We start from the raw sequence: 82,243 nt of genomic DNA, 5'->3' as shown, positions 1-82,243 counted from the left end.
GCTCGCCCCTTTTTAAGATGTATTTACTTGCTTTTAGTGCAAGTCTCTGTCTTCTTCATGTTCAGAAAGATCGCTTGTATCGCGGTCCAAAAGAACTGAGACGTTCATGTCAGGGTAGGATGCTTCTACTTCATGAATAATATCGTGGACGATTTGCTTACCGTCATAGCCAAACTCAATGACTGCATCAAAGGCCATAAATTGATTTTCAATGTCAGCAATAAAACCATGAACTTGAAGAACACCTTCATGAGCTAAAGCCATTTCAGTTACTTCAGTACGCATTTTTACAATGCGATTATCGGTAGTGTTTCTCGCATAAATACCAATAGCAGCAATGATTATTTTGCCTGATGTCTGCTTGTAAATCTCTGTACTTAGACGCCTATTCATCGTATCAATCTCAATAGCTGAAGTGGTATCAAGAACCTCAGTGTGGAATGAGCCAACAAATTTATCTGGGCCATAGCTGTGGATAATAAGGTCGTAGACGCCTTCTGCGTCTGGATCCTCTTTCACAATGTTGTAAATGAGCGTTGAAAGAGCTGCATCGGGACGCATGCCAATAATTTCTTTAATGGAGCCCTGCAATAATTCGATTGAGGCCTTAATAATAAAACCAGAGATTACAACACCTACATATGCTTCAAGGCTAATTTTTGTAAAGATAAAGATAAGCGCAGCTGTTAAAACAGAAGTAGAGAGTGTGGCGTCAAAAAGTGCATCTGAACCCGACGCAATAAGGGTGTCGGAGTTTACGCGATTACCTACAGAGCGGACGTAGCGACCCAAAATAATCTTTACCAGCACAGCTACTGCAATGATGACTAAAGATAGGGGACTATAGTCTGGTGTAACAGGATCCATGATGCCTTGGATGGATTTGATGAGTGAAGAAATACCTGCATACATAATGATTGCAGCAATTACTGTTGTAGTGATGTATTCGATGCGTCCGTGACCAAAAGGATGCTCGCGATCAGCTTTTTTGTTAGAGAGTTTAGTTCCCACAATGGTGATGATTGATGAGATTGCATCGGAGAGATTGTTCACTGCATCAAGAGTAACGGCAATTGAGTTAGATAAAATGCCTACGACAGCCTTAAATACCGCAAGAGCAACATTAGCTACAATGCCAATGGTGCTAGTGCGTACTATGGCGGTTTCACGTTCAGAAGAGGTTATAGTTACCTGTGATTGGGTCATAGTAAATCTAGCTTTCTGTAACGTTAGAGAGAACTTTTAAAAGCAATCGTTTAAGCTCAGCGCCTTCTTCGGGCGAAAGATTAACGCATGAGCCAATCTGATGTGGGACCACTTGAATTTCTCGCCTAAGGTCTTTGCCTTTTTGGGTAAGAGAAACAATCAGCTGACGTCCGTCTTTGTTTGTTTTTTGACGCAGTACAAGGCTCTTCTCCTCAAGTTTTTTAAGAAGTGGAGTCAAGGTGCCTGAATCAAGAAATAAGAGCTCACCTAAGGTTTTGACATCCAAGGATTCATGTTCCCAAAGCGCCATCATGGCAATGTATTGTGTATACGTTAAATTAAAGGGCTTAAGCAGCGGCGTATACCTTCGCACCACTTCTTTTGAGGCACTGTAGAGCGGGAAGCAGAGCTGGTTTTTAAGGAGAAGCTCGGGTATATCGGGGGAGTTGTCGAGTGCAGAAGAGCCGCTAGCAAAAGTGCTAGCGGCTGCAACGGACTGTATTTCTTTTTGAGAAGAACTCATGAGTAAATCGGTCCTCTCGCCTTACGCAAGTAGGTTTTTAATTGCAGACTCAACTTCTGCCATATCGGTGGTTGGCTCAAAGCGTGCAACAACGTTTCCCTGGCGGTCTACAAGGAATTTAGTGAAGTTCCACATGATATAAGCCTTGTCACCAAACTTCTTGTTGTTTGCCTTTGCAAATTTGTCCAGCGCAAGGGCCTTGATACCCTTACCAAAGCCTTGGAAGGTGAAAGCTGATGCAAGACGCTCAAAGAGAGGATTCGCGGTCTCTCCGTTAACGTCGCCCTTCTTGAACTGTGGAAAATCGGTGCCAAATTTCATAGTGCAGAACTGATGAATCTCTTCATCGGACTCTGGAGCCTGATCAGCAAACTGATTGCAAGGGAAGTCTAAAATCTCAAAGCCTTGATCTTTATATGCGGCATAAATGCGCTCAAGATCCTCATACTGTGGGGTAAAGCCGCAGCCAGTTGCAGTGTTGACAATCAGAAGAACCTTACCATCAAAAGAGGAGAGGGAAGTTACGGAGCCGTCACGCTCTTCTACGGAGAGGTCATAGATATTGGTGTTTGCCATGATGTTCCTTTCAACTAGCCACGGATAGTCCGAAGCGTTAGATGGCTTACTTTCTTTGGGTAGTGTACCCCAGCAGCTGTAACCTAACACAAATAAATTGTACACAATTTAAATTTCACAATAACGACATAGAAAGAATGTTATTTTTTCATTTAATTGATAGCCTATATGAGCAAATATCAATAATTTAAGTAACGCCTCGGAGCGGCATCTTCACAAAATTTATATGTATACCATGGCTAACCATAGGAAACGTTTTCGCAGGTAAGAAATTACTTGTGCACAATTGTTTCATTAGGATAACTAATTAGTAATGATTTTCACTTGTTTTTTTCGTATAATAATTTTATCTTCAATAGGTCATTAACCGATTAATTTGCAAAAAGCAGATGGGGGATTTACATGAAACTGAACAATTGGTGTCTCGCAGCCGGTGGCGCTGCACTTGCTGGCGTTGTTGCTGGTCTTGCTTCTAACGGCACTCTTCACAAGGCAGCTGTCAAGGCAACTGCATGTGGTCTTCGCGTAACTGACCGCGTTTCCGCAGAGACTCAGAATGTTGTCGACGAGGCTAACGACGTTGTCGCAGAGGCTCGCCGTGAGTCCAAGATTGACGCTGCTGTTCGCGCTCGCCTTGCTGAGCTCGAGGAGGGTATCCGCGCTGAGGTTACCAAGCAGATCGATGCAGAGGGCGCACAGGCATAATTCATGCGCTTCACAATTACTAATGAAATCTCAGGTCGCATTCGTGCAAAATGCGACCTGGGTCATATTGATGAGGCTGAAGCCCGTGGTATTTCCTATGAGCTGATGCGTGTTGACGGCGTTCGTCACGCTGAAGTTCACATGGCAAACGGCTCTCTCTTGCTAAGGTTTGATCCTCTCAAGAGAGATCAGGTACTTGCGGCTGTTGGCGCTTTTGATGTCTTGAACTTGCCACGAGAAGAAGAGGCAGGCCTTGAAGACTTCTGCAGCTCAATTGAGATGGCTCTTGAGAACAATCGTTTCCAGATGGAGGTTGTGACCACATTCGCACGCCGCTGGATTATGCGCTCTTTGCCACTACCCGCAGTTGCTAACTACGCATACGTTATTCTCCGCGCCATTCCATTTGTCGTGGAAGGCGTTAAGCGCCTGTTTAAGAAAGAGCTGACTGTTGAGGTTTTGGACGCAACTGCTATCACCACTTCAATTCTAAGAAATGAGTGGGCAGATGCATCTACGGTCATGTTCTTGCTTGAGCTGTCTGCAGCTATGGAGAACCACGTAGCAAGCCGAGCACGTCTTGCACTTCGTGATGGCCTAATCACTCGTTCTGAGAACGTTTGGGCTCGTATTGACGGTAAGGACGTTATGATTGCCCTTTCTGAGGTTGAGAAGGGCATGATTTTGCACCAGCGTGCTGGTGGCGTTCTTCCTGTTGACGGCAAAGTTGTTGAAGGCATTGGCCAGATGAACGAGGCTGCCATGACAGGTGAGTCTCGCCTTGTTACCAAAGAGCCTGGCTCAACCGTTTACGCAGGCACCGCCCTTGAAGACGGTGACCTTATGGTAAGCGTCACTGCTCCTCCAGGAATGTCTCGTATCGACAACATTGTTGATATGGTTGAACAGTCTGCTGAGCTTAAGGCTGGCGCACAGTCTAAGGCAGAGCGCCTTTCTGATGCATTGGTTCCTTACAGCTTCCTTGCCTTCTTTGGTATTTGGGGCATTACCCGAAACATCACTAAGGCTATGACCGTTCTTATGGTTGATTATTCCTGCGCCATTAAGCTTTCTACTCCTGTTGCAGTGGGTAGTGCTATGGATGAGGCAGCCAAGTTTGGCATGACGGTTAAGGGCGGCAAATACCTCGAGAAGATCGCTGCAGCAGATCTTATCGTCTTTGATAAGACAGGCACGCTGACAAAGGCAGTTCCACACGTTGAATGTATTGTCAGCTTCTGCGATCGTACCGAGGACCAGCTCTTGCGCCTTGCTGCATGTATTGAGGAGCACTTCCCACACAGCATGGCTCGCGCAATTGTGAACGAGGCAAAGGTACGTGGCCTCAAGCACAAAGACGAGTTCCACGCAGAGGTTAAGTATGTTGTTGCTCACGGTATTCGTACCAAGGTTAACGACAAAGAGGTCTGCATTGGTTCTGCTCACTTCATTTTTGATGACGAGAAGACCCCAATGCCCGAGGGAATTCAGGACGACCTTGCACAGATTGCTCCAACCTCGTCCATTATCTTCATGTCCGAGGACTCAAAGCTTATTGCAGCAATTTGTATTACCGATCCTGTAAGAGAAGACGCAGCAGCAACTATTTCACAGCTTCGCGCTCTTGGCGTTAAGCGTATGGTTATGCTGACCGGTGACTCAGAAAACGTAGCAGCAAGTGTTGCAAAGAAGCTTGGTCTTGACGATTACGTGGCACAGATTCTCCCAGAGGATAAGTGCGAGTATGTTAAGAAGTTCCAGCAGGAGGGCTACACCGTTGCAATGGTAGGCGATGGTATTAACGATTCACCTGCTCTGGCTGTTTCTGATGTTTCACTGGCTCTGTCTGATGCAACTGATATTGCTCGCGCAGTTGCGGATATTTCGATTAAGAATGATTCGCTTGAATCGCTGGTAATCATGCGTCTTTTGGGCCAGCAGGTAATGAAGAGGATTCACGCCGACTATCGTACGATTGTTGCACTGAACAGCTCTTTCATTGCTGCAGGTGTCGCAGGTCTTATTACCGTAAGTGCTGCTGCATATATGCACAACCTTTTGACACTTATGGTAACGCTTGCAAACACAAGGTCGCTGCTTACTACTGCAGCTCATAACCTAAATGTTCCTTCTGAGGTTAAATTGCTTTTAACTGAAGGACAGGCTGCTTAGAGCGTACCTGTGCGCTAGCAAAGTGTTTTTTAGATCACGTTAAAGCTCCCGTTTCTTATTCGTAAGAGACGGGAGCTTTTTTCTGTCAAAAGTAAAAATATTTTGAGTTTTCACTTGCAATTAGTTAGCTAAGGCTTACACTTTAAATAGTTAGAAGAGGTTAACTTGTTAAGGTTTTTATATAACAGGAGCTAGTTCTAACAAATTTGCTTTATCAGCCCGGAACCTTTCCCCTCTCCAAGGGTCCGGAATCCAGGCGCCGTCGGCTCCCTTTTAGTCGACGGCGCATTTTTAAGAAGGGAGCAAGTGCGGTATGGATTGTCTTACTTCTTTTGAGAATTCATCGCTTTTTGACGTTACTTCTCCCCGTGTGTATTCCGCGGATAAAAAGCTTGCTTCTGCTGGAAGCGGAAGAGCGTATACGTCTGAACTTTGTCACGATTTCGCGACAACATTTGTTCGCTGTGCTGCTGGTGTTATTGCTTACGTTAAGCCAGCTGCACTCTTTTCATTTGCGTCCCACAAGTCTTGCAGTTCCTGCACAAGTCTAGTCTGCACCGATCCAACACTGAGGGCATTTCTCTGTAACGCTACACACGAGCTCTCTCTGTTTGGGGTAACGCTGCTTGCTACTTCTGCTATTTCGGGTGGAAAAGTGTCATTCGTTGCGTATAGACCTGAGCTTGTTGAGGATATTCTCGCCAAACCAGAGCACTGTGAGTTCTTGGCAACGTTTGGCCATTCCACTGATTCGGTGCAAGCGTTGATGAAAAGCATGCGCTCAAAAATCTTTGCTTTTCATGCAAGAAAGGCTGCGTTTCCGCATGAGATTGGTCTTGTGCTGGGCTATCCACTTGCAGATGTTCAAGGCTTTATGAACGGCCAGCCTGAGCTCTTTACTGGTGCTTGGAAAGTCTATGACAACACGGAAGAAACTCGCCTGCGCCTTGAGCGGCTTAAAGATGCAGAAGACCACTGCAAGCTTCGTTTTTATCAAGGGGAATCTTTGGCGCAGATTCTCTCATCGTATGGCAATGCCGAGAAATACCAGGTTGCATAAGGGGTGCACTTGGATTTCTTGTTGAGGTATTGAAAGTAATGTGTAGTTTTCCAGGGGGAACCTGGACACAGAAGGAGGAAATGTATGAGTAAAGTAGCAGTTGTGTATTGGTCCATGACGGGCAATACTGAGGCAATGGCTAAAGAGCTTGCAAGTGCAGCAGATACTGAGGCTATTGAGTCTTCTGAGTTCTCTGCTGATATGTGCGATCAGTACGATGCATTTGCTTTTGGTTGCCCTGCAATGGGTGATGAGGAGCTTGATCCTGATTTTGAGGAGCTCTTCAATGACTGCGCAGGCAAGCTTGGCCAGAAGCCAACCGCTCTCTTTGGTTCTTATGACTGGGGAACCGGTGACTGGATGGAGACTTGGAAGCAGAATGCTGAAGCAGAGGGAGTCAACGTTGTTGAGACTTTTATCTGCAACCTTGAGCCAGATGACGATGCTCTTGAGGCTCTTCGCGGCCTTGGTACAAAGCTTTCTGCTTAAGCTGCATTACGATTTTTGCTGTTGCTAAAAATTTTGGCGAGAAAAACATCATTTTTTGAATAATCTATAAAATGGTGGGTAGTAAAACAGCAACAGAAGGGAAGTTTGTATGTCACCAATCAATATTATTGTTATTCTTGCTGTTGTAGCACTTTGTGGTTTTGCGGTTTATCGTGTTTACGGAATTGCTGCAGGTAAAAAAGGCTGCTGCTCTGATGAAGGAACAGGTGTTACTACTTGTAACACAGAGCAAGTTGCGGCTGCAGAGGGTCCAGAAGACAAAGATGAGTCTCATTACCCTTATGTTCAGACATTTGAGATTGGTGGTATGACTTGCCAGAACTGCGTCAACCATGTGACTCGAGCACTCGATAGTATTGAGGGAACATGGGCGCAGGTTACTCTAGCAGGTGGCCAGGCACGTATCCTCAGCAAAAATCCCATTGATGTTGATGCGTATCGAGCTGCCGTAGAAAAAGAGGGTTATCGCCTTCTTGCGTAAGCACAACCAAATCATCTCGCAAGAAACAAACTTTGAAGAAATTTTGTAAAACTTGCGTAATAGCTGTGCAAAGTAGCGCTCTTTGGCTTGTTTAATCAGCCGAAGAGCGCTATCCTATTGCCCGTATGGCGTCAAGCTATGCACTGTATCTGTTGGCCCCCGAGAGCATGTAAGTTTCCGAGTAGAGAAGCCCACGTATTGGCACTCTGGCAGCAACCATGTTGACCGGGGCCCCGTTTTGGAAGGGGTCCACCTTTGAGTGAGATTCAGAACTCGTCCATCTTCTCTTTGGATGAAATTTCCGATGAGGAAATGAACAGCCTGATCGACGGCACTGTCACCGACTTTGATGAGGGAGATCTTGTCAACGGCACCGTCGTCAAGATTGAGCGTGATGAGGTCCTCGTAGACATTGGCTACAAGTCTGAGGGCGTTATTCCTGCTCGTGAGCTTTCTATTCGTAAAGACGTCAACCCTGCAGAGATTATCTCCCTGGGTGAGGACGTCGAGGCTCTTGTTCTCCAGAAAGAGGACAAAGAGGGCCGTCTGGTTCTCTCCAAGAAGCGTGCTGAGTACGAGCGTGCTTGGAAAGCAGTTGAGGATAAGTTCAACGCCGGTGAGACCGTTGAGGGCGAGGTTATTGAGGTTGTTAAGGGCGGCCTGATTCTTGACATTGGCCTCCGTGGCTTCCTGCCTGCATCCCTTGTTGACCTTCGTCGCGTCAAGGATCTTGGTGCATTCATGGGCACTCGTATTGAGGCTCGTGTTATCGAGATGGATCGCAACCGCAACAACGTTGTTCTTTCTCGCCGTATTGTTCTTGAGGAGGCTCGTAAGGCAGAGCGTCAGGACATCCTGGGCAAGCTCCAGGTTGGCATGAAGCTCAAGGGTACTGTTTCCTCCATCGTTGAGTTTGGTGCATTTGTTGACCTTGGCGGCATTGACGGCCTGGTTCACATTTCCGAGCTTTCTTGGAACCACGTTAACCACCCATCTGAGGTTGTTAAGGTTGGCCAGGAGGTTGAGGTTCAGGTTCTCGACGTTGACCTTAACCGTGAGCGTATCTCCCTTGGTCTTAAGCAGACTTCCGAGGATCCATGGCGTGTACTTGTTTCCAAGTACCCAGTTGACGCTATCATCGAGGGCACTGTCACCAAGCTTGTTACCTTCGGTGCATTTGTTGACCTTGGCAACGGCGTTGAGGGCCTCGTCCACATCTCCGAGATGGCTAAGCAGCACGTCACCGCTCCATCCCAGGTCTGCAAGGTTGGCGACGTTGTACAGGTAAAGGTCATGGAGATTGATCTTGACCGTCGTCGCATCTCCCTGTCTATGAAGGCAGCTGCAGAGACCCTTGGCATTGACATTGAGGTCACTCCACTTCCAGAGGAGGAGCGTGCAGCAGCAGAGGCAGCAGCAGCTGAGGCTGAGGCTGACCTTGAGGCTCACCTGGTTGAGTCTGAGGCTAATGCACAGGCAACCGAAGAGGCTGCAGAGTAACACGCTTTGCGCATCTAAGTAATTGTCAAGAGACGTCATCGAAAGATGGCGTCTCTTTTTTTATGTGAGTAACAAATATCTCCATTCCTTCAGCAGTACGTTAATGCGAAAATACACTGCTAAGTTTTTATTCTGAGGAGGAATACGCCTATGACATCAAAGATGCAGGGCCGCAGTTTTCTTGCTGTTATGTTTGCATTTTTGGCAGCTTTAATCTTTATGCCAAATATTGCATACGCTGCAAGTAACAATTCGTTCTATAACGGCACTACTACTAACGTGTCTCCATCTGTGAGTGCAGATGGTCTTATTGAGCGTTCTATTTACTTTACAGATGCTTCTGGTCAGACATCTAACTACGCTTATAAGGATAATGACACCACTCAGATGAACCGCTCCATTGTAGATATTGATAAGTATCAGAATCTGCAGGCAGTGGTAAAGATTACCAACATCTCTTCATCTCCAGTTTCTGTAAACGAGATTATGCAGCTGCCACTTACATACTATGTCAGCTCTAGCCCAAATCCAGATTTACGTGCAACTGGATTTACCTTCTCGTCAACTAATGCAGCAACTGCAATTAACCTGAACATTAACGGACTGAACGGCGGTTCTGGTTCTCAGCCTGCAGCTAATGCATATGCCGCATACCAGGCAGCTGGTCAGGACAATGCTGAGATGCGTTCCGTTTCTATTTCTGGTACTCTGGCCGCTGGTGAGACCATTACACTTACTGTTCCTCTGACTCTCACTAATGGTTCATCTCTTAATCTGTATGGCACTAACTATGTAGGCCTTACCCAGTATCTGCTCGACCACAGAACCTCTTACGGAAACCCTCGTGTTTCAGTCAGGTTTGCAAGGCAGGTCCTGGAAGAGGGAACAAACAATTCCATTCTGAGCAGCAACAAGAAATATCTTGGCGTCATTATTAGGCCTGACGGCAGCTATTACGCTATTCCACAGGACGAGTGGAATTACATGCCAAACATTTCTGCAAGTGATATTCACGTTGACAATATCCTGTATGAAGATCGCCACAGCGCAACAGAAAATGATGCACTGTATACCGGTGGTGCTTACTACATTGATTTGACCAACATTAAGAATGCCATGAGGGACTATGGCTATTCGGTTCACACCGGAAATTCCAATAGGGGACTGTACCTCAATCTTCCTGGCTGGCAGCTGGCTGTTGATAATGATCTTGCTGACGATGTGTATCAGGAGTATTCGTACACTTCTCTCTCAGGCAGTAACCTTGTCATCAATGCTTCCGAGAACTCAACTGACGAGCTTGATCTTAACAACGGCGTTATCTCTCCTCTTTATACAGAGCTCAGGCAGGTAGTTACGGCACACGACAGCACTATTACTGCTAATCAGGATTCCTGGACTATTCTTGATAACCTTGATGCTATGGTTGATCACAGCGCTGGTCAGGTTACCCCTGCTGCTGGTTCTGCTGACGCTCGTGTTAAGGTTGTTGATCAGAGCGGTACAGTTGTACTTGACACAGCAACTATGGATGCAGCAACCGTTGCTCAGAAGGCAGAAGAGATTTCTAAGACTCCAGGCGCTTATTCCGTCACCTATTACTATTACTTCAATGGCAATGCTGCAGCTGCAGGTAATGACTACGAGGCAGCAAAGACGGTCACCCTAACTGTTGAGTCTGATACTCCAACTCCAGCACCAACTCCAGCTCCAGAAGAGCCTTCTAACCCTGCTTCTCCTGTAAAAGAGAAGAAGACAAAGAAGAAGAAAGCACAGCTTCCTAATACGGGAGAAGAGCTTCTGGTAATGCCTCTTATGGTTATGGGCGGAGCTGCTTTAACAGCCGCAGGTCTTATGAAGCGTAAGCACTAAGACAGAAAGTTCTTCTTGTCACATACATTTGTATTGGCAGGTATCTCTTTGGTACCTGCCAATATTTTTATAGACAAAATGGACAACTGTCCAAAAATGCTTAGACAATTTTTATGTTTCAATATAGGCAATTCCTATATGGTTAGACAAAAAGTGCAGGTAAATAGATTTTGCTGTTATCGGCGCAATTTAATGTTTCATGTCTATTTCATCCTAGGTATATATGGGTAGATGCTGGTAATTGTTTTGTATAGTTATCTAACCCCAGCAGGGTTGTCTTATAAATCGTTTTAATAAGAAAGAAGGGTTAACATGCTGGAGAACTCACTAAGCCGTCGTAATTTTTTGAAGGCATCAGGTATGGTAGCGGCTGGTGGTGGCGCATCTATGATGCTGGCTGGCTGCAACTCTCCTTCTACTGATACTACTCAGACATCTGATAAGAAGAAGATTCTTCGCTATGGTTCTGCAAATTCTAAGCAGGGCCTTGATATGCAGCGTGCAAACAACTCCCAGTCCGCATGCGTTGCAGACTCTGTTTGTGAGTCCCTGCTCCGTTGGACTGAGGACAACGAGCTTGTTACCTGCCTGCTTAAAGAGATTCCAACCTTTGAGTCTGATGGTGTCACCCTTAAGTGCGAGCTCAAAGAGGGTATTAAGTTCCACGATGGTACTACTTTGACTGCAAAGGACGTTAAGTACACCTTTGAGCGTATGTTTAAGCCAGAGACCAAGGCTCTCTCTACCAGCTTCTTTGATAAGATCAAGGGCGCTCCAGAGATGCTTGCTGGTAAGGCTACTGAGCTTGAGGGCCTGACTGTTCAGGACGACACTCACTTTACCTTTACGCTTTCTGAGCCTTACATTGTCTTTGTAAGCGTTCTTGGAATTTCCTATGCTTGCATCTTCCCAGAGAAGGCTTGTGAGGCTGCTGGTGCTGATTGGGGTACCGGTACTAACCTCATTGGTACTGGTAAGTACAAGATTAAGAGCAACGATGACACCACTGAGGTAGTTCTCGAGCGCTTTGATGACTACCATGATGGTAAGCCTGCTCTGGATGAGATTCGTATTCACTACTACGACGATTCCAACACTCAGCTGCTTGCATTCAAGAACAACGATATTGACTTCTGCGATCTTCCATCTTCTCTGTATCAGCAGTATTCAAGCGATGCTGACGTCAAGGACCTTATCACCGCATATCAGACCCTTGGTGTTAACTTCATCAACCTCAACCTCAAAGAGGGCTTTGAGCTTACTGATCCTAAGGTTCGTCAGGCACTCTCCTTGGCAATTAACCGCCAGGAGCTTGTTGACAACATTGCTTCCGGTAACGGTACCGTTGCTAGCGGTTGGCTTGCACCAGCAACCCCTGGTTACGACAAGAACGCTCCTGCGTTTGAGTATGATCCAGAGAAGGCTAAGTCTCTTCTTGCTGAGGCTGGTGTCACTGATCTTAAGCTTTCTGCAAAGGTTAGAAAGTCTTACGAGAAGCTCCTTGTTGCTGTCCAGGAGTACTGGAGCAAGATTGGCGTTACCCTTGATGTCCAGGTAGAGGACAACGCAGTTTGGAACACCGACTGGGCTGCTGGTAACCTTCAGATTACTACCCTTGGTTGGTATCCACTGTTTGCTGACGGTGATCAGCACCTCTACACCTACTTCTACAGCACCAACGCTGCAAAGAAGTCTTCCTTCTACAACAACCCAGAGTTTGACAAGCTTCTTGTTGAGGGTCGCTCTGAGTCTAACAAGGACAAGAGAACAGAGGATTACAAGGACGCAGATAACCTGCTCACGCGTACAGACTTTGCAACACTTCCTCTGTACTGGCCAAAGAACTCTTTTGTCGCTAAGAAGTACGTCAAGAACGCTAAGGTTGGAAACTTGATTTATCACTTCTTTGATGTCGATATTGATACATCAAATTCCGATTACACCGTTCCAGAGGACTAAGTAGCAAACTTGCTATAAACTTTAAAGCGGCATCTAAGATTCTTGGATGCCGCTTCATTTTCTTGAGGGGAGAGGAGCTCAGGAGTGAGATCGTTTCTAATCAAACGAATCCTTCAAGCAGTGAGCGTTGTAGTTTGCATTTCTGCTTTAACGTTTTTTGTCTTGAACATTGTTCCAGGTGACCCAGTACGAGTCATGATGGGCGATATGGCTGATGAAGCTACGGTTCAGCAAGTCCGTCATACCATGGGTCTTGATAAGCCAATCCCAGAGCAGTATGCAAACTGGTTTGTAAAAATGCTTGGTGGAGATTTTGGAACTTCTTACACTCAGAAGCGACCTGTCATTGCACTTCTGACCAAGGCCTTAGTTGTTACGCTGCGCTTGGCGGTGTTTGCATATCTCTTTGCCGTAGTGCTTGGCCTTTTGATGGGTATTCTCGCCGCGGTAAACCATGGCAAATGGCTTGATAGAACACTTATGTCAGCTGCAATCTTTGGTATTTCTGCTCCATCATTTTGGGTGGCATTAGTACTGCAGATTATTTTTGCTTTGACGCTCAAGTGGTTCCCACTCTCTGGCGTTAAAACTCCTTCCGCCTATGTTCTTCCTGTTATTGCGCTGGGCTCTCGCTACGCAGCAAGTATTGCCCGCGTTACCAGGACCAGTATGCTGGATGTATTAAACCAGGACTACATCAGAACTGCTGAAGCTAAGGGCTTAAAGCGCTCCGCTATTGTTTTGAAGCACGCGCTCAGAAATGCTCTTATCCCAATCATTACCATTGCTGGATCTCAGCTGGGAGACATTCTTACTGGTTCCATCATCATTGAGCAGATCTTCAACATGAACGGTATGGGTAAGCTGCTTATCGACGCAATTAATGCTCGTGACCTGCCGCTGATCCAGGGTAGTGTCATGTATGTGGCAATTATCTGCGTTGTGATTTATTTGCTTGTTGATATCTTGTACGCGGTAGTTGATCCACGCATTCGTCTTGGAGAGGAGGCATCAGAGTAATGGCTTTGTTTACAAGTGATAAAAATAGCGAGAAGGTCCAAAAGACCGAAGCTGTGCTTGAAGATGCCACCAAGGCTCAAGAAGCAGAACAGGCTGCCACGGGAAAAGTTCGTGCGCAGAGCTATTGGCAGGTTAGCTGGAACATCTTTAAGAAAAATAAACTGGGCATGATTTGCTTGGGCATTGTTTTGGCTTTGGTGATTATTGCAATTCTTGCTCCTGTTCTTGCTCCATATGGCTACAAAGATCAAAACCTTTCAATTCAGAATCAGAATCCAACATTTGCGCACCTACTTGGTACTGATGAGTACGGTCGAGACATTCTTTCTCGTATTATTTACGGCTGCCAGATTTCTCTTTCTGTTGGTATTATTTCGCAGGCAATTGCCCTGTTTATCGGCTTTGTAGCAGGAGTTGCAGCAGGATATTACGGTCGCTGGGTGGATGCAGTTGTATCTTTTATCATCCAGGTTTTCTCCAGCTTCCCATTCTTGCTCTTTGCAATTTTGATTATGTTTGTTATGGGTCCAGGTCTCATTAACCTCTATATTGCATTGGGTCTTTTGATGTGGACTACCACCGCAAGGCTGATTCGTGGCGATGTCATGCGCCTGAAGAATTCTGAATACATTCAGTCTTGTATTCTGTCTGGCGGTAATAGCTTCCGCATCATCATGAAACATCTCTTGCCTAACTGTATGTCAACGCTGATTGTTGTTTCTACCTTGGGCATTCCAAGCGCAATTCTTTCGGAGGCAACACTTTCGTTCTTGGGATTGGGCGTTCAGCCACCTGAGGCAAGTTGGGGCCAAATGATTGCAGCATCTCAGCCATACCTTGCATCACAGCCTCTCTACAGTATTGCCCCAGGTATTGTCATCATCATTACAGTTATGTCCTTTAACTTGCTCGGCGACGCCCTTCGCGACGCCCTTGATCCAAAGATGCGTTCTTAGAAAGGAGGTTACGTTTATGGCAGAAAAAACAGATGCTCTTGCACAAGAGAGTGATCAGACAAAAGAAACCAAAGATGCATTATTTGAGCACGTCATTGAGGGTCCAAACGGTCAGTCTGTGCAATTTTGCAGTCTTGAGGAGCGCAAGCTTGCGCAAGAAACCGCTCAAAAGGAGCGAGAAGAGCAGTGCAAAAAGAACGTTCTTCTCGACGTGAATCATCTTGATGTCACGCTTTTTACCGAAGATGGCGCACTTCCTGCAGTAAGTGACCTCTCGTTTATCATGCGAAAAGGTGAGACTCTTGCAGTAGTAGGAGAGTCTGGCTGCGGTAAGTCCATGACGGCATTGTCGGTCATGGGACTGCTTCCCACACCTCCTGCACAAATTACTGGCGGAGAGATTATTTTTGAGGGAACTGATTTAACTCAGCTTCCTCGTGGTGGCATGCGTGACTTCCGCGGTAATCGCATTGGCATGATTTTTCAGGAGCCTATGACCTCCTTGAACCCTGTTATGAAATCTGGTCTTCAGATTCGTGAGGGCATCCTTGTTCATAATCCCAACATGAGCAAACAGGAGGCAGATCAGAAGGCTCTTGATATGATCAAACTGGTGGGTATTCCTGCACCAGAGAAGGTCTTCTCGTCATATCCACATGAGCTTTCTGGTGGTATGCGCCAGCGTGTCATGATTGCTATGGCACTTGCCTGCCAGCCATCACTGCTTATCTGCGACGAGCCAACAACTGCTCTTGACGTAACGGTTCAGGCACAGATTCTGCAGATTATCGATCGCATGAAGCAAGACCTAGGTACTGCCGTTATGCTGATTACGCATGACATGGGCGTTGTTTCCGAGATGGCTGACTGGGTTCTTGTTATGTATGCTGGTCATCGCGTTGAGTATGCGCAGTCTGCAGAGCTCTTTACTAACCCTCTGCATCCTTATGCTCAGGGCCTGATTGCATCTATTCCATCGTTTGACGAGCGCACCAAGGAACTCTATGCAATTCCTGGTAGCGTTCCTATGCTTTCTCACATGCCTTCTGGCTGCCCGTTCCATCCACGTTGTCCGTTTGCTAAGGACATTTGTAAGAATCGTCGTCCTGGCTTGACTGCTGTTGGTGAAGACAATTGCCATACTGTCAGCTGTTGGAAATACACTGATGAGTGGGGTGAGTAGTCATGGCAGAAGAGAAAAACACAGACGTCAAGGACCTTTCTGGCGAGAAAACCATCTTGTCCGTAAAGAACTTGGTTAAGCGATTCCCCATCAAAAACGGTGTATTTGGTCGTTCTAATGCTTCCGTTCATGCTGTTGAGGATGTTTCTTTTGAGCTCAGGCGCAAAGAGACCCTGGCCATTGTTGGTGAGTCTGGCTGCGGAAAGTCTACAACAGGCAAGTGCGTACTGCGTCTCACCGAGCCAACCTCTGGTACGGTTGAGCTTGATGGGGAAGATTTCACCTCACTTAAGGGAGAAGACCTTAAGCGTGCTCGTCAGAAGATGAAGCTTATCTTCCAGGATCCTTACAGCTCACTGAACCCTCGTATGACGGTCATGGATATCATTGGCGAGCCTATTGATATTGCAGGCACCTATAAGACAAAGGCAGAGCGTGATGCTCGCATTGAAGAGGTTATGGAGGAAGTTGGCCTTAACCTTGAGTTCAAGTACCGTTACCCTCATGAGTTCTCGGGCGGTCAGCGCCAGCGTATTGGTATTGCTCGCGCTATTGTGCTTGAGCCAGAGATTGTTGTCTGCGATGAGCCCGTTTCTGCTTTGGACGTTTCTGTTCAGGCCAAGGTAATCAACTTGCTTGAAGAGCTTCAGAAGGACCACGGTCTGGCATACATCTTTATTAGCCACGACCTCTCTGTTGTTCGCCACATTGCTGATACTGTTATGGTCATGTATCTGGGCCACCAGATGGAGTTTGCTACCAAAGACGCCCTCTTTGAGCGTCCTTTGCACCCATACACTCAGGCACTTTTGGACGTTATTCCTCGTATTCGCCACGAGCGTATCCAGGAAAAGCGCATTCTTCAAGGTGATGTTCCAAGCCCTGCAAATCCACCTTCAGGTTGCGTATTCCACACGCGTTGCCCTAAGGCAATGAAGGTTTGCTCCGAGCGCATTCCTGAGCGTATCGAGGCTGAGCCAGGTCACTTCTGCGCTTGTCACCTGTACGATGCGTCGCTTTCTGATTCCGACCGCACACCTCAGGTTGCACATGCTATTGAGGCGGCTCAGAAGGCCGTAGAAGAAGCGCGCCTTGAGGAGAAGATTTCCGAGTAGCGCACAACATTGTCGTGTCTTAAAACGGCTTACAAACACAAAAAGGCGAGAAGACCAATCGATCTTCTCGCCTTTGTTTTGTATGAAGGAAACGCTTACTTCTTCTTAACCTTATCAAAGTGAGGGTTAACCAAAACGCTGAGGCCGGTAAACTCTGGCTTCAAGACGTAAGGCATCTGAGGCCAGTCAATAGGCAGGCAAGCGTAGTCTGTGTGAGTCATAAGGCTATCTGCCTGGCGGGTAAGCTCCAGGACCTTATCGTTGTCGTTAACGGTTGAACGAGCCTGATCAACAAGGCTGTCAAACTCGGTGCTGTTATAGAAGGAAGACTTCTTTGCGGCGCGGTCAGAGCGGAAGTAAGAGCCCATGTGCTCAACACCCTGGAAGGAGAGGGTAGACCACGTGACAAGGGTAACCTCAAGCTCTCCGTTGGTACGCGCGTCACTCCAAACACCAGAGTCAATAACGCTAACGTTACAGGTAACGCCAATCTTGGACCAAGCATCCTGAAGGGCAACCATGAGGTTCTGATCCTGGCTTCTGACCTGTGCGTTAAGAGTGAGGTTAGAAACACCTGCCTGTGCAAGAAGCTGCTTTGCCTTGTCTACGTTGTATTCAAACTCTGGAGCGGACTCATTGTAGCCAGTCTCAGAAGATGGGATAAACGACTTTGCAGGTTTGGCAACTCCAGAAAGAATGGTGCTGCAAATGGTGTCTCTATCAATTGCCATAGAGAGTGCCTGACGAACGCGAACATCTTTGAGGTTCTCGCTCTTAAGGTTCAAGTTTACAAACTGCGTGGATGCAGGAGTGTAGTAGACAATCTCTTTGGAGATAGACTCATCATTTTGGTACTGCTGAATAAGAGACTGAGAAATAAAGACCAGGTCAACATCGTTGTTCTTGTAGTTAAGAATACGGGTGTTAGCATCGTCAATGTAGACAAATCTGAGCTCATCCAGACCAGGCTTGCCCTCATGGTAATCAGCAAATCCCTCAAGAACAACTTCTGTGGTGCTGTCATTAGAGACAAGCTTGAAAGCACCAGTACCAATAAAGTTGGTCTCAGTGCCCCATGCCTCACCAGCCTCTTTACAGGCCTTCTCTGGGTAGATAACTGCGTAGAACTGAGCCATGATTGCGTTGAAGGTTGAATAAGGTTGTGTCAGTTTGATGTCAAAGTGACGGTCGTCCTTAATAACAATGCCAGAAAGCTCTTCAGTTTTACCAGCAATAATGTCTTTAGCGCCCTCAATGTACGCATAGGAGTCAATTGAGGTTGCCTTGGTAGCAGGCAAGAACATACGCGTGAAGGTGTACTTAACGTCAGATGCCTTAAGGGTTTCTCCATTGTGGAATTTGATGCCATCTTTAAGCTCATATGAGTAGGTAAGGCCATCTTCAGAGACTGTAGGGAGACCTGTTACCAGGTTTGGCTCAATCTCTTTTGTGTCTGGATTAAGTACCAGCAAAGACTCTGCAACTGCCTCAGATACGCCAACAGAGCCAGAAGTCTTCTGAGTATCAAAGGTTACCTTTGGGTTGTTTACACCAAAGCGCAGTACCTTTTTCTCTGCGTCTCCACCAGCTGAACCGCCACAAGCAGAAAGTAGTGAAGCAGAACCGGCGGCAACGGCAGCCGCCAAAGATCCACGTAAGAATGTTTTACGGGAAAGGTTATTAAATACGTGCTCTTTCATAGGGCGCCTTCCGTTTGCATCTTCAAAATATGAAGCTTAAATGTAAAGAACTGGCTTCTTAATACCCAAATTAATTGTACGCAATACAGAAAAATGTTTCATTAATGAAAAAACATTGTGGAGGAGGGCTTGCTAGAGTGGCACGAAAAGCGTAAAAGCGATAAAGTCAAAGACTCAATAAGGGTTAACCTTTACTGTTATGTTGTTTGAAGAGCTGAGTGTTAAGAGGATTTTGTGGTTATTCCAGATATTGTCAAAGATGCATTTAGTGATGTTCCCAAGCTTCCTGCTTCTGAACGCCCTCTTATCTGTGTGACTCCTCGCTGGATGCCTGAAGAAAATTTTTCTGATTCTGCTTCTGTATCACAAATTCAGTTTGACGCCATTCTTGCAGCTGGCGGCATTCCAATCATGATGCCTTTAACAGAAGATCCAGAAGTTATTGGTCAGTTTGTTGAGATGTGTGACGGCTTCTGCCTTACGGGTGGTCATGATGTTGACCCTCGCAATTGGGGAGAAGAACCACGCGACCTTAATCGTTTGTGTCCTATACGAGATGCGCTTGAGTTTGAGTTGGTAAAGCAGGTACTTGCTGCAGATAAACCTTTACTTGCTATTTGCCGTGGCCTTCAGCTTATAAACGTTGTGCTGGGCGGTACGCTTGTGCAAGATCTGCACACCATGGAGCCAGCAGAAAATCATGCATTCTGGACTCATTCAGCAAATCTGTATCATCCAGCTCATGCTGTTCATGTTCAAAAAGACTCTTTGTTGTACAACGCCCTAGGCAAGATAGAAGACATTCAGGCAAATTCATACCACGATGAGGCCCTGAAAAAGGTTTCCGCTGAGCTTAATGTAGTTGCCTATGCTTCAGACGGCATTATTGAAGGAGCCGAGGTCAAGGGCAAGACGTTTGCTCTAGGTGTGCAGTGGCATCCAGAGTATGGTTGGCAATACAGCAAAGCTGATTGTGAACTTTGGAAATCCTTTGTTACAGCTTCACGAGCCTCACGGTCTTCTCGTTAATACATTGATACTCTAAACTGCGTTAACTATTTGGTTAGCGCAGTTTTTTGTAAGGGAGTTTTATGAGTGACGTTTTAGATAGATTTATTGCGTATTGCAAGGTTTCTTCTCAGTCTAATCCACTGACCGCAGATAAGGTTCCTTCAACTGAGTCTCAGTACCAGATGGCTGAGGTTGTTGCGGCCGATCTTCGTGAGCTTGGCGCAGAAAATGTAACCGTTGATGAGCACGCCTATGTGGTTGCTCACTGGCCTGCAAGCAAGAGCCTGGAAGATCTTCCAACTCTTGGTTTCTGCTGCCATATTGATACGGCTTGGCAATCGTGGGGTAATCCTGTTCATCCTCAGGTTGTTACGTATGAGGGTGGCAAGCTGGTAGTTGGTTCTGACCGTGAGGGCAGAGAGGTCTACATTAGCCCAGAGACTAATCCTCAGCTTGAGCACATGGTTGGCTGGCAGCTGGTTACCACTGACGGCACATCGCTGCTTGGTGGCGATGACAAGGCTGGCATTGCTATGCTGGTCAGCTTGCTTGCTCGCTACAAGGAGCATCCAGAGCTCAAGCACCCACGTATTGCGCTTGCGTTTGTTCCTGATGAGGAGATTGGCCACGGCGCCGCTCTTCTCGACCTTGATGCCTTTGGCGCAGCTTATGGCTATACCATTGACGGCGGTCCCTTTGGTGAGTTCTGCTACGAGACGTTCAATGCCGCTGAGGTGTTTGTGCGTGCTCACGGACTTTCGGTTCACACAGGTACCGCAAAAGGTCAGATGATCAATGCATCTGAGGCAATCATGCGCTTCCACGAGCTGCTTCCCCCTGCGGAGCGCCCTGAGTTTACTGAGGGCTATGATGGCTTCTTCTATCTGGAGCGCGTCAATGGTGATTGCGAGTCTGCTCGCGCTGATTACATTATTCGTGACCATGACCAGGCAAAGGTTGAGCGCCGCAAGCAGTTGATGGTTGATGCTGCAGCATATGTAAACAAGCAGATTGGCTCTGAGGTACTCTCCGTTGAGATTCACGACCAGTATCATAACTTGGCTGATATTGTCTTAAAGCCTGAATATGCGCATTTAATTGAGAACGCTCGTACGGCATACGAGAAGGTCGGCGTAGAGATGACCTGCATTCCAATGCGCGGCGGCACCGACGGATCCCAACTTTCCTTTAGAGGATTCCCGTGCGCTAATCTTTCTGCTTGCTACTACAATGCTCACGGTGTCAGAGAGTTTGTTCCTGTCCCAGAGCTTGAGAGCATGGTTGACATGCTTGAGCACCTGGTAGAGCTCTACACCCATCCACAAAACTAGGAGATTTTTCATGACTCATTTTGAGACTGATACACAGTATCTGATTGACACTACAAAGAAACTTGTTGAGTGCGATAGTCCTGTTGGCTACTATGAGCGCATTCACGAGCTGCTCCGTGAGCTTGTCGCTGAGGCAGGCTATGAGCTTCAAATTGACAATAAGGCTACTGCATACGTCCTGGTAGAAGGCAAGGATACCAGCAAGACTGTTGGCGTTAATGCTCACCTTGATACCATTGGCCTGATTGTCCGCGGCTTCAACTCAGACGGTACACTGCGCGTTCGTCAGCTGGGTGGTATCAACTACCACAGCATTGAGGGCGAGACCTGCCACGTTGTCTGTAGAGATGGCTCCGTTGTTAACGGCCAGGTTATCTGCAACCACCACTCCGTTCACGTCTTTGAAGACGCTAGAACCATGGAGCGCAACGAGGACAACATGTCCATCTCGCTTATCGCTGACGTTTCTTCCCCTGAGGAAGCTCGTGCACTGGGCGTTTCCGAGGGCGCGGTTGTTGCTATTGACCCACACTTTGAGATGTATGACAACGGCTATATGGTTTCTCGCTTTATCGACGATAAGGCTTGTGTTGCAGCGCAGCTTCATACGCTCCGTTGGCTTGCACAGTCTGGCGAGAAACCCCTCTATAACACCTTGTTTGCATTCCCCATGTACGAGGAGATTGGTCACGGCGGCGCATTCTTGCCTGTTGAGGTAGATGAGTACGTATCGCTGGACATTACCCTCATTGGTCCAGACTACAATTCAAATGAACACCACGTAGGCATCATTGTTTCTGATATTCGTTCGCCTTACGATTGGGAAGTTTCCAACAAGCTTATTGCCTGCGCGCAGGAGGTTGTTGAGCCAGAAAAGTGGAATCAGCAGGTTGCCTTCCACTTCTCAACTGACGCAAACGCTGCATATTTCTCCGGCAATGATCTTAAGAGTGGCGCATTTGGTCCAGCATGTCTCAACACACACGGCCGTGAGCGTTGCCACATTGATGCAATCATCGGTACCGAGAATCTGTGCCGCGCATACGTCCTTGGATATGGCGAGAAGAACTAGTTCTTCTCGCCATGGGTACAGCTTGCTCTTATGGATGTATCAAAGAGTTTGCAAGATATGCTGTATATCGTATGAATTTTGCTGTAGACGTGATAAGGTAGCCGTAGTTAACTTTTCGAGTCAGGAGTGATTCATGGATAGACGTTCGTTCCTTAAGCTTGCAGGTCTTATTCCAGCTACAGCGCTGTTTGGCTGCAAGGGAACAGACCAAGAGAAGTCTCAGGACGCCACAAAAGATGAGGCTAAGAAATCTGAGCCTGTTGCCGTAAGAGTTGCAACGCTCAAAGGACCTACTGCCATGGGCTTGGTTAAGTTCATGAGCGAGGTTGAGGCGCAAAACATCACCGATAACAACTACTCGTTTGAGATTTTGGATGCTCCTGATCAGGTAGTTGCTAAGATTGCCCAGGGCGATGTTGACGTTGCGTCTATTCCTGCAAACCTTGCAGCTACGCTGTTCAATAAGACTAAGGGCGCCTATAAGGTAGCTTGCCTCAACGTGCTGAATGTTCTCTACATTGTTGAGACAGGGAGCGCCATCTCTAAGCTTGCCGACCTCAAGGGAAAGACGCTCTACGCTTCTGGTAAGGGTGCTGTCCCAGAGTACACACTGTCCTACCTGTTGAGCAAAAATGGGATGACGCTTGGCGAGGACGTCCAGGTAGAGTGGAAGAGCGAACATACCGAGTGTGTTGCTGCGTTGGCGCAAGACCCAGAGGGAATTGCGCTGCTCCCACAGCCTTTTGTTACGGTGGCACAAAGCAAGAACAATCAGATTCGCGTTGCAATCGACCTTGGTGCTGAGTGGGAGGCAGTCAATCCTCAGAGCAAGCTGATTGCTGGCGTGACCATTATTTCTTCAAAGCTCATCTCTGATTCTCCAGATGCGGTAACGGCGCTGCTTTCTCACTACAAAGACTCTGTTGCATTTGCGGTTGATCATCCAGATGAGGCTGCTACGCTTGTAGGTAAATACGGTATTGTTCCAGAGCCTATTGCCAAGGTTGCGCTGCCTAAGTGTAATATTACGTATATTGATGGCGCAGATATGAAGAGCGCACTTTCAAGTTACTTAGGCATTCTGGCTGAGGCTAATTCTCAGGCAGTAGGCGGACAGGTTCCTGGAGACGATTTCTACTTTGGCGCATAACCCGCACATAAAAGATAGTATTTCTGCCCGAGGTGGCGCCGAGAAAGGCTCTGCCTCGGCAGATTTTTCTGTCGAGAAAAACGATCAGGCCCAAAGCGCAGGTCAGACCCAAGGCTCGGGCCGCGTGCAAGGCAAACCGACTGTGCGCAAAGTTGCTTCTAGCTGGGGAGCACGTTTAGGCGCACTGGTATTTTGGCTTGTCATGTGGCAGATAGCTGCGGGTGTTATCAATCAGGATATTGTTTTAACTTCACCTATTCAGACCATTCAGACGCTTTTCTCGCTAGCTCAACTACGCGAGTTTTGGGTTTCTATTGGTCTTTCTCTTTTGCGTATTTTTGCTGGTGGAGCACTTGCTTTTACCGTTGGCTCCTTGCTGGCGTTTTTGAGCTTTAAGTACAAGCTGATCAAGATTCTTTTTGAGCCGCTTATTTCTACAATCAAATCAATTCCCGTAGCATCCTTTGTCATCTTGCTACTTATCTGGGTTCGCACGCCCTACCTTTCAATTTCAATTTCATTTTTGATGGCACTTCCTATCATCTACATTACGGTACTTGAGGGGCTCCTCAGCACTGACCAGCAGCTCATTGAGATGGCTGATGTATACCAAATTCACGGCTGGCAACGCATTAAAGCAATTTATTTGTCGCAGCTTATGCCTTCGCTTAAGACAGCAACCTCACTTGCCATGGGGTTTTGCTGGAAGTCGGGAATTGCTGCCGAGGTCATTGGACTTCCCACGTTCTCCATTGGCGAGCACCTCTATAACGCTAAAGTGTATTTGGATACGCCAGCCCTTTTTGCATGGACGCTTGTGGTTATTGTGATGAGCGCGCTTGGCGAGAAGATCGTGATGCGGTTAGTTTCATGGGCTGCTGCAAGGCTAGAAAAGAGCTGCTCATGAGTATGAATACAACAAATTGTGCCTATGCAACCGAGCAGTTGCTTGAGGTAAAAAACATCACTAAATCGTTTGGTAATACGGTTGTGCTTGATGATTTTTCCTACAAGTTTGAGAGGGGAGTGTACGTACTCTCTGAGCCCTCTGGAGCAGGTAAAACAACACTTCTTCGTATTCTTTGCGGTCTTGAAGTGGCTGATTCAGGCACAGTGCTTAAATCGCTTGACGCTAAAACGGTCATGATGTTTCAGGAAGATAGACTGCTAGAAAACTTGAGCGTTATGGCAAATATCATGCTTGCTATACAGTTGCACTCAAAGGAGCAAAAACAAAGCGCTCGAGAGCGTATTAAAGAGGCGCTTTGTGAGGTAGGACTTGAAGGAACAGAAAACAAGTCTGTTTCTGAGCTTTCCGGTGGTCAAAAGAGACGCGTTGCTCTTTTACGTACACTCTTTGCAGATGCAGACATCTTGCTCTTTGATGAGCCGCTCAAGGGATTAGATGAAGCGCTTAAGCAGCAGGTTATTGCCTCTGTCAAACCGTTCATTGAATCAAAAGTTGTAATTTGGGTAACTCATACTCCTGAAGAAGTAAAACTGCTAGGCTCTTATACAGCACTGCAGTTATAGGAGTGAACTACATGTACAAGGTAATTCTCGCCGGCGGAATGGCGTCTGGTAAATCAACTGTTTCTAAAATGTTTGAAGCAGCAGGTGGTCTGCGCTTTGACCTTGATGAGGTTTCTCGTAGACTTCTGAGACCTGGATGCGAGTGTACGTATCGTGTGGCAGAGGCTTTTGGTAACGATTTGTTGGATCCCGTTACTCATGAGATTAATAGGCGAGAGCTTGGTCGTAGGGCTTTTGCCACTAGAGAATCTGCTGAGCTCTTAGAAGAGCTTGAGATGCCTTTTATCAGGGAATATATGCGTCAATTCCTTACAAAAGAGGCTCCTGCTGCAGATGCTCAGTTCTGCTTTGTAGAGGTTCCGCTGCTTGACCGCGTTGAAGACTTGCTTGAGCTGGTTGATGAGGTTGTCGTTGTTGTAGCGCCTTTGGAACTGAGAGCAGAACGCGCTGAACAGCGAGGATCTTCTCGCCAAGAGTTTGAGCAGCGTATAGCGCATCAGCCTTCCGATACGTATTTGCGTAATCAGGCGGATACGGTGTTTGTAAACTCTGAAGGCCTTGATGATCTTAAAGCACAGGTAGAGCTTTGGTTAAACGCTCGGTTTAATCAGCATTCAGAGCAATAAGTTATAGCTTACATGCGCGGTCTCTAGAAGGGCGTCCTCAGTGAACTCTCTACCTTGGCAGCTGCATCGTCAAAGGTAATTTCAAGGCAGTTCTTGAGCATGTTTTGGCCAACACAATAAATGCCATCGTTAACACATGCGCTGCCAATAGCAACTGCCTTGTTAAACACAGCTTTCTGGTCAAAGACAGGAACACCATTTTGCTTAAGGAACGAGAAGACTTCTTGAGGGGTATCCAGTTTCTTAACAGAAGCATCTGCCTTGAGAAGGTCTTCAAGCTCTTCTTTTGCAGGTTGGGCAACACTGCCGCCGATAATTATTGCCATTTGATAGCAAGCTGCACAAAGGTCAGAGCGTCCTAGCTTCCACTCCATATAGGCCAGGCGATAGTACACCAGAGCAACATCTGAGCTAGAAAAAATGTGTGCGATAAGGTCTTTGAGCAGCTTTGCAGCCTCAAAAACTTTTGACTGATCTTCTAATGTTCTTACCAATAGCAGCGTTGCATCAATTCCCAAAGGAGAAATTCTATGGGCTTCTTGTGCATAGCGTTCTGCTTTTTCTGGCTGTTCAAGCAGGTTGTAGGCACGAGCCATTCTTGCTAAAGACATAAAATAGGTGTCTGGAATAAGCACCAGTTTTCTTGGCTCATTGGGGAATGCAAGGTTATAAGCAACGCGCTCTGAGAGGGAATCAAAATATCTGTAGATAGAATCAGAGTCATCCAGATACAGACCCATATCAAGGGTTGGTGAAACCTGAGACTCAAGCTCTGTAAGCACCTTTTCTAGAGCGTCTGGGTCTGGCTCTCCGTCCATGATGTTATTTATGGATTGAAGCGTTTTTTGCAAAGGCGAACCAAAGAGGAATTTCTCGGCCATAGACCTTCTGTCCGAGAAATCAATAGTGCCCTCAACCAGTCCATGGATGACTCTATCAAAGCCTTCAATGGCGTAAATATCAGAAGTTGAAGCTTTTGCTTCCTCAAATTTACCAACTGCATCTGCAGTAGAGGCATCTTTTGGGATGTTGTTGAGAGTGGTGTTCCAAAGTCTGATGCGATGAGATGCCTCAGAGTAGCCAAGGTCACTTACCTTTTGGGCTCCACAAACAGCAGTGACTGCTGGCGAACAGGGGCGATCAGACAGGTCTGGCATTTCAAAGAAGCTACGTGGAGAAACCCACTCGTCTGTTGGCTTCATAAAAGGCTCAACCTCGCTAAACCAACCTTCAGCGTCAAAAGAAACCCTGAGCGCTGGATCTTGTGGGAAGCTGTTGCCGTCAATTTGAGTGTTTGCTGCAGTAGGCAGCAGACGAGCAAGGGCAGCTTCGTTTAAGTCCATAGATAAGACAATGCGCTCTTCTCCACGCAAGCTGCCGTTGATGCAGACGCGAGAGATTTTGCAGCTTTGAAGTGCCATGCGGGCCACGCAAAGAGAAGTACGCAGTGCGTAAGCGCGCGCCGCTGCAATTTGCTCTGCCTTTTCTGCAGATAAGAAACTAAAGCAGCGAGGACGAGCTACAAAGAACTCAAATACCAAAATATCAAGTTGTGGATTGTAGAAGAAGTTATACACCATCCTAAAAGGGAATGGCGTGTTCTCAACATAGTTGGCAAACCAGAGACGCTTCATCCAGTCTGAGCTGCCGTCAGCGTTACCACTAAAAGGAGCAACTTGCTCAGAAAGAGAAGCTGACTTGGGCATGAGGCTTGCTACCTGCGAAAGGCTAGTACGAACAAGCTGAAGATCTGTCTCAGAAGCATGTGTATTCTTTAGGGCTTCAACATCTTGTGAAATGTTGAGAATAGCCTCAGTTGCAATAAATGCATCGTACTCTTCTGGTGCACACTCCATCGTGTTAGCGTTGAACCACCAGCGACCCGTTCTGTCCAGCTTATGAACATCGCCCTTGGGCAGATTGGTATTCTCGAGATTTTTAGAGCGTATCAGCATCTCTTGAAGACCAGCCTCTGCAATCTGATTGTTTGCAACAAGGTCTTTAAGAGCGGCAATGACATTATTTGAGCGCAGTAAAATCTTCTCTAGGGTAGAACCCTGAGGTTGCTTTGAAGCTTTATTTAGCGAGAAAAGATCTGAGACGCCCAAGGTATCTCCTTTATCTGATGTAACTTGTTTATTTAAATGCTAGTTTAACGCATATAGGTAATGTATTTATTACCCGTCACACTTTGAAACTATACTGCAATTTATAAATAGTATAGAACAAGTGTTTCAGTTTTGAGAAGTGGGGTATACTACTTTCACAAGAAAAGGAGAATCTCATGGATGCATCTCATGCTGAAGATCAACATAAAGAATATATAGGTGCTGAACTGCGCCGATTTGGACGTGAAGCAGGAGAAGAGAAGCTTCAGGTAGTATCTCCTTTTGAACCCGCAGGTGATCAGCCACAGGCAATAGAAAAGCTTGCCCAAGGAATTGAAGACGGGCTCAGGTACCAGACGCTCTTAGGTGTTACGGGTTCGGGTAAGACCTTCTCTATGGCTAAAACTATTGAGAAGCTCAACCGCCCCACGCTTATTATGGAGCCCAACAAAACACTAGCTGCACAGGTTGCTTCAGAGATGAAGGAGCTCTTTCCTAACAACGCTGTTGTGTACTTTGTCTCGTACTATGACTACTACCAGCCAGAGGCATATGTTCCGCAGTCTGATACGTACATAGAAAAAGACGCTTCCATCAACGAAGAGGTAGAGAAGCTCCGTCACCAGGCAACTTCATCGCTTTTGTCTAGGCGTGATGTCATTGTTGTAGCATCTGTATCGTGTATTTATGGTATTGGTAGTCCTCAAGACTATGCAGGTCTTGCTCCTAATGTAGATAAATCCGTTCCTCTTGAGCGTGATGATTTTATTAAAGATCTTATTGATGTCCAGTACGATAGAAATGATTACGATTTACAGCGTGGCATGTTTAGGGTGCGTGGAGACGTTGTTGATGTGTTCCCGCCGTATGCAGAAAATCCGCTGCGTATTGAGTTCTTTGGTGATGAAGTAGAAAGTATTTCAGAGGTTAGCAATGTAACGGGAGAAGTGCTGAGAGAGTTTGATGCTATTCCAATTTGGCCAGCATCTCACTACGTTACTGAGCGTCCAAAGATTACCCATGCTCTTACAACCGTTTCGGAAGAGATGGAAGCTCGTGTTAAAGAGCTTAAAGAAAACGATAAATTACTAGAAGCTCAGCGTCTTGCTCAGAGGACAAACTATGATCTAGAGATGCTTGAGACTATGGGTTATTGCAATGGTATTGAGAACTACTCGCGCCATTTGGATGGTCGCGCTCCAGGTGAGCCTCCCTATACGCTCATTGATTATTTCCCTAAAGACATGATTTGTATCATTGATGAGTCACATGTTACGGTTCCTCAAATTAGAGGTATGTATGAGGGCGATAGGTCTCGTAAAGTTACGCTGGTAGATCACGGATTTAGACTTCCTTCTGCACTTGATAACAGGCCTCTCAGATTTGACGAGTTTGAGGGACGTATTCCACAGTTTATTTACGTCTCTGCAACTCCTGGAGACTATGAAGAGACGGTCGCTCAGCAACAGGTTGAGCAGATTATTCGTCCAACTGGCCTCCTCGATCCAAAGATTGATGTCAGACCAGTAAGAGGTCAAATTGATGACCTTATCTCAGAGGTCAAAGAGAGAGTGGCAAAAAAAGAGCGCGTTCTTGTTACTACGCTCACTAAAAGAATGGCAGAAGATCTTACAGATCACCTGTTAGACGAGGGTATTAAAGTCAACTACATGCATTCGGATACTGCCACGCTTGACCGTGTAGAAATTATTAGAGATTTGCGTCAGGGTAAGATTGACGCACTGGTTGGAATTAACCTTTTGCGAGAAGGACTTGATATTCCAGAGGTTTCTCTCGTAGCTATTCTTGATGCAGATAAAGAGGGCTTCTTAAGAAACAGAAGGTCTCTTATTCAGACTATGGGCAGAGCGGCAAGAAACGCTTCTGGCCAGGTCATTATGTACGCCGATAAAATCACTGATTCCATGCGCATTGCCATTGATGAAACAAAAAGGCGTCGAGAGCTTCAGGAAGCGTTTAATAAAGAGCACGGTATTGTACCTAAGACCGTTAAGAAATCCATTACGGATATTGCAGGTTTTATTGCTGAAGCTTCAGAGAACGTTGATAAACGCAAGCGCAAAAACGGAGAGTTCTATACCGCCTCTGATGACGAAGATTCGCTTGAAGAACAGCAAGAATCAATTCTTGAAATGCCTGCAGAATTGCTTGCTGAAGAGCTTCAAAATCTTCCGCGCTCAGAGGTTGAAGCAATGCTTTCTGGTATGGAAGCAGAGATGGCAGAGGCTTCTGCGTCAATGGATTATGAACATGCAGCAGAACTCAGAGATCAGATTGTAGCCATTAGAAGCCAGCTTGAAGGCACTACCTCAGATGATGTTATCAAGAGGCTTAAAACAGGAGCTAGAAAGGGCAGTACTCACGCAACTCGCAGACGTTATAGAGGCAAGCACTAAGCGTTGTTGTAGTGCTCCACTACAAGCTCAGCCATTCTAATGCCATCTGCAGCAGCACTCATAATGCCGCCCGCATAGCCAGCACCTTCACCTACAGGCCATATTCCTGGTGTGTTAATGCTTTGTCCTGTTTCATCGCGGATAATTCTTACAGGAGAGCTTGACCGTGTTTCAACGCCCGTAAGCACAGCATCGGGATGCGCAAAGCCATGAAGCTTTTTATCCATGACCGGAAGGGCTTCTCGCAAGGTTTGTAAGACGTAGGGTGGAAGACAGTCTTCAAGCGAGGTCCAGGTAACACCACGCGGATACGTTGGTTTTACCGAACGAGGTCCAGTAGAAGCTTTCTTGTGTAGGAAGTCACCAACTAGCTGAGCAGGAGCAACATAGGCACCTCCACCTGCTTTAAAGGCCGCCTGCTCACAAGAGCGTTGCAGCTCAATGCCAGCAAGCACGTCGTCTCCTGGTAGATCTTCTGGATAGACGTTAGCTAACAGGCCGGAGTTGGCATTTTTGCCCGCACGGTCAGACAGGCTCATGCCGTTTGTGACTACGCCGCCCTTCTCGCTAGCTGCAGAAACAACATAGCCACCAGGACACATACAGAACGAGAAGGCGCTTCTACCAGAGGGAAGGTGAACAGAAAGCTTGTAGGGTGCCGCTCCTAGTACAGGATTGGTTGCTTCAGGGCCATAGAGTGATTTATTGATTTGAGACTGAAGGTGCTCAATTCGCACACCCATAGCAAAGGTTTTTCTCTCCATAGAAATACCTTTGTCTTTGAGCATGACATACGTGTCTCTACTTGAGTGACCAGTCGCAAGAATCATTGTGCGAGTCTGTATGGTTTCAGTTTGAGTTGAGCCGTCTGGATTGGTCTTCTCAACCTGAATTGCAGAAAGAGAGCCATCTGAGGCTCGCTCTAGGGAGGCGAGTTTTGTCCTAAATGCAATGGTTCCACCCGCCTCTTCAATCATTGTGACAATGTTGGTCACAACGGTGGGAAGAACATCGCTTCCTACGTGGGGTTTTGCGTCCCACAAAATATTTTTCTGTGCGGCTGCTTTAACAAAAGTCTCAAGAATAAAGCGGTGAGAAGCACTTTTGGTACCCGTGTTGAGCTTGCCGTCAGAGAATGTACCAGCACCACCAAGACCAAATTGGATGTTGCTCTCAATATCGAGCTGACCCGTTTGGTTATGATGCTCTACAGCTGCAGTTCTTCGTGCTGCATCATCTCCGCGCTCAATAAGCAGGGGATTGAGGCCAGCTTTGGCAAGCGTAAGCGCACAGAACAAGCCCGCACATCCCGCTCCTACAACAACGGGACGATTCTCTGAAGGAGCAGGTTGCTTCACTTTGGGAAGCGTAAAAGTATTTGGCTCAGCAAGCTTAATGTGCTTTGCCGCAGGTTTGCCTTGAATTTTGTTAAGGAGTTTTTGTTCCGCTGCAGACCCACCTTTAAGGTTTACGTGGTAGGTGAGGATAAGAACAATATCGTTTCTTTTACGTGCATCAATTGAGCGTTTATGCAGCTCATATGAGGTAACCTCATCCGCAGAGACTCGGAGAGCGTGAAGCAGCGCGTCAAACCCCACCTTTGATTCTTTAGCAGGATGCTTACGAAGAGGAGCAACATGAACTTTAATGTTTGATACTTCTAGCATGTTAGTTGTCCTTTTTCAAAGGTGCATTTTTCTGACCAGCGCTTTTAGCGGCAGCCAGACCGGCAACCATACCGCTCTTCCACGCCCACGAGAGGTTAAATCCTCCACATTGAGCATCAATATCAAGGGCTTCTCCTGCAATAAACAGACCAGGAATGTCATGCGCTTCAAGAGTGATTGAGTCTACTTGATTGATGGAAATTCCACCAATACAGACCTGAGGGACAACTTTGGAAGACGTACCCGTAACGGTAAAGGCCATTTTGTGAGCCTTGGCAACAGTGACTTCAACTGAGTCATTGGCGCCCAGGTAGGCAACAATCTGTGGGTCGAGAAGACCGTCGGTGGTGTGAGCTTCTACAGCTGCTGCAACTTCCTCTTCCGTAAGCTGAGGGAGAAGATCAATCTCAAATACGTCGCCAGGCAAGGCTGTGCGAGACAAGTTGAAAATCATGATGCCCGAGAGTCCAAATGACCTAAAAAGAAGCTCACCAGATTCCTGTTTGAGCACAGCTCCGTCTCTTAAAAGAGCTGCGTGTGCTCGAACGCGCTTTCCATCAAGGCTTGTTGGGGGCTCGGGCTTGCAGGTGAGTGCACAAAGTCCCGGTCGCAGTGAGGTGGTCTGCAAGTCAAGGCTCTCTGCAAGATTTGTGGTTGTGAGCCCGCCAGTAGCTAGGATTACTGTTGATGCGTGGACCTTGTAGGTTTTCTCGCCAGCAAAGCATTCTTGAAAGGCAATGGTGAAGCCATTGTGCTGGGGTTTTACCGAAGTGACTTCTCGTCCTAGGGCAAATTGCACGCCAGCTTTTTGAGCTCGCTTGAGCAGCAGTGATTGGATGGAGCTTGCTTGCCTGGTAAGAGGGTACATTCTGCCTTCGTCTTCTGTAGCCCAAGCAAGACCGCTGGACCTAAAGAAAGAGAGAATGTCTGCAAGGAAGGTGTCCTTATCTTTGCAAACAGCCTGGACAAACTCTGGATGAGAGAAATTCTCAAAGCTCAAATCAGTATTGGTAAAGTTGCAGCGTCCTCCGCCTGTTGCCAGGATGGTTCTGCCGCTTTCCAGTGCTTTTTCAAAGACGACAACGCGTTTACCTTCGCCAAGAGCTTCGGCAGCAGTGGTGGCAGCGCAGAGACCTGCTGCGCCGCCACCTAGAATTGCTACATCAATGTTGTCTGGCACCATGAATGCCTGAGCTTGCTTGATGCGCAGAGCTTGTGCTGCTTGTCGTTCTTTAATGCGCGTTGTTTGAGCCATAGTAAGAATTACCTTTTGTGTTGTGTAAGTACCAGCTTCTAGGGCTTACAGATCAAGAACGCTTTGTGTAGCGTCAGGAACAAGGCCTTCTGGAAGCTCGGTGCTAAAGGTTCCCTTATCGGCAATCTGCGCAAAGATTGCATCCATAGGAAGCTGTCCTAAAGGCTTGAGGTTAAATGCCGCTGCGGTCTCAGCAAGCTTTGATGGACCGTAAGGCTCAATGCGCTCATCGCAGTGAGGGCAGGTGATATATGCCATGTTCTCAATCAAACCAAGTACAGGTACATGCATCATTTCTGCCATGCGAACTGCCTTGCCCACAACCATCTGAACAAGATCTTGTGGAGAAGAAACAATCACAACACCTTCAACAGGAAGGGACTGGAATACCGTTAGCGCAACATCGCCTGTTCCTGGAGGCATATCAATCAGAAGATAATCCAAGTCACCCCAGTTGCACTGGCTGTAGAACTGCTGGATAGCACCAGCAACAACGGGGCCTCTCCAGAGAACAGGGTCGGTCTCGTTCTGAAGCACCAGGTTGGCACTCATAATCTTGATGCCGTTTGCATCCTCAATTGGAATAAGCTGCTCTTCAACGCCGTAAGAGCGCTCGTCAGAGATGCCAAACATACGAGGAATTGAAGGACCGGTAATATCACCGTCAAGAATACCAACGCGCTTACCTGCGCGAGCAAGGTTAGTTGCAAGAATGCCGGTGACAAAAGACTTGCCAACGCCACCCTTACCAGAAACAACGCCAATAACGTGCTTCACGCTTGAGTGCTGATTAAGTTCAAAACCCGCTGGTGGCTGTGGCTCTTTCTTTTTGCCGTGAAGGGCAGCGTCAATCTCTTTACGAAGCGCCTCACGATCAATATCTACGTCTGCCATGTCTCTCCTTATGTAGCAGTTGTATGCAGTAACTATTTAATTCTACCCATAGAACTTTATGGCAAACGAGATAGCTATAATCTTTTCGGCGTACTTTAGCTGAACGTAGGAGGTTCACATGATTTTCTCGTCAATTAAAAACTTATCTGAGAATGACTTTGGTCAGAAATATATGGCTTGTGCTGCGGAGTTTTTGGCAACCCACAATTTGGACGAGCTGCCTTTGGGCAAGACAGAAATTGACGGAGATAACGTTTTTGTGAACGTCATGGAGTTTGAGTCAGCTTTGCCTGGCGAGAAGGACTATGAGGCTCATAAGATTTACGCCGATATTCACGTAGTTATTTCTGGCACCGAAAGCATTGCTGTTGCCCCTCTTGAGCAGTGTGTTCTTAAGGGTGATTTCAATGCTGACGCTGATTTTGGCGCTTATACCAATCCTGGGGAAGAGACATGGGTCACCCTGCATGCAGGTGATCTTCTGGTGACACCTCCATCAGATGCCCACAAACCAGGCTGCACGCTGGAGAAATCTGGCTCAAAGCTCAAAAAAGCTGTGATGAAGGTTCGTATTAAATAGGGAAGGGCGCTTGCCGTGTTTTGGCAGCACTATCTTGGGTATACTAGAACATCAGTACGCACAAATTACATCTGTGTACTGATGTTGTTTTCTATTGTTTGGCAGTAGGCTCGTCAAAAGAAACGTGCACGTCAAACCGGTTATGTGAGGAACTATGGCTTCAAGCAAAATTGCTATCCGTGGCGCACGAGAGCACAACCTGCAAGATATTGACATTGATATCCCTCGTGATCAGCTGGTAGTTATTACGGGACTTTCTGGTTCGGGCAAGTCCAGCCTTGCCTTTGACACAATTTACGCAGAGGGACAGCGCCGCTACGTTGAGTCCTTGTCCAGCTATGCCCGTCAGTTCCTGGGACAGATGGATAAGCCAGACCTAGACTCTATTGACGGTCTTTCTCCGGCTGTATCTATTGACCAGAAGACAACTTCTAGAAATCCTCGCTCAACCGTAGGTACTGTTACAGAAATCTATGATTATCTGCGCCTTTTGTATGCTCGTATGGGTACTCCTCACTGCCCTGAGTGCGGCCGCGTTATTGAGCGTCAGACAACAGATCAGGTTGCCGATAAAATCCTTGAGGCTGGTCAGGGGCGCAGAGCCTATGTTCTGGCTCCTGTTGTTTTGGGCCGCAAGGGTGAGTATGTCAAACTTTTTGAGGACCTGCGCAAAGAAGGATTTTCTCGCGTTCGTGTTGACGGCGTTGTACGTGAACTTGATGAAGAAATCACGCTGGGCAAAACACTCAAGCATGATATTGAAGTGGTTGTTGACCGTATTGTCATCCGTCCGGATTCTTTGGGTCGCATTGTTGAAGGCGTTGAGCAGGCAACTAAGCTTGCCCAGGGCAAGGTAGGCGTATTGCTCCTGGCTGATAAATCCAATCCAGAGACTATGCCAGAAGAGCTCTTGCAGTATTCGCTGGCGCTTGCTTGTCCTATTCACGGTCACTCTATGGATGACCTGCAGCCTCGCGATTTCTCCTTCAACGCTCCTTACGGCGCCTGTCCTGACTGTGATGGCCTAGGAACTCGCAAAATTATTGATGCGGCGGCACTCATTGCTGATCCAAAACTGTCCGTATCAGAGGGCGTTTTTGGAAGCCTCTTTGGCCACTCCAATTACTATCCTCAGATTTTGTCTGCAGTCTGCAAGCATTTTGACGTATCTGATACAACACCTTGGAACAAGCTGCCCAAGAAGGTGCAAGACGCCCTTCTCGGCGGCCTTGGTTCTACTAAGATTCGCGTTGACTACAAGACGCGCGATGGTCGCAATACACATTGGTTTACCACGTTCTCTGGCGTCAGAAAGATTCTTTTTGACAAGTACCAAGAGACCACGTCGGAAAATATGAAGACGCATCTTGAGAAATACATTCGCGAGATGCCTTGTACAACCTGCCACGGAGCTCGCTTAAAGCCAGAAATTCTTTCTGTTACCGTTGGCGAGAAGAACATCTGGGAGGTTTGCGAACTCTCCTGTAAGGAGTCACTGGAGTTCTTTAAGCAGTTAAATATTACTGACCGTCAGAAGGTTATTGCAGGTCCTATTGTCAAAGAAATTGTGGCAAGGCTGCAATTCTTGGTAAACGTTGGCTTGGACTACCTCACGCTTTCTCGTGCGGCAGCATCGCTTTCTGGTGGAGAAGCCCAGCGTATTCGCCTAGCAACTCAAATTGGTGCTGGTCTTATGGGCGTCCTTTACATTCTGGACGAGCCTTCTATTGGCCTTCACCAAAGAGACAACAACCGTCTTATTGAGACACTTAAGCAGCTCAGAGACCGTGGTAATACCGTACTTGTTGTTGAGCACGATGAAGATACTATTCGTGCGGCTGACTACGTCATTGACATGGGTCCAGGCGCGGGTGAGCTTGGTGGTCATGTTGTTGCAGCAGGAACTCCAGAAGAGATCATTAAGAACCCTGATTCCATCACAGGGGCGTACCTTACAGGAAAGAAGCAGATTAGACTTCCAGAGACTCGCCGTAAGCCTGGCCGCGGAAAGATCAAGATTACGGGAGCGAGCGCTAACAACCTTAAGAATGTTTCCGCCGCTATTGAGCTGGGCACGTTGACGGTAGTCACAGGCGTTTCTGGTTCTGGTAAGTCTTCTTTGGTTACCGATACCCTTGCACCTGCACTTACCAATGCAGTTCAGCACTCAAAGCGTGTGGTGGGAGAGTATAAAAAGCTCGAGGGCGTTGATCTTATCGATAAGGTCATTGATATTGACCAAAGCCCTATTGGTAGAACACCTCGTTCTAACCCAGCAACCTATATTGGCCTTTGGGATGACCTGCGTGCACTGTATGCCTCCGTTCCAGAGTCTCGCGCACGTGGCTACTCAGCTGGGCGTTTCTCGTTTAACGTCCAAGGAGGTCGCTGCGAGGCTTGTAAGGGCGACGGCCAGATCAAGATTGAGATGAACTTCTTGCCTGACGTCTATGTCCCTTGCGAGGTCTGCCATGGTAAGCGTTATAACCGCGAGACGCTAGAGATTCTCTACCACGGCAAGTCCGTCTCTGACGTGCTTGACATGACGGTTCATGAGGCTCTTGCGTTCTTTGCAAACATTCCTCGCATTAAGAACAAGTTGCAGACTCTCCACGATGTAGGTCTTGGCTACATTCATCTTGGTCAGCCAGCAACCACGCTTTCTGGCGGCGAGGCACAGCGCGTCAAGCTTGCAAAAGAGCTTCACCGTCAGCAGACTGGTAAAACTCTTTATATTCTGGATGAGCCAACAACTGGTCTTCATTTTGAGGATGTCAGACAGCTTATTGTTGTGCTTGAGCGTCTTGTTGACGCGGGTAACACCGTTCTTGTCATTGAGCACAACTTGGATGTCATCAAGATGGCTGACCGTATTATTGACATGGGCCCAGAGGGTGGCGATGGCGGTGGAACCGTAGTTGTTTCTGGTACACCAGAAAAGGTTGCGGCAACACCAGAAAGCCACACAGGCAAGTTCCTTAAAGAGATTCTTGACCGCGATAACGCACGTCTAGCTGCAGAGAAAAAAGCTCAGAAGAAGCGTGCATAACATGGCGAGAAAAACGGCAAAGGTTCAAAAGACAAATGCAATGAGGGAGCTTGATGCTGCCGGCATTGCTTACGAGTTCCAATCTTACGAGGTGGATGAAGACGTTCCTTCTGGTGAGTTGGGAACTCATATTGCAGAGATGCTTGGAGAAGATCCAGACGCTGCGTTCAAAACACTTGTCTGCGTGTCTTCAAGTGGTGAGCATGTGGTGTGTTGTATTCCTGTAGATCAAGAGCTTGATCTTAAGAAAGCAGCAGCTGCGTCCGGCCAAAAGAACCTTTCCATGCTGCCTGTTAAAGAGCTTGAGGGTTTAACAGGTTATGTTCGTGGTGGCTGCACTCCCGTTGGTATGAAAAAGCAGTTTCCCACTATAATTGACGAGACTGCTCAGCTTTTTGAGCTCATCCATATCTCTGGTGGAAAACGCGGACTCAGTTTAACGCTTTCTCCAGAAGATTTGGCTTCATTTGTATCGGCTACGTTTGCAGATATTGTTCGCGAGGTGCACTAGTGGCATATCAGCCCAAACATATGCGACTTTCAGCAGAGTCTTCTGATGGAACCTTATCTGAAGAAACTCTGAGCAAGGCTCTTGATCAGACCTTTGATGAGCCTCCTGTAGTGGACAACATTGTTGTTCCAGAGACGTTTCATCAACCAATTGAGGATGAAGCCTTTGAGCAGATTGTAAGTCAGAAACTCGAAGAGGCCGCTGCTGAAGAGGATAACTCTGAGGCAGATAACAGCTCTGTGTCAGACGGCAACTTCGACGCAGGTAATTCTTATAGTGAAGAGGCTTCTTCTGATGAAGAGGATGCTTCTAAGCAAAAAGACTTAAGCCGTTCTACCTCTATGATGAGCGTACTTGTTCTGATTAGTCGTATTACGGGCTTTTTAAGAACCTGGGCTCAGGCATTTGCTATGGGTGCTACCGTTCTTGCTAGTTGCTACTCCATTGCAAATACCCTTCCTGACCAGCTCTATGAGCTTGTTGGTGCGGGAATGCTCACCACGGCTTTTTTGCCGGTATATCTTTCTATTAAGAAGAAGGTTGGGCAGGATGAGGCAAATGCCTATACCTCTAACTTGCTTTCCATTGTTGTTGTCGCAACTGGACTTGTTGCGGTTCTAGGCTTCTTCTTTGCCGCAGAAGTGGTGTATACACAGTCCTTCTCGGCAGGTGCTGATTTTGATCCAACGCTGGCAGTGTACTTCTTTAGGTTCTTTGTCATCGAGGTTATGCTGTATTGCTTCTCCACCATTTTCTCTGGTGTTTTGAATGCAGAGCGAGACTACCTCTGGCCAGCTGCGGCTCCTATTTTTAATAACTTTGTGACTACGGCATCGTTCTTTGCGTATGCTTTCTTGGTCAACACTAATCCTGAGCTGGGTCTTCTTATTCTTGCGCTGGGAAATCCTCTGGGCGTTTTGATTCAGGTTCTGATTCAGGTACCGTCACTTAAGCGCAAGGGGATTAAGCTCTCGTGGAGAATTAACCTCAAAGACCCCGCACTTAAAGAGACGCTCAAGATTGGCGCGCCTGCTCTGATTGTTGTGGTTGCCACGTTTGTAACTATGTCGGTGCAGACAAGCTCGCAGCTCAGTGTTTCTGCATCGGGCGCTTCCGTTGCGGCGTACGCTCGTCTTTGGTACACGCTGCCATATTCCATTTTGACGGTGCCTATTACCACAGCCCTCTTTACCGAGCTGTCCGATAGCTGGGCAAAAGAGAATATGGACCAGTTCAAGAAGGACTTCAAGCACGGTATCAACCAGATTCTTTTCTTTACCGTGCCGTTCATGATGTACTTGATGATCTTCTCGATGCCTCTTGTTTCTATTATTGGAGCAAGCAAGTTCACTGAAGACCAACTGCTGTTAACCCAGCAATTCTTGATTGGCCAGTCGCTTGCTTTGCCTTTGTATGGCATTGGCATGTACCTGCAAAAAGTCTGCTCTGCTATGCGTCGTATGACGCTCTACGCTGTTTCTGCAACGCTTGGCTCTGTCGTGCAGGTTTTAGTGCTGCTGGTGGGTACTTCTCACTTTGGCATGATGTTTGTAGCAGCTACTTCAGCCATCTTCTATGTGGTTATCGATACCATTATGTTGATCAGCCTGCGTAAGCACCTTGGTCAGATTGGACTTAAGTCCATGGTGTTTGCATTTGTTCGTTCAATTCTTTTTGGCCTGGCAGGATCGGCTGCAGCACTTCTTATCATGGTGGGCCTGCGCGCCGTTATTGGCGTACCAGACGGCCGAGCGCTCTATGGCGTGCTGTACTGCATCTTTGCAGGTATTCCAGCTGTTTTGGTTACCTATGGCTTGGCAATCCTCTTTAAATCACCAGAGTCCGCCATGCTTCGTTCACTGGTTTCTCGCGTGAGGTCATAGCATGGCCAGAAGCGGCGCAAAAAACGGCAAAGATAGCTCTCAGAACAACCTTGATCCCAACTACGTGCCTTCGGGGGCGCCGGGACTTGCGCCGTCATTTTCTTCCGAGCCTTCAGATGATCTGGTATCCATCAGAGAGCAGGTTGATCAGGTGCCAACTGATCCAGGCTGTTACCTCTGGAAAGATGGGTCTGGCAAGGTTATCTATGTAGGAAAAGCTAAGAACCTGCGTGCTCGCATGAGGCAGTACGTCACACTTCAAGATGATCGAGCCAAGATTCCACTGATGATGCAGGTCGTGCGTAGTTTTGACTACATTGTGGTAGAAAACGAGCACGAAGCACTGGTGCTGGAGCGCAATCTTATCGCTCAGTATCGTCCGTACTTTAACGTGGACTTCAAAGACGATAAGAGCTATCCCTACATTGCCATTACCGAGTCAGATACCTTCCCAGCAATTAAATACACGCGCGAGAAACACAAGAAGGGTACGCGCTATTTTGGTCCCTACACTGATTCTTACGCCGCTCGCCAGACCATTGAGACGCTCAGAAAAGTAGTGCCTATCTGCTCCGCTACGTGCGTGGAGTGGAAGCGTGCTAAGCGTTTGCTCGAAAAAGACCCTGATGGGGCGGCTGTTGCTAACTTGCTGCTGGCAAAGAAGGGACGTCCCTGCTTTGATTACCACGTAGGCAAGGGACCTGGCGTGTGCGTTGGCGCCATTGATACCGTTTCCTACGCAAAGAACGTCAGGCAGGTAGAAAACTTTCTCCGCGGAAATCGTTCCGAGATTGTCTCTGAGCTCAAAGATCAGATGCAAGAAGCCGCCGCTGACCTGGATTTTGAGAAGGCAGCTAGGCTTAAGTCCCGCCTGACTTCACTTTCTGATCTTGACGACCGCCAGCAAGTCACATTTCCTACCTCGGTCAACATTGACCTCATTGGCATTTATCGAGAAGAAACTATCTCCGCTGCCTGCGTTTTTGTTGTGCGAGAAGGTCGTACCATCCGCTCAGTTGAGTTTATCCTGGACAAAGGCTTGGACGTTTCCGAGGAAGAGCTGGTTTCGGGCTTCCTAAAGCGCTACTACGATGAAACCGCTGACATTCCCGCAGAGGTTAACCTGCCCATCGATCTTCTCGATGCAGAGGTTTTGTCCGAGTGGCTTACGCAAAAACGAGGCCACAACTGCGTGCTTCATCACCCACAACGTGGCGAGAAGTTCCGTCTTCTCCAGATGGCTTCTGCTAACGCTCGTCACGCACTGATGCGCCACATGATTCGCACGGGTTATGCCGACGACCGCACTAACCAGGCACTTCTTCAGCTGGAAAGCGCACTTGCGCTTGATGCACCACCGCTGCGCATTGAGTGCTTTGATATTTCTACGCTTCACGGTAACTTTACCGTTGCCTCGATGGTGGTCTTTACTAACGGAAAGGCTGATAAAAGCCAGTATCGTCGCTTTAAGATCCGCGCTGAGCTTGATGAAGCTAACGACTTTGTTTCAATGACAGAGGTCCTGGGCAGAAGATACAGTCCGAAGCGTATGGCAGATGAACGCTTTGGCTCACGACCTGATTTGCTGGTAGTTGATGGCGGTAAGCCTCAGCTGACTGCTGCAATCAATCAGCTTAATGAGCTGGGGTTGGATATTCCTGTCTGCGGCCTTGCTAAGTCTGATGAGGAAGTCTTTGTACCTTGGGACGACACGCCAATTGTGTTGCCTACGGGGTCAGCTTCTTTGTATCTCATCAAGCAAGTCCGTGATGAGTCTCACCGTTTTGCGATTACGTTCCATCGCGAGCTTAGAGATAAGGCAATGACTGTCTCTATTCTGGATGAAATCCCTGGTGTAGGACCTAAACGTAAAAAAGATATCATGCGCCATTTTGGCTCTTTTAAGCGCTTAAAGGCTGCAAGTGTTGAGGATATTTCTCAGGTAAAAGGTGTTTCTGTGAACTTGGCAGAAACTATTTATGAAGAGCTCAAAGCTTGGGAAGAATCCTCTACGACTGTACATGAGAAGTTAGATGCAAGGGGAGGAACTCATGAGTAAAACAGCAGACGAGAAGATCTTGGCACTAGTAAATCCAGAATACATTAAGCGTATTCCGTTCTTTGTTCGTGGTCACGCAACGGGAAAGTCTTGTGAGTATATTGCTCAGGAGTATCCAGAGCTTTACGCTGCATTTGAGGATGAACCCAGTGCTCAACAAGTTGAAGAGATGGCAAAGATTATCAACGAGCTCTTTGAGCAAAGGATGAAGAAGCACAATCTCTAAAACCAAATCAAACAATTGAGTTATTTGTAATAAGAATGGCAGCTATGAAGTGTTGTTATGCCATTCTTATTTTTTTCATTCAACGCTGAAATATAGCCATTGGCCGACAGATGTACTGCTAAAGCATACTCGCACGGAATATCATTAGAGCTACCTAGTCATTACTCTTATGTCAATTGCGACAAGCAGTTCTAATGAGGTGACAGCAGATGCAGCGTAGAAAAAGGTTTATAAAAGGTCTGTCATTATTGGTAGTTCTTGTTATTTGTGGCTTACTGATTAACAACTGGTTTTTTAAGCTGAATACTATGAGACTGCCAGAGTTAAAAAAGCAGGCAGCTCAGTATGTTGTGCAACAATATGAGAATAAGAAAAATGGTCTTAAGTCTGATTTTGGGTCCGCAGAAAATATTGATTTAGAGACCGCTACTATCTCTGGGCCATTTTTAGGAGTCAGTCAAGCTAACCTACTTATGTTGAATGTAGATTTATATTGGGTAATAAGCTCTCAAGAAACGGTTGTTGGTACTGTTGAGCAAGATTTGGGGCTATTCGCCATTGGGTCTTATTTTGGAACTCCAAAAATGTGGATTCAAACAAGGAACGCTGGGCTGTTACAAGAAATGCATAATAGAAATTATAGATGTCTAGTTAGAAGTTTTTGTGGCTTAGGGTTAAGTGGATGGCCGCCACCGTATCTAGCTGATGGTTATTTAGGAAGTTATAGCCCAGATGACGGATATTTCGAAATTATAAAAGAAGATTATCACGTATCGGAAATTATTAGCTTCCGATTAGGGGAAGAACACTTGGACTTTATGGCAAATCCTGAGCGTGTTGTAGATTTAGTTAAGTAATTTCGAGGTGTTTTCTCTTCTTTAGAACTGAGAAAAATGTTCCTTTCGGTGGACCTAAGGGTTCAATGGTAGTTGGACAAAAGGCAAGAATAGACGGTGTTGTGTATGAATTTGATCAAAAAGGCATTGCTAGAAAAGTCTTAAATCCAAATATTGTTCCCGTGTTAGCGCCAACTACAGACTTAAGTGAGGTAACTGATGATGCAGCGTAGAAAAAGATTTATAAAAGGTCTGTCATTATTGGTAGTTCTTGTTATTTGTGGTTTGCTGATAAATAACTGGATTTTTAAGTTGAATACTATGAGACTGCCAGAGTTAAAAAAGCAGGCAGCTCAGTATGTTGTGCAACAATATAATGCTTGTAAAAACGGTTCAAAGTCAGATTTTACTTCTGTTGATAACATTAACTTGGAAGATACAGAGATTGCTGGCCCGTTTTTGGGCGTTAGCAAAGATGGCCCAGTAGTAATGAACATAACGCTCTATTGGACAATAAGTTCTCATGGAGTTCTTATTGGAACTGTTGAGCAAGATTTGGGAGTCTTTGCTATAAGCGCATTTACGGGATCTTCATCAGAACTGTGGATTCAAACAAGGAATGCTGGGCTGTTACAAGAAATGAATAAGCAAAAATTACCGTGCTTGGTTTGGTCAGTTGCAGGAGAAAATGGATGGCCTCCAAGCTACCGATCAGATGGTTATTATGGCCGCTATAGTCCAGCTGACGGAGATTTCGAAGTTATAAAAGAAGATGCATATCACGTATCGGAAATTATTAGCTTCCGATTAGGGGAAGAACACTTGGACTTTATGGCAAATCCTGAACGAATCCTGGATTTAACCAAGTAATTTTGCGGTGTTTTCGCTGTTCTAAAACAAGAGTCAGTTCAATTTGGGCTGACTCTTGTTTAATCTTCACAACATATCCGTAATTTCTAAAGGCAAACGGTAGTAAAACATCGGTAAACGGTAGTTGACTTTGCTTACTACTTGTGTAGTTAGTTAAATAATTTATATATTATACAAGGTAAAATAATAGTAAAGCCCGCTATCTGCGGGCCTTCTTAGCTGCTATTAAGATTTATATGTAGTAAATAATACAACAAAACACGTTTTCATATTTTGAGCAGCCAATGGGCGATATTTTTATACCGTTGGGCGAACTGTGTTCAGAGGAAATATCTTTTCTTCATATAGTTATATAGATGTAAGCCACACAAGTGGCATTGGTGCCACGTTGTGGCAAGGAGAGTTTTTAGAAAGAGGCAGAAATGAGCGAGTTTATTAACCGTCCACTTTCGCGTCGCGGCTTCCTTGGCGGAGCAACTGTAGCAGCTGGTCTTGGTCTCACCGCTTGTGGTGGCGGACAGCAGAAGGCAGCTGAAGCTCCATCTGGAAAGGAAGGCGGCGGCACAATTACTGCTGGTACCGCTTATTCAACCCAGAACTATGATCCATCTACTACTTCATCAGCACTTGCTCTTGGTGTTAACTGGCAGGTAGTTGAGGGCCTCTACGGTCTTAACTTCCACGACTACTCAACATTCAATGAGCTGGCTACTGCTGATCCTAAGAAGGTTGACGATTACACCTTTGAGATTACCCTCCGTGACGGCGCAAAGTTCTCTGATGGTAACGAGGTAAAGGCTGATGACGTTGTTGAGTCCTTCAACCGTTCCGCTGCTAAGGGTAGCGTTTACGTCCCAATGCTCGCTCCAATTGCTTCCGTAGAGAAGAAGGATGACAAGACCGTCACCGTTAAGACCACCATTGCTAACTTCTCCCTCCTCAAGGAGCGCCTGTCCATCGTTCGCGTTGTTCCAGCAAGCAGCTCTCAGGATGAGATGAAGAAGCAGCCAGTCGGTTCTGGTCCATGGATGTACGAGTCCATCTCTGACAACACTCTTGACCTTGTTCCTAACAAAAACTACAACGGCGCAACTCCTGCTAAGGACGATAAGCTCCACTATGACGTCCTTAAGGATCCAACCGCTCGTCTGACTGCACAGCAGGACGGAACCACCCTTGCTATGGAAATGGTCCCTGCAGACGCTGTAGACCAGCTCAAGGGCGCAGGCTGCACCGTTGACGCTGTTCAGGGCTTTGGTGTCCGCTTTGCAATGTTCAACCTTGGCAAGGCTCCTTGGGACAACGTTAAAGTTCGCCAGGCATGCCTCTATGCACTTGATACAGATAAGATGCTTGCAAACGCATTCTCTGGTCAGGCAGAGGTTGCTACCAGCTACCTTCCTTCTTCCTTTGCTAACTACCACAAGGCATCCACTGTCTATGCTCATGATGTTGACAAGGCTAAGAAGCTCATCTCTGAGTCCGGTATTACTCCAGGTGATGTTGTTCTCCGCACCACCGATAACGAGCAGGTTAAGTCCATGGCAACTCAGGTCAAGAACGACCTTGATGCACTTGGCTTTAATGTAAGCATCGTTTCCGATACTTCTCCTGCAACCTATGCTGCAATCGACGCAGTTGACGGTTCTTGGGACATCCTGCTTGCCCCTGGCGATCCTTCCTGCTTCGGCGCAGACGTCGACCTGCTGCTTAACTGGTGGTATGGCGATAACGTCTGGATGACCAAGCGTTGCCCTTGGAAGGAGTCTGCTGAGTGGACCAAGCTTCACGACCTTATGACCAAGGCTCTTGGCCAGTCTGGTGCTGATCAGCAGTCCACTTGGAACGAGTGCTTCGACATCATCGCTGAGAACGTACCTCTGTACCCAGTTCTCTTTGCTAAGACCTTCACCGCTTCCTGGAGCGAGAAGCCAAACAGCAACGGCGTTGCTCTCAAGGGCTTCAAGGGTATCGGAACCACCGGTCTGTCCTTCATTGATGTCAACACAGTTACTGCTAGCTAATTTGTTGCCATCACGCGCTTAGCATCTCATACATTGGGGCCCGAGCGTTTTACCTATAACGCTCGGGCTCTTGTGCGCAAAATTTAGTCCTGAGGTGCACAAAGTCTCATCAAATTTTATTTGTACGGTTTGTTTTAAAGAGAGAGGGGGAGATAGTGAACAACCTATTACGTCTTATCGGACGCCGTCTTATTGCGCTGCCGATTATGGCTCTAGGCGTCACCTTTCTCGTATTCTTCCTAATGTCTTTCTCGCATGTTGATCCTGCATACAATGCCTTGGGAGAGTCTGCTTCTGAAGAAGCTATCCAGCAGTATCACATTGAGAATGGCCTTGATGATCCATGGCCTGTGAGATATGTACGTTATATCAGTGATGTTGCTCATGGAAATCTGGGTACCTATGGCACTTCTCACTATTCAGTTGCTGCAAGAATTTCAAAGGCTCTGCCAGTAACTATGCAGTTGACCTTTATGGGTCTCTTTATTGGCGCAATAGTTTCGTTTACGTTGGGTGTTATTGCGGCTCTCTATAGAGACCAATGGCCCGATCAAATCATCCGCGTATTCTCAATTGCCGGTCTTGCAACGCCATCATTCTGGTTGGCAGTTCTTTTGATTTTGGTCTTTGCGTCTACGCTCAAGCTTTTGCCTGCCTCTGGAGCACTACCAGATCCTACGGTAAATCTTGGCGGCTACCTTGCCCGTATGATTATGCCGGCATTTGCACTTGCGGTTCCAATGTCTGGTCAGATGACCCGTATTGTTCGTACCGCAATGGTCGAGGAGTTGGATAAGGACTACGTCCGTACTGCTCGCGGTGCTGGTATTCCAGAGAGAATCGTTATTGCAAGAAACGTACTGCGCAACGCTCTTATTACCCCTGTAACCACACTTGGCCTCAAGATTGGTTACCTCATGGGTGGCGCCGTTGTTATCGAGGTTATTTTTAACCTCCCTGGCATGGGTACCGCAATTCTCGAGGGCATCCAGGGTAACGAGGCAATGCTTGTTCAGGGCGTTGTTGTTGTCGTTGCACTGTCCTTCATCATCATCAACATTGTTGTTGATATGTTGTACATCTTGATTAACCCACGCATTAGGACGGTGTAGTGCGATGGTACAAATTAGAAAAAAACAAGTCGAGAAGCTCGAAGAAGCAGCAGCAAAGGGTTCAACCTTTGGTGGCTTCAAGAAGATGAAGACAGCTTCCAAGATTGCTCTTGTCATTCTTGTCTTTGTTGTTCTTGCTTCTGTCTTTGCAAACTTTATTGCTCCACATAACCCACTTGAGATTTTCAACGCTCGTCAGGCTCCAGGCAATGGATTCATTTTTGGTACTGACGATAAGGGCCGCGATATTCTTTCTCGTATGCTTTATGGTGGTCAGTATTCACTGGTCATTGGCTTTGGTGCTACGGGTATGGCACTGCTGTGCGGCTCAATTATTGGTGCAATTGCAGCTGTTTCTAGAAAGGCTGTCTCTGAGGTCATCATGCGTGTGCTCGACATCATCATGTCGTTCCCAGGCATTGCTCTTGCAGCAGTCTTTGTTTCTATTCTTGGTAACAGCGTTCCTTCAATCATCTTTGCCATTGGCTTTATGTATACGCCACAGATTGCGCGTATTGTTCGTGCAAACATCGTAAGTGAGTACGGCGAGGATTACGTAAGGGCAACCATTGTTTCTGGTGCTCGTGCACCTTGGATTTTGTGGAAGCACGTTCTTCGTAACTGCATTGCTCCCATCATGGTCTTTACCGTTACGCTGGTAGCAGACGCAATTATCTTTGAGGCATCTTTGACCTTTATTGGCGCTGGTATTGCAGAGCCAACTCCTACATGGGGTAACATCCTGGCTGATGCTCGTGCCGGCGTTCTTGCTGGCCGTTGGTGGCAGGCATTCTTCCCAGGTCTGGCCATCATGATGACCTGCCTGGCACTGAATATCCTCTCCGAGGGTCTTACTGACGCTATGGCAGCAGCACCTGGCGCGCCTGTTGATACAGAGAACTCTGACTCTAGGCGTGCAGATGACATTCTTGCATCTGATCCAGTTCGTGCCTACGCAGAGCAGGCAGAGTCCCTGGAGCGCAGGCTCAACGCACTTAAAGAAGTTGAGCTGTCCAGAACTGATAGGCGCAAGCCTGACTTTGATGTAAAGCCACTGCTCAGCGTTAAGGATCTTTGCATCAGCTTTGAGTCTCACGGAGACGTTAAGGTTGTTGACCACGTAAGCTTTGATGTTCGTCCTGGTCAGTGCATGGCACTGGTTGGCGAGTCTGGCTGCGGTAAGTCTATTACCACCAAGGTCATCATGGGTCTAACTGATCCAAAAGAGACTATTACTGGTGAGGTTCTCTACAAAGACCAAGACCTCCTGAAGCTCTCCAAAGAAGAGCATCGCAAGTTGCTTGGACACGAGCTTGCAATGGTCTACCAGGACGCTCTGTCCTCCTTGAACCCTTCCATGCTTATCTCTTCTCAGATGAAGCAGCTTACTAGCAGGGGAGGCACCCGTTCTGCAGAGGAGCTTCTGGAACTTGTAGGCCTGGATCCAAAGCGTACACTTGAGTCTTATCCACATGAGCTTTCTGGTGGTCAGCGTCAGCGTGTTCTGATTGCTATGGCATTAACCCGCGATCCTTCACTGGTTATCTGCGACGAGCCAACAACTGCTCTGGACGTTACTGTTCAGAAGCAGGTTATCAAGCTCTTGAATGACCTCCAGCGTCGCCTTGGCTTCGCAATGATCTTTGTAAGCCACGACCTTGCACTTGTTGCAGAGGTTGCTTCTGAGATTACCGTTATGTACGCAGGTCAGGTTATTGAGCAGGCAGCTACTACTGAGCTTCTGACCAATCCTGTTCACGAGTACACCCGCGGTCTTCTCGGCTCTGTTCTTTCCATTGAGGAAGGTGCACAGGACGGTACCAGACTTCACCAGGTACCAGGTTCTGTTCCTTCTCCAGAGGACTTCCCAACAGGCGATAGGTTTGCTCCTCGTTCAAGCCACCCAGACTTGGGTCTTGAGGTACATCCTGTTATTAAGGAGATTCCTGGTAAGCACCATCGTTTCTCCGAGCTGCCTGATGAGTATCTGAAAGAGCATGGTCTTGTGCCTTACCTTGAGCGTTCTCAAAAGGAGGTGAGGTAAATGGCTACAACAACTGAAGAGCAGCCAATTATCTTCCTCGATGATATTTCGGTTACGTTTAAGACGCGTACTGGCTCAATCTTTAAGCCTAATAAGGTCCACGCAGTACAGAATGTTTCTCTCAAGCTTATGCCTGGCGAGACCATTGGTATTGTTGGTGAGTCTGGCTGCGGAAAGTCCACTACCGCAAATGTCATGTGTGGTCTTCAGTCACCAACGTCTGGTCATGTGTACTTCAAGGGAATGGATGTTACCAAGCGTACTCCAGAGCTCAGGAAGCAGATTGGCCGCGTTGTCTCCGTTGTTTTCCAGGACCCAGCAACTGCTCTTAACCCTCGCATGATTGTTAAAGATCAGCTTATGGATCCACTGCTGGTACATAAGGTAGGAACAGAGCAGGAGCGAGAAGCCCGTATTAATGAGCTGGTCAGCCTGGTTGGACTGCCACATTCAGCACTTCGCGCCCTTCCTGGTCAGCTTTCTGGTGGTCAGCGTCAGCGTGTTGCTATTGCACGTGCGCTTTCTCTGAATCCATCGGCAATCATTGCTGACGAGCCTACTTCCGCATTGGACGTTTCTGTTCGTGCACAGATCTTGAACCTGCTTACAGACCTTAAGTCTGAGCTGGGTCTCTCGATGATCTTTATTTCGCACGATATCCAGACCGTTCGCTATGTTTCTGACCGCATCATTGTTATGAATCATGGTCAGATCATGGAAGATGGTCCCGCTAAGCAGGTCTTTGAGCATCCAACAGATCCTTACACAAAGACGCTTTTGGGTGCTGCGCCATCTTTGCTTCATCCAAAACTGGGTGAGTAGCGCTTTCGTTTTTGTTTGACCAGAGCGCAGCTTAGGCTGCGCTCTTTTAGCTTGTTAGGTGGATCAATGCACCAAGAAACGCTTGAGCTTGCAGAATTGAAGGCAGCTCATGCTTTGACGCCCTATCCTTCGGATTTTGAGGCGTTTTGGAAGGCACGTATGGAGGAAGCAGATAACGCTCCTCTCAGCTGGCAGATTGTTCCTTCAACAGAGGTCACGTCAACTGCTTCAGCTCATTTTTTTGATCTTACATTTGTAGGCATTGATGGTGCGGAAGTCTACGCAAAGTACCTGCGTCCACAGACTGCCTTAGATGTACAAACTCCGCTTGTTTTACAGTTCCATGGCTATCCAGGATCTTCTCGCAGCTGGTTTGAGCAGAGCTCATTTTTAGGCTTGGGCTGCTCGCTCATTGCGCTTGATAACCCTGGGCAGGGTGGTCGTAGTTTGGACGGAAGCTCATATAAGAGCACTACCGTCTCGGGTCACTTGGTGCTCGGACTAGATGGACCTGTAGAGGACCTTTACTTTGTTCATTTGTATCAGAATATTCGCTTGCTCTGCAGAATTGTTCGCCAGCTTGAAGGAATTGATACAGATCGCGTTTTTGTAAACGGCGCCTCGCAGGGTGGCGGAATTGGCCTTGCCACCTGCGCACTTAACCAAGGCCTCATCAACAGGGCAGCAATTCTTTACCCCTTCCTCACTGATTTTAGGTGTGTGTGGGAACTTAATGCTGATGAGGTTGCCTACGAGGGCATCCGTTATTATTCCCGCTGGTTTGACGCAGATGGTTCTCGCGTTGATGAGGTCTTTGCAAAGCTTGCCTATATTGATTCAGCTAATTTTGCACGCCTGGTTACCTGTCCTGTGCTTTTTGGCACCGGACTTGATGATCCGGTAGTTCCTCCAGAGGCTCAGCTTGCAGCTTACAATGCCTTGACCTGCCCAAAGAGACACTTGTTGTATCCCGGGTATGCGCATGAAGAGATTGGCGATTTTGACGATAAAATCATTGACTTCTTCTGCTCAGACAAGGGAGAGCAAGCTCTTGAAGAGTTGAACTCGTCATTTCCCGCTCAAGCAGAAGGCGAGGTGAAAGCATGAGGGGTTTAACACAAAGACTTGAAGATGCTCGCTCTTATCGAGGCGCTTGGCTTAGACCATCAAACTTTGAATCATTTTGGGAGCCATCTGTAGCGTTTGCACAAAATGCGCACGTAGAGAGTGTGGTTGAGCTTCCGTCCGCTACCCAGACTGCAACGTTTAAGCGCCTTACCTTTACCTCAACTGACCAGACGCAACTGAGCGCTCGTGTCGTTCTCCCAGCGGGTGCATCGGCGGCAGAGCTGATCACCGCAGTAGAGGCCCTGCCGGCGGCTGAGCCGTCAGCAACGACAGAGCTGCCAGCAGTGGCGCTCTTCTCCGATCTTGGTCGGGGAGTGCGCAGCTGGCTGCACCTTTTGCGCTTCTCGGCACTTGGTCTGCCCGTTGTGGCCCTGGAAGCTCGTCCATGCGCAGCCCAGCTCAAAGACGCTTGGAGGGGAGCGCTTACCGCAGAGGAGCTTGCTCACGCACTCATCAACCCGGATGACGCCGCATCCTCCACGCTCAAGCAGCTCATCGACGACGCGCTGGTAACCACCGCGGTTGCCTCGCGCTTCCTCGGGCGCACAACCGTCATCTGGGGAGAAGGTCTAGGCGGCTCGCAGGCTTTGTTTGCGGCTGCGCTTTTGCCCAAGGAAGTGAGCGCTACCATGGCGCTGAATCCGCTCTTTGCCGACAACGCAACAACCCTGCGCGCACATGTTGGGTGCGGAGACACTCCGCAGTCAGATGCAGCTATCGACGCGGTTGGTCTTCTCGACAGCGCGTGCGCGGCCGAGCTGGTGCGAGTGCCCGCGCTTATCGGAACGGCCCTGCTGGACCAGAGTGCACCAACTGAGGGAATGTTTGCGCTGTACAATCGCCTGCCGGGGCAGAAAGAGATGCGTGTGTACCCCAAGTTTGGGCACGAGCGCATCAATCAATTTGAGAACGAGCAAATCAACTATCTCTGCGAGGTTATATCAGAACTTTGTCATAACTAAGCGGACTATAATTACGTAGGTTCTTTGAAGTTGCTTTTGATCAATGCTTTGGTCGGCTACTTCAGTACATTGTTGTATGAAACCAGTTGGATTTTCCAACGTGTGAAAGGATAAAGCATGTCCAGTAACGTACCATTTAGCGGTGTTGTTCCACCAGTTGTAACCCCAGATACCCCAGATCATCAGCTTGATGTTGTGTCGTTTGAGCGCTCCATTAACCGTCTCATTGAGGCTGGCGTAGACGGCCTGTTCTTCCTTGGCTCTTCTGGCGAGGTTGTCTTTGCAACTGATGAGCGTCGTGATCAGATTGTTCGCGAGGCTGTCCGCATTGTTGACCACCGCGTTCCGGTCCTTGTGGGCATCATTGATACCGAGACCGAGCGCGTCCTGGAGCACGGTCGTCGTGCCCTCGCACTGGGTGCAGATGCTCTTGTAGCAACCGCTCCTTTCTACGCACTTGGTGGCCCAGCTGATATTGAGGAGCACTTCCGCATCCTTCACCAGGAGCTGGACGCACCTCTGTTTGCATACGATATTCCTGTCTGCGTTCACACCAAGCTTCCTTGGAAGATGCTTGCTCGCCTGGGCGCAGAGGGCGTTCTTGCAGGCGTTAAAGACTCTTCTGGCGATGACGTTTCCTTCAGGTATCTTGTTCAGGAGAACGAGAAGAACGGTCACCCTCTGACCCTTCTGACTGGTCACGAGATTGTTGTTGACGGCGCTCTTCTTTCTGGCGCTGACGGTTCTGTCCCTGGTCTTGCTAATGTTGAGCCAGAGGGCTACGTCCGCATGTGGAAGGCAGCTCAGGAAGGTAACTGGGCAGAGGTCAAGCGTGAGCAGGACCGACTCAACGAGATTTCCCACATCTTTGATGTCACTTCAGGCGTTCAGGGCTATGGTGCTGGCGTTGGCGCATTCAAGTGCGCACTTAACCTCATGGGAATCTTTGATTCTGACCAGATGCCTCGTCCTGTTAAGCCACTTGATGGCCAGAACCGTGAGGCAATCAAGCAGGTTCTTATTGCAAACGGCCTTCTCTAAACAAGAGGGGACACCATGGACTCTAAGTTTGTTTCTCCAACACATGTTTGCACCGTTGATATTGGCGGCACAAAAATCGCCTGTGGCATAGTCACCCTTAACGGCACTGACGCTCCAAACGTCCAGTCCGTAAAGAAGGTCCCAACTAACGCAAATGAGGGTGGCAAGCAGGTTCTTGCCACCGTTCTCCAGGCAATTAGAGAGGCACTTGCTCGCGCAGAAGAGCTGGGCCTTACTATCTCTGGCGTGGGTATTTCTTCTGCTGGTGTTGTTGACCCTCGTACGGGCGACATTACCTACGCAAATGAGCTTATGCCCGGCTGGGGCGGAACCGCTCTTGGCTCTGCAGTTACCAGCGAGTTTGACCTTTCCTGCAGCGTCCTCAATGACGTTCACGCTCATGCTCTGGGCGAGGCTCGTCACGGTGCTGGCCACGGCAAAGACAGCGTTCTAACCGTAGCAGTTGGCACGGGTATTGGTGGCGCTTTTGTGAACCACGGCATCTTGATGCTGGGTGCTCACGACGAGGCTGGTCACATTGGTCACGTTGCAACTCCAGCAGCTGCAGGCGTTGATTGTCCTTGTGGTGGAACTTCTCACCTTGAGCCTGTTTCCGCAGGTCCTGGCATTATTCGCGAGTACGTCCGCCTTGGTGGCTCCGACACACTTGAAGACGGTTCTGCTCTTGATGGCGCTGAGATTGACCGCAGGGCCCTTGCTGGCGAGAAGATCGCTCAGGCTGCAGAGGAGCGCTCAGGCCGCGCACTTGGTGAGGTTTTGGGCAGCATGTGCAATATGCTTGACCCTTCTGTCATCATCCTGTCTGGCTCTGTTGCAGAGTGCGGTAAGTACTGGCACGAGGCACTTGAAGCTGCATTTAAGCTGCAGGCCATGCCTCCTGTTCAGGCAACACCTATTGTGAAGGGCACGCTTGGTGGAGAAGCCCCTCTTATTGGCGCTGCAGAAAACCTTGTTCTACCCGGCTATTTAGAGACACGTCTTTAGGCAAGAAGCGCCAAGTCACTAATAGCTTGCTGACTTGGCTTGCTGACTTGGCTTGTTGATCCAGCACGCCGCAAAGACACATACCTTTAACGTACGTACATTCTTGTGAGGAGAATACCGTGGCATATTCAGAGCTTGTTGAGTCACTTAAAGGAAAACTCATTGTCAGCGTCCAGGCGTATCCTGGTGAGCCTATGAGGCATCCAGAGACCATGGCTCAGATTGCTCGCGCTTGTGAACTTGGCGGCGCAGCAGCTATTAGGTGCCAGGGTTTGTCTGACATCTCTGCCATTAAAGGCAGAGTTGAAATTCCTGTTATTGGCCTCTGGAAAGAGGGTCATGAAGGCGTCTACATTACTCCTACGCTTCGTCATGCGCGTGCTTGTATTCATGCTGGCGCAGATGTTGTTGCCCTGGATGCAACAGACCGTCCAAGGCCAGATGGTAGAACCTTTAAAGAGACCGTTGCAGCTCTGCGCGCAGAGTCTGACGTGCTGATTATGGCTGACTGCATGACTATGGATGATATTCGTCGCGCTGTTGCTGCTGGTTGTGACCTTGTTTCAACCACACTTTCTCACAACAAGGCTGCTATTGATACAACGCTTGACGATGGTCCTGACATTGCTCTTCTCAAGCAGGCAACCACTGAATTCCCAGGTATTGCCATTATTTGCGAGGGTCACGTCCACACACCACAAGACGCAAAAGATGCTCTGGATGCAGGCGCTTGGGCAGTTGTTTCAGGTACAGCCATTACACATCCAACTTCAATTACCTCTTGGTTTGCTGCAGCACTTGAGGATTAACGCTTGGAGCGGTAAGGTTTTCTCGTCACGTATTTAAGGAGCGCCTGTGAAGAAAAACGATCCTACACCTTCAGTTATTCCCGACATTGTCATTATTACGGGTATGTCTGGATCGGGTCGCACGCAGGCGCTTCATGTGTTTGAGGACATGGGTTATTTCTGTATTGATAACCTGCCACCAGCTCTTATTTTGCAGCTTTCTAACCTTGTGGGCATTAACACAGGTGTTGGCCGCCACTTGGCCGTTACCTGCGATTTGCGCTCGCAAGGTCTTTTTGATGACATCTCTGAAGCTCTGAAGTCTCTTGCAGATCACGAGCTCACGTACAAGATTGTTTATCTGGACTCCTCAGACGAAGTACTTATGCGTCGCTATAGCGAGAATCGCCGTCGTCATCCTTTAGCGCAGGAGGGAGAAAATCTCTCATCTGCAATTTCTAAGGAACGCGCACAGCTACAGGACATAAAAGCGCTGGCAGATGTGGTCCTAGATACCTCATCTATGCGTACTAATACGCTCAAGAGCCGTCTTCGTCGTGCATTTTCAGAGCTTGCTGAACAGCAGCTCATGGATGTCAGCGTATTTTCCTTTGGCTTCAAAAATGGTTTGCCCGTTGAGGCTGACCTTATGATTGACGTGCGCTTCCTGCCTAATCCTTACTATGATCCAGGGCTCAGGCCACTTACCGGCCTTGACGAGCCAGTAGCTCAGTTTGTCCTTACGCATGGCACTACCAAGAAATTCCTTAAGTCTTGGTTTGAGTTGCTTGACGTGGTTATGCCTGGCTATGTGCAGGAAGGCAAGAGTTTGCTCTCTATTGCGGTAGGTTGTACAGGCGGCCAGCATAGAAGTGTTGCAATCGCACGTGCTACGGCAGAGCATCTTACCAGCCAGGGATATCGCGTAACGCTTTTCCATCGCGATCTTGATGCGGCTCAGAAGAAGTCTCAGCAGGCTGAGTAGAAGTTAGCCCACCATGTCCTATACAGCCCTGGTAAAAAATGAGCTGGTCAGCGTACCAGAACTTCAGACGGAGTGCGAATTAGCACAGCTTTCTGCGCTTATTCGTGTTTCTGGAACGTTGTCGATGCACGGCCCTGGTAAATTTGCCGTTCGCATTGTTACCGAGACTGGCACGGTTGCCCGCACAGTTATTAGTTCTTCTCGCCGTCTGTTTGATCTGGGTACTTCCGTTGAGTACCGTCGCTCTATCATGCATAAGAAACGCAACTATTTGCTTGAGATTTCTAACCAGGATTCGCTTGCAGAAGCGCTTTCTGCTCTTGGTATTTACATACCGGGAGAAGGCCTGGTAAGCGGCATTCCAAAGAGTGTTATTCGCACCAAGCAAGCGCAGCGTGCTTTTTTGCGCGGAGCATTTATGGCGGGTGGATTTTTGGCTGATCCCTTAAAAGATTTTCACCTAGAGATTGCTGTCTCGGGTGAAAGATTTGCCTCTGAACTGGTAAAACTCATGGGATCCATTGGCGTTAAGGCACGCCTTAATCATCGTAACCGTCATACCAACGCTTTGATGCGCACCAGAGAAATTTATGCCGTCTACCTTAAGAGCTCTGACGATATCATCAAGTTTTTGCGAGAGATTGGTGCGCCCACTATGGCGCGCGCTATTGCGTTTACGCGTGTGCAAAAGCATTATCGCAACAACGTAAACCGAGTTGTTAACGCAGAGATGGCTAATCAAACGCGGTCTTCAAATGCAGCAGCAGACCAGTTAGCGCTCATAGAAAAGGCCGAGAAACTCATTGGACTCAGAGCCCTGCCGCCAGCGGTCAGAGATTTTTGTCTTGCACGAAAAGATAACCCTGAGCTGTCATTATCAGCACTGGGGGAGTCGTTTGTACCACCCGTATCCAAGTCCGCTATGTATCACCGATTGCTTCGTTTGGAAAAAATCGTTCAGGATTTAGAAAAAGATGCATAAGTTATCGGCGAGTGCGGTAAAATACTCGGTGTACGGTTTAAATGTTAATGAATCCGGAGAATGGCTCTGGGTCACCGAAAGGAGCATTACGTATGGCAGTAAAGGTTGCTATTAACGGTTTTGGCCGCATTGGTCGCCTTGCATTTAGGCAGATGTTTGGTCACGAGGGTTCCGAGATTGTTGCAATCAACGACCTTACTTCTCCAGAGATGCTTGCATATCTTCTGAAGTATGACTCTACTCAGGGCAACTATTCCCGTGATCACAAGGTAGAGGCAACTGACCACTCCATCATCGTTGACGGTCACGAGATTGTTATTTACAAGGAGGCAGACGCTAACAACCTGCCTTGGGGCGATCTCAACGTTGACGTTGTTCTTGAGTGCACCGGTTTCTACACTTCTAAGGACAAGGCACAGGCTCACATCAACGCTGGTGCTAAGAAGGTTGTCATTTCTGCTCCTGCAGGCAATGACCTCCCAACCATCGTCTTCAACGTTAACCACGAGACCCTCACTGCAGATGACAACATCATCTCCGCAGCTTCCTGCACCACCAACTGCCTTGCTCCTATGGCAAAGGGCCTCAACGACTTCGCAACTATCAAGTCCGGTATCATGACCACCATTCACGCATACACTGGTGACCAGATGATCCTCGACGGCCCACAGCGCAAGGGTAACTTCCGTCGTTCCCGTGCTGGTGCAGAGAACATCGTTCCTAACTCCACTGGTGCTGCTAAGGCTATCGGCCTTGTTCTTCCTGAGCTCAACGGCAAGCTTATTGGTGCTGCTCAGCGCGTTCCTACGCCAACTGGCTCCCTCACCAACCTCTATGCTGTTGTTGACAAGAAGGTCACCGTTGACGAGGTCAACGCTGCAATGAAGGCTTATGCAGAGACCATCCCAGAGACCTTTGGCTACAACGAGGATGACATTGTTTCCCGCGACATCGTCGGCGAGACCCACGGCTCCATCTTCGACGCAACTCAGACCATGTGCTCTGACCTTGGCGATGGCACCACTCTTGTTCAGGTCACCTCTTGGTACGACAACGAGAACTCCTACACTTCCCAGATGGTCCGCACCATCAAGTACTTCGAGAAGTTCGTTGCTTAAGTTCTAGTTACATAGACGCCTTAGGCGCGGTCGCAGCATCTGCCGCGATCGCGCCTTCTTTTGTTGGAAACGTATTTAAAGGAGTGACATGGCTTTTACAAAGAAGACTGTCCGCGATGCAGATGTTGATGGTAAGCGCGTTCTTATGCGCGTTGACTTCAACGTGCCTCTAAAGGACGGCGTTGTTACTGACGACACCCGCGTTCGCGCTGCACTTCCAACCATCCAGTATCTTCTCGACCACAACGCAAAGGTCATCCTGATGAGCCACCTTGGCCGTCCAGATGGCACCGGCTTCCAGCCAGAGCTTTCCCTGCGCCCAGCTGCAGAGAAGCTTGCTGAGCTTCTTGGCCACGAGGTTAAGTTTGTTGAGGACACCTATGGCGAGAAGGCCCGTGAGGCTGTAGATGCACTCAAGGACGGCGAGGTTCTTGTTCTTGAGAACGTCCGTTTTGACAAGCGTGAGAAGAAGAATGATCCAGAGATTGCAAAGACTCTTGCATCTTATGGTGACATCTTTGTTCTTGATGCCTTTGGTACCGCTCACCGTGCACAGGGCTCTGTTGTGGGACCAGCAGCTTACCTTCCTGCATATGCTGGCTTCCTGCTTGAGAAAGAGGTTGACACTCTTACCTCTATCTTCTCTAACCCAGAGCGCCCACTTGTAGCTATTGTTGGTGGCTCCAAGGTTTCTTCTAAGATTGGTGTTCTTGATCACCTTATCGACTCCGCTGATACCCTTATCATCGGTGGCGGTATGGCTTACACCTTCTTCCTGGCAAAGGGTTATACCGTTGGCACTTCTCTTCAGGAGCCAGACTGGATTGAGCGCGCAGGTGAGATGCTCAAGAAGGCAGAGGAGAAGGGTGTTAAGATTCTGCTTCCTGTTGACAACGTTGTTACCGATCACTTTGGTGAGGACGCTGTTGGTGAGGTAGTTCCTTCTGACCAGATTCCTGCAGACCGTATGGGTATGGACATTGGTCCTAAGACTGTTGAGCTTTACTCCGAGGCAATCAAGGGCGCAAAGACCGTCTTCTGGAATGGTCCTATGGGCGTCTTTGAGTTTGACCAGTTTGCAAAGGGCACCGAGGCTATTGCTCGCGCTGTTGCAGATGCTGATTGCACCTCCATCATCGGCGGCGGCGATTCCGTTGCAGCAGTTAACAAGTTCCACCTTGCTGACAAGATGAGCTGGATTTCCACTGGCGGCGGCGCTTCCATGGAGCTCGTTGAGGGTAAGGCACTTCCAGGAGTGGAGGCGCTTCTCGATGCGTAATCGTATGATTGCAGGTAACTGGAAGATGAATGAGACTTTCGCTGAGGGCGTTGAGCTTGCTCAGGGAATTGTCGATCAGCTTGCTTCTGGTACCGGAAACGTTGATGTTGTTATTGCTCCACCTCTTGTAGACCTTAAGGGTGTCTCTGAGGTTCTTTCCCAGGCCAACTCTTCCGTTGCTCTTTCTGCACAGAATGTGTACTGGGAGGAGTCTGGCGCATTTACTGGTGAGACCTCTCCAGCAATGCTGACTTCTGTTGGTGCAACGTACTGCATCATTGGTCACTCTGAGCGTCGTGGCTACTTTGGTGAGACCGACGAGGACATTAACCGCAAGGCAAAGGCACTGATGGCTCATGACATCGTTCCTATTTCTTGCTGCGGTGAGTCTCTTGAGGTTCGTAACGCTGGTACTCACGTTCAGTTTGTTGTTGATCAGATTAAGGCAGATACTAAGGATCTAGAGATTACCGATCCTTCCAAGTACGTTATTGCTTACGAGCCAATCTGGGCAATCGGTACTGGCATGACTGCAACTGCTGATGACGCACAGGAAGTCTGCGGCGCAATCCGCAAGACCCTGGTAGAGATCTTTGGCGCAGAAATTGCAGATGGCATCCGTATTCTTTACGGTGGCTCTGCAAAGCCAGAGAACGTTGGCGGCTTCCTCGAGAAAGAGGACGTTGACGGCGCACTTGTTGGTGGCGCATCTCTTAAGGCTGACTCCTTCGTTGCAATGGTAAAGAGCGCAATGAACTAAACTGTGGCAAAGCTCCTTACCAACGGTTAGGCGCTTGGCTCATCTGTTAAGTTCTTGTTTGTTTTACAACTTGGCACACGTCATTCCCAAAGGGGAGTGGCGTGTGCTATTCTTTTCTGTCGTACGTAAAAAATAACTAGGGCTGGATCTTCTCGCCAGCAAGAGGGGGAACCTCGTGGGCGTTCTGAATACAATTCTTTTGGTGCTGTTTGTACTTTCTGGCATTTTGACGGTGCTGCTTGTTCTGGCACACTCCGGAAAGGGCACTGGCGTTTCTGACATGATTGCTTCTTCTATGTATAACGCAAGCGCTGGTTCAGGCATTATGGAGAAGAACCTTGATCGCCTTACCATCATCACTACAACCATCTTCCTGGTTTGCGCGATTGTGATGGCTCTCACATTCCCTGTTGGCGCTATTGGCTAAACAGCTCCTTTTACCTTTGAATCATCTGCCGAGAAACCCGGGTTTCTCGGCATTTTTTATTTGTAGCCTGCGGAGTGTAGGTAAATTTGCTGAAGGAAACGCCGGCAAAAAGATCTGACGCAACAGATAGCAGTTTTCTTTTACTTCTTAACAGAATTTTCAATAACGTTTCTCATATGTAAACAAATTTGATTGTGACCTGTACGCTGGTGTCAAACAGTCATTATATGGGATACGTTTTACTGGGATTGGTATGCATAATCTTGCTTATCTAAGAGATATTTTTGGGTTAAGCAGCTTATCCATGGTAAAATTACACTTTGCTGTGTATTCACGGCAAGTTTGTTGTAGGAATGCTAGGTTGCCATACCGAGAAAACCTCGCTTATCAGGTGGATAAGCGCAAGGCGGTGAGGAGAGTCAATGGCACGGTTTGTTTGGTACGTTACAAAGAGGATTTTGAGCTACATTGTGATGATTTTTGTTGCAACTTCGCTCACATTCTTCCTCGCATCATCATTTATGAACCCACGCTCCAACTTTGAGCAGCGTACTCCACGTCCTCCACAGGAGTCTATTGAGGAAAACCTGTATAGGACTAATCTAAATGATAAGACTCCAGTTATTGAGCGTTATCAGGTCTGGATTACCAATCTGCTTACCAAGTTTGACTTTGGTATGACCCCAACTGGCGATAACGTTAACCGAGAGATGAGCTCAAAGTTCATGGCTTCTATTCTGCTCATGACTCCAGCAACTATTTTGTCTGTCGTTATTGGCGTCAGCTTGGGTGTTTATACCGCTCAGCGTCAGTATCAGTGGCAGGACCGTTTCTTAAGTGGTGTTGCTTCGATTCTTCTGGTTATTCCAACTGTTGTTATGGCAATCTTGATTGTTTTTGCGGCAATTGAGATTAACGCACGTGCCGGTACTCGTATTTTCTACGTAACCGATCTTTCTAGTGGAGATACCGGAAACTTCTTCACTTGGCTCATTGACTTCCTCCAGCACATTATTCTTCCAACCATTGTTCTTACTATCGTAAGCTCCGTTGGTTACCACCTCTCTCAGCGTACATACCTGCTTGACGAGATGCACGCAGACTACGTTCGTACTGCTCGCGCTAAGGGCCTCACTCGTAAGAAGGCAATTCGTAAGCACGCTCTTCGTGTTTCTTTGATTCCAACTGCTGTTTCAGTTGCTTTCTCACTTGCAGGTATCTTTACCGGTGCTGTTATGACCGAGAAGGTCTTTGCAATTCACGGTCTTGGTGAGTACTTCATTAACTGTATTAACAACAACAATATTCACGGTGCAGTTGCAGTTGCAGCATTCTCTGGCGCAATGACTCTTGTTGGCGCTCTTCTGGCTGACCTCTTTGCTGCTGCTCTTGATCCACGAATTAAGATGAGCTAAGGAGGCGGACATGTCTAAAGAAGAGCTTCAGAATAAAGACGAGAAAAACGTCTCCATTGATGCGGGTCTTACTAACGCCGAGCGTGAGCTTCAGGCAGATGCTAAGTCTGACAACAAAGAAGTTAAAAGAATTAGCTATGCTGGCTTGATTGCAAGGCGTTTCTTCCGCCAGCGTTCTGCAGTAATCGGTTTGATTATTCTTGGAATTATGGTTCTCATTGCAGTTTTTGGACCATATGCCACTCCATTTAATTACACAGATGCTGACTTTACTGCAATTAACATGGCTCCTAATGCAAAGCATTGGTTTGGTACTGATGGTGCTGGTATTGATTTGTATGCCTGTGTTGTCCACGGTCTTGGCCGTTCTTTGACCATTGGTATCAGCTATGCAATCTTGACCACTATCATTTCTGCAATTATTGGTACTGCCATTGCTTATGTCCGCGGCATTCCAGAGAAGATTGGTATGTGGCTTCTTGATATGCTCATGGTCATCCCTAGCTTCTTGCTGGTTGCTATGATTGTTCGTGCAGCAGGCGGTGAGTCTGGTTGGCTTATGCTGATCTTTGGTCTAACTGCTTTTGGTTGGATTGGTCGCGCACGTACTATCCGTACCATGGCTCTGTCTTTGCGTGAGAGAGATTACGTCAAGGCCGCTAAGTATATGGGCGTTCCACCATTTACCATCATTGTTCGTCACCTTATTCCAAACCTTGGCTCAATTCTTATTATTGATTTGGTCTTGGCTGTTATTGGTGGCATTAACTCTGAGACTGCATTCAGCTTCTTGGGTCTTGGTATCAAGGCACCAGATACCTCTCTTGGTTATCTTCTGAGTGCTGGCTCTTCTGCAATGCTTACTACTCCATGGATGATTCTGATTCCATCGGCATTTCTGATTGTTGTTTGTGTTGGCCTGCAGCTCATCGGCGACGGCCTTCGCGATGCCTTTGACCCTTATTCACGCGCTGCTGGTAGCGTTAAAGATCAGGAAGAGGATTCTTCCAAGGATGACGCTCAGCTCGGTGATCTTGAGGGAAGCATCGTTTCTGAAGAAACTACGGAGCGTGCATAATGTCTGACACTACTACTACTTCAACAAAGCAGGGAAGTGTAGAGATGGACGATGTCCTTCGCTACGAGCTGCTTGAATCAAACGGTCCAAAGGGTGCTCCAACAGGAGATCCAGTTCTTTCTGTTCGTGATCTTAAGGTTTCCTTTAATACTGAGGCTGGTCGTGTAGATGCAGTTCGCGGTGTTAACTTTGACCTCTGGGGTGGCCGTACCCTTGGTATCGTAGGCGAGTCTGGTTCTGGTAAGTCAGTAACCGCTCTGTCTCTTATTGGCCTTCTTGATGACAATGCTCACGTCACCGGCTCTATTAAGCTTGGTAATGAGGAGCTCATTGGTAAGACCGACGAAGAGATGTCAGAGCTTCGTGGCACTAAGATTTCTATGATTTTCCAGGATCCACTGTCTGCTTTGACTCCAATGTTCTCTATTGGAGATCAGCTTGCAGAGGCTCTGCTTACCCATAATCCTCACATGAGCAAGGCAGACGTTCGTAAGCGTTGTATTGAGCTTCTCTCTATCGTTGGTATTACTGATCCAGAGAATCGTCTTGATTCTTTCCCACATGAGTTCTCTGGTGGTATGCGTCAGCGTGTTGTTATTGCAATTGCTATTGCAAACAACCCTGACATCATCATCGCAGACGAGCCAACCACCGCTCTTGACGTAACTATTCAGGCTCAGATTCTTGACGTCTTGAAGGTTGCACAGAAAGAGACTGGCGCAGCAGTTGTTCTGATTACTCACGACCTTGGTGTTGTTGCAGGTACCGCTGATGACATTATGGTTATGTATGCAGGCCGTGGCGTAGAGCGCGCAAGTGTTGATACGCTTTTTGCTGAACCTCGTCACCCTTATACCATGGGCCTTCTGGGTGCTGTTCCAAAACCTCACCTTCAGGCAGAGCATAGGCTTGTTCCTATTAAGGGCAATCCACCATCACTTGCTGCTATTCCAACTGGTTGTCCTTTTAACCCACGTTGTCCTATGGCTACCGAGGAATGCTCCAAGAAAGAGCCAGTGCTGCTTCCTGCAAATGCTGCCGAGGGTCACTTGGCATCTTGCCACCACCTTCAGGAGATTTGCGAGAAGAAGCTCACTTACGCTGAGGTGTATCCAGACTTTGAGCCAATCCTTCCAAAGTGGGTTGATGTACCTCGTAACGAGCGTCCTGTTGTACTCAAGGTTGAGAATCTTACCAAGACTTTCCCTGTTCAGGGTAAGGGCTTTATTAGGCGCAGCAAGGGCACTATGACTGCTGTTGACCGTGCAAGCTTTGAGATCCATGAGGGAGAAACTCTTGCGCTTGTTGGCGAGTCTGGTTCTGGTAAATCAACAACTCTGATGCAGATTATGGATTTGCTGAAGCCTGAGGATGGTCGTATTACGGTCCTTGGCAAAGATGTTGCTGAGCTTAAGAACGCTGCACAGCGTAGAGAGCTGCGTAAAGATCTTCAGGTTATCTTCCAGGATCCAATGAGTTCTCTGGACCCACGTATGCCTGTCTATGACGTTTTGGCTGAGCCACTTCAGGCACAGGGTTGGAACAAAGAGGATATTAATACTCGTATTGGCGAGCTTATGCGTCTGGTTGGTATCAACCCAGACTATGTTGACCGCTTCCCATCCCAGTTCTCTGGTGGTCAGCGTCAGCGTATTGCTATTGCTCGTGCTCTTGCAACAAGTCCAAAGATTCTTCTCTTGGACGAGCCAATTGCATCTCTGGACGTTTCCATTCAGGCAGGTATTATTAACCTCCTTGAGGATCTTCAGGTTCAGTTGAAGATTTCTTATCTCTTTGTTGCTCACGATCTTGCTGTTATTCGTCATATTTCTGACACGGTTGCTGTTATGCACCTTGGCAAGATTGTTGAGTACGGTGAGACTGAAGACGTCTTTACTAATCCACAAGACCCTTATACCAAGGCGCTCCTCTCGGCTATTCCAATTCCTGATCCAAAGATTGAGCGTACCCGTGAGCGTATGATCTACCAGGATGGTAAGCTGGTTCCTGCAACCCACATCTCTAACGAGTAACAAAGATTCAATAATTTTTTTGAAAACCCGCACTTAAAACCAGGTGCGGGTTTTCTTTGTTACAAATAGTGAACTAGGTTGTTACGGGAATGTTTCTGCTATGGAGTATTTTCAGGCAATTTCGTATAGTTAAGTGAATATCTGTAGGCCTTTAACGAAATGGGTGATCATATGGCTGACAGTTTTTCCCGTCGTTCGTTCTTTGCTCTGACTGGTATCACCGCCGCAGGCCTTGGCCTTGCCGGTTGTGCTCCATCAAATAATCAGGGCGGCTCTACCACAACTGGTACTGAGCCACAGGACGGCTCTCCTGCAAACACTCCTCTGGATCAGCTTCCACTTCCAGAGAAGGGCAAGACGTACAACAATCCTAAGACTCGTGATGAGGTTAAGGATGGCGGTACTCTGACTCAGCCAATCACTGAGATTGGTCCACAGTGGAATTACTACCAACTTGCTGGTAATACCGCTTACATGAACATCCTTCACGGTCTTATCAACCCTCGTGACCTGTTCCTTACTAACGCTGATGGCGATAAGTATGAGCCAAACAAGGATTACATCAAGGACTTCAAGGTAGAGGAGAAGGACGGCAAGCAGGTTGCTACCCTTACCTTCACTGATCAGGCTACCTTCAACGATGGTACCGCTATTGACTGGACCGCAATTCAGACCGCATTCATCACTATGTGTGGTCAGAATAAAAAGTTTGCGGTTTCCTCAACTGATGGTTATGACAAGTATGAGTCTGTTGAGCAGGGTGATACTGCTAAGACCGCTGTTGTTACCATGAAGGAGCCAGTCTATCCAATCGAGAGCATCTTGAGCTATGCTCTGCACCCAAAGCTTCAGGATCCAGACTTCTTCAACAATGGCTACAACAATGAGCCACACAACGAGCTTGGTTCTGGTCCTTATATTGTTGATTCTTTCGATGACTCTGCTGTAACCTTCAAGCCAAATCCAAAGTGGTGGGGTGACGCTCCTAAGCTTGATACCCTTGTTTACAAGCAGATGGATACCCAGGCTTCCATTAACGCATTCAAGAACGAAGAGGTTGACACTACTGGAAGCTCCGTCAATGGTTCCGCTGAGCTTCTTTCTAACTTCACCGGTCTTGGTGATAAGGCTCAAATCCGTCGTGGTCTTGGTTTGTCTATTGCTGTTATCGAGATCAACTCTACTCGTGGCGTTCTTCAGGATGCTGCAGTTCGTAAGGCATTCTGCCAGGTTGTTGATCCTGCAACTATCGTTTCCATCGTCTTCCAGGGCGTTAACTGGAAAGAGGATGCTCCAGGCTCCATGCTTTGGCCTTACTGGGCAGCTGGTTATGACAACAACCTTCCAGATGATATCAAAAACCTCAAGTCTGCTGATGAGCGCAAGGCTGCTGCAAAGAAGACTCTTGAGGATGCAGGCTACAAGCTCAACGGCGATTACTATGAGAAGGACGGCCAGCAGGTAACCTTCGCCTACACTCTGTTCGGTGACGGTACTACTGTTAAGAACCGTGCTGCTGCAATCCAGAAGATGTGTAAGGATGCAGGTATTAACCTTACCCTTGATTCACACCCATCTTCTGAGTTCTCGGATGTTCTTACCTCTGGTTCTTGGGACGTTTGCCTCTTTGGTTGGGTTGGTTCCTCGACTTCTTACAACAACGGCAACCAGCTCTATGGTTCTGAGTCTGGATCCAACTTTGGTCAGCAGGGCTCTGCAGAGACCGATGAGATGTTTGCAAAGGTTGTCTCTACCAAGGACTTTGATGAGCGCATGAAGCTCATGAACCAGGCAGAGAAGAAGATGATGCAGACTTACGCTTATCTTCCTGTCTACACTGGTCCAGACTGCTACGTTGTTAAGAAGGGTCTTGCCAACTTTGGTCCATCACTCTTCCAGAGCGTACCTGCAACCATTGTTGGTTGGCAGAAGTAAGCAGGGGACACGCTTGTCTTCTCGCAAAGTTCTTTTGAGAAAAAGTTTTAAATTTTCTCTCAAATGTTGCTTGAAGATGTGTTAGTATATCCCTCGCTGCAAAGCAAGTCGGAGTGGCGGAATTGGCAGACGCGCTAGCTTGAGGTGCTAGTGGCCTACTAACGGCTGTGCGGGTTCAAGTCCCGCCTCCGACACCACGAAATTTCGGCGGATCTCTTCGGAGGTCCGCCTTTTTCGTATACTTAGGCTATGCGATTGTTTTGTCCTTGCTGGTAAGGAGTGGCTGTGGCAGATAACAAGCTGAGCGTAAGGCGTGTTGAGGGAGTTGTCGACGGGACCGTTGCTGCAACTCTGTCTCAGTTGCTACGACTGACCAGCGATGCGGTTATTGTATTTAATATGGAGGGCATGGTTCTTCTCGCTAATGAGGAGGCCGAGAGCCTCTTTGTAAAGGTAGACGGCACCATTGCTGGCCTGGACGTTCGCTTTTTGTTTACACCGGCAAATCAAGAAAACTTGCAGAAACCGTTTTCTGTAGAGTCGTTGCCGTTTGCGATTGACGGCTCTACGTCTATGGTGGCTGCTCCTGCGGAAGACGGCACGTCGCAGGTGCTGAGCGTGCGCGCAGATTATGTTGGCGCACCTACGCAGGCCATTGTTTTGACGGCATCTAAGCTTCGTGACTTGGCTAACCCTATGCACGATGATGAGCGAATGGTGTTGGACCTTCGCCGAGCCAATAAGAGGCTCTCAGGAGCGCTTCAGATTGTTTTGGACACGCTTGACTCGGAAGATATGGGTCAGCTTATTGAACGCGTGTTAGAAGAGCTCTCAGAGACTGTCGAGGCTGATGGTGCGCTTATCTATCTTGCTGAGCAAGACGGGTATCACCTTCATGGCGCAACGGAGTCTCTGAAGAGCGCGTCATTGAACAGAATTCCTCGCTATTTTGCATTTAACAGCTCGCTGGAGCGTTTGACGTTTTATTCTGAGCATGCGCTTCGCTTGCATACCATGCCTTTGAACTCTGGCGCGCTCAAGCAGGGAAGAGTTAAAAAGCGCAACCTGGTCAACGAGGAAACACGCGAGGTCATAACCGTAGATGCAAGTCATTTGCCTCCGTTTACCAGCTTTCTTGTGGTGCCCGTGTGGTTTGGCGGCCACATTGTTGCCCTAATTGAGGTTGGTTGGGAGCGCAAACGCGCGCTTTTGGTTGAAGACGCAAGACTTCTGGACTCCATTGCAAATTACCTTTCGGTGCAGCTTGTAGGCGCGTTGTCGGCCATGAGAACGCAGCGTAGAGACACGCTTCGCGAGGCATTAGCGCGCGTGCGCCAAGGATTGCTTCATAGCGCTGCAGAGGGCGAGAAGATCTCTGGTGAGCGATTACAGCAGGTTATGAGGTCAGTGGGTACCGATCTGAATGCACAGGTTTTCTCGGTAGATTGCTGTGAGGTAACGGGCAACGTCACGCTCCATGCGCTTGGTGCTGAGCAAGCGTTTGGCGACGCTCAGGACGGTGTGCAAGACGGCGCGCAGGCCGCAGCGGAGGCCGGTGGCGCGCAGGCTGCGGCGGAGGCCGGCGGCGCGCAGGATGGCGGCAACCAGATTGCGCTTCCATCGACGGTTGAAGGGCTCAAGACAGGAGAGGGCGAGGCGTCAGTCAAAGAGGTTGAGCTTGAATCTGAACTGAGTTGCGCGCTTGTTGCACAAGGTTTGCCCTGCAAGGGAGCTGTGCTTTTCTTGGGCAAGTTTGCTGGCGAGCAGCATACCTGGCTTTTCTTGCGAGAAGAAAACGCGGAACCTCTGAGCGACATTGAGCTTGATTTCTTGGACCGCGTGATGCTGCTGGTACATTCTCTGGCAGTCGGTGCCGAAGAGAGTCAGCAAAATAAGCATATCTCCCAGGCGCTGCAGTCGGGCATGAAAAATGACCTACAGAAGGTAAAAGGAATTTCTGCTGAGGGAATTTATTCATCTGCGACCGCTGATGCGTTTGTCGGCGGCGATTTCTATAGCATGATTAAGCTGCCAGGACGCCGTGCGTGCATCATCATGGGAGACGTCTCCGGCAAGGGTATTGAGGCGGCATCTATCTCATCTGCAGTTAAAACGGCACTTTCTGCCTATGCGTGGGAGGGAAGAACTCCCGCTCGTATGGTGGCAACGCTGAACGAATTCTTGCTGGGCTTCTCAAGGGTTGAGACGTTTGCGACGCTCTTTGTGGGCATTGTTGACCTTGCAACTTCATCGCTTATGTACTGCTCAGCCGGCCATCCACCAGCGATTTTGGTGTCTGCTCAATCAGGTGACGCTGAGCTTTTGGACGTACAGTCGGGCGTTGTGGGCGCGTTCCACGACATGGAATACAAAAATGGCACAGTTCGTTTGCATGAGGGCGACATCCTGCTGCTTTACACCGACGGAACCACAGAGGCACGAAGTCCCGAAGGCGCGTTCTTTGGCGAGACTGGACTCCGCGACATGATCATGAACGAGGTTCCTCAAGGCTTTGATGGCCTTCTGAACAGGTTCTTGAGCACGCTTGATCGCTATACCGGCCGAAGGCTTGATGACGACGTTGCTATGGTGGCTCTGCGTTTTGACGAGCTTGGCAGCGGCGATTCTGGTGTGCTTAGCAGTGCCAACTCTGGCGAGAAGAGCGACTAGACGGTCTTCTCGACAACTTGACGGTTTTCTCGTCAAAAAATGCAGATATCTGAAATTCTTGTTGCTGCGCGGGAACAAGAAACGTATGTATACGCAGCCAAACATAGCAGTTGTTTCAGTCAATACTGACCTTGACGTGAGGGGAGTCCCGCGCGTGAAGGCCCAGATTGAGCAGCTCATTGATAGCGGCTGCAGAAGAATTGTGCTGAATATGTCGGAGGTTTCGTACATCGATTCGTGTGGCATGGGCTTTATTGTGTGCGCTGTTCGACGTATGAAGACGCTCGGCGGTCTTATGAGCCTTACCAACGTGCAACCGACGGCGTTTAAGGCGCTGGTGCGCATGGGTCTTATCGACTTCATGCCCATAAGCACGTGTGACGCTAAGTCGCGCGTGGCTCCGCTTGCGCCGGGTACGCATCCGTCGTTCCAGACAACGTTTAGAGTTGACCCCAACAAAATGTGCGACGCTCGCTCAAGGGCAGTTGCGCTGTTGAAGACGCTTCCGTTTACTCCGGATCAAAAATTTGATATTGAACTCGCAGTTGGCGAGGCTATTGGCAACGCTATTGATCACGCGTGCGAGAAGGGCGTGCTGACCACGGTTTCTGCGTATCCAGACAGGGTGGTTATTGACGTCTCGGATTGTGGTGGCGGCTTTAGTATCTCCGACGAGGAAGAGCCTCCCGAGACCGGGCAGTTTGCCGAGCGTGGTCGCGGCGTCAAGCTGATGCGCCTGCTTATGGATGCCGTGTCTATCCAGGAGAAACCTTCCGGCAACGGCACCGTCGTCCGCCTGGTTAAGATGATGCGCTAGGTTGCGTGCGAGCGCGAGCACGGGTCAGTAGAGCGCCCAACGACGGCAAACCCGCAGGTCCGCGGCGTGCGGGCGCGAGCGCGGGTCGCAAAGCGATTTCAACCCGGTATCTACTTCGTGTGGATACCGGGTTTCTTGTGCGGAAATGCTGGGAGTGGACGGGTTTCTCGCCAGGTGCGCCGCGCGAGCCTGACGTGAGCTTGGGTGTGCCTGATTTCTTCAAAGAATCTGTAACTTTTGCCTAAAAGCATTAAAAAATCTGTGGATTTGCCTGATTTTGTTAAAGAATCGGTGACGTAAACACAGATTCTTTGTACTTTTCAGGCAGGCCTTCCGTGGCGTACCTTTTGGATCCAGTGTGGTTTCATGGGCGCTTTCATCGAGCCTGATTTTCTCGCCAAGTCTGAACGATTTGCCGGAAAAGTGCACCATATCTGAGCTATTTGCCGGTTTTTCTCACCTTGTCTGAGCTGTTTTATTCAGACATGACGTGTTTTTCAGGCTCAAAATAGGCTCGCAATCTAAAACCCAAGCAAGCACGGTCGCGCGCGACAAAAAGAAACCCCAGCCGAAGCTGGGGTTGTCAATTTACTGGAGGCGAGACCCGGATTCGAACCGGGGATAAAGGCTTTGCAGGCCTCTGCCTTACCACTTGGCCATCTCGCCATATGAAAAAGGCCGAAACGAATCCGGCCGAAAAATCATGGAGCGGGCTACGGGGTTCGAACCCGCGACCTCAACCTTGGCAAGGTTGCGCGCTACCAACTGCGCTAAGCCCGCGAACGCGAGGAATAATATACGCAAGTTCACGGCTGAGTGCAAGTGTAAATTTCAAAATCGTCAAACTTTTTTAGAAAAGTCACGAATCCCGTGGCGCTCAAGAGGTGGATTTTTCTTGCAAAACTTGTAAATAAGAGCAGGTAAATTGCCAAGTGTGACCGCTTGCCGTATCATGGAATAAGAACTTTTGAATGAGGTTGTATGTTCTTTATTGTCGCGTCGCTCATAGCTCTTTTGACGCTTGCGTATCTTGTCGCAAGCGGTTTTGTTCGCGTGGTGCGCTATTTTTGGGGCTGGCTTTCATCTGGCGAGAAGATCGATGGGCTCGCAGGCGACGCTTCTAGCGCCGCACCCGGCGCCGCGTCGAACGTACCTGACAGCGCACCCGGCGCTGCATCAGCCACGTCCCAGACCACCCCGTTCTCCAAGCCAAAACCAACGCAAGCCGAGCTCTCGGCGTACTTGGACAAGATGCATCTTGGCTGGCACCAGGTGGTCATCCTCTTCATAGTGGGCTGTATGGCCGGACTTCTTATTGAAGAAATTTGGATGCTCATTACCGCTGGCCTGACCGAGAGCAGGGTTGGCCTCATCTGGGGACCATTCTCTCCGCTTTACGGAACCGGCGCCGTGTTTCTGACTGTTATTTGTTATCAGTTGCATAAGCACCATGCCAATAACCTGGTCATTTTCCTGGTTTCAGTTGTTGTTGGTGGCACGCTGGAGCAGCTTACCGGCTGGGGAATGCAAGAGATTTTCCACTCGGAATCGTGGACGTACGCCCATCTTCCAGACGCCATCACACAGTGGGTGGCCTGGAGATTCTTGGGATTCTGGGGTATTTTGGGCCTCATTTGGTGTCGCGTCATCATGCCTCGCGCGCTCTACAAGATTGGCGAGCCAACATCAAAAAGGCAAGCAATTTTTGTTACCCTGCTTACGGTGTATCTTGTTGCCGACATCACTATGACGGTGGCGTGTTTGGCGAGAAAAGCTCAGAGAGACGCTGGAATTCCTCCGACAAACGCGTTTGAGATGTGGGTAGATACTCACTACGATGACAGCTTTGTATCTGCTCGTTTCCAGAACATGACGTTTACGTCGCCAGACTCGGCTGGCAAGTCGTAGCCGTTGAGCACCGTCCGCCGGACCGTCCGACAGCAAGTCGCCGCGCGCCGCAAGACCGCCTGCCCGCACGCCCGCAAGACCACGAGAAACCCAAAGGATTTGTAATGCACATGCCTTCTGCAAAACCAGAACATCCAACAGGCAACGTGTACCTGGACTTTGCCGCAGCTACGCCTATGGATCCACGTGTAGTTGATGCAATGATTCCGTACTTCACCGAGAAGTTCTACAACCCATCAGCCCCGTACGCACTGTCTCGCCAGGTTCGTGACGAGGTAGAGCGCGCACGCGCTATCTTGGCACACGCCATTGGTGCTCGTCCGGGAAACGTGGTGCTCACGGCAGGTGCTACAGAGGCAAACAACTTGGCGTTTGCAACGGTCTCGGAAGACGCACACGTAATCGTTGACGCCATTGAACATGAGAGCGTTCTTGCCTGTGCAGGGATTTTCTCGCACAAGACACTTCGCGTAGAAGCAGACGGTCGCGTGGACCCAGAGCGGGTTGCAAAAGCGCTCAAACCAGAGACTGAGCTGGTTTCTATTGAGCTTGCAAACGGCGAGATAGGCACCATCCAGCCTATCCGAGAGATTTCGCAGGTACTTGCCAAGGAGCGCTCACGCAGGCTTGCGGCAGGGGAGACTCGTCCGCTGCACTTGCACGTAGATGCCTCTCAGGCGGCGGCATACCTGAGTGTGAACGTGTCGTCGCTGGGAGTAGATATGTTGACGCTTTCCGCGGCAAAGCTTTCTGGTCCCAAGCAGGTAGGTCTTCTGTGGGCTTCCGACGACGTGCGCTTAAGGCCGCTGGTACTCGGTGGCGGACAAGAGGGCGGTGTTCGTTCAGGTACAGAGAACGTCGCGGGCGTCATTGGCTTTGCGTGTGCTTTGGCGCTTGCAGATGAGACCCGCGCTGACGAGGCAAAGCGGGTTTCTCGCCTTAGAGATCAGCTACAGATGCTGCTTTGCGCAGAGTTCCCGCAGATGATTGTCTCGGGACCAAAGAACGCTAAGCTGAGGCTTCCCAATTTGCTGCATGTTTCTTTCCCAGGACTTGAAGCTCGCCGTCTGGTTATTTTGCTTGAGCGTCTAGGCGTGTCGGTGGGAACAGGCTCTGCGTGCGCCGCATCAAAAATGCAAATATCTCACGTGCTCGAGGCAATCGGGGCACCACGAGAAGTGGCGGCGGGAAGCCTCAGGTTAACGCTTGGAAGAACTACCACAGAAGACGACATCTTGTACGCAGCTTGGGCAATCGCCGAGGCCGTCAAGCAGGAATCTGCTCGCGTAGGAGTGACATGGGAGAACTAGTTTACCTTGGCATGAGCGGCGGCGTTGATTCGGCGCTGTCCGCGGCTCTGCTTCTTGAGGCGGGTTATAACGTCAAGGCTATCTATATGCGCAACTGGTCCAAGGACCTGCCCGGCTTTAAGTGTCCTTGGGCAGATGATTTGGCTGATGCCGAGCGCGTGTGCGTAACGCTTGGCATTGATTTGGACGTGTGGGACTGTGAGGCCGAGTATAAGGCCACTGTTGTTGATTACCTGCTTGATGCCTACGAGCACGGTCGCACGCCCAATCCAGACGTTATGTGCAACCAGACGGTAAAGTTTGGCACCTTTGCAGAGCGCGCTTTTGCTGAGGGTGCAGATTTTGTTGCAACAGGTCACTATGCGCAGAATGTCCCTGGCACCAAAAAACTTTTGCGCGCCGCAGACGCTCACAAGGATCAGACGTATTTCCTGTGGCGTGTACCTGGTCATTTGTTTGAGCGAACACTCTTTCCAATTGGACACATTGTCACTAAGGCAGAGGTACGCGCTATGTGTGCAGAGCGAGGTCTGGGCATAGAAACTAAGCCAGATTCCGACGGTATTTGCTTTATTGGCCCTGTTGGTCTGCGTACGTTTTTGCTGGACACCTTCAAGAAAAAGCAGGGCGACGTCATTGAGTGGGAGACAGGCAAGGTTCTTGGCACCCATGACGGAGCATTCCTCTTTACCGTTGGCCAGAGAAAAGGCCTGAACATCGGTGGAGGCCCTGCTCGCTATGTAGTAGCAACCGACACGCTTAAGAATGTGGTGTATGTAACCTCTGACCTCAACTGTCCTGCGCTCTGGACGCGTCGCATGGAGCTCTCGGATATGCACTGGATTTCCGGAGAACCCGCAGCTAACGGTAGGTATGTGGTCAGAACTCGTCACACAGGCGCACTGGTCCCCGTAACGTTTACACTCACGGATAATCAATGTGGATTTGTTGAATTTGACCAGCCCGTAAAAACTGTTGCAGCAGGTCAATCGGCGGTTTTGTACGATGGCCAGGAAGTTTGCGGCGGTGGCATTATTGAGGCCGACAAGAGTATACTTGAACGGTTCATGTAAAATGAAAGCAGGTAGTTGGCGAGAAACCCATTGAGGTTGCATCGCGTACCTGCATAGAGTGTTGTTTCTGTACACGTATTGTGATCCAGAGTCCAAGGAGGTGCCCATGGATCGCCCAGATGGCGCGTCTGAAACCGAGCACCCCTCATCTACACCGAAGGTAACGGTGAAGATTGGATCTACAACCGTTAAGGGTGTTTCAACCAAAAAGCCTAAGATTAGTGTTGCTCCAACTTCTTCATCTGAGCAGGTTGAAGAGGCAAAAGAGAGCTTTGGTCAAGTTAGAAAGAGCATTCTCTTCCTCTTTGCTGTTGTAATACTGTACGCACTCTATATCGTTTTTTCTGGTCAATTTGATGAGTTTGTTGTTGCTCTAGCAGACGTAGATACAGGCTGGCTTATTGCTGGCGCTCTTTGCTATTTTGTCTACTATTTCCTGGGTATTCTCGCCTATGTAATTTCAGTTATTACAGACCCCGAGAGTCCCGTTGGTGTTCGTGACTTGATGAGCGTTGAGGCGTCGGGCATCTTCTTCATGAACCTCACGCCAAACGGTGCAGGAGCTGCTCCTGCTCAGATTTATCGCCTCACTCGTGCAGGTATTTCTGTGGGTCAAGCAGGAGCTCTGCAGTTCACACGTTTTGTTATGTACGAGGCAGGCGAGGGCATCTTTGCAGCTCTGATGCTTATCTTTAGGGCCAATTATTTCTACGAGCAATTTGGCGATGTTACGGTCATTGGCGTTATCTTGTTTGGCGCAAAGATAGTGATGGTTGCAGTTATCTTGGCCATTTGCCTGCTTCCTAAAATGGTTAAGACCGTGGGCAACTGGGGCTTAAGGCTGCTTTCACGTCTTCGTATCGTAAAGCAGTACGACCACTGGCATGGCATCATTAACACGCAGGTAGATGAGTTCTCAAACGGCTTTAAGACTGCTGCAAAGAACATCCCAGAGATGTGCGTTGTTCTGCTTGTAACACTGCTTCAGCTTGGCTGCCTCTATGCACTTCCATACTTTGTTTTGCGAGCACTTGGCCAGCCTGCAGACCTTTTGACCTGCCTTGCATCTGGTTCAATGCTTGAGCTCTTGACCTCAGCTATTCCACTTCCTGGTGGTACTGGTGGTGCAGAGGGTGGCTTTGCCTTCCTGTTTGGCCATATGTTTGGTGAAGAAATCGCTGCAGGTTTTGTACTTTGGCGCGCTATTGAGTATCTGCTTCCAACTCTGGCCGCAAGTATGCTTTTGGGCCTTAGGTCTCATGATCACGAGCCTATCTACCACAAGTGGAACCGTTTCCGCCAGCGTTTCTCTGCCTTTGTAAATGGCGAGAAAGGCGCTGTTGCTTCTACATCGTCTCGTCCAGAGACCTCTGGCATTCAAATTAAGGTTAAGCGTAAGAAGTAGGGAAGAAGTAAGGAAGAAAAGCCAGAATGTGGCTTGATACGTATCTTTGCTCTATTGGACCGCTGCGTGTGCAGTACTTGTAAAAGAAAGCATCCTTATGCGTAAACCACCAAATCCTATTTTGATTATTCTGGCACCTATTCTTATTGCCGTTGCCGTTGGTCTTGTCTATGATCTGCAGAATTTCTTACAGGACATTCCGGAAATACGTGACAATCCAATGCTCTTAGCAGGCGTAGCTGTGTTTATACCAATGCTTGTGGCTTTGGTTAAGGACACGTTTGACGCGCACGGACTCTAGATGAAGGCTATTTTTGTTGTGTTGGCTTTGAGAAAAAGAACAGGTATATTCCAAATCCAAGTTTAATTGCTGCATCAATATAGGCAGTTATTGTTAGTGGGATGTCTGGAAAAATATAACCTATAGCAACATTGATGGCACAGAGTATAGCCAGATAAATCATCGATTTTCCGTGCACAAAGTAATAGAGGAAAAAATGCAGTGCCGTGGCCATTAACGCACCCAACCAAATAAGTCTCCAGTTTTCAGTTGCAAAAAATGGTCCACCTAATAAAAACATCAAAATGAATAAGAAAATCACCGCGTATAGAGACATTTTGTTCTGGAACTTACTTGAAGGACCATCGGAAAACTTATTGAGAACTTTCTTATTTGTATTTATGGATAAGAAGGCTGCAACATATCCAAAGCTAAATACGGACATATTGATAATCTGTTTTCCACCTATTACGGTAGCTGCAAAAATGATGAGAGCTACAACAATTAACCAGAGACCGCATGATTTCTTATAATTAAAGCACAGCTTCTCGTCTTTGTTATATTCCAGAAAGTTCATAAGTTTCTCCCTCAATCGAACGACTTGCCATAATACTTCTGACCGTATGCTTTTACAATCCATTTGCCTATTTTTTAATAATTGAGGTGCAGAAGACGTACGGGTTTAAAAGGCGGTCATTCATTTCAAAGGCTGCAGTATTTACGTAACCATCAATGTTGCGACGAACCGATCTTTTGCAGATTTCAAAAAAAGTTGAGTTTGACGGTTGCAAGAGGGGCGGGTTTCTCGTAATATATCCCTTGCTGCATCCCCAGCAGCAAACATATTCGGGCGTTTAGCTCAGGGGGACGAGCGCTTCCCTGACACGGAAGAGGTCATAAGTTCAAATCTTATAACGCCCACCAACTGTTCACAGGTCAGAGTAATCTGGCCTGTTTCTTTTTGTGAATATAAATAGTAATCATTATTGTTATTGACAAAAGAGTTAAAGAGAGTAAACTCCTAAGTAGCACGTTTTACAAATTGTTTTACTTACAGAAAGGAACTGACTATGTCTCTTATTGGTAAGCAAATTGGTGATTTTAAGGTAAACGCATTCCACAACGGTGAAATCACTGAGGTAAGCAAAGAGTCCACACTGGGTAAGTGGAGCCTGTTCTTCTTCTATCCAGCTGACTTTACCTTTGTCTGCCCAACTGAGCTTGAGGATCTTGCTAACAACTATGACAAATTCCAGGCTGCTGGCGCAGAGGTCTATTCTGTCTCTTGCGACACTGAGTTTGTCCACAAGGCATGGCACGAGGAGTCCGAGCGTATCTCTAAGGTAACCTACCCAATGCTCGCTGACCCAGCTCACGTTCTTGCAAGGAACTTTGAGGTCCTTATTGAGGACGCTGGCCTTGCTGAGCGCGGCGCTTTCATCGTTGACCCTGAGGGTGTCATCCAGGTTGAGCTTGTCACCGCTGGTGGCATTGGCCGTAACGCTGAGGAGCTTCTCCGCCTTCTCCAGGCTGCACAGTTTGTTGCAGAGCACGGCGATCAGGTCTGCCCAGCTAAGTGGCAGCCAGGTGCTGAGACCCTGAAGCCAAGCCTTGACCTTGTTGGTCAGCTCTAAGATTTAGGAGCTTACAATGACCGACGTCAAAGACCTCTACGACGCGGTGATTATCGGCGGTGGGCCAGCTGGGCTCACCGCCGCCCTCTATCTGGCCCGTGCTCGCTACCGTGTTCTAGTTGTCGAGAAGGACCATTTTGGCGGACAGATCACTATCACTAATGAGGTCGTTAATTACCCGGGAGTTTTCTCTACTAGTGGCTCTGAACTCTCAGAAACCATGCGTAAGCAGGCTGAAGCCTTTGGTGCAGAGTTTTTGCTGGCAGAAGTTACTGACCTGGATATGTCCGGAGATGTCAAGGTAGTTCACACTACCAAAGGTGAGCGTCCCTGCCTTTCGGTTCTTCTCGCCACAGGAGCACATCCTCGCCATATCGGCTTTGTCGGAGAAGAGGACTATCAGGGCCACGGAGTTGCTTACTGCGCCACCTGCGACGGCGAGTTCTTTACCGGCAAGGAAGTCTTTGTCATTGGTGGAGGCTTTGCAGCTGCAGAAGAAAGCGTGTTTTTGACCAAGTACGCAAAGCACGTTACCGTTCTTGTACGTGAGGAGGCGTTTACCTGCGCCCCTGCGTCGTCTGAGGCTGCTCGCACTAATCCAAATATTACGGTTCTGTATAACACGCAGGTTGAATCCGTTGCCGGAGATTCCGCGCTTAGGTCTATTACCTACAAGAATCTGAAAACAGGCGAGAAGACCACGTTTGCTCCAGAAGATGGAGATTCCATTGGTGTCTTTGTCTTCGCGGGTTACGCGCCAGAGACTGACCTGGTAAAAGAGCTGGCACAGACTGATGATCACGGCTATCTAATCACCAACGAGCATCAAGAAACAACCTGTGAGGGTCTCTTTGGTGCAGGAGATGTATGCCAGAAGCCATTGCGCCAGGTTGCAACAGCTATTGGTCAGGCAGCAACCACTGCTACCGAGATGGAGCGCTACATCAAGCGTGTCCAAGAAAAGACCAGCCTTGTTCCGCAGATGAACGTCACGCGCATCTCGTCCAAGAAGGAGGCTCCTGAGACTTCAGCGGCCAAGACAGTCTCTGACTCCGGAGAGCTTTTCACCGACGACATGAAAGCGCAGCTTAACGCTGTCTTTGAGCGCATGGCACGTCCGCTTGTGCTTCAGTTGGAGCTGGACCAGAGACCTGTCTCTGAGGAGCTTGTAGCTTACATGGAAGAACTTTCTTCCATGACCGACAAGCTGAGCGTTCAGACGGTTTCAGGCACGGGCGAGAAGAACCTTCCTGTTGTTCGTGTTTGCACACAGGATGGCACTTTAACAGGTCTTGCGTTCCATGGTGTTCCTGGCGGTCACGAGTTCACTTCGTTTGTACTTGGACTCTACAACGCCGCAGGTCCTGGTCAGCCTATTAGTGACGAGGATAAGGCATCCATTGCCGCCATCGAGTCAAAAACGCATCTGCAGGTCTTGGTAGGACTTTCTTGTACCATGTGTCCAGATGTTGTTGTAGCTGCTCAGCGCATTGCTGCGGATAATCCTCAGGTTGCCTGCGATGTCTACGACATCAACCACTTCAAGGAGCTCAAAGACACCTATGATGTCATGAGCGTTCCATGCTTGGTTATCAACGACGGCCAGAAGGTTGACTTCGGCAAGAAGAGCCTCTCTCAGATTTTGTCGCTGATTCCTTAAGATCCATTCGCGTCAAGGAGAGGGAGACGCTAATGAATATGCCGAGAAGATCAACGGTCTTCTCGGCATTTTTTGTGACGTAAGAAGTAAGTGTGTGAAGCTTGTGTAGCGGTGTAAGGTCATGTCACCTTTACAGAGCTTTTTGCTGGTAGAGACCTGCATCGGTAAAGCTCTGAGCGCGATAGTAGGCGCGCGTTCCAATTGAGCTGATGACGTTAAGGCTGGTATAACCCGCCTCAGCTGCGATAGAGGAGGCTTTGGCAAGAAGCTTTTGGCCCAAGCCCTGGTGTTGAGCAGACATTCCTTCCGAGCCCAGCGATAGTGCCTGTCCGTACACGTGGAGCTCTCTGATCATGGCCTGACCTGGCTGTACCAGCAGCTCATTGGTGGTAACATCACATGCGCCAGCGGTCAGTTTGTCCCAGTGGGGAAGTGAAAGCCTACAGAAACCTGCGATTTTATTGTCAGCAGTTACCCACTGCAGGAAGTGCTCGTCACTGACTGCGGTAGCGTAAACAAAGTCTTGAAGGGTAAGTTCTGCGGCTCGTACCTGCTGCTGGTTAATCTCTCTGAAGCGAATCTCCTGCACGCGGTTTGCAACGTCTTCAGCAGCAAGCTCTTGTTCAACCATCTGACGAAGGTTGGTATGTTTGTTTCCCACCAGAATATCGGTGGCACTAATGTCTCTGATCATACGAGAAATGCGCACGTATGGAGGCGTTGCAAGCACGTCTTGAACAAGCACGTCTACCAGCTCATCTTTGGCGTATGGCTGCCATGCACCCTCACGGTATTTCTGGACCAATTGCGTTCCAGATACCAGTGCACAGGGGTAGAGCTTAATCTCATCAGGGAGAAATCCTGGATCAGTGACAAACGTTTTAAAGTCCTGTTTGTCCGCCTCAGGAGTTGCGCCTAACAGGTTAACCATCAGGTGAGAGTGGATTTTAAATCCGTACAAGCGAATCAGCGAGAACGCTCGTTTAATCTGGGCAACGCTCATCTGACGCTGGTTTGCGTCAAGTATTTCTTGGCGCGTACTTTGAATGCCAATTTGAATTTTGGTGCACCCAAGCTGCCTAAACATGCGTAGATTTTCTGGCGTGATGGTATCGGGCCTAGTCTCAATAACAAGACCAACCACACGGGCAGCGGCAGTTTCATTACTGTGTTGCTGTTCTACCAGCTGGTCATACGTGCTCTGCATCTGAGACCACGCGTTTTGGTGAGGCTGACTGGCGTCGTAGAGCTTATGAAAAGCCTGGTTATACGTGGCAGTATCATCTAAGACCGCCGTCTGCTGTTCAGCAACAAAAGAAGAAAGCGCTTCTTCAGAGTTCTGCAAGCCAAACGAGGTATACCAATTCAGGTGCTCTTGGATATGTTGCGGAGCGTTGGGCCACTCGTTGAGTGCGCGGAAGAGCTCTTTGATAAACCAGTATTGGTAGCTCTCTGGATAATCGCTCCAGGTGCCACCGAGCACTATGAGCTCTACTTTGTCGGTTGAGTGGCCCATCTGATGGAGCGCTTGAAGACGAGCAGCAACCTGTACGTATGGATCAAAAAACGTGAGTTCAGCGCGCTGACAGGCAGGCTCGTTAGCAAGATAGCTCTTAGGCATACGCAGATCACACGGGCAATAAATGCAATTACTTGAGCAGGTATGCGGCCTGGTAATCACGGTAATGGTAGCCACGCCAGAAGCGGTGCGACGAGGCTTCATGCGCACAGAGCGGATAAACCTTTCTTCCAGCTCAGGCGTAACATTCCACGATTGCCACAGCTCATCATTGTTCTGCTTGACCTGAAAAAAATAGGGGAGAATTGCTCGTTTAGGAATGAGTTTCTCGCGCTCTGTACTGTGGGCGCTAGAGTCAATTCCGCTGTTGTGCGAGTTAATGAGCATCTCAAGCTGATGCGTATCAAGAGCACCTTGTGAGCTATCTCTGAGCTGCTTCAATATGTCCAAAATGAGTTCATCCATACAAACAGTATAGGCAATAAGGTGAGCTTCTGACCTTTGGGAACAAGGCGATGACGTAAAATCTCTGTATGGATACTTCTTCTCACATAACGCACACTCAATCTATCAGCGCATCTACCGCTGAGCGGCTGAGCTACGTAACCTCTGAGTTTTACTCTCAGCAGACGCAGAGTTTCTCGGCCACACGACAGATGCCTTGGCAGGGGTGGCAGAAGTGCCTGGAAGTCATGCCTCAGCTTTTAGTTGGCGAGAAACCCTCTGTACTTGATGTGGGTTGCGGCAACCTGCGCTTTGCTCGCTTTTTACGCAATGAGGCGGGAATTGTCCCTGCAAAGTATTTTGCTGTAGATAATTGCAAGCCACTGGTAGAGAGTGGTGAGGCAGACATTCATATCTCTGAGCTGGCATTTATTGAATTAGATGTGATAAAGAGTCTGCTTGATAACACGCTTTCTTCGCGGCTGATCATTCCGCCTTGTGATTTAGTGGTTGCATTTGGTTTTTTGCATCATGTACCAGGGGCACAAAAGAGAATCCAGCTTCTACGCACTCTGTTAGATAAGACTAAACCTGGCGGCTTTGTGTGCGTTTCTTTCTGGCAGTTTATGAACAGCCAAAAACTTGCTGCTAAAGCTCAAGAAATCACTGCTCAGGGACTGCGTGCGCTGGGTATAGATGCATCAGAACTTGAGGAGCATGACTATCTGATTGGCTGGCAAGATAAGGCGGATACCTGGCGCTATTGTCATCACTTCTCGCAAGAGGAACTTGATGAGCTTCTTGGAAGCCTTGGCTCTGACGTGCAAGTTTATGCGCAATTTAGTGCAGATGGCAAAGATAACAATCTTAATCGCTATGTGATTTTGCAACGTGTATAACTGTCCAGACAATATCTTGCTAAAAATGACCTCGTACAAGATAATCCCCCGCACAGAAATTGAACTGCCT

General features: G+C 48.3%; 68 protein-coding genes and 4 tRNA genes. 60 read left to right on the top strand and 12 right to left on the bottom strand.

Translation table 11 applies throughout. From position 1 onward, the window contains the following. Positions 1–33: 33 nt before the first annotated feature. Genes HMPREF1647_RS04075 through HMPREF1647_RS04065 form a run of 3 tightly spaced genes read right to left on the bottom strand, consistent with a single transcriptional unit; the run spans position 34 to position 2,305 of the window. A complete protein-coding gene (locus HMPREF1647_RS04075) occupies positions 34–1,206 on the bottom strand; it encodes a cation diffusion facilitator family transporter (protein WP_035432284.1) in 1,173 nt (390 codons plus the stop codon). A gap of 7 nt (positions 1,207–1,213) precedes the next feature. Further along, positions 1,214–1,729 carry a MarR family winged helix-turn-helix transcriptional regulator gene (locus HMPREF1647_RS04070; protein WP_187468919.1) on the bottom strand — a complete coding sequence of 172 codons (516 nt, stop codon included), beginning with the start codon at positions 1,727–1,729 and terminating at the stop codon, positions 1,214–1,216. Positions 1,730–1,750: 21 nt separating this feature from the next. Next, positions 1,751–2,305, bottom strand: a complete 555-nt coding sequence (locus tag HMPREF1647_RS04065) for a glutathione peroxidase (protein WP_035432281.1) — start codon at positions 2,303–2,305, stop codon at positions 1,751–1,753. Between the two features lie 402 nt (positions 2,306–2,707). On the opposite strand from HMPREF1647_RS04065, the gene HMPREF1647_RS04060 reads away from it, so the two are divergent. The 12 genes from HMPREF1647_RS04060 to HMPREF1647_RS04005 all read left to right on the top strand — a co-directional run bounded on the left by HMPREF1647_RS04060 (position 2,708) and on the right by HMPREF1647_RS04005 (position 16,838). Further along, complete coding sequence (locus HMPREF1647_RS04060; RefSeq protein WP_035432279.1) at positions 2,708–3,010, top strand: hypothetical protein; 303 nt, start codon at positions 2,708–2,710, stop codon at positions 3,008–3,010. 3 nt (positions 3,011–3,013) lie between these two features. Continuing rightward, the gene (locus HMPREF1647_RS04055; protein ID WP_035432277.1) at positions 3,014–5,182 is read left to right on the top strand and encodes a heavy metal translocating P-type ATPase; all 2,169 of its coding nucleotides are present in this window, start codon (positions 3,014–3,016) and stop codon (positions 5,180–5,182) included. 313 nt (positions 5,183–5,495) lie between these two features. After that, on the top strand, positions 5,496–6,242 hold the full coding sequence (locus HMPREF1647_RS04050) for a DUF3793 family protein (RefSeq protein ID WP_052039128.1): 747 nt from the start codon (positions 5,496–5,498) through the stop codon (positions 6,240–6,242). Between the two features lie 84 nt (positions 6,243–6,326). Continuing rightward, a complete protein-coding gene (locus HMPREF1647_RS04045; RefSeq protein WP_035432275.1) occupies positions 6,327–6,731 on the top strand; it encodes a flavodoxin domain-containing protein in 405 nt (134 codons plus the stop codon). 109 nt (positions 6,732–6,840) lie between these two features. Continuing rightward, the gene (locus tag HMPREF1647_RS04040) at positions 6,841–7,233 is read left to right on the top strand and encodes a heavy-metal-associated domain-containing protein (protein ID WP_035432273.1); all 393 of its coding nucleotides are present in this window, start codon (positions 6,841–6,843) and stop codon (positions 7,231–7,233) included. Between the two features lie 255 nt (positions 7,234–7,488). Continuing rightward, a complete protein-coding gene (gene rpsA, locus HMPREF1647_RS04035; RefSeq protein WP_035432271.1) occupies positions 7,489–8,733 on the top strand; it encodes a 30S ribosomal protein S1 in 1,245 nt (414 codons plus the stop codon). A gap of 150 nt (positions 8,734–8,883) precedes the next feature. After that, complete coding sequence (locus HMPREF1647_RS04030; RefSeq protein WP_035432269.1) at positions 8,884–10,605, top strand: LPXTG cell wall anchor domain-containing protein; 1,722 nt, start codon at positions 8,884–8,886, stop codon at positions 10,603–10,605. 312 nt (positions 10,606–10,917) lie between these two features. Continuing rightward, positions 10,918–12,564 (top strand): ABC transporter substrate-binding protein, encoded by a 1,647-nt coding sequence (locus HMPREF1647_RS04025; RefSeq protein ID WP_035432267.1) that lies wholly within the window; start codon positions 10,918–10,920, stop codon positions 12,562–12,564. 84 nt (positions 12,565–12,648) lie between these two features. Then, positions 12,649–13,584 (top strand): ABC transporter permease, encoded by a 936-nt coding sequence (locus HMPREF1647_RS04020; protein WP_035432265.1) that lies wholly within the window; start codon positions 12,649–12,651, stop codon positions 13,582–13,584. Next, the gene (locus HMPREF1647_RS04015) at positions 13,584–14,540 is read left to right on the top strand and encodes an ABC transporter permease (RefSeq protein ID WP_035432262.1); all 957 of its coding nucleotides are present in this window, start codon (positions 13,584–13,586) and stop codon (positions 14,538–14,540) included. Before HMPREF1647_RS04020 ends, HMPREF1647_RS04015 begins: the two co-directional genes overlap by 1 nt. A gap of 16 nt (positions 14,541–14,556) precedes the next feature. Beyond that, the gene (locus tag HMPREF1647_RS04010; RefSeq protein WP_156095543.1) at positions 14,557–15,723 is read left to right on the top strand and encodes an ABC transporter ATP-binding protein; all 1,167 of its coding nucleotides are present in this window, start codon (positions 14,557–14,559) and stop codon (positions 15,721–15,723) included. Positions 15,724–15,725: 2 nt separating this feature from the next. After that, a complete protein-coding gene (locus HMPREF1647_RS04005; protein WP_035432260.1) occupies positions 15,726–16,838 on the top strand; it encodes an ABC transporter ATP-binding protein in 1,113 nt (370 codons plus the stop codon). Between the two features lie 95 nt (positions 16,839–16,933). Here the strand turns inward: HMPREF1647_RS04005 and HMPREF1647_RS04000 are convergent, their stop codons facing one another. Beyond that, the gene (locus HMPREF1647_RS04000) at positions 16,934–18,538 is read right to left on the bottom strand and encodes an ABC transporter substrate-binding protein (protein WP_035432258.1); all 1,605 of its coding nucleotides are present in this window, start codon (positions 18,536–18,538) and stop codon (positions 16,934–16,936) included. Positions 18,539–18,772: 234 nt separating this feature from the next. On the opposite strand from HMPREF1647_RS04000, the gene HMPREF1647_RS03995 reads away from it, so the two are divergent. The 7 genes from HMPREF1647_RS03995 (at position 18,773) to coaE (ending at position 25,261) form a co-directional block, all read left to right on the top strand. Continuing rightward, on the top strand, positions 18,773–19,567 hold the full coding sequence (locus tag HMPREF1647_RS03995) for a gamma-glutamyl-gamma-aminobutyrate hydrolase family protein (protein WP_052039127.1): 795 nt from the start codon (positions 18,773–18,775) through the stop codon (positions 19,565–19,567). A gap of 62 nt (positions 19,568–19,629) precedes the next feature. Beyond that, positions 19,630–20,880, top strand: coding sequence for a peptidase T (gene pepT, locus HMPREF1647_RS03990; protein ID WP_035432256.1), 1,251 nt, complete (start codon positions 19,630–19,632; stop codon positions 20,878–20,880). 10 nt (positions 20,881–20,890) lie between these two features. After that, positions 20,891–21,952, top strand: a complete 1,062-nt coding sequence (locus tag HMPREF1647_RS03985; RefSeq protein ID WP_035432254.1) for a M20/M25/M40 family metallo-hydrolase — start codon at positions 20,891–20,893, stop codon at positions 21,950–21,952. Between the two features lie 133 nt (positions 21,953–22,085). Next, a complete protein-coding gene (locus tag HMPREF1647_RS03980; RefSeq protein ID WP_035432251.1) occupies positions 22,086–23,102 on the top strand; it encodes an ABC transporter substrate-binding protein in 1,017 nt (338 codons plus the stop codon). Next, positions 23,092–24,009, top strand: coding sequence for an ABC transporter permease (locus HMPREF1647_RS03975; RefSeq protein ID WP_052039126.1), 918 nt, complete (start codon positions 23,092–23,094; stop codon positions 24,007–24,009). Before HMPREF1647_RS03980 ends, HMPREF1647_RS03975 begins: the two co-directional genes overlap by 11 nt. A gap of 2 nt (positions 24,010–24,011) precedes the next feature. After that, on the top strand, positions 24,012–24,635 hold the full coding sequence (locus tag HMPREF1647_RS03970; RefSeq protein ID WP_052039130.1) for an ATP-binding cassette domain-containing protein: 624 nt from the start codon (positions 24,012–24,014) through the stop codon (positions 24,633–24,635). A gap of 11 nt (positions 24,636–24,646) precedes the next feature. Beyond that, the gene (coaE, locus tag HMPREF1647_RS03965; RefSeq protein ID WP_035432249.1) at positions 24,647–25,261 is read left to right on the top strand and encodes a dephospho-CoA kinase; all 615 of its coding nucleotides are present in this window, start codon (positions 24,647–24,649) and stop codon (positions 25,259–25,261) included. A gap of 23 nt (positions 25,262–25,284) precedes the next feature. Here coaE and HMPREF1647_RS03960 read toward each other — a convergent pair whose 3' ends face one another. Further along, positions 25,285–27,369, bottom strand: a complete 2,085-nt coding sequence (locus HMPREF1647_RS03960; RefSeq protein ID WP_035432247.1) for a tetratricopeptide repeat protein — start codon at positions 27,367–27,369, stop codon at positions 25,285–25,287. A gap of 176 nt (positions 27,370–27,545) precedes the next feature. On the opposite strand from HMPREF1647_RS03960, the gene uvrB reads away from it, so the two are divergent. After that, positions 27,546–29,786: an excinuclease ABC subunit UvrB gene (gene uvrB, locus HMPREF1647_RS03955; protein WP_035432244.1), complete on the top strand. Its 2,241-nt coding sequence runs from the start codon at positions 27,546–27,548 to the stop codon at positions 29,784–29,786. Here the strand turns inward: uvrB and HMPREF1647_RS03950 are convergent. The 3 genes from HMPREF1647_RS03950 to HMPREF1647_RS03940 are packed head-to-tail and all read right to left on the bottom strand — an operon-like array spanning position 29,783 to position 33,602. Then, complete coding sequence (locus HMPREF1647_RS03950) at positions 29,783–31,453, bottom strand: NAD(P)/FAD-dependent oxidoreductase (RefSeq protein WP_035432243.1); 1,671 nt, start codon at positions 31,451–31,453, stop codon at positions 29,783–29,785. The two genes, uvrB and HMPREF1647_RS03950, sit on opposite strands and share 4 nt — an antisense overlap. 1 nt (position 31,454) lies before the next feature. Beyond that, the gene (locus HMPREF1647_RS03945; protein WP_052039125.1) at positions 31,455–32,708 is read right to left on the bottom strand and encodes an aminoacetone oxidase family FAD-binding enzyme; all 1,254 of its coding nucleotides are present in this window, start codon (positions 32,706–32,708) and stop codon (positions 31,455–31,457) included. A gap of 45 nt (positions 32,709–32,753) precedes the next feature. Next, positions 32,754–33,602 carry an Mrp/NBP35 family ATP-binding protein gene (locus HMPREF1647_RS03940; RefSeq protein WP_035432241.1) on the bottom strand — a complete coding sequence of 283 codons (849 nt, stop codon included), beginning with the start codon at positions 33,600–33,602 and terminating at the stop codon, positions 32,754–32,756. A gap of 118 nt (positions 33,603–33,720) precedes the next feature. On the opposite strand from HMPREF1647_RS03940, the gene HMPREF1647_RS03935 reads away from it, so the two are divergent. The 31 genes from HMPREF1647_RS03935 to HMPREF1647_RS03790 all read left to right on the top strand — a co-directional run bounded on the left by HMPREF1647_RS03935 (position 33,721) and on the right by HMPREF1647_RS03790 (position 70,041). Continuing rightward, positions 33,721–34,182: a NanQ anomerase/TabA/YiaL family protein gene (locus tag HMPREF1647_RS03935; RefSeq protein ID WP_035432239.1), complete on the top strand. Its 462-nt coding sequence runs from the start codon at positions 33,721–33,723 to the stop codon at positions 34,180–34,182. A 154-nt stretch (positions 34,183–34,336) separates the two neighbouring features. Further along, positions 34,337–37,231, top strand: a complete 2,895-nt coding sequence (gene uvrA / locus HMPREF1647_RS03930; protein WP_035432237.1) for an excinuclease ABC subunit UvrA — start codon at positions 34,337–34,339, stop codon at positions 37,229–37,231. 1 nt (position 37,232) lies between these two features. Beyond that, complete coding sequence (gene ybaK, locus HMPREF1647_RS03925; protein WP_035432234.1) at positions 37,233–37,742, top strand: Cys-tRNA(Pro) deacylase; 510 nt, start codon at positions 37,233–37,235, stop codon at positions 37,740–37,742. Then, positions 37,742–39,625, top strand: coding sequence for a murein biosynthesis integral membrane protein MurJ (gene murJ / locus HMPREF1647_RS03920; RefSeq protein WP_262363804.1), 1,884 nt, complete (start codon positions 37,742–37,744; stop codon positions 39,623–39,625). Before ybaK ends, murJ begins: the two co-directional genes overlap by 1 nt. Position 39,626: 1 nt before the next feature. Next, a complete protein-coding gene (uvrC, locus tag HMPREF1647_RS03915; protein WP_262363803.1) occupies positions 39,627–41,684 on the top strand; it encodes an excinuclease ABC subunit UvrC in 2,058 nt (685 codons plus the stop codon). Continuing rightward, positions 41,677–41,910, top strand: a complete 234-nt coding sequence (locus HMPREF1647_RS03910; RefSeq protein WP_035432232.1) for a hypothetical protein — start codon at positions 41,677–41,679, stop codon at positions 41,908–41,910. The genes uvrC and HMPREF1647_RS03910 overlap by 8 nt, the downstream gene beginning before the upstream one ends. Positions 41,911–42,119: 209 nt before the next feature. After that, entirely contained in the window at positions 42,120–42,767 is a 648-nt protein-coding gene (locus HMPREF1647_RS03905) for a hypothetical protein (RefSeq protein ID WP_035432230.1), read from the top strand. A 65-nt stretch (positions 42,768–42,832) separates the two neighbouring features. Then, positions 42,833–42,979 carry a hypothetical protein gene (locus HMPREF1647_RS06985; RefSeq protein WP_156095542.1) on the top strand — a complete coding sequence of 49 codons (147 nt, stop codon included), beginning with the start codon at positions 42,833–42,835 and terminating at the stop codon, positions 42,977–42,979. After that, positions 42,966–43,616 (top strand): hypothetical protein, encoded by a 651-nt coding sequence (locus HMPREF1647_RS03900; protein WP_035427312.1) that lies wholly within the window; start codon positions 42,966–42,968, stop codon positions 43,614–43,616. Before HMPREF1647_RS06985 ends, HMPREF1647_RS03900 begins: the two co-directional genes overlap by 14 nt. A 422-nt stretch (positions 43,617–44,038) precedes the next feature. Then, positions 44,039–45,640, top strand: a complete 1,602-nt coding sequence (locus tag HMPREF1647_RS03895) for an ABC transporter substrate-binding protein (RefSeq protein WP_035432228.1) — start codon at positions 44,039–44,041, stop codon at positions 45,638–45,640. Between the two features lie 155 nt (positions 45,641–45,795). After that, positions 45,796–46,752 (top strand): ABC transporter permease, encoded by a 957-nt coding sequence (locus HMPREF1647_RS03890; RefSeq protein WP_035432226.1) that lies wholly within the window; start codon positions 45,796–45,798, stop codon positions 46,750–46,752. Between the two features lie 4 nt (positions 46,753–46,756). Continuing rightward, the gene (locus HMPREF1647_RS03885; RefSeq protein ID WP_035432223.1) at positions 46,757–48,796 is read left to right on the top strand and encodes a dipeptide/oligopeptide/nickel ABC transporter permease/ATP-binding protein; all 2,040 of its coding nucleotides are present in this window, start codon (positions 46,757–46,759) and stop codon (positions 48,794–48,796) included. After that, positions 48,797–49,618: an ABC transporter ATP-binding protein gene (locus HMPREF1647_RS03880; protein WP_035432222.1), complete on the top strand. Its 822-nt coding sequence runs from the start codon at positions 48,797–48,799 to the stop codon at positions 49,616–49,618. Between the two features lie 66 nt (positions 49,619–49,684). Continuing rightward, a complete protein-coding gene (locus HMPREF1647_RS03875; RefSeq protein WP_035432220.1) occupies positions 49,685–50,725 on the top strand; it encodes an acetylxylan esterase in 1,041 nt (346 codons plus the stop codon). Continuing rightward, positions 50,722–51,708, top strand: coding sequence for an acetylxylan esterase (locus HMPREF1647_RS03870; RefSeq protein WP_052039124.1), 987 nt, complete (start codon positions 50,722–50,724; stop codon positions 51,706–51,708). The genes HMPREF1647_RS03875 and HMPREF1647_RS03870 overlap by 4 nt, the downstream gene beginning before the upstream one ends. A gap of 117 nt (positions 51,709–51,825) precedes the next feature. Further along, complete coding sequence (locus tag HMPREF1647_RS03865; protein ID WP_035432218.1) at positions 51,826–52,749, top strand: dihydrodipicolinate synthase family protein; 924 nt, start codon at positions 51,826–51,828, stop codon at positions 52,747–52,749. Positions 52,750–52,764: 15 nt separating this feature from the next. Beyond that, complete coding sequence (locus tag HMPREF1647_RS03860; RefSeq protein ID WP_035432215.1) at positions 52,765–53,754, top strand: ROK family protein; 990 nt, start codon at positions 52,765–52,767, stop codon at positions 53,752–53,754. 119 nt (positions 53,755–53,873) lie between these two features. After that, positions 53,874–54,563, top strand: a complete 690-nt coding sequence (locus tag HMPREF1647_RS03855; protein ID WP_035432213.1) for an N-acetylmannosamine-6-phosphate 2-epimerase — start codon at positions 53,874–53,876, stop codon at positions 54,561–54,563. 46 nt (positions 54,564–54,609) lie between these two features. Further along, positions 54,610–55,527, top strand: a complete 918-nt coding sequence (rapZ, locus tag HMPREF1647_RS03850; protein ID WP_035432211.1) for an RNase adapter RapZ — start codon at positions 54,610–54,612, stop codon at positions 55,525–55,527. 13 nt (positions 55,528–55,540) lie between these two features. Continuing rightward, on the top strand, positions 55,541–56,509 hold the full coding sequence (gene whiA / locus HMPREF1647_RS03845; RefSeq protein WP_035432209.1) for a DNA-binding protein WhiA: 969 nt from the start codon (positions 55,541–55,543) through the stop codon (positions 56,507–56,509). Between the two features lie 92 nt (positions 56,510–56,601). Next, positions 56,602–57,627 (top strand): type I glyceraldehyde-3-phosphate dehydrogenase, encoded by a 1,026-nt coding sequence (gene gap / locus HMPREF1647_RS03840; RefSeq protein WP_012809010.1) that lies wholly within the window; start codon positions 56,602–56,604, stop codon positions 57,625–57,627. Between the two features lie 88 nt (positions 57,628–57,715). Continuing rightward, positions 57,716–58,906: a phosphoglycerate kinase gene (locus tag HMPREF1647_RS03835; RefSeq protein WP_035432207.1), complete on the top strand. Its 1,191-nt coding sequence runs from the start codon at positions 57,716–57,718 to the stop codon at positions 58,904–58,906. Further along, positions 58,899–59,666, top strand: a complete 768-nt coding sequence (gene tpiA, locus HMPREF1647_RS03830; RefSeq protein WP_035432206.1) for a triose-phosphate isomerase — start codon at positions 58,899–58,901, stop codon at positions 59,664–59,666. The genes HMPREF1647_RS03835 and tpiA overlap by 8 nt, the downstream gene beginning before the upstream one ends. A gap of 175 nt (positions 59,667–59,841) precedes the next feature. After that, positions 59,842–60,093, top strand: coding sequence for a preprotein translocase subunit SecG (gene secG, locus HMPREF1647_RS03825; RefSeq protein ID WP_035432204.1), 252 nt, complete (start codon positions 59,842–59,844; stop codon positions 60,091–60,093). A gap of 422 nt (positions 60,094–60,515) precedes the next feature. Further along, a complete protein-coding gene (locus HMPREF1647_RS03820) occupies positions 60,516–61,508 on the top strand; it encodes an ABC transporter permease (protein ID WP_035432201.1) in 993 nt (330 codons plus the stop codon). Between the two features lie 10 nt (positions 61,509–61,518). After that, positions 61,519–62,586 carry an ABC transporter permease gene (locus tag HMPREF1647_RS03815; protein ID WP_035432199.1) on the top strand — a complete coding sequence of 356 codons (1,068 nt, stop codon included), beginning with the start codon at positions 61,519–61,521 and terminating at the stop codon, positions 62,584–62,586. Next, a complete protein-coding gene (locus HMPREF1647_RS03810) occupies positions 62,586–64,619 on the top strand; it encodes a dipeptide ABC transporter ATP-binding protein (RefSeq protein WP_035432198.1) in 2,034 nt (677 codons plus the stop codon). Before HMPREF1647_RS03815 ends, HMPREF1647_RS03810 begins: the two co-directional genes overlap by 1 nt. A 171-nt stretch (positions 64,620–64,790) precedes the next feature. Beyond that, positions 64,791–66,554 carry an ABC transporter family substrate-binding protein gene (locus HMPREF1647_RS03805; RefSeq protein ID WP_035432196.1) on the top strand — a complete coding sequence of 588 codons (1,764 nt, stop codon included), beginning with the start codon at positions 64,791–64,793 and terminating at the stop codon, positions 66,552–66,554. A 107-nt stretch (positions 66,555–66,661) separates the two neighbouring features. Continuing rightward, positions 66,662–66,751: transfer RNA gene (locus HMPREF1647_RS03800), tRNA-Leu, on the top strand. 88 nt (positions 66,752–66,839) lie between these two features. Next, positions 66,840–69,224: a GAF domain-containing SpoIIE family protein phosphatase gene (locus HMPREF1647_RS03795; RefSeq protein ID WP_035432193.1), complete on the top strand. Its 2,385-nt coding sequence runs from the start codon at positions 66,840–66,842 to the stop codon at positions 69,222–69,224. An 85-nt stretch (positions 69,225–69,309) separates the two neighbouring features. Then, positions 69,310–70,041: an anti-sigma factor antagonist gene (locus tag HMPREF1647_RS03790; RefSeq protein ID WP_035432190.1), complete on the top strand. Its 732-nt coding sequence runs from the start codon at positions 69,310–69,312 to the stop codon at positions 70,039–70,041. Positions 70,042–70,633: 592 nt separating this feature from the next. On the opposite strand, the gene HMPREF1647_RS03785 is transcribed toward HMPREF1647_RS03790, so the two are convergent. Together HMPREF1647_RS03785 and HMPREF1647_RS03780 are read right to left on the bottom strand one after the other, a co-directional pair. After that, positions 70,634–70,707 (bottom strand) — tRNA-Cys (locus tag HMPREF1647_RS03785). Between the two features lie 38 nt (positions 70,708–70,745). Beyond that, positions 70,746–70,821, bottom strand: a tRNA-Gly gene (locus HMPREF1647_RS03780). 201 nt (positions 70,822–71,022) lie between these two features. Between HMPREF1647_RS03780 and HMPREF1647_RS03775 the strand changes: the two genes are divergently transcribed. The 5 genes from HMPREF1647_RS03775 to HMPREF1647_RS03755 all read left to right on the top strand — a co-directional run bounded on the left by HMPREF1647_RS03775 (position 71,023) and on the right by HMPREF1647_RS03755 (position 76,038). Next, on the top strand, positions 71,023–71,949 hold the full coding sequence (locus HMPREF1647_RS03775; protein WP_035432188.1) for a putative ABC transporter permease: 927 nt from the start codon (positions 71,023–71,025) through the stop codon (positions 71,947–71,949). A 104-nt stretch (positions 71,950–72,053) separates the two neighbouring features. After that, positions 72,054–73,259: a cysteine desulfurase family protein gene (locus HMPREF1647_RS03770; RefSeq protein WP_052039123.1), complete on the top strand. Its 1,206-nt coding sequence runs from the start codon at positions 72,054–72,056 to the stop codon at positions 73,257–73,259. Beyond that, positions 73,247–74,332 (top strand): tRNA 2-thiouridine(34) synthase MnmA, encoded by a 1,086-nt coding sequence (gene mnmA / locus HMPREF1647_RS03765; protein ID WP_035432186.1) that lies wholly within the window; start codon positions 73,247–73,249, stop codon positions 74,330–74,332. Before HMPREF1647_RS03770 ends, mnmA begins: the two co-directional genes overlap by 13 nt. A gap of 106 nt (positions 74,333–74,438) precedes the next feature. After that, entirely contained in the window at positions 74,439–75,737 is a 1,299-nt protein-coding gene (locus HMPREF1647_RS03760; RefSeq protein ID WP_035432183.1) for a lysylphosphatidylglycerol synthase transmembrane domain-containing protein, read from the top strand. 97 nt (positions 75,738–75,834) lie between these two features. After that, the gene (locus tag HMPREF1647_RS03755; RefSeq protein ID WP_156095541.1) at positions 75,835–76,038 is read left to right on the top strand and encodes a hypothetical protein; all 204 of its coding nucleotides are present in this window, start codon (positions 75,835–75,837) and stop codon (positions 76,036–76,038) included. 7 nt (positions 76,039–76,045) lie between these two features. Here the strand turns inward: HMPREF1647_RS03755 and HMPREF1647_RS03750 are convergent, their stop codons facing one another. Beyond that, positions 76,046–76,594 carry a DUF6609 family protein gene (locus tag HMPREF1647_RS03750; RefSeq protein ID WP_035428846.1) on the bottom strand — a complete coding sequence of 183 codons (549 nt, stop codon included), beginning with the start codon at positions 76,592–76,594 and terminating at the stop codon, positions 76,046–76,048. 271 nt (positions 76,595–76,865) lie between these two features. Here HMPREF1647_RS03750 and HMPREF1647_RS03745 point away from each other — a divergent pair. The 3 genes from HMPREF1647_RS03745 (at position 76,866) to HMPREF1647_RS03735 (ending at position 79,311) form a co-directional block, all read left to right on the top strand. After that, a tRNA-Val gene (locus tag HMPREF1647_RS03745) sits at positions 76,866–76,941 on the top strand. Between the two features lie 146 nt (positions 76,942–77,087). Further along, the gene (ahpC, locus tag HMPREF1647_RS03740) at positions 77,088–77,651 is read left to right on the top strand and encodes an alkyl hydroperoxide reductase subunit C (RefSeq protein WP_035432182.1); all 564 of its coding nucleotides are present in this window, start codon (positions 77,088–77,090) and stop codon (positions 77,649–77,651) included. A 16-nt stretch (positions 77,652–77,667) separates the two neighbouring features. Continuing rightward, positions 77,668–79,311 (top strand): FAD-dependent oxidoreductase, encoded by a 1,644-nt coding sequence (locus tag HMPREF1647_RS03735; RefSeq protein ID WP_035432180.1) that lies wholly within the window; start codon positions 77,668–77,670, stop codon positions 79,309–79,311. A 130-nt stretch (positions 79,312–79,441) separates the two neighbouring features. Here the strand turns inward: HMPREF1647_RS03735 and HMPREF1647_RS03730 are convergent, their stop codons facing one another. Continuing rightward, positions 79,442–81,295 carry an elongator complex protein 3 gene (locus tag HMPREF1647_RS03730; protein WP_035432177.1) on the bottom strand — a complete coding sequence of 618 codons (1,854 nt, stop codon included), beginning with the start codon at positions 81,293–81,295 and terminating at the stop codon, positions 79,442–79,444. Positions 81,296–81,363: 68 nt separating this feature from the next. Here HMPREF1647_RS03730 and HMPREF1647_RS03725 point away from each other — a divergent pair, with 68 nt between their 5' ends. Continuing rightward, entirely contained in the window at positions 81,364–82,173 is an 810-nt protein-coding gene (locus tag HMPREF1647_RS03725; RefSeq protein ID WP_035432175.1) for a class I SAM-dependent methyltransferase, read from the top strand. Positions 82,174–82,243: the final 70 nt, after the last annotated feature.

It is taken from the genome of Lancefieldella parvula DNF00906 (assembly GCF_000758945.1).
Classification (GTDB): Bacteria; Actinomycetota; Coriobacteriia; order Coriobacteriales; family Atopobiaceae; genus Lancefieldella; species Lancefieldella parvula_C.
Note: the sequence above shows the minus strand (reverse complement) of the source record. Positions and strands in the feature narration are given on the sequence as shown.

Excerpts from the sequence above, each read along its gene's own strand:
- HMPREF1647_RS04045 (WP_035432275.1), top strand. The coding sequence starts at position 6,327 with ATGAGTAAAGTAGCAGTTGTGTATTGGTCCATGACGGGCAATACTGAG.
- HMPREF1647_RS03810 (WP_035432198.1), top strand. The coding sequence starts at position 62,586 with ATGTCTGACACTACTACTACTTCAACAAAGCAGGGAAGTGTAGAGATG.
- HMPREF1647_RS03870 (WP_052039124.1), top strand. The coding sequence starts at position 50,722 with ATGAGGGGTTTAACACAAAGACTTGAAGATGCTCGCTCTTATCGAGGC.
- HMPREF1647_RS03820 (WP_035432201.1), top strand. The coding sequence starts at position 60,516 with ATGGCACGGTTTGTTTGGTACGTTACAAAGAGGATTTTGAGCTACATT.
- HMPREF1647_RS03895 (WP_035432228.1), top strand. The coding sequence starts at position 44,039 with ATGAGCGAGTTTATTAACCGTCCACTTTCGCGTCGCGGCTTCCTTGGC.
- HMPREF1647_RS04000 (WP_035432258.1), bottom strand. The coding sequence starts at position 18,538 with ATGAAAGAGCACGTATTTAATAACCTTTCCCGTAAAACATTCTTACGT.
- HMPREF1647_RS03770 (WP_052039123.1), top strand. The coding sequence starts at position 72,054 with ATGCACATGCCTTCTGCAAAACCAGAACATCCAACAGGCAACGTGTAC.
- uvrC (WP_262363803.1), top strand. The coding sequence starts at position 39,627 with ATGGCCAGAAGCGGCGCAAAAAACGGCAAAGATAGCTCTCAGAACAAC.
- HMPREF1647_RS04010 (WP_156095543.1), top strand. The coding sequence starts at position 14,557 with ATGGCAGAAAAAACAGATGCTCTTGCACAAGAGAGTGATCAGACAAAA.
- HMPREF1647_RS04040 (WP_035432273.1), top strand. The coding sequence starts at position 6,841 with ATGTCACCAATCAATATTATTGTTATTCTTGCTGTTGTAGCACTTTGT.
- HMPREF1647_RS03730 (WP_035432177.1), bottom strand. The coding sequence starts at position 81,295 with ATGGATGAACTCATTTTGGACATATTGAAGCAGCTCAGAGATAGCTCA.
- HMPREF1647_RS04070 (WP_187468919.1), bottom strand. The coding sequence starts at position 1,729 with ATGAGTTCTTCTCAAAAAGAAATACAGTCCGTTGCAGCCGCTAGCACT.
- HMPREF1647_RS03980 (WP_035432251.1), top strand. The coding sequence starts at position 22,086 with ATGGATAGACGTTCGTTCCTTAAGCTTGCAGGTCTTATTCCAGCTACA.
- HMPREF1647_RS03935 (WP_035432239.1), top strand. The coding sequence starts at position 33,721 with ATGATTTTCTCGTCAATTAAAAACTTATCTGAGAATGACTTTGGTCAG.
- HMPREF1647_RS04030 (WP_035432269.1), top strand. The coding sequence starts at position 8,884 with ATGACATCAAAGATGCAGGGCCGCAGTTTTCTTGCTGTTATGTTTGCA.
- HMPREF1647_RS03950 (WP_035432243.1), bottom strand. The coding sequence starts at position 31,453 with ATGCTAGAAGTATCAAACATTAAAGTTCATGTTGCTCCTCTTCGTAAG.
- HMPREF1647_RS03815 (WP_035432199.1), top strand. The coding sequence starts at position 61,519 with ATGTCTAAAGAAGAGCTTCAGAATAAAGACGAGAAAAACGTCTCCATT.
- HMPREF1647_RS03835 (WP_035432207.1), top strand. The coding sequence starts at position 57,716 with ATGGCTTTTACAAAGAAGACTGTCCGCGATGCAGATGTTGATGGTAAG.
- HMPREF1647_RS03750 (WP_035428846.1), bottom strand. The coding sequence starts at position 76,594 with ATGAACTTTCTGGAATATAACAAAGACGAGAAGCTGTGCTTTAATTAT.
- HMPREF1647_RS03905 (WP_035432230.1), top strand. The coding sequence starts at position 42,120 with ATGCAGCGTAGAAAAAGGTTTATAAAAGGTCTGTCATTATTGGTAGTT.
- HMPREF1647_RS03985 (WP_035432254.1), top strand. The coding sequence starts at position 20,891 with ATGACTCATTTTGAGACTGATACACAGTATCTGATTGACACTACAAAG.
- HMPREF1647_RS03970 (WP_052039130.1), top strand. The coding sequence starts at position 24,012 with ATGAATACAACAAATTGTGCCTATGCAACCGAGCAGTTGCTTGAGGTA.
- HMPREF1647_RS03910 (WP_035432232.1), top strand. The coding sequence starts at position 41,677 with ATGAGTAAAACAGCAGACGAGAAGATCTTGGCACTAGTAAATCCAGAA.
- HMPREF1647_RS04005 (WP_035432260.1), top strand. The coding sequence starts at position 15,726 with ATGGCAGAAGAGAAAAACACAGACGTCAAGGACCTTTCTGGCGAGAAA.
- HMPREF1647_RS03760 (WP_035432183.1), top strand. The coding sequence starts at position 74,439 with ATGGATCGCCCAGATGGCGCGTCTGAAACCGAGCACCCCTCATCTACA.
- HMPREF1647_RS03885 (WP_035432223.1), top strand. The coding sequence starts at position 46,757 with ATGGTACAAATTAGAAAAAAACAAGTCGAGAAGCTCGAAGAAGCAGCA.
- HMPREF1647_RS03755 (WP_156095541.1), top strand. The coding sequence starts at position 75,835 with ATGCGTAAACCACCAAATCCTATTTTGATTATTCTGGCACCTATTCTT.
- whiA (WP_035432209.1), top strand. The coding sequence starts at position 55,541 with ATGTCCTATACAGCCCTGGTAAAAAATGAGCTGGTCAGCGTACCAGAA.
- HMPREF1647_RS04025 (WP_035432267.1), top strand. The coding sequence starts at position 10,918 with ATGCTGGAGAACTCACTAAGCCGTCGTAATTTTTTGAAGGCATCAGGT.
- HMPREF1647_RS04015 (WP_035432262.1), top strand. The coding sequence starts at position 13,584 with ATGGCTTTGTTTACAAGTGATAAAAATAGCGAGAAGGTCCAAAAGACC.
- HMPREF1647_RS03880 (WP_035432222.1), top strand. The coding sequence starts at position 48,797 with ATGGCTACAACAACTGAAGAGCAGCCAATTATCTTCCTCGATGATATT.
- HMPREF1647_RS03735 (WP_035432180.1), top strand. The coding sequence starts at position 77,668 with ATGACCGACGTCAAAGACCTCTACGACGCGGTGATTATCGGCGGTGGG.
- ybaK (WP_035432234.1), top strand. The coding sequence starts at position 37,233 with ATGGCGAGAAAAACGGCAAAGGTTCAAAAGACAAATGCAATGAGGGAG.
- gap (WP_012809010.1), top strand. The coding sequence starts at position 56,602 with ATGGCAGTAAAGGTTGCTATTAACGGTTTTGGCCGCATTGGTCGCCTT.
- uvrB (WP_035432244.1), top strand. The coding sequence starts at position 27,546 with ATGGATGCATCTCATGCTGAAGATCAACATAAAGAATATATAGGTGCT.
- mnmA (WP_035432186.1), top strand. The coding sequence starts at position 73,247 with ATGGGAGAACTAGTTTACCTTGGCATGAGCGGCGGCGTTGATTCGGCG.
- uvrA (WP_035432237.1), top strand. The coding sequence starts at position 34,337 with ATGGCTTCAAGCAAAATTGCTATCCGTGGCGCACGAGAGCACAACCTG.
- tpiA (WP_035432206.1), top strand. The coding sequence starts at position 58,899 with ATGCGTAATCGTATGATTGCAGGTAACTGGAAGATGAATGAGACTTTC.
- coaE (WP_035432249.1), top strand. The coding sequence starts at position 24,647 with ATGTACAAGGTAATTCTCGCCGGCGGAATGGCGTCTGGTAAATCAACT.
- HMPREF1647_RS03725 (WP_035432175.1), top strand. The coding sequence starts at position 81,364 with ATGGATACTTCTTCTCACATAACGCACACTCAATCTATCAGCGCATCT.
- HMPREF1647_RS04075 (WP_035432284.1), bottom strand. The coding sequence starts at position 1,206 with ATGACCCAATCACAGGTAACTATAACCTCTTCTGAACGTGAAACCGCC.
- HMPREF1647_RS03860 (WP_035432215.1), top strand. The coding sequence starts at position 52,765 with ATGGACTCTAAGTTTGTTTCTCCAACACATGTTTGCACCGTTGATATT.
- HMPREF1647_RS06985 (WP_156095542.1), top strand. The coding sequence starts at position 42,833 with ATGGTAGTTGGACAAAAGGCAAGAATAGACGGTGTTGTGTATGAATTT.
- HMPREF1647_RS03945 (WP_052039125.1), bottom strand. The coding sequence starts at position 32,708 with ATGGCTCAAACAACGCGCATTAAAGAACGACAAGCAGCACAAGCTCTG.
- HMPREF1647_RS03865 (WP_035432218.1), top strand. The coding sequence starts at position 51,826 with ATGTCCAGTAACGTACCATTTAGCGGTGTTGTTCCACCAGTTGTAACC.
- HMPREF1647_RS03790 (WP_035432190.1), top strand. The coding sequence starts at position 69,310 with ATGTATACGCAGCCAAACATAGCAGTTGTTTCAGTCAATACTGACCTT.
- HMPREF1647_RS04065 (WP_035432281.1), bottom strand. The coding sequence starts at position 2,305 with ATGGCAAACACCAATATCTATGACCTCTCCGTAGAAGAGCGTGACGGC.
- HMPREF1647_RS03875 (WP_035432220.1), top strand. The coding sequence starts at position 49,685 with ATGCACCAAGAAACGCTTGAGCTTGCAGAATTGAAGGCAGCTCATGCT.
- HMPREF1647_RS04050 (WP_052039128.1), top strand. The coding sequence starts at position 5,496 with ATGGATTGTCTTACTTCTTTTGAGAATTCATCGCTTTTTGACGTTACT.
- HMPREF1647_RS03805 (WP_035432196.1), top strand. The coding sequence starts at position 64,791 with ATGGCTGACAGTTTTTCCCGTCGTTCGTTCTTTGCTCTGACTGGTATC.
- HMPREF1647_RS03940 (WP_035432241.1), bottom strand. The coding sequence starts at position 33,602 with ATGGCAGACGTAGATATTGATCGTGAGGCGCTTCGTAAAGAGATTGAC.
- HMPREF1647_RS03900 (WP_035427312.1), top strand. The coding sequence starts at position 42,966 with ATGATGCAGCGTAGAAAAAGATTTATAAAAGGTCTGTCATTATTGGTA.
- HMPREF1647_RS04060 (WP_035432279.1), top strand. The coding sequence starts at position 2,708 with ATGAAACTGAACAATTGGTGTCTCGCAGCCGGTGGCGCTGCACTTGCT.
- ahpC (WP_035432182.1), top strand. The coding sequence starts at position 77,088 with ATGTCTCTTATTGGTAAGCAAATTGGTGATTTTAAGGTAAACGCATTC.
- HMPREF1647_RS03775 (WP_035432188.1), top strand. The coding sequence starts at position 71,023 with ATGTTCTTTATTGTCGCGTCGCTCATAGCTCTTTTGACGCTTGCGTAT.
- HMPREF1647_RS04055 (WP_035432277.1), top strand. The coding sequence starts at position 3,014 with ATGCGCTTCACAATTACTAATGAAATCTCAGGTCGCATTCGTGCAAAA.
- pepT (WP_035432256.1), top strand. The coding sequence starts at position 19,630 with ATGAGTGACGTTTTAGATAGATTTATTGCGTATTGCAAGGTTTCTTCT.